General features: G+C 70.7%; 87 protein-coding genes, 1 tRNA gene and 3 pseudogenes. 58 read left to right on the top strand and 33 right to left on the bottom strand.

What is annotated here, in order from left to right:
* Positions 1-35: 35 nt before the first annotated feature.
* The 5 genes from ACIA5D_RS13265 to ACIA5D_RS13245 all read right to left on the bottom strand — a co-directional run bounded on the left by ACIA5D_RS13265 (position 36) and on the right by ACIA5D_RS13245 (position 5,100).
* Positions 36-1,385, bottom strand: coding sequence for a hypothetical protein (locus ACIA5D_RS13265; RefSeq protein WP_396030118.1), 1,350 nt, complete (start codon positions 1,383-1,385; stop codon positions 36-38).
* A gap of 69 nt (positions 1,386-1,454) precedes the next feature.
* Positions 1,455-2,135, bottom strand: coding sequence for an anti-sigma factor family protein (locus ACIA5D_RS13260; protein ID WP_396030117.1), 681 nt, complete (start codon positions 2,133-2,135; stop codon positions 1,455-1,457).
* Positions 2,132-2,548 carry a sigma factor-like helix-turn-helix DNA-binding protein gene (locus ACIA5D_RS13255; RefSeq protein ID WP_396030116.1) on the bottom strand — a complete coding sequence of 139 codons (417 nt, stop codon included), beginning with the start codon at positions 2,546-2,548 and terminating at the stop codon, positions 2,132-2,134. Before ACIA5D_RS13255 ends, ACIA5D_RS13260 begins: the two co-directional genes overlap by 4 nt.
* Positions 2,545-4,281: a YncE family protein gene (locus tag ACIA5D_RS13250; protein ID WP_396030115.1), complete on the bottom strand. Its 1,737-nt coding sequence runs from the start codon at positions 4,279-4,281 to the stop codon at positions 2,545-2,547. The genes ACIA5D_RS13255 and ACIA5D_RS13250 overlap by 4 nt, the downstream gene beginning before the upstream one ends.
* 66 nt (positions 4,282-4,347) lie before the next feature.
* Positions 4,348-5,100, bottom strand: coding sequence for a TetR/AcrR family transcriptional regulator C-terminal domain-containing protein (locus ACIA5D_RS13245; RefSeq protein ID WP_396030114.1), 753 nt, complete (start codon positions 5,098-5,100; stop codon positions 4,348-4,350).
* A 63-nt stretch (positions 5,101-5,163) separates the two neighbouring features.
* Here ACIA5D_RS13245 and ACIA5D_RS13240 point away from each other — a divergent pair, with 63 nt between their 5' ends.
* The 7 genes from ACIA5D_RS13240 to ACIA5D_RS13210 all read left to right on the top strand — a co-directional run bounded on the left by ACIA5D_RS13240 (position 5,164) and on the right by ACIA5D_RS13210 (position 11,791).
* The gene (locus tag ACIA5D_RS13240; RefSeq protein ID WP_396030113.1) at positions 5,164-6,090 is read left to right on the top strand and encodes an ATP-binding cassette domain-containing protein; all 927 of its coding nucleotides are present in this window, start codon (positions 5,164-5,166) and stop codon (positions 6,088-6,090) included.
* Positions 6,087-6,851: an ABC transporter permease gene (locus ACIA5D_RS13235; protein WP_396030112.1), complete on the top strand. Its 765-nt coding sequence runs from the start codon at positions 6,087-6,089 to the stop codon at positions 6,849-6,851. Before ACIA5D_RS13240 ends, ACIA5D_RS13235 begins: the two co-directional genes overlap by 4 nt.
* Before the next feature lie 80 nt (positions 6,852-6,931).
* Entirely contained in the window at positions 6,932-7,798 is an 867-nt protein-coding gene (locus tag ACIA5D_RS13230; RefSeq protein WP_396030111.1) for a S1C family serine protease, read from the top strand.
* 15 nt (positions 7,799-7,813) lie between these two features.
* Positions 7,814-8,812: an AAA family ATPase gene (locus ACIA5D_RS13225; RefSeq protein ID WP_396030110.1), complete on the top strand. Its 999-nt coding sequence runs from the start codon at positions 7,814-7,816 to the stop codon at positions 8,810-8,812.
* Positions 8,813-8,814: 2 nt separating this feature from the next.
* Positions 8,815-9,699, top strand: coding sequence for a DUF58 domain-containing protein (locus ACIA5D_RS13220; protein WP_396030109.1), 885 nt, complete (start codon positions 8,815-8,817; stop codon positions 9,697-9,699).
* On the top strand, positions 9,696-10,670 hold the full coding sequence (locus tag ACIA5D_RS13215) for a VWA domain-containing protein (RefSeq protein WP_396030108.1): 975 nt from the start codon (positions 9,696-9,698) through the stop codon (positions 10,668-10,670). The genes ACIA5D_RS13220 and ACIA5D_RS13215 overlap by 4 nt, the downstream gene beginning before the upstream one ends.
* Positions 10,670-11,791, top strand: a complete 1,122-nt coding sequence (locus ACIA5D_RS13210; protein WP_396030107.1) for a VWA domain-containing protein — start codon at positions 10,670-10,672, stop codon at positions 11,789-11,791. The genes ACIA5D_RS13215 and ACIA5D_RS13210 overlap by 1 nt, the downstream gene beginning before the upstream one ends.
* 7 nt (positions 11,792-11,798) lie before the next feature.
* On the opposite strand, the gene ACIA5D_RS13205 is transcribed toward ACIA5D_RS13210, so the two are convergent.
* Positions 11,799-13,238, bottom strand: coding sequence for a UbiD family decarboxylase (locus ACIA5D_RS13205; RefSeq protein ID WP_396030106.1), 1,440 nt, complete (start codon positions 13,236-13,238; stop codon positions 11,799-11,801).
* A gap of 106 nt (positions 13,239-13,344) precedes the next feature.
* Between ACIA5D_RS13205 and ACIA5D_RS13200 the strand changes: the two genes are divergently transcribed.
* Positions 13,345-14,316, top strand: coding sequence for an ABC transporter substrate-binding protein (locus tag ACIA5D_RS13200; protein ID WP_396030105.1), 972 nt, complete (start codon positions 13,345-13,347; stop codon positions 14,314-14,316).
* A gap of 52 nt (positions 14,317-14,368) precedes the next feature.
* Here the strand turns inward: ACIA5D_RS13200 and ACIA5D_RS13195 are convergent.
* Positions 14,369-14,530 (bottom strand): annotated as a pseudogene (locus ACIA5D_RS13195) (aminoglycoside phosphotransferase); the annotation flags it as partial.
* 401 nt (positions 14,531-14,931) lie between these two features.
* Here ACIA5D_RS13195 and ACIA5D_RS13190 point away from each other — a divergent pair.
* A complete protein-coding gene (locus ACIA5D_RS13190; protein WP_396030104.1) occupies positions 14,932-15,879 on the top strand; it encodes a glycosyl hydrolase in 948 nt (315 codons plus the stop codon).
* Here ACIA5D_RS13190 and ACIA5D_RS13185 read toward each other — a convergent pair.
* A complete protein-coding gene (locus tag ACIA5D_RS13185; protein ID WP_396030103.1) occupies positions 15,860-16,120 on the bottom strand; it encodes a hypothetical protein in 261 nt (86 codons plus the stop codon). The genes ACIA5D_RS13190 and ACIA5D_RS13185 overlap by 20 nt on opposite strands.
* A 253-nt stretch (positions 16,121-16,373) precedes the next feature.
* Between ACIA5D_RS13185 and ACIA5D_RS13180 the strand changes: the two genes are divergently transcribed.
* Complete coding sequence (locus tag ACIA5D_RS13180; RefSeq protein ID WP_396030102.1) at positions 16,374-17,612, top strand: putative acyl-CoA thioester hydrolase; 1,239 nt, start codon at positions 16,374-16,376, stop codon at positions 17,610-17,612.
* Between the two features lie 192 nt (positions 17,613-17,804).
* Here ACIA5D_RS13180 and ACIA5D_RS13175 read toward each other — a convergent pair whose 3' ends face one another.
* Positions 17,805-19,181, bottom strand: a complete 1,377-nt coding sequence (locus ACIA5D_RS13175; RefSeq protein WP_396030101.1) for an aminotransferase class V-fold PLP-dependent enzyme — start codon at positions 19,179-19,181, stop codon at positions 17,805-17,807.
* A complete protein-coding gene (locus tag ACIA5D_RS13170) occupies positions 19,178-19,999 on the bottom strand; it encodes a class I SAM-dependent methyltransferase (protein WP_396030100.1) in 822 nt (273 codons plus the stop codon). Before ACIA5D_RS13170 ends, ACIA5D_RS13175 begins: the two co-directional genes overlap by 4 nt.
* 91 nt (positions 20,000-20,090) lie before the next feature.
* Between ACIA5D_RS13170 and ACIA5D_RS13165 the strand changes: the two genes are divergently transcribed.
* The gene (locus tag ACIA5D_RS13165) at positions 20,091-22,829 is read left to right on the top strand and encodes an ATP-binding protein (protein ID WP_396030099.1); all 2,739 of its coding nucleotides are present in this window, start codon (positions 20,091-20,093) and stop codon (positions 22,827-22,829) included.
* A 9-nt stretch (positions 22,830-22,838) separates the two neighbouring features.
* On the opposite strand, the gene ACIA5D_RS13160 is transcribed toward ACIA5D_RS13165, so the two are convergent.
* A complete protein-coding gene (locus tag ACIA5D_RS13160; protein ID WP_396030098.1) occupies positions 22,839-23,228 on the bottom strand; it encodes a RidA family protein in 390 nt (129 codons plus the stop codon).
* A gap of 66 nt (positions 23,229-23,294) precedes the next feature.
* Here ACIA5D_RS13160 and ACIA5D_RS13155 point away from each other — a divergent pair, with 66 nt between their 5' ends.
* The gene (locus ACIA5D_RS13155) at positions 23,295-23,894 is read left to right on the top strand and encodes a CGNR zinc finger domain-containing protein (RefSeq protein WP_396030097.1); all 600 of its coding nucleotides are present in this window, start codon (positions 23,295-23,297) and stop codon (positions 23,892-23,894) included.
* A 7-nt stretch (positions 23,895-23,901) separates the two neighbouring features.
* Here the strand turns inward: ACIA5D_RS13155 and ACIA5D_RS13150 are convergent, their stop codons facing one another.
* On the bottom strand, positions 23,902-26,556 hold the full coding sequence (locus tag ACIA5D_RS13150; protein WP_396030096.1) for a hypothetical protein: 2,655 nt from the start codon (positions 26,554-26,556) through the stop codon (positions 23,902-23,904).
* Between the two features lie 162 nt (positions 26,557-26,718).
* On the opposite strand from ACIA5D_RS13150, the gene ACIA5D_RS13145 reads away from it, so the two are divergent.
* Both ACIA5D_RS13145 and ACIA5D_RS13140 read left to right on the top strand, forming a co-directional pair.
* Positions 26,719-27,669 (top strand): ricin-type beta-trefoil lectin domain protein, encoded by a 951-nt coding sequence (locus ACIA5D_RS13145; protein WP_396030095.1) that lies wholly within the window; start codon positions 26,719-26,721, stop codon positions 27,667-27,669.
* 510 nt (positions 27,670-28,179) lie between these two features.
* Positions 28,180-28,632 (top strand): DUF6232 family protein, encoded by a 453-nt coding sequence (locus ACIA5D_RS13140; RefSeq protein WP_396030094.1) that lies wholly within the window; start codon positions 28,180-28,182, stop codon positions 28,630-28,632.
* Here the strand turns inward: ACIA5D_RS13140 and ACIA5D_RS13135 are convergent.
* Complete coding sequence (locus tag ACIA5D_RS13135) at positions 28,623-28,817, bottom strand: DUF397 domain-containing protein (RefSeq protein ID WP_396030093.1); 195 nt, start codon at positions 28,815-28,817, stop codon at positions 28,623-28,625. The two genes, ACIA5D_RS13140 and ACIA5D_RS13135, sit on opposite strands and share 10 nt — an antisense overlap.
* An 8-nt stretch (positions 28,818-28,825) precedes the next feature.
* Positions 28,826-29,665: a helix-turn-helix domain-containing protein gene (locus tag ACIA5D_RS13130; RefSeq protein ID WP_396030092.1), complete on the bottom strand. Its 840-nt coding sequence runs from the start codon at positions 29,663-29,665 to the stop codon at positions 28,826-28,828.
* A gap of 202 nt (positions 29,666-29,867) precedes the next feature.
* Here ACIA5D_RS13130 and ACIA5D_RS13125 point away from each other — a divergent pair, with 202 nt between their 5' ends.
* Both ACIA5D_RS13125 and ACIA5D_RS13120 read left to right on the top strand, forming a co-directional pair.
* Positions 29,868-30,080, top strand: coding sequence for a hypothetical protein (locus ACIA5D_RS13125; protein ID WP_396030091.1), 213 nt, complete (start codon positions 29,868-29,870; stop codon positions 30,078-30,080).
* Positions 30,081-30,201: 121 nt separating this feature from the next.
* Complete coding sequence (locus tag ACIA5D_RS13120) at positions 30,202-30,504, top strand: hypothetical protein (protein ID WP_396030090.1); 303 nt, start codon at positions 30,202-30,204, stop codon at positions 30,502-30,504.
* A 46-nt stretch (positions 30,505-30,550) separates the two neighbouring features.
* Here ACIA5D_RS13120 and ACIA5D_RS13115 read toward each other — a convergent pair whose 3' ends face one another.
* The gene (locus ACIA5D_RS13115; protein WP_396030089.1) at positions 30,551-31,495 is read right to left on the bottom strand and encodes a helix-turn-helix domain-containing protein; all 945 of its coding nucleotides are present in this window, start codon (positions 31,493-31,495) and stop codon (positions 30,551-30,553) included.
* 122 nt (positions 31,496-31,617) lie between these two features.
* Positions 31,618-31,971, bottom strand: coding sequence for a hypothetical protein (locus ACIA5D_RS13110; RefSeq protein ID WP_396030088.1), 354 nt, complete (start codon positions 31,969-31,971; stop codon positions 31,618-31,620).
* Positions 31,972-32,068: 97 nt separating this feature from the next.
* On the opposite strand from ACIA5D_RS13110, the gene ACIA5D_RS13105 reads away from it, so the two are divergent.
* The 6 genes from ACIA5D_RS13105 (at position 32,069) to ACIA5D_RS13080 (ending at position 40,090) form a co-directional block, all read left to right on the top strand.
* Entirely contained in the window at positions 32,069-34,816 is a 2,748-nt protein-coding gene (locus ACIA5D_RS13105) for a BTAD domain-containing putative transcriptional regulator (RefSeq protein ID WP_396030087.1), read from the top strand.
* A gap of 44 nt (positions 34,817-34,860) precedes the next feature.
* Entirely contained in the window at positions 34,861-35,166 is a 306-nt protein-coding gene (locus ACIA5D_RS13100; RefSeq protein WP_396030086.1) for a hypothetical protein, read from the top strand.
* Complete coding sequence (locus ACIA5D_RS13095) at positions 35,163-36,863, top strand: RiPP maturation radical SAM C-methyltransferase (protein ID WP_396030085.1); 1,701 nt, start codon at positions 35,163-35,165, stop codon at positions 36,861-36,863. The genes ACIA5D_RS13100 and ACIA5D_RS13095 overlap by 4 nt, the downstream gene beginning before the upstream one ends.
* Before the next feature lie 17 nt (positions 36,864-36,880).
* Positions 36,881-37,957 carry a DNA glycosylase AlkZ-like family protein gene (locus tag ACIA5D_RS13090; RefSeq protein WP_396030084.1) on the top strand — a complete coding sequence of 359 codons (1,077 nt, stop codon included), beginning with the start codon at positions 36,881-36,883 and terminating at the stop codon, positions 37,955-37,957.
* 53 nt (positions 37,958-38,010) lie between these two features.
* Entirely contained in the window at positions 38,011-39,054 is a 1,044-nt protein-coding gene (locus ACIA5D_RS13085; RefSeq protein ID WP_396030083.1) for a glycoside hydrolase family 43 protein, read from the top strand.
* Between the two features lie 61 nt (positions 39,055-39,115).
* Positions 39,116-40,090 (top strand): pectinesterase family protein, encoded by a 975-nt coding sequence (locus tag ACIA5D_RS13080; protein WP_396030082.1) that lies wholly within the window; start codon positions 39,116-39,118, stop codon positions 40,088-40,090.
* Here the strand turns inward: ACIA5D_RS13080 and ACIA5D_RS13075 are convergent.
* Complete coding sequence (locus ACIA5D_RS13075; RefSeq protein WP_396030081.1) at positions 40,087-40,458, bottom strand: hypothetical protein; 372 nt, start codon at positions 40,456-40,458, stop codon at positions 40,087-40,089. The genes ACIA5D_RS13080 and ACIA5D_RS13075 overlap by 4 nt on opposite strands.
* 222 nt (positions 40,459-40,680) lie before the next feature.
* Here ACIA5D_RS13075 and ACIA5D_RS13070 point away from each other — a divergent pair, with 222 nt between their 5' ends.
* Together ACIA5D_RS13070 and ACIA5D_RS13065 are read left to right on the top strand one after the other, a co-directional pair.
* Positions 40,681-41,016 carry an ArsR/SmtB family transcription factor gene (locus ACIA5D_RS13070; protein WP_396030080.1) on the top strand — a complete coding sequence of 112 codons (336 nt, stop codon included), beginning with the start codon at positions 40,681-40,683 and terminating at the stop codon, positions 41,014-41,016.
* A gap of 23 nt (positions 41,017-41,039) precedes the next feature.
* Entirely contained in the window at positions 41,040-41,435 is a 396-nt protein-coding gene (locus ACIA5D_RS13065) for a DUF4362 domain-containing protein (RefSeq protein WP_396030079.1), read from the top strand.
* Positions 41,436-41,718: 283 nt separating this feature from the next.
* Here ACIA5D_RS13065 and ACIA5D_RS13060 read toward each other — a convergent pair whose 3' ends face one another.
* Together ACIA5D_RS13060 and ACIA5D_RS13055 are read right to left on the bottom strand one after the other, a co-directional pair.
* Positions 41,719-41,928 carry a DUF397 domain-containing protein gene (locus ACIA5D_RS13060; RefSeq protein ID WP_396030078.1) on the bottom strand — a complete coding sequence of 70 codons (210 nt, stop codon included), beginning with the start codon at positions 41,926-41,928 and terminating at the stop codon, positions 41,719-41,721.
* Positions 41,929-41,936: 8 nt separating this feature from the next.
* Complete coding sequence (locus ACIA5D_RS13055; RefSeq protein ID WP_396030077.1) at positions 41,937-42,140, bottom strand: DUF397 domain-containing protein; 204 nt, start codon at positions 42,138-42,140, stop codon at positions 41,937-41,939.
* Between the two features lie 221 nt (positions 42,141-42,361).
* Between ACIA5D_RS13055 and ACIA5D_RS13050 the strand changes: the two genes are divergently transcribed.
* The 3 genes from ACIA5D_RS13050 (at position 42,362) to ACIA5D_RS13040 (ending at position 45,257) form a co-directional block, all read left to right on the top strand.
* Complete coding sequence (locus ACIA5D_RS13050; RefSeq protein ID WP_396030076.1) at positions 42,362-43,249, top strand: helix-turn-helix domain-containing protein; 888 nt, start codon at positions 42,362-42,364, stop codon at positions 43,247-43,249.
* A 192-nt stretch (positions 43,250-43,441) separates the two neighbouring features.
* On the top strand, positions 43,442-44,302 hold the full coding sequence (locus ACIA5D_RS13045) for a helix-turn-helix domain-containing protein (protein WP_396030075.1): 861 nt from the start codon (positions 43,442-43,444) through the stop codon (positions 44,300-44,302).
* A gap of 103 nt (positions 44,303-44,405) precedes the next feature.
* Entirely contained in the window at positions 44,406-45,257 is an 852-nt protein-coding gene (locus ACIA5D_RS13040; RefSeq protein ID WP_396030074.1) for a helix-turn-helix domain-containing protein, read from the top strand.
* Positions 45,258-45,259: 2 nt separating this feature from the next.
* On the opposite strand, the gene ACIA5D_RS13035 is transcribed toward ACIA5D_RS13040, so the two are convergent.
* Both ACIA5D_RS13035 and ACIA5D_RS13030 read right to left on the bottom strand, forming a co-directional pair.
* The gene (locus ACIA5D_RS13035; protein ID WP_396030073.1) at positions 45,260-46,357 is read right to left on the bottom strand and encodes a type III PLP-dependent enzyme; all 1,098 of its coding nucleotides are present in this window, start codon (positions 46,355-46,357) and stop codon (positions 45,260-45,262) included.
* Positions 46,357-46,890 (bottom strand): helix-turn-helix domain-containing protein, encoded by a 534-nt coding sequence (locus tag ACIA5D_RS13030; RefSeq protein ID WP_396030072.1) that lies wholly within the window; start codon positions 46,888-46,890, stop codon positions 46,357-46,359. Before ACIA5D_RS13030 ends, ACIA5D_RS13035 begins: the two co-directional genes overlap by 1 nt.
* 147 nt (positions 46,891-47,037) lie before the next feature.
* Here ACIA5D_RS13030 and ACIA5D_RS13025 point away from each other — a divergent pair, with 147 nt between their 5' ends.
* Positions 47,038-48,024 carry a hydrogenase expression protein HypE gene (locus ACIA5D_RS13025; RefSeq protein ID WP_396030071.1) on the top strand — a complete coding sequence of 329 codons (987 nt, stop codon included), beginning with the start codon at positions 47,038-47,040 and terminating at the stop codon, positions 48,022-48,024.
* A 330-nt stretch (positions 48,025-48,354) separates the two neighbouring features.
* Complete coding sequence (locus tag ACIA5D_RS13020) at positions 48,355-48,825, top strand: hypothetical protein (RefSeq protein ID WP_396030070.1); 471 nt, start codon at positions 48,355-48,357, stop codon at positions 48,823-48,825.
* Here ACIA5D_RS13020 and hypB read toward each other — a convergent pair.
* Both hypB and hypA read right to left on the bottom strand, forming a co-directional pair.
* Positions 48,818-49,501: a hydrogenase nickel incorporation protein HypB gene (gene hypB / locus ACIA5D_RS13015; RefSeq protein WP_396030352.1), complete on the bottom strand. Its 684-nt coding sequence runs from the start codon at positions 49,499-49,501 to the stop codon at positions 48,818-48,820. The two genes, ACIA5D_RS13020 and hypB, sit on opposite strands and share 8 nt — an antisense overlap.
* 5 nt (positions 49,502-49,506) lie before the next feature.
* Positions 49,507-49,836, bottom strand: coding sequence for a hydrogenase maturation nickel metallochaperone HypA (gene hypA, locus ACIA5D_RS13010; RefSeq protein ID WP_396030069.1), 330 nt, complete (start codon positions 49,834-49,836; stop codon positions 49,507-49,509).
* Positions 49,837-49,976: 140 nt separating this feature from the next.
* Between hypA and ACIA5D_RS13005 the strand changes: the two genes are divergently transcribed.
* From ACIA5D_RS13005 to ACIA5D_RS12940, 14 genes are read left to right on the top strand one after another with little or no spacing between them, the layout of a single operon-like run.
* Positions 49,977-50,993 (top strand): hydrogenase expression protein HypE, encoded by a 1,017-nt coding sequence (locus tag ACIA5D_RS13005; RefSeq protein ID WP_396030068.1) that lies wholly within the window; start codon positions 49,977-49,979, stop codon positions 50,991-50,993.
* Positions 50,990-52,744 carry a nickel-dependent hydrogenase large subunit gene (locus ACIA5D_RS13000; protein ID WP_396030067.1) on the top strand — a complete coding sequence of 585 codons (1,755 nt, stop codon included), beginning with the start codon at positions 50,990-50,992 and terminating at the stop codon, positions 52,742-52,744. The genes ACIA5D_RS13005 and ACIA5D_RS13000 overlap by 4 nt, the downstream gene beginning before the upstream one ends.
* Positions 52,745-53,209 (top strand): hypothetical protein, encoded by a 465-nt coding sequence (locus tag ACIA5D_RS12995; RefSeq protein ID WP_396030066.1) that lies wholly within the window; start codon positions 52,745-52,747, stop codon positions 53,207-53,209.
* Positions 53,206-53,772 (top strand): DUF5947 family protein, encoded by a 567-nt coding sequence (locus tag ACIA5D_RS12990; RefSeq protein ID WP_396030065.1) that lies wholly within the window; start codon positions 53,206-53,208, stop codon positions 53,770-53,772. Before ACIA5D_RS12995 ends, ACIA5D_RS12990 begins: the two co-directional genes overlap by 4 nt.
* Positions 53,769-54,410, top strand: a complete 642-nt coding sequence (locus ACIA5D_RS12985) for a DUF6084 family protein (protein WP_396030064.1) — start codon at positions 53,769-53,771, stop codon at positions 54,408-54,410. Before ACIA5D_RS12990 ends, ACIA5D_RS12985 begins: the two co-directional genes overlap by 4 nt.
* The gene (locus tag ACIA5D_RS12980; RefSeq protein ID WP_396030063.1) at positions 54,407-55,675 is read left to right on the top strand and encodes a hypothetical protein; all 1,269 of its coding nucleotides are present in this window, start codon (positions 54,407-54,409) and stop codon (positions 55,673-55,675) included. The genes ACIA5D_RS12985 and ACIA5D_RS12980 overlap by 4 nt, the downstream gene beginning before the upstream one ends.
* A complete protein-coding gene (locus tag ACIA5D_RS12975; RefSeq protein ID WP_396030062.1) occupies positions 55,675-55,797 on the top strand; it encodes a DUF6893 family small protein in 123 nt (40 codons plus the stop codon). Before ACIA5D_RS12980 ends, ACIA5D_RS12975 begins: the two co-directional genes overlap by 1 nt.
* A complete protein-coding gene (locus ACIA5D_RS12970) occupies positions 55,794-56,384 on the top strand; it encodes a hydrogenase maturation protease (protein ID WP_396030061.1) in 591 nt (196 codons plus the stop codon). The genes ACIA5D_RS12975 and ACIA5D_RS12970 overlap by 4 nt, the downstream gene beginning before the upstream one ends.
* Before the next feature lies 1 nt (position 56,385).
* Complete coding sequence (gene hypF / locus ACIA5D_RS12965; RefSeq protein ID WP_396030060.1) at positions 56,386-58,884, top strand: carbamoyltransferase HypF; 2,499 nt, start codon at positions 56,386-56,388, stop codon at positions 58,882-58,884.
* A 24-nt stretch (positions 58,885-58,908) separates the two neighbouring features.
* On the top strand, positions 58,909-59,163 hold the full coding sequence (locus ACIA5D_RS12960) for a HypC/HybG/HupF family hydrogenase formation chaperone (RefSeq protein WP_396030059.1): 255 nt from the start codon (positions 58,909-58,911) through the stop codon (positions 59,161-59,163).
* A complete protein-coding gene (hypD, locus tag ACIA5D_RS12955; RefSeq protein WP_396030058.1) occupies positions 59,147-60,250 on the top strand; it encodes a hydrogenase formation protein HypD in 1,104 nt (367 codons plus the stop codon). The genes ACIA5D_RS12960 and hypD overlap by 17 nt, the downstream gene beginning before the upstream one ends.
* Positions 60,247-61,290, top strand: coding sequence for a hydrogenase expression/formation protein HypE (gene hypE / locus ACIA5D_RS12950; RefSeq protein WP_396030057.1), 1,044 nt, complete (start codon positions 60,247-60,249; stop codon positions 61,288-61,290). The genes hypD and hypE overlap by 4 nt, the downstream gene beginning before the upstream one ends.
* Positions 61,291-61,293: 3 nt before the next feature.
* On the top strand, positions 61,294-62,043 hold the full coding sequence (locus tag ACIA5D_RS12945) for a DUF6390 family protein (RefSeq protein ID WP_396030056.1): 750 nt from the start codon (positions 61,294-61,296) through the stop codon (positions 62,041-62,043).
* Positions 62,040-62,594, top strand: coding sequence for an isochorismatase family protein (locus ACIA5D_RS12940; protein WP_396030055.1), 555 nt, complete (start codon positions 62,040-62,042; stop codon positions 62,592-62,594). Before ACIA5D_RS12945 ends, ACIA5D_RS12940 begins: the two co-directional genes overlap by 4 nt.
* A 189-nt stretch (positions 62,595-62,783) precedes the next feature.
* Here ACIA5D_RS12940 and ACIA5D_RS12935 read toward each other — a convergent pair whose 3' ends face one another.
* Complete coding sequence (locus ACIA5D_RS12935; RefSeq protein WP_396030054.1) at positions 62,784-63,215, bottom strand: cupin domain-containing protein; 432 nt, start codon at positions 63,213-63,215, stop codon at positions 62,784-62,786.
* Between the two features lie 128 nt (positions 63,216-63,343).
* Here ACIA5D_RS12935 and ACIA5D_RS12930 point away from each other — a divergent pair, with 128 nt between their 5' ends.
* From ACIA5D_RS12930 to ACIA5D_RS12900, 7 genes are all read left to right on the top strand, one after another.
* Entirely contained in the window at positions 63,344-64,504 is a 1,161-nt protein-coding gene (locus ACIA5D_RS12930; RefSeq protein ID WP_396030053.1) for a WXG100 family type VII secretion target, read from the top strand.
* Entirely contained in the window at positions 64,501-64,788 is a 288-nt protein-coding gene (locus ACIA5D_RS12925; RefSeq protein ID WP_396030052.1) for a hypothetical protein, read from the top strand. Before ACIA5D_RS12930 ends, ACIA5D_RS12925 begins: the two co-directional genes overlap by 4 nt.
* Before the next feature lie 96 nt (positions 64,789-64,884).
* Positions 64,885-65,949, top strand: coding sequence for an ABC transporter substrate-binding protein (locus ACIA5D_RS12920; RefSeq protein WP_396030051.1), 1,065 nt, complete (start codon positions 64,885-64,887; stop codon positions 65,947-65,949).
* A 2-nt stretch (positions 65,950-65,951) separates the two neighbouring features.
* Positions 65,952-66,728, top strand: a complete 777-nt coding sequence (locus ACIA5D_RS12915; RefSeq protein ID WP_396030050.1) for an ABC transporter ATP-binding protein — start codon at positions 65,952-65,954, stop codon at positions 66,726-66,728.
* Positions 66,725-67,471: an ABC transporter permease gene (locus ACIA5D_RS12910; RefSeq protein ID WP_396030049.1), complete on the top strand. Its 747-nt coding sequence runs from the start codon at positions 66,725-66,727 to the stop codon at positions 67,469-67,471. Before ACIA5D_RS12915 ends, ACIA5D_RS12910 begins: the two co-directional genes overlap by 4 nt.
* Positions 67,468-68,262, top strand: coding sequence for an ABC transporter permease (locus tag ACIA5D_RS12905; RefSeq protein WP_396030048.1), 795 nt, complete (start codon positions 67,468-67,470; stop codon positions 68,260-68,262). Before ACIA5D_RS12910 ends, ACIA5D_RS12905 begins: the two co-directional genes overlap by 4 nt.
* Before the next feature lie 111 nt (positions 68,263-68,373).
* The gene (locus ACIA5D_RS12900) at positions 68,374-70,233 is read left to right on the top strand and encodes an L-lactate permease (protein ID WP_396030047.1); all 1,860 of its coding nucleotides are present in this window, start codon (positions 68,374-68,376) and stop codon (positions 70,231-70,233) included.
* Here ACIA5D_RS12900 and ACIA5D_RS12895 read toward each other — a convergent pair.
* The 5 genes from ACIA5D_RS12895 to ACIA5D_RS12875 are packed head-to-tail and all read right to left on the bottom strand — an operon-like array spanning position 70,230 to position 77,933.
* Entirely contained in the window at positions 70,230-73,124 is a 2,895-nt protein-coding gene (locus ACIA5D_RS12895; RefSeq protein WP_396030046.1) for a beta-galactosidase, read from the bottom strand. The genes ACIA5D_RS12900 and ACIA5D_RS12895 overlap by 4 nt on opposite strands.
* Positions 73,125-73,163: 39 nt before the next feature.
* Complete coding sequence (locus ACIA5D_RS12890) at positions 73,164-75,047, bottom strand: response regulator (protein ID WP_396030045.1); 1,884 nt, start codon at positions 75,045-75,047, stop codon at positions 73,164-73,166.
* Between the two features lie 5 nt (positions 75,048-75,052).
* Entirely contained in the window at positions 75,053-75,487 is a 435-nt protein-coding gene (locus tag ACIA5D_RS12885; RefSeq protein ID WP_396030044.1) for a response regulator, read from the bottom strand.
* Entirely contained in the window at positions 75,484-76,641 is a 1,158-nt protein-coding gene (locus ACIA5D_RS12880; protein ID WP_396030043.1) for an ATP-binding protein, read from the bottom strand. The genes ACIA5D_RS12885 and ACIA5D_RS12880 overlap by 4 nt, the downstream gene beginning before the upstream one ends.
* Before the next feature lie 20 nt (positions 76,642-76,661).
* Positions 76,662-77,933 carry a hypothetical protein gene (locus ACIA5D_RS12875; RefSeq protein WP_396030042.1) on the bottom strand — a complete coding sequence of 424 codons (1,272 nt, stop codon included), beginning with the start codon at positions 77,931-77,933 and terminating at the stop codon, positions 76,662-76,664.
* A 206-nt stretch (positions 77,934-78,139) separates the two neighbouring features.
* Between ACIA5D_RS12875 and ACIA5D_RS12870 the strand changes: the two genes are divergently transcribed.
* From ACIA5D_RS12870 to ACIA5D_RS12860, 3 genes are all read left to right on the top strand, one after another.
* Positions 78,140-78,985 carry a serine protease gene (locus ACIA5D_RS12870; RefSeq protein WP_396030041.1) on the top strand — a complete coding sequence of 282 codons (846 nt, stop codon included), beginning with the start codon at positions 78,140-78,142 and terminating at the stop codon, positions 78,983-78,985.
* A gap of 266 nt (positions 78,986-79,251) precedes the next feature.
* Positions 79,252-79,710, top strand: a complete 459-nt coding sequence (locus ACIA5D_RS12865) for a hypothetical protein (RefSeq protein ID WP_396030040.1) — start codon at positions 79,252-79,254, stop codon at positions 79,708-79,710.
* Between the two features lie 190 nt (positions 79,711-79,900).
* Positions 79,901-81,931 (top strand): cellulose binding domain-containing protein, encoded by a 2,031-nt coding sequence (locus ACIA5D_RS12860; protein ID WP_396030039.1) that lies wholly within the window; start codon positions 79,901-79,903, stop codon positions 81,929-81,931.
* A gap of 275 nt (positions 81,932-82,206) precedes the next feature.
* On the opposite strand, the gene ACIA5D_RS12855 is transcribed toward ACIA5D_RS12860, so the two are convergent.
* Positions 82,207-83,628: an RICIN domain-containing protein gene (locus ACIA5D_RS12855; protein ID WP_396030038.1), complete on the bottom strand. Its 1,422-nt coding sequence runs from the start codon at positions 83,626-83,628 to the stop codon at positions 82,207-82,209.
* Positions 83,625-85,040 carry a pectinesterase family protein gene (locus ACIA5D_RS12850; RefSeq protein WP_396030037.1) on the bottom strand — a complete coding sequence of 472 codons (1,416 nt, stop codon included), beginning with the start codon at positions 85,038-85,040 and terminating at the stop codon, positions 83,625-83,627. The genes ACIA5D_RS12855 and ACIA5D_RS12850 overlap by 4 nt, the downstream gene beginning before the upstream one ends.
* Positions 85,041-85,247: 207 nt before the next feature.
* Here ACIA5D_RS12850 and ACIA5D_RS12845 point away from each other — a divergent pair, with 207 nt between their 5' ends.
* The 5 genes and pseudogenes from ACIA5D_RS12845 to ACIA5D_RS12825 all read left to right on the top strand — a co-directional run bounded on the left by ACIA5D_RS12845 (position 85,248) and on the right by ACIA5D_RS12825 (position 89,675).
* Positions 85,248-87,248, top strand: coding sequence for a sigma-70 family RNA polymerase sigma factor (locus ACIA5D_RS12845; RefSeq protein ID WP_396030036.1), 2,001 nt, complete (start codon positions 85,248-85,250; stop codon positions 87,246-87,248).
* A gap of 100 nt (positions 87,249-87,348) precedes the next feature.
* Positions 87,349-87,495 (top strand): annotated as a pseudogene (locus tag ACIA5D_RS12840) (hypothetical protein); the annotation flags it as partial.
* 62 nt (positions 87,496-87,557) lie between these two features.
* A pseudogene (locus tag ACIA5D_RS12835) lies at positions 87,558-87,944 on the top strand (VTC domain-containing protein); the annotation flags it as partial.
* A gap of 77 nt (positions 87,945-88,021) precedes the next feature.
* Complete coding sequence (locus ACIA5D_RS12830; RefSeq protein ID WP_396030035.1) at positions 88,022-89,062, top strand: hypothetical protein; 1,041 nt, start codon at positions 88,022-88,024, stop codon at positions 89,060-89,062.
* Positions 89,063-89,093: 31 nt separating this feature from the next.
* On the top strand, positions 89,094-89,675 hold the full coding sequence (locus tag ACIA5D_RS12825) for a fructosamine kinase family protein (protein ID WP_396030034.1): 582 nt from the start codon (positions 89,094-89,096) through the stop codon (positions 89,673-89,675).
* A gap of 41 nt (positions 89,676-89,716) precedes the next feature.
* Here ACIA5D_RS12825 and ACIA5D_RS12820 read toward each other — a convergent pair.
* Positions 89,717-89,789, bottom strand: a tRNA-His gene (locus ACIA5D_RS12820).
* A 103-nt stretch (positions 89,790-89,892) separates the two neighbouring features.
* Entirely contained in the window at positions 89,893-90,483 is a 591-nt protein-coding gene (gene orn / locus ACIA5D_RS12815; RefSeq protein ID WP_396030033.1) for an oligoribonuclease, read from the bottom strand.
* Positions 90,484-90,799 lie beyond the last annotated feature (316 nt).

Raw genomic sequence — 90,799 nt, 5'->3', positions numbered from 1 at the left:
GGTCGTGGCCCCACGGGGATGCCGGCGCGGGTCGGTCAGAGGTCGTGCCAGGGGCGGGGACGGACGGGTTCGGGGACGAGCGGCGCCTCGAACGCCTCGAAGGGGTCACGCGAGTCGAAGGGGTCGCGCGCTTCCATCGGCTCGCCGGCGATGACGGGGATCGCGTCGGAGTCGGCCGGGCGGGGCTCGGCCCACAGCGGCTGGCGGGACGGCGGCGCCCAGGTGAGCGACGGCTGGGCACCGCCGGCGAGGGCGTGGCGCGCCCGCTGCGGCGGCACCCAGATCGGCGGCGGGCCCCACCAGATGATTCGCTCGGCGTGGCTGGCAGTCACCAGAGGCGGCATAGGGGCGCGGGGGACGGCGCGGGGCGCGGCAGTACGGGCGGTGGCAGGGCGGGCAGTGGCAGGGCGGGCGGACGGTCGGGCGGCGGCAGAGCGGGCGGCGGCAGAGCCGGCCACGGCAGGGCGGGCCGTGGCGGGCGCCGGAGCGGCGGGGAGCTCCGGGCGTGACGTGGGGGCGGGCAGCGCGGGCTGGCCGAGCTCGGCGGCCTCGACGGCCTCCTTGTTGGCCGGGGCGGTGGCCAGGATGACGGCCATGAAGATGGTGGTGACGCTCGCAGCGAGGGCGATCATGCTCCACCCCGGACGGACGGCGTCACCGAGGAACAGGATGGCCACGGCCGAGGGCGCGGTCACCTCGGCGATCCAGTGCACCGCGGTGACCGGGCCGACCTGGCCGCGCCGAAGGGCATTCGCATACAGCATCATGCCGCTCACACCGAAGATCACCAGGGCCGCGATCAGTGGATCGGTGAGGACGGTGAGGACGGCCGAGCGGACGCTGGACAACATGTCGTCGGGGAAGGCCAGGGCGCGGCCCACCAGGGCGGCGCCGCCGAGGCTGAGGCCCGCGAAGCAGGCGACCACGCCGGGCGGGCCGTATTTGGTGGCGCCCCAGCCGAGCAGGGCGACCGAGACCGCGGCGCCGCAGAGCCACAGGCGCAGCCCGGCGGACGGAGGGACATCTTCCTGCGGACCGGCCGACATGGCCAGCGCGGTGAGCGCGGCGATCGAGACGGTGACGGCCGCGGCGTCGACGGGGCGCAGGCGGGACTTGAGCACGACCCGGGCGGCCACGACGGTGATGGCGAGCGAGCCGGCCAGCACCGACTCGACCAGGTAGACCGCGAGCTGGCTGAGCGCGATCATCGCGCAGGACCAGGCGACCAGGTCGAGCAGCACGCCGATCACGTAGAGGGGCTGACCGAACGATTTGACCGTGCTGGCGGCGCGGCGGGCGCCGACGGCCTGGAGGATCGACGCCGTCCCGTAGCAGAACGCGCCGAAGATCGTGATCGCCAACATGACCCAGCCCGTGGTGGTCATGGCAGCCACCGGCCCTCGTAACTCTGGGTATATTGACTAATCACGCTCTGATGATATGCATGGAACGACCTAGATCGGAACCGCTACGAGGATCTGACCTGCATAGGTTTCCGCCTGCACGGCCGTGACGTCGACGGGCGCCATCAGCGCGGCGCCGTCCAGGGTGGTCGAACCGGACTCCGAGGCCAGCCAGCTGCCGGCCGGCTCCCGCGTGCCGTCGGCGGCCACGACGAAGAGCCGGCACTGCTCCCCCGCCGGCACGCCGGTCACCGTCGCGCTGACCCGCACCCAGCCGGCGGCCGGGCGGACCGTCGCGTTCATCGACACCCCGGTCGCGGCGTTGGCGGCCGCGCCGGTGCGCACGCCGGGCGCGATCGAGGCGGAGGCCACGGTGGACGCCTCCGGCGAGGACGTGACCCGGCCGATCACCGCGCCCACCCCGAGCGCCGCGACCGCGACCGCGACGGCCGCGGCGGCGACCAGGGCACGGGTGCGCCAGACCTCGCGGCGGCCGAGACGGCGTACCTCGTGAAGCGTGCGTTGCAGCAGCAGGTCGCCGTCGGGCGGCGGGCCCTCGAGGAACGCCTCCGGCGGGATCTCGCCCAGCGCCGCCTCCATCCCGCGCAGGTCGTCGACCTCGCGCCGGCACGGCGTGCAGCCGTCGAGATGGGCCTGCACGACGGCCTGCTCGCCGCGGTCGAGGACGCCCAGGACGTACGCGCCCAGCAGGTCGGTCTCGTGCTCGCTCACCCGGCCACCGCCTCCCGAAGCCGGCGCAGCGCGTGGTAGCTGCGCGCCTTCACCTGCCCGGCCGGCACGCCGAGCGACTCGGACGCCTCGGCGACGTCGCAACCCTGGAAGTAGAGCACCCGCAGCACGTCGCGGTGCTCGGGCTCGAGCGACGCCATCGCCCCGAGCAGCGCCATGGCGTCGGGTTCGCCGAGAGCGCCGGCGAGGTCGCGCACGAGGGCGAACAGCCGGGCGCGGGCCGGACCATCGAGGATAGTGGGGTCGCGCCAGGCAGCCAGCAGAGCTTGCCGGGCCACCGCCTCGCCACGGACGCGATCGCCGGTCAGCCGGGACGCGTACGCGAGCAGCGCCGCGCCGTGCTCCTCGAAGACCCGCCGGACAAGCACCTCGTCGGCGCCGTTGCGGCGGCTCACTCCCCCACCCGCAGCACGGAGATGGTGTCGTCGGCGCCGTTGGAGACGTAGGCGAGCCGGCCGTCGGGCGAGACCGCGACCGTACGCGGGCTGTGTCCGACCTTGACCGTCGCGGTGACCTTGCCGGTGCGACTGTTCAGCACGGACACCGTGTCGTCGCCCTCGTTCACCACGTACCCGTGCTCGCCGTCGGCCGCGAACGCCACGCTCTGCGGCTGCTTGCCGACCTTGAACGGCCCGGTCTCCTTCAGCGTCACCGCGTCGATGAGGTTGGCCGCGTTCGCCTCGTAGCCGGCGACCAGCACCCGCCGCCCGTCCGGCGAGACGGCGAGGCTGTGCGGCGCCTTGCTGACCGGAATCGCCTTGAGAAACTTGTCGGTCTTCATGTCGATGACCGCGACCGCGTTGGACTCGTGGTTGGCCGTGAAGGCCCGCTGCTGGTCGGCGGAGAATCCGACCGCGTGCGGGTTGGGCGGCACGACGATCCGCGCGGCCTCCTTGTTCTGCCCCGCGGTGTAGATCTCGACCCGCCCGCTGCTGTGGATCGGCACCCAGATCTTGCCGTCCGGCCCGACCGACAGCGCGAACGGCTGCAGCCCCGTCTTGAGGTAGTGGTCGGCCTTTCCGGCGGCGGCGTCGACCACGGCCACGCCGCTGCCGGTCTTCTTGTCGTTCTCGTACATCGACACGTACACCTGCCGGCCGTCGCGGGAGACCGCGACGAAGCGCGGGGTGTTGCGCAGCGTCACGCTGGTCACCTTGCGGGAGCCGGCGTCCACCACGGACAGCACCTTGGCGGCCTGGTTCGCGACGTACACGGTCTTGCCGTCGGGCGAGACCGCGATGCCCTCGGGCTCGTTGCCGACCCTGATCGTGGCGATCACGGCGGGCTTCGCGACGCTGGCGATGCGGTGCGCGAGCGCCTCGCGGGTGATCGTGGTGGCCGGCGCGGGCGCGTCGCCGGTGGCGGCGGTCCCGAGCGGGAAGGCGGGCGCCGAGGTCGGCGGCGGCTCGGCGATCGCGTTCTGGGCGCCGCCACCGCCGCTCCCCCGGTCGCCGACCAGCGCCCAGGCGACACCGACGCCGCCCAGCAGCACGAGCGCGGTGAGCCCGGCAATCAGCATCGCGGCCCCGGCCCGGCGGCGGCGCTCGCGCGGCGGCGGCAGCACGGTCACCCGGGGCGGGCCGTAGGTCGAAAGGCCGTTGACCGCCCGCATCTGCGCCTCGACGCCCATCCGGGTCATCGGCGCCGCGGCCATCACCACCTGCCCGGTCACCCGCACGTCGGCCCAGCCGGCCGGCCCGCGCACGGTGACCGACCCGTCGAGCCACTCGGACCGCGGCTGCCACAGGATGCGCAGCTGGCGGCCGGCGAGCATGGCGCGCAGCCCCGGCCCCGAGACGGTGACGGTGGCGGTCGCGGTGGCCAGCGGCGGACCGTCGACCAGCACATCGGCGACCACGCGCGGGGTGCCGGGCGCGATCTGCCCGAAGTCGACCCGGTCGGGGCGCAGGCGGATGGCGGTGCGCTCGAGCGCGGTGGTCGCCGCGGCCGAAACGCTGCGGCTGTCGTCCCGGGTGAGGCCCTCGAGGGCGCGGCGCGCGGCAGCGGCAATAGCGAGATCGGCGCCGCCCGCGAGCCGGGCCAGCTCGTCCACCGCGGTGAGACGAGTCTCCCGGATCGGGCTGTCGATCTCGGTCAACACATGCGTCGGCAGGCCTAGATCACTCATAGTGTCCCCGCGATCATCATGCAGTGACGATGGGGATCAGCGTAACCCGCGGAGGAAGATTGGCATCTATTCGATCAGAGCGGCGACGCCGTCCAGGAGCCGCGCGAGCCCGAACTCGAAGGCGCGGGCGGGATCGCTCGCCGCGTTGTACTCGGCGCCGGCGGCCGAGCCGACCCGCGAGGCGGTGGGGGTCGCCGCCGGGTCGAGCACCTCGGCCAGCACCGGGGCGGCCTGCTCCCACCACTGCTCGTCGGTGAGCCCGGTGCGCTGCTCGACGAGGGTCGCGGCGACGGCCGTCCGCGCCGCGCCGTGCACGAAGTCGCCCACCATCTGCACGACGAGATCCATCTCGATGTCGCCGAGCCCGACGCCGTCGATCGCGCGCAGGTCGTGGTCGTACTTCGCGACGACGTTGGGACCGAGCGGCGGGCGGCTGGTCGCGACCTGAAGCAGCCAGGGATGGCGCAGGTAGAGAGCGAAATTGTCGCGGGCGATCCGCTCGAGCCGGACCCGCCAGCCGCCTTCGACATCCTCGCGGCTCACCTCGGCGAGCACCGTGTCGAACATCAGGTCGATCAGCTCGCCTTTGCCGGGGACATAGGTGTAGAGCGACATCGCGCTGACGCCGAGCTTCTCGGCAACCTTGCGCATGGAGAGCGCGCCGAGCCCGTCGGCGTCGGCGATCGCGATGGCAGCCAGGGCCACCTCGGCCACGGTGAAGCGTGGCTTGGGTCCGGGTCGCGGACCCTCCGAGCGAAGGCCCCAGAGCAGCTCGATGCTGCGTCGCGGGTCCCCGCCGCCGGTGAAGTCGGTCGTCACCCTTTACAGCGTACGGAGTCGGGCTATACTCGACGAACTCCGTACGCCGTAAGGAGATAGGTAATGATCTTCGCCGAGGAACTCACCAGGCGATTCGGCTCCACCACCGCCCTCGACGGGTTCGATCTCGAGGTGCCGGCCGGCACGATCCACGGGCTGCTCGGGCCCAACGGCGCCGGCAAGACCACCGCCGTCCGCATCCTCACCACGCTGCTCCGGCCCGACTCCGGCCGGGCCGAGGTCGCCGGCCACGACTGCGTCCGCGAGTCCGCCCGGGTGCGCGCCCGGATCGGGCTGGTCGGCCAGCTGACCGCGGTCGACGAGCAGCTGTCCGGCCGGCAGAACCTCGAGATGTTCGGCCGCCTGCACCACCTGGGCGGCGCCACCGCCCGCGACCGCGCCACCGAGCTGCTGGAACGCTTCGACCTCACCGAGGCCGCCGACCGGACCGCCGGGAAGTACTCGGGCGGCATGCGCCGGCGGCTCGACCTCGCGGCCGGGCTGATCACCGACCCGGCCGTCATCTTCCTCGACGAGCCCACCACCGGCCTCGACCCGCGCGCCCGCAACGAGGTGTGGCGCACGATCCGCTCGCTGGCCGCCGACGGCACCACCGTGCTGCTCACGACGCAGTACCTCGAGGAGGCCGACCAGCTCGCCGACGGGCTGGCCGTGATCGACCACGGCCGGGTGGTCGCGGCCGGCACCTCCGACGAGCTCAAGGGCCGGCTCGGCGACGACCACCTCGACGTGGTGGTGCGCGACCCGGAACGGCTCGGCGAGACCGCCGAGCTCTTGCAGCGGTTCGGCGAGCCGAGGAAAGACCCCGACCGGCGGCTGGTCAGCGTTCCGGTTCGCGACCGGGTCGCGGCCCTGACCGCCGCCGCCCATGAGATCAGGGAGCGAGGGATCGACGCCGAGGACATCGGGGTACGCCGGCCCACGCTCGACGAGGTGTTCCTTGCACTGACCGAGAAGAGTGCGACGTGACGGCGTACTGGTTGATATCGGATAGCTGGACCCTCACCCACCGCACGCTGCTGCATTGGCGCAACCAACCGGCGCAGTTGATCCTGGGTCTGCTCTTCCCGGTGATGGTGCTGCTGATGTTCGCCTATCTGTTCGGCGGCGCCATGGTGGTGCCGGGCGGCGGCGACTACCGCGAGTTCCTGCTGCCCGGGATGTTCACGCTGACCATGGCGTTCGGGCTGGAAGGGACCTACACGGCGGTGGCCGCCGACGCGCAGCGCGGGGTCACCGACCGGTTCCGCACGATGCCGATCTCGGCGGCCTCGGTGGTGACCGGGCGCAGCGTGGCCGACATGCTCGGCGCCGCGGTCGGCCTAGCCGTGCTGATCGCCTGCGGGCTCGCGATCGGCTGGCGCTGGCACAACGGCCCGGCCGACGCCCTGCTCGCGGTCGGGCTGCTGCTGCTGTTGCGGTACGCGCTGCTGTGGCTGGGCATCTGGCTGGCGCTGGCGGTCGGCAAGCCCGAGACGCTGATGGCGTTGCAGATCCTGGTGTGGCCGCTCGGCTTCCTCTCCAGCGTCTTCACCTCGCCCGACACGATGCCCGGCTGGCTCGGCACGATCGCCGAGTGGAACCCGCTGTCGGCCACCGCCGACGCGACCCGCCAGCTGTTCGGCAATCCGGGATCGGACGGGCCGATCTGGCCCGCGGTCGTGTGGCCGCTCGTCCTGCTCGCGGTGTTCGCGCCAATGGCGATACGTCGGTACCGGCGTCTGACCTGACCGGATTGCCAAGTCTCGCGAACCGGGAACCTTGGGGCGGCTCCCAACCTATTTTGAGAATTCGCTCCTACAGTCGAAAGATGCAGAGCGTCGGCGATCGTCCGGTGATGGCGGTGCTCCCGGCGGAGGGCGCCGACAAACCGGATGAAAAGCCCAAGAATCCTGATCTGCGCAGGAAGCTGCTGATCGCCGCGGTCGCCGTCTGGGCCGTGGCGATCACGGCCGTGGTGATTTTCCGCGGCGGCGGCAATGCCGCGGAGCCGGCGGCGGTCCGCCCGTCCGCCGCGCCGTCCGCATCGGACGCGCCGCTCACGACGGGCCAGGTCTACCAGACCCTGCTGCCCTCGCTGGTGTCGATCCGCTCGACCGGCAAGGCGAGCTCGTCGTCGCCGGCCAAGAGCATGGCCGAGTCCGCCACCGGCACCGGCGTGATCGCGAACGCCGACGGCACCATCCTCACCGCGAACCACGTGATCGAGGGCGCCGTGGCGATCCAGGTGACCTACACCGACGGCACCACCTCGGCGGCCGAGGTCAAGAGCGCCGACCCCAAGCAGGACATCGCCACGCTCACCCCGGCCAAGCTGCCCGAGACGCTGGTCCCGGCCACGCTCGGCGGCGGGCTCGACGTGGGCGACGACGTGGTGGCGATGGGCAACCCGCTCGGGCTGACCGCGAGCACGACCAGCGGCGTCGTCTCCGGTCTCGACCGCGTGATGGCCCGCGAGGAGGGCGGCGACATCACCGGGCTCATCCAGTTCGACGCGGCGGTCAACCCGGGCTCCTCGGGCGGCCCGCTGATCAACGACCGCGGGCAGGTGGCCGGGATCGTGGTGGCGCTGGCCAACCCGACCGACGCGGGCACCTTCATCGGCATCGGCTTCGCCGTGCCCATCGGCGCGGCCCTCGGCGGCGGCCAGGGCGACGGCCGCACGCCACCCTTGTAGAAAAGGACGGACTGCATGAACTGGAGTGACCAGGCGGGCCCCACCGTCTCGGCCGGCCCGATCGAGAAGGTGCTCTACGAGGTCAAGAAGACCATCGTGGGGCAAGACCTGTTGCTCGAGCGGCTGATCGTGGCGCTGCTGGCCCGCGGCCACATCCTGGTCGAGGGCGTGCCCGGCCTGGCCAAGACGCTCGCCGTGAAGTCGCTCGCGCAGGCCGTCGGCGGCGACTTCCACCGGGTGCAGTTCACGCCCGATCTGGTGCCGGCCGACATCGTCGGCACCCGCGTATACCACCAGCCGACCGGCGAGTTCCAGGTGCAGCTCGGCCCGGTCTTCACCAACCTGCTGCTGGCCGACGAGATCAACCGGGCGCCGGCCAAGGTGCAGAGCGCGCTGCTCGAGGTCATGCAGGAACGGCAGGTCACGATCGGCCGCGAGACCCACCAGGTGCCCAACCCGTTCCTGGTCATGGCCACCCAGAACCCGATCGAGAACGAGGGCGTGTATCCGCTGCCCGAGGCGCAGGTCGACCGGTTCATGATGAAGGTGCTGGTCGGCTACCCGAGCGTGACCGAGGAGTTCGTCGTCGTCGAGCGGGCGCTGACGCCCGCCGCGATCATTCAGCGCATCATCGACCCCGAGACCTTGGTGGGGCTTCAGCTTCAGGCCGATCAGGTGTACGTCGACCCGTCGCTGATCGAGTTCGCCGTGCAGCTCGCCCACGCCAGCCGGGAGCCGTCCCGGATCGGCCTGAACGATCTCGCCCGGTACGTCACCTTCGGCGCCAGCCCGCGTTCGTCGATCAGCCTGGTGCTGGCCGCCCGGGCGCTCGCCTTCATTCGCGGACGCGAGTACGTCGTCCCCGAGGACCTCGGCGACCTGGCCCTCGACGTGCTGCGGCACCGGCTGGTGCTCTCCTACGAGGCGCTCTCCGACGAGATGACCCCCGATCTGATCCTCTCCAAGATCTTGGCGAATCTGCCGATCCCGGAGCCGGCGGGCCGGGGCCGCTAGTCATGGTCACCGCGCCGGAACGGCTGCTGCGCCGCCTGGAATGGAAGCTCGGGCGGCGGCTCGACGGGCGGCTCCAGGGCGCGTACCGCACGGTGTGGCACGGCGCCGGCATCGACTTCACCGACCTGCGGGTGTATCTGCCCGAGGACGACGTGCGGCACATCGACTGGAACGTCACCGCCCGGGTCGACGAGCCGCACGTGCGGCTGTACACCGAGGACCGCGAGCTGACCTGCTGGCTCGTCATGGACCGGTCCGCCTCCATGCGCTTCGGCGGTCACGACGGCAAGGAGTCGGTGGCGGCCGAGCTGGCGATCAGCCTCGGCCGGCTCGTGTCGCAGGGCGGCAACCGGGTCGGCGCGATCCTCTTCGACAACGACGCGCAGCAGATCATCCCGCCGCGCACCGGCCGCGACCAGATCCTCCGGATCACCCGCGAGCTCACCCGGCCGTTCACCGGCAAAAAGGGTAAGACCACCGATTTGTCGAGGATGCTCCGGCTGGCGGCGTCCACCACGCTCCGCCGGCGCAGCCTCGTCTTCGTCATGTCCGACTTCATCGGCGACCCGGGCTGGGACAGGGAGCTGGCCCGGCTCACCCACCGGCACGAGGTCGTGGTGATCCGGGTGGTCGACCCGGCCGAGCTCGACCTCCCCGACCTCGGCGTGATCCTGGTCGAGGACGCCGAGACCGGCGAGCAGCTGCTCGTCGACACCAGCGATCCCCTGCTGCGCGGCCGGCTCGCCACCCAGGTCGGCCTGCGCGAGGACGCGGTCGCCGAGGGCATGCGCAAGGCCGGCGTCGACGCGCACCGGATCACCACCGACCAAGACCTGCTGGCCGCCCTCGTCGGCATGGTCCAGCGGTCCGGGCAGGGGCGCCGGTGAGCTTCCTCCACCCCGCCCTGCTCGCGGTCGCCGTTCTGGTGACGGTGGGCGCGGTGGCCACGTACGTCACGGTGCAGAAGCGGCGCACCGCCGCCATGACGGCGGCGGGCTTCGCCCCGGCAACGTCGCGCCGGGCGTCGATCAGGCGCCATCTGCCGTACGCGTTGCTGCTCGCGGCCCTGCCGATCCTCATCGCCGGCCTGGCCCGTCCCGAGGCGAAGCTCTCGGTGCCGCGGGTCTCCGGCACCGTGCTGCTCGCCTTCGACGTCTCCAACAGCATGAAGGCCACCGACGTGGCGCCGTCCAGGCTGGCCGCCGCGCAGCAGGCCGCGACCGGTTTCGTCGACGACCAGCCCGACTCGGTCGACGTGGGCGTCATCGTCTTCGGCGAGCAGGCGCTGCTCACCCAGGCGCCGACCGACGACCACGGCCTCGCGCTCGCCGCGATCAACCGGGCCACGGCCAGCGGCGGCACCTCGCTCGGGCAGGCCATCCTGGTCGGGCTCGGCACGATCACCGGCAAGCCGGTCACGCTGCCGGCCGACGGCGCCGCGCCGGACACGTCGGCGCTCGGCTACTGGCCGTCGGCCACGATCGTGGTCTTCTCCGACGGGCAGGACACCGGCGGGCCGGACGCCGAGGCCGCCGCCGAACTGGCCGCCGCCGCCGGCGTGCGCATCCAGACCGTCGGGGTCGGCACCGAGAAGGGCGGCACCGTCGAGGTCGACGGCTACCAACTCGGCACCCAGCTCGACGAGACCCTGCTCACCGGCGTCGCGCAGGTCACCGGCGGCGCGTACCACCGGGCCGGCGACGCCGGGGTGCTCGCCGACACGACCAAGTCGATCGACCTGCGGCTGACCACCAAGAAGGAGCCGGTCGAGCTGACCGCGCCGTTCGCCGGCGCCGCGCTCCTGCTGCTCGCGATCGGCGCGTTCCTGGGCACCCGCTGGCACGGAAGGATCGTCTGATGTCGCTCAGCTGGCCGTGGGCACTGCTCGCGCTGCTCGTCGTGCCGCTGCTGCTGGTGGCCCGCTGGTGGATGAACCGGCGGCGCAAGCGGTCGGCGGTGACGGTCTCGAGCGTGGCGCTGATCCGGGCCGCGTTGCCCGGCCGCAGCTCGTGGAAGCGCCGGGTGCCGGTCTGGCTGTTCCTGGCCGGCCTGCTCGCGCTCGGCGCCGGCGTGACCCGGCCGGAGGCGACCGTCCAGGTGCCCTCCAACAACACCTCGATCCTGCTGGCCATCGACGTCTCCGGCTCGATGTGCAGCACCGACGTCGACCCCAACCGGCTCACGGTGGCGACCGAGGCGGCCCGCAACTTCATCAAGCAGCAGACCGACGGCACCCGGATCGGCCTGGTCGCGTTCTCCGGCATCGCCGGGCTGCTGGTGCCGCCGACCACCGACAAAGACCAGCTGATCGACGCGATCGACACGCTGAAGACCGCCCGTGGCACCGCGATCGGCCAGGCGATCCTCACCTCGATCGACGCGATCGCCGAGCACAACCCGAACGTCGCGAAGACCGGCGTCGACCTCGGCGACGCCGCGCCCGGCACGATCGGCGAGTACCAGCCGGACACGATCGTCGTGCTCACCGACGGCTCGAACACCACCGGCGTCGACCCGGTCACCGCTGCCGAGCAGGCCGCGGCGCGCCGGGTGCGGGTCTTCACGATCGGCTTCGGCACCACCGAGCCGGCCCCGATGGTCTGCACGGCCGACCAGGTGGGCGCCGACCAGTTCGGGACGGGCCGGGGCGGCTTCCCGGGCGGCGGGGGCTTCGGCGGGCGCGGGGCCGGCGGACGCTACCAGGAGATCGATGAGGAAGCGCTGCAGAAGGTCGCGGACACCACGGGTGGGCGCTACTTCCGGGCGGAGGCCTCCGACCAGCTCGTCGACGTGCTCAACGACCTGCCCCGCGAGATCGGCCTGCACAAGCAGAAGGTCGAGGTCACCGTTTGGTTCGTGCTGGCCGGCGTGCTCCTCGCCTTCACCGGCGTGTTCCTGTCGCTGTGGTGGAACCGTGGCCCCTCCCCGCGACCCCCGGCCAAGTCGCCCGCGCCCTTGTCGCGAACGGCGGCGAGATAAGGCGTCTTCACCCTTCGCCGAGGACGGCCGCCCACTTCTCGCGAACCGCGGCGAGATAGGCCGGATCGCTCGAGGCGACCCGCGGGAACGAGCGCAGCCGCTCCCAGGGCCGGCAGGCGTCGATCACCGCGCGGCTGTTGAAGGGCGCCGCGCCTTCGGCGAGCATCGGGTCGAGCCGGCTGCCCCGGGTGCGGCGCTGGATCTCGATGTCCTCGGCCGGATCGGTGCGGGTGGAGACCGCCCAGATCAGCTGGTCGAGGTCGGCCGGGTCGATGTCGTGGTCGACCACCACCACGTACCGGTTCATGTACGACGCCGCCGGCAGCTGCGCGGCCAGATGGCCGACCTGGCGGGCGTGACCGGCGTAGCGCTGCTCGATCGCCACGCCCACGAAGAGACGGCCGCCGCCGGCCTCGTGCGCCCACGCCTTCACGACGCCCGGCACCCCGGTGGCGACCAGCTCGTCGTGGATCATCGCGGATTTCATCACCGTGCGCATGTACGAGTAGTCGTGCGGCGGACGGCCGGGCGGGGCGCCGAGCAGGATCGGGTCGTCCCGGTGGTAGAGCCGGGTGATCTCCATGGCCAGGTCGGCGCGGCGGCTGCCCGAGTAGTACCCGGTCCACTCGCCGAACGGGCCCTCGTCGCGGGTGTGGCCGGGCCGTAGCCAACCCTCGATCGCGAGCTCGCTGCCGGCCGGGATGGGCAGCCCGGTGTCCGGACCGAGGACGACCGGAATGCGGTCGCCGACGACCGCTCCCGCGTACGCGAGCTCGGAAATACCCGCCGGAACCTCGGTACCACCCAGCGCGAGCAACAACGGGTCGTGTCCGAAGGAGACGGTGACCGGCGCCCGGCCGTGGCGCTCGAACCAGGCGGCGATGTGCTGGGCGCCGTGCTTGCCGGGAACGGCCGCGATCGTGACCGACCGGCCCTCGTCCTGCACCTCCATCCGGTAGCAGCCGCCGTTGTGCACGCCGGTCTCGGGGTCGCTGGTCACCACGAGGCAGCCGGTGCCGATGAAGCGGCCGCCGTCGTGCTCGTGCCAGCGCGGCACCGGGAAGTCCAGCAGGTCGACCTCGCCCGTGACCTCGTTGGCCAGCAACGGCGCGTCGGTGACCGGCAGCACCGGGAAGTCGCGCGCGGCAGCGGCCCAGGCGGACGGCTTGCCGCGCAGCGCCTCGACCAACGACTCGTCGGTGTGGCCGGCGCCGAGGCGCAGGGTGAGGCCGAGGCGGCGGGCCGAGCCGGTGCTGCCGGTCAGCACCCGGCCCGTGGAATAGCTCGCTATTCCCGAGAAGAGCAAGGCTTTCGGGTACGGCGAGCGGTAGCTGAGCTCGGCGATCGCGCCGATCTCCAGGTCCCAGTGCGCGCCGTGCACCTCGCCCAGCTCGCCGATCTTCTCCACTTCGGACAGGAACGTACGCAGGCTCAGGAGCGGCTCCATGGGCCCACCATATTCGCACCAGCCGATGCGATCGGGCGACCGGGGTCGCGGACTCGGCCGCCGCGGCGGAGTATGCGCCAGAGACTCACGTCGATGGGGGGACGAGATGAGGCACCGGGTTGCCGCGGCGCTCGCCGTGGTGCTGATCGTGGGCGGGTGCGGCGCCGACAAGCAGGCGGTAGCCGAGCCGCCCGACAACGTCACCTACGCGACCGGATTCGGCGCGGTCGGGCGGGACGCGTTCATCTGGGTGGCGCAGGAGAAGGGCTACTTCCGCAACGCCAACATCGAGATCGACATCCAGAAGGGCGCGGGCAACGTCCCCAACCTCACCATGCTCAAGTCCGGCCAGGCGCAGTTCGCCGCCATGGACTTCTCGGGGGCCGAGGTGCTCGCCGGCACCGGCAAGTTCACCGACTGGCGCGCGGTCGCGGCCGTACACCAGCAGACCCTCGTCTCGATCATGACGACCGCCGACACCGGCATCACCAAGCCGGCCGATCTCACCGGCAAAACGATCGCGACGGCCAAGGGCTCGGTCAGCGAGCTGCTCTTCCCCGCGTACGCGAAATTGGCCGGCTTCGACGCCTCCTCGGTGAAGATCCAGGGGACCCAGCCGACGGCGCTGAACGGGCTCATGGCCAAGCGCCAGGTCGACGCGATCAGCACGTTCCTGCTCAGCGAGAAGGCCCTCGCGTCGGCCTCGAAGAAGCCGGTCACGGTCATGCCGTACAGCGACTACCTGAAGAACCTCTACGGCAACGTCATCGTCACCCGGGCCTCGCTGCTCACCACCGACCGCGACCTCGTGCGGCGGTTCACCGACGCGGCGCTCAAAGGCCTGCAGTACAGCCTCGAGCATCCCGACGAGGCCGCCGCGATCCTCAACAAGGCCGAGCCCACTGCCGCGATACCGGCGGCGGTCGGCGAGATCCAGGCCATGAAGCCGTACTCCGAGCCGCTGGGCAAGCTCAACCAGCAGCGCGTCGTCGACGGGATCGCCGAGCTCACGAGCGCGGGGCTGATGCCGGCCGGGCTGACCCCGGACAAGGTGGCGGACTTCAGCTTCGTGCCCTGACGGCCCCGGCTGGCACGCCCCGACCCCGGCCGGCGGCCGCGGTGATCGCCGGTCAGCGGATGGTCGCGATGAGGCGTTGCAGGGCGGCATGCGCCGGAGGGCCCCACGTGGGCTTGCCGCCGGGGCGGCCGTGGACGCCGGCGTCGCCGCTGAGGATGCCGCTGAGGGCGCGTGCCATTGCCCAGCCGCGGGCGCGGCGCATGGTGGCGGCGTCCACGGGCGGGCCTTGCCCCACCCGAGTGGGCATCTGCCCACTTAAAGTGGGCAAGCGCCCACTTAGAGGCTGGTACGCGGCGAAGAAGTGGTCGGAACCCAGGTGGTGACGAGCCAGGGCCGGGGAACCGCCGTTCACCAGCAGGATGGCGGCGAACAGGACCAGCACGACGGCGAGCAGGATCCATCGGGGTCGCGGCACCGGCAGGCGCCGCCGGGACGACTTCTTGACCGTGTCGGCGGACACCGATATCCCCTTGCGGCAGGTGCTGGCTCATCGCCCTGTTCGGCCACCGTTCGCAACGACTTAGTAGCTGTAATTTTTTGCATATATCGGGCGGCCGCCGAGCGGGGCGCCGAGGGAGCGGAGAGGCTGCGGGGATGCGATGGCGGCTCGTGTGCGTGACGGCTGCACTCCTGGTGTCCGTCGCAGCGTGCGGCGACGACTCCTCGCCGTCGGCCAGCGCCTCGACCGGCACGGGCTCGCCGGCGGTCGCCCCTTATCTCGACATCGTGAGCGGCTCGGCCGACATCTCCGACATCTACCAGAAGACCGGGCAGGCCTCGTTTGCGGCGGCCTTCGTGGTGGCGGACAGCGCCGGGACCTGCACGCCGACGTGGGGCGGCTCGACCGCCATCGACGACAGCACGATCAAGGCATCGATCGACAAGATCACCGCCAACGGCGGCAAGGTGATCGTCGCGACCGGCGGGGAGACCGGAACCTATCTGGAGACCGCCTGCTCGGCGCCGGCGCTGGCCTCCGCGTACGAGAAGGCCCTGGATGCCGCCGGGAGCAACTACCTCGACGTGGACATCGAGCAGACCGTGACCGCCGCGACCGTGACCTCCGCGCTCGCCGCCCTGCAGAAGGCCCGGGGCACCGCGATCACGCTCACCCTTCCGGTAGGCGGCGAGGAGGTCGGCCTCACCGACGAGGCGATCGCGTTGCTGACCAGCGCCAAGGACGCCGGCGTCGACGTGACCGTGAACGCGATGACGATGAACTTCACCGCGACCGGCGACTGGGGGACCGGGTTGACCGCGGCCACCGAGGCGGTCAAGGACGACGTGGCGAGCGTCTGGCCGGATCTGGCCGACGCCGAGGTGTACGACATGCTCGGCGTCACCCCGATGATCGGTGTCAACAACACCGGCGGGACGACCACGCTCGCGAACGCCAAGACGCTGCTGAGCTGGGCCGAGGAGAAGGGCTTGGGCTTCGTACGCTTCTGGTCGGTGAACCGCGACAACGGCGGCTGCACGGACGGCTCGCTGAGCGCCACGTGCAGCGGCATCAGCCAGGACGACTACGCCTTCACGTCGCTGTTCAAGGGCTACACGACGTAGCTACCTCGGCGCCGAGGCCGACGATGCGGAAGCCGAGGCCGAGGTCGAGACCGTCGCCTTCGTGGTGAGGCCGGAGTCGGAGGCCTGCACCACGCTCGCCGACGATCCCGATGTACAGCGCCGCGAAGATCGCCACGAGGAAGCCGAAGATCGCGAGGAGCCGCTTGCGGCGGCCGGTCGAGTCGACGAAGACCTGCGGGGTCGCGGCGGTTTCCGATGGCATCACAGCGGTGCGAATCATGGTGATTTCTTCCTTTCGAGACCGTCCTCGGCCACGTTAGGAATGCAATCTAAGAGATCTCTTTGGGATGCCTGCGCACTCTCTGTGATGACAAGTGCCGCCACTCTCCGTGATCGCCCGCGCAGCACGCCGCGAGATCGGGCCGCACCGCTCACTCTCCGCATTTGCCGCATTTGGGATAGTGCTATTGACGCGAATCGATCGTATGATACGCGAAAATACCTGAGGTAAGCGCATTCCTGAGGAGACGGCGATGAGCAACGCGCGACTGGTGACGGCTTTGGCGGCGACCGCGCTGGTGCTGTCGATGGCCACCCCGGCGAGGGCCGGCGAACGACAGACCGCTCCCGGCACCGCGACCCGCCCGATCCTCTCCGCGACGGAGGCTGCCCCCTACGTCCCCCGCACCTACTTCGGCTACTCCGGTGAATACGCCGCCCCGGTCGCCGACCCCTGGCGCCCTGCCCCGATCGCGCCGGTGAAAAGGCCGGACCTGCTGGTGGGCGGGCACGGCTACGCCACGGTGCAGGAGGCCGTCAACGCCGCCTACCGGGCCGGCGGGTCGAAGCGCCGCTACATCGGCGTCCTCCCCGGCGTCTACCAGGGCACGGTCTTCATCCCCGCCGGCGGCCCGCCGCTCACCCTCTACGGCCTCGGCCGCCCCGCCGATGTGCGCCTCGAGTTCACCGTCGACGCCACCATCACGCCCGCCGCCTGGGCCGCCCTGGTCAACCCGGACGGCCGCTACGCCGAGGGCGACCCCGCCTGGCCGATGTTCCAGTCGTGCGCCACCAGGACCAGCGCCACCGCCGGCCTGTGCGCCACCGTGGTCTGGGCGCAGAGCACCGACCTGCAGCTCAAGGGCCTGACCATCACCAACACCCTGCTCGACAGCGTCGACCGCGGCACCCATCAGGCCCTGGCCCTGCGCACCGACGCCGACCGCACCCAGCTCGAGGGCATGCGGCTCATCAGCCGCCAGGACACGTTCCTCGCCAACGCCGACGACGTGGCCCGCATCGCCCGCGTCTCCGTGCGCGACTCCTACATCGAGGGCGACACCGACTTCGTCTTCGGCCGCGCCGCCGCCGTCTTCACCGGCACCCGCTTCCACCTGGTCTCATCCCGCAAGGCCTCGGGTGGTGTCATCCTCGCGCCGAACACGGCCCCGGGCTATCCGTACGGCTTCCTCGTCACCCACTGCCTGATCACCGCCGACGAGGGCTACGCCGCCGCGCCGACCGGCTATCTCGGCCGCGCCTGGGACCAGGGTGCGAGCGCCACCGGATACCTCCCCGGCATCACCCCGAACGGCCAGCTGGTGATTCGCGACAGCCTCATCGGCGCGGGCTTCAACGCCGTCACTCCGTGGGCGCCGGCCGCCACCACGGCCCGCCCCTTCGCCGCCCGCATCGACGAAGGACGCGACCTCAACGACATCAACTTCAACAGACTTTTCGAGTACGCGAACCGCGCGGCCCGATCGAGTTGACCGCACTGCCGTGACGCACGCCAGGCTCCGGCCCGGACGGCGCGGCGCTGCCCGGACGGCGCGGCGCTGCCTGGTGCGGCGCGGCGCTGCCTGGTGCGGCGCGGCCCGGCGCTGCCCGGTGCGGCGCGGCGCGGATGAAGACTTGCGGCGCGTGGCGCTCCGGAAATCATCAAGATCCGGGTGGACGAGGACCTACGTCGGGCGGCCGGCTGCGGTCGATACCTGGGCCCGTCCGGGCCTGGGCCTGCCGGCTCTTCGGCGGCCGGCGACGGTCTCGCGGACGGCGTCGGTCGCGAGGTCGACGTCGTCGGGGGTGTTGTAGAGGGCGAAGCTCAGTCGGCAGGTCGCGGGCGGGTCGAGGCCGAGAGCGCGGTGGGCGAGGGTGGCGCAGTGGCAGCCGGCGCGGGCCTCGATGCCGCGGCGGTCGAGCGCCTCCGCGATGGCGAACGGGCTGATGCCGTCGATCGTGAAGGACACGAGCGGCGTGCGGTGCTCAGGCCCGTACACCCTGAGGTTCTTGATCTCGGAGAGCCCGGCCATGCACCGGGCCGTGAGGTTCGCGGTGTGCCGGCCCACCCGGGCCATGACCTCCTCGATCGCGACGCGCGGCAACGGGCCGGAGCCGCCGAAGAAGGCGGTCGGCATGACCATGTCGAGGAGCAGGCGGAGGGCCTGGGCCGAGGCGATCACGCCAAGGATGTTGGGGGTGCCGGCGGTGTACTTCCAGGGGAGGTCGTTCCAGGCGACGGTCTCGGTGGTCACGCCGCCATCGGCGATCATGTCGCCGCCGTAGAGGAACGGGAGAGCGTGGTCGAGCAGGTGCCGCTTGGCGTAGAGGACGCCGACGCCGAAGGGCGCGAGCATCTTGTGGAAGGAGAACGCCAGGTAGTCGACGTCGAGGGCCTGGACGTCGAGGGCGCTGGTGGGTGCGAGTTGGGCGGCGTCCACCAGGAGCAGTGCGCGGCGCTCGCCGGTCGGCTGGGGATAGCCACCGGCGTCGGCGATCGCTCGGATCTTCGACAGATCGGGCTTGGTGCCGAAGAAGTTGGAGGCGCCGGTGCAGCAGACGAGCTTCGTGCGTTTGTCCACAAGGGACGCCAAGTGGTCGAGGTCGAGGCGGCCGGTGGCGTCGAAGCGGGCCAGGCGCAACTCGACGCGGCGGCCGAGGCGCGGGAGGATCTCGCGGCACAGGGCGTGCCACGGCACGTAGTTGGAGTTGTGCTCGAGCATGGTGGTGACCACGTTGTCGCCGTCGCGGAAGTCGGTGAGCAGCGAGTACATCACCGCGTTGATCGCCTCGGTGGTGTTGCGGTAGGTGGCGATGCAGCCGCGGCCGGGCGCGTTGAGCCAGGCCGCGATCGTGTCGAAGGATGCCTCGTACATGGCGGTCGTGCGGCGCGAGGCGGTGGACTGGCCCCGGTGGACGTTCTCGTACCACGGCGCGCATCGCTGGAGGAGCCCGATCAGCTCCCGGGGTGGTTGCGTGCTGGCGGCGTTGTTGGTGACCACCCGTCCGGCCGCGGGAAAGTCGAAGTACGACCGGATCCGGGTGGTGTCGAGGCTGTTCATCGTTTCTTCCAGGCGCCGATCATGAGGGGCCACAGCATCGGGCGGTCGGGGTTGCGGGTCGCGTCGGCCTCCAGCTCGGCCAGCGCCGACTCCACCTCGCGGGCGGTCGCCACGCCGTGTCCCAGGGCGGCCGGCATCAGGCTGCGCAGCACGCTGTCCACCATCCGGTGGCCCGATCCGTACGAATCGACCCGGCCGGCCACGTCGGTCCCGTCCGGAGCGCCCACCCCGGCCTGGGCGAACAGCGTCGGCAGCGACGTTCCGGCCCGCACGTCGCAGCCGACCGCGCCGAACGTGCCGAAGATCAGCCGGCCCGCCTCGTCCATGGCCGGCGACGACGGCAAGGTGGCGACCGTGCTCAGGTCGTAGTCCTGCACCAGCAGGTGGCCGCCGGGGGCGACCGCGTTCCACAGGCGGCGCAGCACGGCGACCCGCTCGGGCAGGTGGAACAGCAGCAGGCGGGCGAAGACCAGGTCGTACGGGCCGCCGGGCACCGACTCGTACGCGGTCAGGTCGTGCGCGATGGTCCGGCACTGCCGGTGCCCGGCCTCGTGCAGCGTCTCCTGCGCGCTTGCGGCCAGCGAGGCGTCCACGTCGATCCCGGTGACCCGGCCCGCGGGGCCCACCCGCAGCGCCATCAGCCGCATCGTCTCGCCCGGGCCGCACCCGGCATCGAGGCAGCGGGCACCGGCGGCGAGCCCGATCCGGTCGAGCAGGCGGCCGGTCGCGGCCTCCCACACGCGGGCCTGCGCCCGCAGTCGCTCGTACTCCTCCGGCGTCCGGCGGAGGGCATATTCGGCAGAGGTAGAGGAAATCATGGCATTGATGCTCGGCCGGAATCGCCGATGCTGAATCGTGGATCCGACCACGAGGTTTCGTGGCGGGCCGCACGGGCCTACCGTCAGGGTCATGCCTCGCGTGCTGCTCCAGCGCGACGCCGAGATGGCTGCCCTCGACTCCCGGCTCGGTTCCGTACGCGCCGGCACCGGGCGGCTGATCCTCGTCGAGGGCCCGGCCGGCATCGGCAAGTCGAGCCTGCTCGCGGCGGCGGCGCAGGCGGCGGCCGCGGCCGGGGTGCGTGTGCTGCGGGCGTGGGGCGGGCCGCTCGAGCACGACGCCGGCTGGGGAATAGCGCGGCAGCTGTTCGCGCCGCTGCGCGGGAGCGCCGAGTGGGACGGGCTGGCCGTGGGCGCCGCCGCGCTGGCCCGGCGGGCGCTGGACGCCGAGGGGGCCGAGCCGGCGCTCGACGGCGACGCCATGCACGCGGCCGCCCACGGCCTGGTGTGGCTCGCCTGCGGGCTGGCCGAGCGCGGGCCGGCGCTGCTGGTCGTCGACGACGTGCACTGGGCCGACGCCCCCTCGCTGCGCTGGCTCCTGCAGCTCGTGCGGCAGATCGCCGACCTGCGGCTCGGCATCCTCTGCGCGGTGCGCACGGGCGAGCCGCCCGGGTCGCCAGGCCTGCTGGCCGACCTTCTCGCGGCGGCCGCCGAGCCGCCGGTGCGACCCGCGCCGCTCGGACCGTCCGCGGTGGAGTCGGTGATCGACTCGCGGCTGCCGGACGCCGCGCCGGGCTTCGCGCAGGCCTGCCACGCGGCCACGGCCGGCAATCCGTTCCTGCTCGGCGCGCTGATCGACCACCTGTACGCCGAGCGGATCCCGCCCTCGCTCGAGACCGCGACCCGGCTCAGCTCGTTCGGCCCCGAGCAGGTCGACCGGGCCATCGAGCGACAGCTGTCCCGCCTGCCGTCCGGGGCCGGCACGCTGGCCCGCGCCTTCGCCGTGCTCGGCCGGGGCGCGCCGCTGCGGCACGCCGCCGAGCTCGCCGGGCTCGACACCGCCGAGGCCGCGCGGCTCGCCGACCGGCTGCGCTCGGCCGGGCTGCTCAACTACCGCGAGCTGACCCACCCGCTCGTGGCCGCCGCGCTCTACCAGGGGATGCCGCCGAGCGAGCGCGCCCTGTGGCACGGGCGGGCCGCGGCGATCCTGACCCGCGAGCGGGCCGACCCCGAGGCGGTCGCGCTGCACCTGCTGCACAGCGAGCCGGCCCGCGACGCCGAGACCGTACGAACCCTGCGCGTCGCGGCCGAGGGCGCGGGGCGGCGGGGTGCGCCGGAGAGCGCGGCGGCCTTCCTGCAGCGGGCGCTCGCCGAGCCACCGCCCGACCCCGCCGACGAGGCCGAGGTGCGCTGCCGGCTCGGGCTGGTGCTGGCCGCGCAGGTCGGGCCGGGCGCGGTCGGGCTGCTCGACTCGGCGGTCGAGATGGCGGTCGACCCCGCGCAGCGGTCGCGCATCGCGCTCTCGTGCACGCGGGCGCTCGCCCTGGCCGGGTACTTCGAGGACGCCATCCGGGTGTGCCGGCGGGGCCTCGACTGCGCGTCGTCCTCCGACCCCGAGGTCCTGAGCCGGCTCGAGGCCGAGCTGGTGGGCCTCGCCTGCATGCGGGCGGACGGGGTGGCCGAGGCCCACGTGCGGTCGCGACACCGCTCCGATCTCGCGCTCTGGCGGGTCTGCGGCGCGTGGGAGGCGCTCTGCGACGTGCGCCCCGCCGACCAGGTCCTGCCGTTGCTGGTCACCGAGATCCCGCCGGAGGACAGCGACTCGATCCTGACCACGTTCGCCAAGTTCATCCTCATGGTCTACGGCGAGATCGACATGGCCCACGAGAGGTGCACGGCGCTGATCGACCTCGCCCGGCCGCGCGGGTGGCGGATTGCGCTCGCGCACGGCAGCTTCCTGCGTGCCATGACCCACCTGGCCGCCGGGCGGATCCGCGACGCCGAGGCCGACGCGCGGCTCGCGTACGACTTCAAGCGGCTCAACAGCCCGCCGGACGCCCTGCTCTGGTCGATCTTCCCGCTGGCCGAAGCGCTGACCGAGCTCGACGAGCTGGACGAGGCGTCGACGGTGCTGGCGGCGGCCGGCGACCTGCCGGAAGGAACGATCATGGCCGGGCTGACGCTCGAGCGCCGGGCCCGGCTACGGCTGGCCCAGCACCGGGCGGCCGACGCGCACACCGACCTGATGGCGGCGGCCGAGACGTGGAAGCGGGTGGAGGTCCAGCACCCGGGGCTGGCCGCCTGGCGGGTCGACGACTGCCGGGCGCTGGTCGCGCTCGGCGACACGCAGGCGGCCCGGTCGCTGGCGTCGGAGCATCTCGCGCTGGCGTCCCAGTTGGGGTTGCCGGGTCCACGCGCGGCCGGGTTGCGCGCGCTCGCGGGAACGCTCGACCACGAGGCGGCGATCGGGCCGTTGGAGGAGGCCGTCGCGCTCCTCGTGGACTCCCCCTTCCGCCTCGAATACGTTCGTACGCTGGTCGAGCTCGGCGCGACGCTGCGCCGGGGCAACCACCGCGCGGCGGCCCGCGTCCCGCTCGGCCGAGCGCTGGTGCTGGCCGAAGGGGGCGGGATGCGGCTGCTGGCGCGGCGGTGCCACGAGGAGCTGCGGGCCTCGGGGGCGCGGCCGCGGGGTACGGCGGTGTCGCTCACGTCGGCCGAGCACCGGGTGGCGACGATGGCCGCGCGCGGGCTGAGCAATCGCGAGATCGCCGAGCAGCTCTACGTCACGCGGCGCACCGTCGAGACCCACCTGACGCATGCCTTCCAGAAGCTGGGCTGCGACGCCCGGGCCCAGCTGGCCGCCCATCTCTGAGCCGGAACCTCACACGGCGGCGACGGCGTCGATCTCGACAAGGAAGCCGGGGGCCAAGCCCGCGACGACGTGGACGGTGATGGCCGGCGGCGGGTCGGCGGGGTTCCACACCTCCTGGAAGGCGGCGACACCCTCGTCGAAGCTCTGACCGGCCGGGGTGGCGATGCGCCAGTGCACGACGTTCGCCAGGCTCGCGCCCTCACTCTCCAGGATGGTCGCGATGTTGCGGAACGCCCGCCTGGCCTGCTCGCCGAGCGTGGGACCGACGAGCTTGCCGTCGGCGTCGACGCCGTTCTGCCCGCCGATGTAGATCGTCTTGGCCGGCTGCTCGACCACGACGGCCTGGCTGAACGCCGGGCTGCGGTGGAGTCCCTCGGGGTTGATGTGCCGTACGGACATGGTGTTGCCTCCGTTCACGATGACACCGGTTATAGAGGTTTACACCACACCAGTTATAGTGGTGTCATGCGAGCGAGCGCAACCGGACGGCTGCTGATCGACCCCAAGGGAGGGTCGTTCTGGTTCGACGCCGGCGCCGTCTGCCTCGATTTCGCGCACACCGGCGGCGAGGGGCAGTATGCGAAGTTCGAGACCCTTCATCAGCCCGGCGCCCTGGCCGAGTGGCTGGCCCAGCCGCCACTGGCGGCCGTCCTGACCGTCCCGGCGACGGCCCGCGATCTGACCGCGGCCAAGGCCCTCCGTCAGGCGATCTGGGAGACGGCACACGCCCGGGCGGCCGGCCGGCCCCTGCCGGCCGCCGCAGTCGCGATCATCAACCGGGCCGCGGCCGCGGCGCCGCTGATCCCCGAGCTGGCCACCGGCGGCGCCACCGCTCGGTGGGCGCCGCCGGTGCGGGCGACGCAGGCGATGTCGACGCTCGCCCGCGAGATGGTCGAGTTGCTGTCCGGGCCACTTTCCGGGCGCATCCGCGAGTGCGACGGCGACAACTGCCCCATGGTTTTCGTCGACTCGTCCCGTCCGGGCGCCCGGCGCTGGTGCGCCATGGAACGCTGCGGCAACCGGCACAAGCTCCGGGCTCTCCGCGCCCGGCGGGCCGACTCATGAGCAGGCGTCAGGGCGCCTCCCCGGGGGCGATCGCCAGCAGCGAGATGATGGCGAGGCCGCGCTGGGCGAAGTCGTTGGTGGCGAAGTCGGCCGTCGTGGGAATCTCCTGGACCAGCTCGGCGACCGACTCGCCCGTGATCGTGACCGGCGCGGGCCAGGGCCGGCCGGCCGGGTCGTTGGTGAACAGGTCCCAGCCCCGCTTGCGGATGGCGGCGTCGCCCAGTTGCTCGCCGGCCCAGGCGGTGACCCGGGAGTAGATGGTCGGGAAGGCTCCCGGGTTGAAGTCGAAGCCGTAGCGGGCGATCTTCTCGGCCGACGGTGCCTGCACATAGCGGGCGAAGTCCAGAAATGTCGCTTTAAACGCGGGCGCGGCGATCAGGTCCAGCGCCTCCCAGAGAATCTGCTCGCCGGCGAAGGCCATGGCCAGGTTGTAGCCACCCGTGTAGTCGCCCTTGTCGAAGTTGGTGAGGTGGCCGGTGGCCGGGTCGAAGCCCACGGCGCCGCCCGCTTCCCCGGTGAACAACCCCGCCGCAAATCCCGAAATATCGTTCATGCCGGTCAGGATGCGGTCGCGCCATCTCGTGTCGCCGGTGCGCTCCCACTCGGTCAGCCAGTTGCTCACCAGGGCGTACCAGTCGGGCCCGATCCGCAGCCGGGTCGGCGCGAGCGTCTGCGGCGGCAGCACCTTGCGCAGCGGCTCGACGGTCAGCAGCGTGCGGTCGGCCTTCAGCGACGAGCGGATCAGGTCGCCCAGCAACTCGTCGGCCGTGAGGTAGTAGGCGAACCGCTTGGTGAACGACTCCCCGATCCGCACCTCCTTGGCCCCGTCGCCCCAGTGCGAGACGTTGTGGCGTGAGCCCAGCCCTGCGAACCGGCCCGCGTGGTGCGTGTCGACCTCGCTGACGTGCCGGGTCATCGCCCGGGCCAGCCGGAAGTGGGCCGGCCTCCCGGAGCGCAGGAAGGCGTACCAGAGCAGCGCGTCCGTGCCGAGCTCGGCGTTGTCCCAGGCGTAGCCACCCACGTCGTACCGCCACTCGTGCCGGTCGAGGTCGTAGGTGTGCATGACGTCGCCGTAGTTCCAGAAGCCGTACCACTCCCGCTGGTCGGCCTGGCCCGCGTAGAACGCGATCTCGTTGTCGAGGGCGGCCTCGAGCGTGGCCCGGGCCGGGGTGCTGCGGTCCGGCAGGCTCCAGCGCCCGAAGACGCCCGCCGCGTGATACCACTCGGGAGCGGCGACCAGCTGCGGGCTTGCGCTGAGAGCGGCCCCTGACGCCGCGATCCGGCTTCTTTCGGGCGTACGGGTGAAGGCCCACAACAGGATCTCGGTCGACCCGACGATGCCCTCCGGGGTGCTGAAGCCTTCCTGTACGTCCTCGTAGGCGAGGTCCAGGCCGTGCGCGGTCGTGTCGTAGTGCCGCAGGTCCATCGCCGGCGCGTACGGCGACCACGACCAGACCGTCACCTGCGCGGTCGTGCCGGCCGCGCCGCGGATGTCGAGCGCCCGCGGGAACCGCTGCCAGAAGTCGGTGAGGCCGAACCCGAGCCCGCCCGACGCCCCGCCGCAGTAGCCGAACCCGTCGGCTCGCTTCCCCCGGCCGGCGTGCGCCACCCAGCTGCCTCTCGCCGAGGTGCGCTTCGCGATCGTGAAGTGGTCGGCGGACTCCTGGGTGAGCCGGAAGTCGTTCCACTCGGGCAGCACCTGGTAGCCGGCGCTGACCTGCGGGTTCCACTCGGCGACCGGCGGCGTGGCCGTCCCGGCGACCTGGGCGGCGTTGACCGCGGCGCCCGGGTCGCGCCGCAGCCCGGTGAGCACCCGCACCGGCTCGCCCCACACCCCGCCGCCGGCCACGCCGAAGCGGACGTGCCGGTCGTGGGTGGCATCGGTCATCGGCACGTCGAAGCGCACGCCGAGGCCGCGGACGAAATCGCGGGCCGGGTCGGCGTCCCAGGTGAAGCTGTGCACGAGCCGGATGGCTTCGCCCTCGGACAGGTACACACGCAGGGTCCAGGGGAGGATCCGCCGGTTGCCGCGACGGTAGGCCCCGGTGAGCTTGACGACCGCCCGCACCGGGCCGGAGCGCTCGACCTCGGCGCGCTCGACGGAGGCGCGGTAGGCGGCCCGGTTGGGGGTTCCGTTGTCGTCGTCGGGGCGATCCTGCAGGTCGAGGACCAGACGACCGGTGGTGGCGGTGACCCGGCCGGCCCGGCGGATCTCCCGGATCGGGACGTCGCCGCGGGTGGCCAGGCGGACCTCCACCGTCCCGTTCGCGAGAACGAGGTCGCTGCCGTCACGGCGTACGGTGACCGGGGTCTGGGGTGTCGCGGGCGTTCCCGGCGCCAGCCGGTAGCCCGCCGCCGCGCTGTCGCCGCCGATGGCGTGGCCGGTCCACTTGAGCGTGCCGTCCGGCCAGTAGGCGAGCGGCCAGGACTGGACCGGCACGCTCGCGCCGTCGGTGGTGGTGAGCGCGAGCTTCGTGCCCCGCGCGAGGCGGCCGCGCGGCCACGGCACACCCCACGCGCAGCCGGTCGTCTCCTTCGGCGGGCCGTCGAGCCAATGCAGCTCGGCGTGCAACTCGTCGCCCTCGAGGTCGATGGCCGGTAGCGGCGCCGCGGCGGCCAGAGCGCCGGTGAGCAGCGTGCGGCGGGTCAGCGGTGGTGTCATGAGGCCTACCCGTACGCGGTCGCGGTGATCCATGTCAATCGATGCCCCGGCGATCGCGCAGCATCTGAGGAAAGCGCTTACCAATGCCCTGTTTGATCCATTCGGACCGATCCTGCGTATGGTCACCTACCTGTCCCGTCCCCCTCCCGTCCAGGCGCACACATGACCGACTCGCACGACGACGCCGCCACGCCCGACGACGCCCAGCCCGACGACGCCCAGCCCGACGACGCCCAGCCCGACGACGCCCGGCCCGAGGACGCCCGGCCCGAGGACGCCCGGCCCGACCCCGTCCTGGTCCGGCCCTACATCGGCCCCGTCCCCGACCAGCCCGGCCGCGACCCGGCCGACGCGCCGACCATGGTGGTGCCGGTGATCGTCGACGAGCCGTCGCCCGACCCCGTGCCGCCGCCTCGCCGCCCCCGCCGCGGCCGGGGCCTGGCCCTGCGCCTGCTGGCTCTGGCCGGCGGCGTGGCGGTGGCCCTCGCGGTGGCCGGCTGGCTGATCTTCGCGCCGCCGAAGGACGACACCCAGCCCGGCGCGGCCCTCCCCCGCTTCAAGGCGACGCTGCCGGCCGACCCCACCGATCTCGCGTCGGCGCGGGCGTCGGCCTCGCACAGCCCGAGCCCGTCGCCGAGCTCCTCCAGTCCATCGCCCTCGGCCTCCGCGTCGGCCCCGGTCTCGGCTCCGGTCAGCGCGTCGGCCGCGGCGCCGTCGGCGGGGGCCGCGACGCTTGCCCCGCCACCCGCCTCGGACCGCACCGGCGCGGTGAAGGCCGCGAGCGGCCGGTGCCTGGCGCTGGGCGGCCTGCTCGGCCTGGACGGAAGCCCGGTGCAGGTGACGGGCTGCGCGAACCTGGCGGTACAGAGGTTCACGCTGGCCTCCGACGGCACGCTGCGGGTGTCGGGCCGCTGCGCCCAGGCAACGGGCGACGGCACCGTCCACATCCAGCAGTGCGGCGACGCGGCAGCGGCCCAGTGGCGGGCCGGCTCCGCGAACTCCCTGGTCAACCCATCGACGGGCCAGTGCCTCACTGACCCGGGACAGGCGGGCGCAACCACCCGCGTGACGTCGTGCACCGGCGCCTCGGACCAGAGCTGGACGCTCCCGTAACCGCGCCACCCAGGCCTTGATAAGTCGCCGCTCGGAGCACGCCGGAACTCATCATTGATGACCTGCCGCTCAGAGCGCGCGCCAACTCACCGTTGATGACCTGCCGCTCAGAGCGCGCGCCAACTCACCGTTGATGACCTGCCGCTCAGAGCGCGCGCCAACTCACCGTTGATGACCTGCCGCTCGGCGCGCTCGGCGCGCGCGGGAACTCATCATCCGTGGACTGCCGCCGCGTGGGATCGGGGCCGGAGCGGCAGCTCAGCCCGGTGGTCCCGGCACGGGCCTGCGTTGCAGCGAGCTCGGGTTGGCAGGCGGGGACTGACCTCACTGCGGTTCGAGGAGCCGTCGCCACGTACGGAAGATGTGTTTCAAGGCGTTGGCGGGAGGCACACGGCTATCTGCACTTTGCAGATGGGATTTCGCACATCGTGATTCGCGGACGGCTTCTAGCTACCTGCAAGTAGCGTCCACCCCTTCTAATGGAGGCACGGGGTCACGAAGGGGTCACAGATGTCCACGAGCAGCGCGAGCCGGAGCAAGCCGTTGTGGCGCGTCCTCTACGAGGGCGCGGAGATCACCGTTACGACCTGGCATGTCGAGGTGGATGGGCTCCGGGTCGCGATACCGGAGCTGCGCGGGATGACCCGCTGCCTCACCTACCGCTACCCGATGGTCAAGGTCGCGGCCGTCACCGCGGGACTGGAGCTGGCGATCGCGGCGCCGTTCGCGGTCGCGTACGGCTCGGCGCTGATGGTCTGCGCCGGGCTGGTCTCCGCGTGCGGCGTGGCGATCGGCGTCATCGGGGACGCGCAACGCAACCCGCGCTACCAGGAGATCCACGCCGTCATCCGGGGGCAGCGGGTGGTGCTCTTCGGCACCCGCGACCACCAGCAGTTCGGCTTCGTCTGGCGCGCGCTCATCCGCGCCGTCGAGGCCAACCGCGACCTGTATCCCTACGGCTGACAGTCGAACTCGTCGTCCTTCACGCCGGTCGTGAAAGCCGCCCATTCGGCCAGCGTGAAGGAAAGGACCGGGCCCTTGTTGTTCTTGCTGTCCCGCATCTGGACCGTGTTGCCGAAGCGGCGGGCCTCGACACACTGACCGTTGCTGCCGCTGCGCGTGCTCTTATGCCAACTCTGGTCGAGCATCCTTACTCCTATGACTGCTCCGCATCGCGGATCTGCCTGATGATCACGGCCGACTCGGACGGCGACAACGCTGACGATCGCAGGTCGTTGAAGACGGTCGTGCATCGCTCGACGTCCGAACCCTCAGCGTAAAGGTCCCCCGTAAGACCTTCGATGTAAACCACTCCTGCGTGGTCAGGAAAGCTCAGGATCGCGAACGAGGAGAGCATCGACGCGTACGCCCCCTCGCGGAACGGAATCACCTGAAGCGTGACATTCCACTGGTCGGCCGCGTCGAGCAGCGCGGTGAGCTGATCGCGCATCACCTCCACGCCGCCGATCTGCCGGTGCAGCACCGCCTCGTCCATGACGGCGATCAGCCGGAGCCGCCCCTGCCGGATCAGCTTCTGCCGCTCCATCCGCACCGTCACCCGTTGCTCGATCCACTCGGGGGTGGGCTTGAAGGCGTCGGAGCAGGTCATTGCCCTTGCATACGCCTCGGTCTGAAGCAGCCCGGGCACCACGATCGTCTCGAAGTTCTGCATCTGGTCGGCCGCCGACTCGAGGCCGATGTACTGCCGGTACGCCTGCGGCAGGTCGCCGAACTTCGCCCACCAGCCGCGCTGCTTGCCGGCGCGGGCCATGGACAGCAGCGTCTCGCGCAGCTCGGCGTCGGTCACGCCGTACTCGTGGAGCAGTGCGGTCAGCGCCGGGCCCTTGATGCCCACCCGGCCCGACTCGATGCGCCGCAGCGTGCTGGCCGACACCTCGATGACGTCGGCGGCCCGCTCGGTGGGCACCTTGGCCTCGTCGCGCAGGCGGCGCAACTGGGCGCCGAGCTGAAACCTCACGAACGTGGGACTGTCCACGGCCGCATTGTGCACGATCGATGGCCGCCTTCGAGGAAAAGGTTCACTCGTTGTGGTGACGACATACATGTGCGTAATTGACCACGAAAAAATGCGCGCGCAAACTGGCGCCACGGGAGCGGCGGCGGACCCGGCAGCCGCCGCCGCTCCGGCCGAGGAAGATCGACGCCTGCCTTTCCTCCCCGCCAGGGAGAACGCGGTCATGCCCGATCATGAGCCTGAGCGCCCGTCGTGGCGCTGCCACTGCTGCGCCGCCCCGTGGCCGTGCGATCCGGCCCGGCATCAGCTGGCCGCGCGGATGGACCGGATCGCCCTCGCCGTGCACATGTGGGAGCGGCTCGATCACGCGGTCGGCGACCTTCCGGCGGGTCCGCCGACCGAGCTGTTCGAGCGGTTCATCCGCTGGACGCACTGATACACGACTTGCGGTGTCCACATCGTGCCATGGCGCTTGTACGGCACGGGTTTGCCCTTTTGGGAAAGCGGCACTGCTACTGAAAATTTGTACCGCTGCCCCACCGCGAAGGAGACCCATCATGCCCGGCGTATCTGTGCCGGTCGTGGCGGGGCCGCCGAGGACCCCGGCCGCACCCGCCCGCGCCACCACCCCAGCAGCGCCGGCGACAACGCTTCGCACCAACGACGTCATCCCGCACGCCCCCGCGGTCGACGCCGGGTGTGTGGCGCCGGTGCGGCCGGGCTCGGAGAACGCGTGCTGCCGGGCTACCTTCCGGCGGATCAGCCTCCGGCGCACCTATCGCCGGGCGGCATCGCGGCGGACGATCCGGTGGGCATTTCACCGCACGATGCTCCGCCGGGTCACCTTCCGCCGGCCATGATGCCGATCGGCGGCGGCTTCGACCTGCCCTTCGATGGGGCGACGCCCTACAACCAGCCGCGTTTCGCGGCCTGGAAGGCCAGGCCGGGCCGGCTGTCGACGCCGGCCACCGCCATCAGCCGGTCGAGGCGGCGCTGCACGGTCCGTTTGCTCACGCCGAGGTGGGTGGCGATCGACTTGTCCGGCATGCCCGCCACGACCAGCGAGAGCAGCAGCCGGTCGGGCTCCTCGGCCGCCTCGCCGAGCACCGGCGTCGCCCTCTCCCAATAGCTCTCGAACAACGCCAGCATCGCGCCGAGCAGCTCGCCGGAGCGAATCACGGCGGCGGTCGGCTCGGCCACGCCCCACTCGGCGTCGGGCACGAGCGGGCAGATCGCCAGCGCCTGGTCGGCTATCGCGAGGCGTACGGGCAGGGCCGGCAACGCCCGCGCCTGCTCGCCCATGCCGACCGCCTCGATGATGCTGGACAGCTCGCCCGGTTTCTCGAGCAGCGCCCGTTCGTAGATCGCCCGGTAGCGCACGCCCCGCTTGAGCGCGCCGGTCTCCTCGGCGTTGTCCGGCCCCTGCATCGCGAGGGGATTGGCCCGGCAGAACCAGAGGATCTCGTCGCGCGCGGAGTCTTGCATCTCGCGCAGCCGATCGCGCAGCGTCTCGGCGCCCACCACGATCTCGACGAGGTGGTCGGCGCTGCGCCGCCGGGTGTTGCTGCGGTACTCCTCGCTGAGCGCGGCGACCAGCTGCCGGGCCGACTCGAGGGACTCCTGCTCGCGCAGCAGCACCTCGCCGAGGGCCACGTCGGGCGGCAGGGCGTGGTACGTCGGCCCGGCCGTGACCAGGCCCTTGCGCTGCAACGTCTCCAGCAGCGCGGTCGCCTCGCCCGGCACCATCCCGGCCTGCTCGGCGAACTCGCCCGCGCCGGCCCCCGCCATCCGCACGAGCAGCCGGTAGGCGTGCTCCTCGGAGGCGGGCAGCAGATCCAGCCGCTCAACCACGCGCCCACTGTACGAACCGGCCCAAGCCGCGGCTATGAGACCAATGCCACGAGATCACAATGCAACCCGCGGAAAGAAAGCGGGCCGCGCCGGACACACGTGCCGGCGCGGCCCCGCGGGGATCAGATCTCGTGCTGGTAGAGCATCACGACGTCGGAGACGGTCAGCGAGCCGGACCCGTCGTTGCGGGTGATGGTCAGGACGTTGTCGCTGTCCTTGAGCACGCCGTCGTCGATGACCTCGTGCCACGAGCGCTGCGGGTCGGTGCTGAACGTCGTCGTCAGCACCTCGGCGTTGTTGAGCGTCACCTTGAGCTCGGCCTCGCCCGCCGGGTTGACCCGGAACATCAGGATCGTGCGGCCGGCGCCGAGGCCGGCCGCGCCGAACTTCGGGTAGTCGTGGTCGATGTCCCCATTGGACTTCGGCAGGGTTACCGAGGTGTCCTGGATGACGGTGTAATCGGTCAGGTTGGGCATTTCTCCCCCTCGTGGTGTGCCTTCTGAACCGAGCCTCACGGGCCCCGCTGGAACGACCCCTGGAACGCGCGCTGGACCGGCAATAGCCTGATCCCCGATGGATGCGGACCTGCGGTTCGAGTTGCTCGGTCCGCTGCGGGCCCGGCGCGGCGACGAATTCGTCGACCTGGGCTCGGCGCAGCGGCGCGCCGTGCTGGCCACGCTGCTGCTGCGTGCCAACCGGCCGATCGGCCGCGACCGGTTGATCGGCGCGATCTGGGGTGAGGAGCCTCCCGCGTACGCGGTCAACCAGCTCCAGAAACACATCTCGGCCCTGCGCGCCGCGCTCGCCCCCGACCGCCCGCTCTCCTGGACCGACCACGGCTACGTGCTGGCCGTGCCGCCCGGTCACCGCGACCTCGACGGGTTCGAGCGGCAGGTCGCGACCGGTCGCGCGGCCCGGAGGAACGGTGACCTGCCCGGCGCCGTGGCCGCGTGGCGGAACGCCCTCGACGTCTGGCGCGGCCCGTTCTGCGACGGCCTGCCGGGCCCTTATCTGGCGGCCGAGCGCCGTCGCCTCGGCGAGCTGCGGCTCACGGTCACCGCCGATCGGATCGAGGCGGAGCTCTCGCCCGACCTCGTCGACGAGCTGCGCCTGCTGGTCGCCGAGCATCCGGCCGATGAGCGGCTGCGCGGCCTGCTGATGCTCGCGCTCTACCGGGGCGGGCGGCGGGAGGCGGCGCTCGAGGAGTTCCGCTCGCTGACCCGGCTGCTGCGCGACGAGCTCGGCGTCGAGCCGGCCGCCGCCCTGCAACGGCTGCACCGCCGGATGCTGGACGCCGATCCCGGCCTGGAAACCCCGCTGGAGACCGCGCCGGAGACCACGGTTGCTCCCGCCCAGCTGCCGCCGCGGCTGCCCGAGTTCGTCAACCGTGAGGCCGAGCTCGACCGGCTGGACGCGCTGGTCGACGGCCGCGACAGCGCCCGGGTCACGGTGCTGGCCGGCACCGCGGGCGTCGGCAAGACCAGCCTGGCCGTGCGCTGGGCGCACGGGGTGCGCGCCCGCTTCCCGGACGGCCAGCTCTACGCCGACCTGCGCGGCTTCGACCCGGACGGCGAGCAGGCCGACCCCGGCGAGGTGGTGCGTGACTTCCTGGCCGCGCTGGCCGTGCCCGCGCACGCCGTCCCGCCGGCCCTGGCCGGGCAGACCGCGCTCTACCGCAGCCTGCTCGCCGGCCGCCGGATGCTGGTGCTGCTGGACAACGCGCGCAGCAGCGAGCAGGTACGCCCGCTGCTGCCCGCCACACCCGGCTGCCTCACGGTCGTGACCAGCCGCAACGACCTCACCGGGCTGGTCGTGGCCGAGGGCGCCCGGCCGGTCGCGCTCGACGTGCCCGGGTACGCGGCGGCCCGGTTGCTGCTGCGCGCCCGGCTCGGAGCCGAGCGGGTGGCCGCCGAGCCGGGCGCGGTGACCGCCCTGATCGGCGCGTGCGCCCGCCTGCCGCTGGCGCTCGCGGTGGTGGCGGCGCGGGCGGTGACCCGGCCGGGGCTGTCGCTGGGCACGGTGGCCGACGAGGTGCGGGAGGGCTTCGACGCGCCGGCCGAGGACCGCTCGACCGACGTGCGGGGGGCCTTCGACTGGTCGTATCAGCAGCTGAGCCCGGCGGCGGCACGTCTGTTCCGGCTGATCGGGCTGCATCCGGGGCCGCGGTTCGGGGTGGCGGCGGCGGCGAGCCTGGCCGGCGAGGACCCGGCGGTGGCGAGGCGGCTGCTGGCCGAGCTGGCCGGGGCGCATCTGATCGGCGAGCGGGAGGGTGCGCGGTTCGAGCTGCACGATCTGCTCCGGGCGTACGCGATCGGGAGAAATCGCGACGAGGACCCGGCGGCGGACCGGCACGCCGCCACCACCCGCCTGCTCGATCATTACCTGCTTTCCGCGCATCGCGCGGATGTGTTGCTCAAGCCGCACCGCGACGACCGGGTCGAGCTGGACGAGCCGGTGCCGGGCGCGACGGTCGCCGATTTCACCGACCGGCGGGAGGCCATGGCCTGGCTGGCCGGCGAGCGCCCGGTGATGCTGGCCCTCACGCGGCGGCCGGACTCCGCGAAGACCGTCTGGCTGGCCTGGACGCTGGTGTCCTTCCTGGACTACGCGGGCCATTGGCAGGACAAGGTCGACGCGCTGACGGCGGCGCTCGCGGCCGCGACCGGGCTCGGCGATCCGGTGTTGCGGGCCGAGACGCGGCGGATGCTGGGGTCGGCGCAGGTGCGGCTCGGGCGCTTCGACGAGGCGGCGGCTGAGCTCGACGAGGCGCTCGTCCTGTACGGCAAGCTCGGCGACCCGGGTGGCCGGGCCCGGGTGCACCGGACGGCGGCGTGGGTGCTCGAACGGCAAGGCCGCGACCGGGAAGCGCTCGACCGGGCCCGGCTGGCGCTGGCCGAGCACCGCACGGCGGCCAACGACGCCGGTGTCGGACGTGCGCTGAACGCGGTGGGCTGGTTCCACGCCCGGCTCGGGGATCACCGGCGGGCGCTGGCGCGATGCTCGGCGGCGCTGCGGCGGCAGCGGCGGATCGGCGACCGGTTCGGCGAGGCGGAGACCCTCGACAGCCTCGGGTTCATCCACCGCCACCTGGGCTCACATGCCGAGGCCGAGGCGGATTACCGGCGGGCGGCGGAGCTGTACCGGGAGTTCGGGGATCGGTACAACGAGGCGGACACGCTGGTCGCGCTGGGCGACGCGTGCCGCGACGCGGGGCGGCTGCCGGCGGCGCGGGAGGCGTGGCACGAGGCGTTGGAGATCTTCGAGGGCCTCGAGCACCCCGATACGGCGGCGGTGCGTGACCGATTGCTGACGGCGCCTTGACCCCGGCGCGCGGGCGGGCCGAGCATGGGTCGCGGAGGTCAGCCATGACGACCACGAAAATCACCCGACCGGACCTCGACTCGCTCTCCTCGAAGATCGCCACGCTCGACCTGACCGAGCGCGAGCAGTCCGTGCTGCTGGCGATCTTCGCGATCGCCGCCGACTCGCTCGGCCGCGAGGTCACGGACACCAAGGTCAAACGCGCCACGCCCGGGGTGACCATCACCCAGGTCGGCGAGCTGCCCGACCTCACCACCATCTTCGACAAGGCGTTCACGGCGGCGCTCACCGGCGGCGACGACGGCTCCGAGGAGGTTGTCGCGGTCTCGCTGGGGAAGATCGGGCGGTGACCGGCGGCCCGTCGGTGGTGCTCGTCTCGATGCCGTTCGCCGACGGCGACCGGCCCTCGATTCAGCTCGGGCTGCTCAAGCCGGCGGTGGAGGCCGCGGGTTTTCGGGTACGGGTCATGCACGCGTACCTGGACTTCGCGGCTCTGATCGGCGTGTCCGCGTATCGGGTGCTGGCCCAGCATCGGGGGCGGATGTTCGGGGACTGGCTGTTCTCGGTGGCCGCGTTCGGGGACGACGCTCCCGACCCGTACGCGAAGATCTTGAATGATTTCGCGGACGACCTGCCGGAACTTGATCTCCTTGATCTGCGTGATCGGGTTGTTCCGGCCTTTCTCGATGCGCTGGCCGCCGACTCGATCTGGCGCGATGCCCGTTTTGTTGGCTTCACCTCGACATTTCAGCAAAATACCGCGTCGTTCGCCCTCGCTCGGCGGCTGCGGGATCGCGGCATCGTCACCATCTTCGGCGGCGCCAATTTCGAGGGCGAGATGGGCGACGAATACCTTCGCGCGATCGACGTCATCGACCACGCTGTCGCCGGGCCGGGCGAAGCCGCGCTACCCGCACTGCTCGCCAAGCTTTCGAACATTTCCGATTCGTCGCCCGAGGTGGTCGAGGTGGTCGAGCCGCTCCCGGACTATGACGAATACTTCGAACGCGCGGAGCGGCTGGGCATTCTCGACCGGGAAAGCGTCATTCTCCCCTTCGAGTCGAGCCGCGGGTGCTGGTGGGGCGCGAAACACCACTGCACGTTCTGCGGCCTCAACGGCGAGACGATGGCCTATCGCAGCAAACCGGCCTCCCGGGTGCTCGAGGAGCTCGACGCCTTGGCGCGGCGCTATCGCACGTTCCGTTTCGAGGCCGTCGACAACATTCTCGACCCGCGCTATCTGACCACCCTGATGCCCGCGCTCACCGACGCCGGATACGACCTGTTCTACGAGGTCAAGGCCAACCTCGGCCGCGACGATCTGCGCCTGCTGGCGCGGGCCGGCGTGCGGCGGCTGCAGCCCGGCATCGAATCCCTCAGGTCCCGCGTGCTGGGCCTCATGAAGAAGGGGGTGAGCGCCGCGCAGAACGTCTGCCTGCTGAAATGGGCCCGCTACTACGGCATCGACGTCGCCTGGAACGTGCTGTGGGGCTTTCCCGGCGAGACGGCGGCGGATTACGAGGCGCAGGCCGCCGCCATGGCGCACCTCGTGCATCTGCAGCCGCCCGGCTCGGCCGACCGGATCTGGCTGGAGCGTTTCAGCCCGCTGTTCCAGTCCGTCGACGGCTGCCCCGAACCCAGCTATCGCTACGTCTATCCCGCCGGGGTGGATCTGTCCCGCGCCGCGTATTTCTTCGACTGGCCCGCCACCCTGGATGACACGGTTTACGAGGGCGTCCGCGCCGAGGTCGCGCGATGGCAATCCGTATGGCCCTCCGCTTCGCTCACCTACCGCGCCATCCCCGGCCTGCTCCAGATCCGCGACCGCCGCAGCCATCCCGGCACCTACACGTTCCCCGACCCCGTGGCCGCCATCTACCTGGCCTGCGACGACCGGCCACGCTCGGCCGCCGGGATATCTCGCGACCTCGATCTGCCGCGGGTGACGGTCGATCGCGTCCTCGACGAGCTCGCCGCCCGCGGCCTCGTCTTTCTCGACGGTGACCGCGCTCTCGGCCTCGCTCTGCCCGCGATACCCGGCCGCTGAGGCCGTAGGGTCGGCTGATGCACAAGCTCTCCCGGGCGGAGGCGCGGCGCATCGCGATACGGGCCCAGCTGCTCGACGCGGCACGCCCGGACAACCTGTTCGACCTGGTCCACGGCCTGACCCTGCTGCAACACGACCAGACCGCCGCCGTCGCGCCCAGCGCCCACCTCGTCGCCTGGGCTCGGATCGGCTCCGGCTATTCGCCGGCCGATCTGGGCAAGGCGCTCGAGGACCGCACGCTGATCGAGCTGCGCGGCATGATCCGGCCGGCCGAGGACATCGCGCTCCACCGCGCCGAGATGGCCGCGTGGCCCGGCCCTGGCAAGCTCAACGCCTGGCAGGAAAATCTCCGGGATTGGGTACGCGACAACGACGCGTGCCGCCGCGACGTGCTGGCGCGGCTGGACGCCGAGGGCCCGCTGACCATCCGCGAGCTGCCCGACACCTGCGTACGCCCGTGGCGGTCGAGCGGCTGGAACAACAACCGCAACCTGGATCGCCTGCTCGACCTGATGGTGCAGCGCGGCGAGGTCGCGCTCTCCGGCCGGCGCCGCGGCGACCGTCTCTGGGATCTGGCCGAGCGGGTCTACCCGGACGACCCGGTGGCGCCGCTCGAGGAGGCGCTGCGCCGCCGCGACGAGCGGGAGCTGAGCGCGATGGGCCTGGTGCGCGGGCGTTCGCAGCAGGTCGAGCCGTTCGTCGGGGAGGAGGCCGTGATCGAGGGCGTCCGCGGCCGGTGGCGGGTCGACCCGGCTCAGCTGGACCAGCCGTTCGAGGGGCGGGTGGCGCTGCTGTCCCCGCTGGACCGGCTCGTCTACGACCGCAAGCGGATGACCGATCTGTTCGGGTTCGACTACCAGCTGGAGATGTACAAGCCGGCGGCGCAGCGGAAGTGGGGCTACTGGGCGCTGCCGATCGTGGTGGACGACCAGCTGGTGGGCAAGGTCGACGCGACCGCCGACCGCAAGGAGGGCGTCCTGCGGGTCGACGCGATCCACGAGGACATCGCGTTCGACGAGGGTGCCGTCGCCGCCGAGATCGCCGAGCTCGCGGACTGGCTCGGGCTGGCGCCGGTCGGTTCGATCGCCGCCTGACTCTGCCCCTTGATACATTGACGGTTATCTTTGTTTAGGGAAACCCTCGACGGATGAGACGGTTTCTCCTCGCACTTCTGCTGGCGCTGGCCGGCACGGTCGCCGTTGCCGGCCACGCCGACGCGGCCCAGACCGGCCTGCGTGCCGCCGATCCCAGCGTCATCCGGATCGGGAGCACCTACATCTCCGCGCAATCGACGGGCGGCGGCATCGCCGTACGCATGGCGGCTTCCACCGATGCCTTGGCGAGCGCCGCCGCCCGGCGGGTCTGGACCGACAGCCGCGGCCGCGGCGAGGTCTGGGCGCCCGAGATCGTGTACGACTCGGGCCGCTACTACATCTACTTCTCGGCCGGGACCGGCAGCGCCCACCGGATGTTCGTGATCAGCTCGGCCACGGCCGACAGCGGCTACACCGCCGAGACGCAGCTGGCGCTGCCGGACAACAAGTGGGCCATCGACGGGACCATGTTCACCTTCAACGGCCAGCGCTGGTTCGTCTGGTCGGGCTGGGCCGGCGACACCAACGTCGAGCAGAACCTCTATCTCGCCCGGATGAGCTCGCCGACCACGCCGACCGGCGCGCGCTTCCTCATCTCGCAGCCGCGGGAGAGCTGGGAGCGCGTGGTCGGCAACCCGTTCATCAACGAGGCGCCCGCGCCGATCCGCGACCCCAACGGCCAGTTGCACATCGTGTACTCGGCCAACGGTTCGTGGAGCGACCAGTACTGCCTGGGCGAGCTGCGGCTGCGGGCCGGCGGAGACCCCACGTACGTCTGGGACTGGTACAAGTCGAACGGCTGCCTGTTCGGCTCGAACCGGGCCACGATGATGGCCGGCTGGGATCCGACGCTCTACGTGAACGGGCCGGGCAGCCACAGCTTCGTGCTGCTCAACGGCGACATCGCAACGTCGCCGCCGGCCGGGCCGCGCTTCCCGCTGATGTTCCACGCGGTGCCGAAGGGCACGCCGTACTCGTGGTCGAACCGCTACTGGTACACGGGGACCTTCTGCTGGTGGGGCAGCGTGACCTACAGCCGCGCCAACGTCCCCGGCGCGACAACGAACACGGGTTTCGGGCTGAAGTTCTTCGAGTAATATATCTACACTCATCTATTCTCAAGGTGGCGTGGGAGCACCCCTTCGAGGAAGGTCCCCCATGCACGGAAGCCTGCTCGCGGCCGCACTCCTGCTCGTGCCGGCCGCGCCCGCCGCGGCGGCCACCACCTACACGGTGGCCGCCGACGGGTCGGGCAACTACACCACCATCCAGGCCGCCCTGGCCGTCGCCGCCTCCGGGGACACGATCTCGGTGAAGGCCGGCACCTACCGCGGACAGGTCTCCATCCCGGCCTCGAAGGCGGGCATCACGATCAAGGGGGCCACCGGCACCGCCACCGATGTCGTGATCACCGGCAACACGCCGCAGGGGTCGGGCGGCGCGTCCGGCAGCGCCACCGTGCTCAACCTGGCGGCCGGCACCAGCATCACCGGGCTGACCATCGCCAACACGTACGGATCGGGGGTGCAGGCCCTGGCCCTCTATGCCGGCGGCGATCGTCAGGTCTACCGCAACGTGCGGCTGCTCGGCTACCAGGACACCTTCCTCTCCTGGGGCGGCACCGGCAGCAAGCAGGTCCGCCAGTATGTCTACAAGAGCTACATCGAGGGCGCCGTCGACTTCATCTACGGCAACGGCGCCCTGGTGATCGACAGCTCGACGATCCGGTCGCTCGACCGCGGAAGCAGCAACAACGGCTACATCACGGCCGCGGCGACCAACGCGTCCAACGCGTACGGGATCCTGATCACCCGCTCGATCCTGTCGTCGAGCGCCGCGTCGCAGACGGTCGCGCTCGGCCGCTGCTGGCACGCCGGTGGCGCCGCCGACGCGATCGGCCAGGTGCTGATCCGCGAATCGTCGCTCGGCGGGCACATCCGGCAGGCCGGCGCCTGGCAGGACATGAGCGGGTTCTCGTGGAAGACCTGCCGGTTCACCGAGTACAACAACTCGGGCGCCGGCGCCACGTCGGGAACGTCGGACCGGCCGCAGATGAGCTCCTCCACGGCCGCCAACTACACGTCGCAGAGGTACCTGGCCGGCGCCGACGGCTGGAACCCGGTGCAGCCCTAAACCTCCAACGCCGCTTCGATGTTGCGCAGCTGGTGCCGGGCCATCGCCAGGTTGGCCCGGTCCCGGTTGAGCGCCAGGTAGAGAAAAAGCCCCCGGCCCGACCGCCCCTTGAGCGGCCGGATCAGGTGGTACTGCGAGCCCAGCGTCACCAGCACGTCCTCGATGGTCTCGCGCAGGCCGAGCATCTCCATGGTGCGCAGTTTGGCCCGGATCACGTCGGTGTTCGCCGCCGCGGCGGTGGTGAGGTCGAAGTCCTTGCCGCCGCCGACGGTGCCCAGCGCCATGCCGCTGGTGTGGTCGACCAGCGCCGCGCCGATCGCGCCGCTGATCTGCATCGCGTCCTTGAGTGCCACGTCCATCTCGGCCATGTCTCGCCCTCCCGTCGGAAATGTGCCTCGACCCTGCCCGGTCGCGGCCCCCGGCAGCCGCACACGATGTCCGACCTAGCCGCCGCATCGCTTGCCATGCTGAGAAAGCAAGAACGCCGAATTGAAGATTTCTTCAGTTACGCATGACTTCAGGTGGCGTAACGGTTCGCCGTGCGCGTCGTTGACGATTCATTGACACGGATCACGCTGGGGGCCACACGCATGTCGGTGCCGCTGTACCAGGCGAAGGCCGAGATGTTCCGGACCCTCGGTCACCCCGTGCGCATCCGCGTACTCGAGCTGCTGCAAGCCGGACCGCGTCCCGTGCGTGACCTGCTCGCCGAGATCGACGTGGAGTCCTCGAACCTGTCGCAGCAGCTCGCGGTGCTGCGGCGGGCCGGCGTCGTGGTCACGTTCCGCGAGGGCGGCCTCGTCATGTACGCCCTGAGCACCCCCGCCGTCGCCGATCTCCTCGCGGCCGGGCGCCGCATCCTCGGCGAGGTGCTCACCGACCGCGACGGCCTGCTCGCCGAGCTGCGCGCCCGCGGGAACCGCTGACCACGCCGCCGCGTCCGACCGGCGTGCGCATCCTCTGCCTGATCCTGGCCTCGTTCGCCCTCTTCGCCTGCGGAAACCCGGCGCCCGCCGCGCCCGCGCCCACTCCCGGCGGCACGACCGATTGCGGCGCCTTCGACCTCGGCATGGGCATGGGCCTGCCCGACGACGCGGCGCGGTGCCTGGTCGAGGCGGCGCGGGCCGGGCGCCCCGCACGGCTCGTGGTGACCCGATCGACCACCGAGGGAGATCCGATCCCGGTCACCTATACGACCCGGGCCGACGGCAAGGTCGACGTGGTCACCGACTCCCGCGAGGACGCCTTCGGGCAGCAGGAGATCACCAGCGAGACGTGTACGGGCCCGGCCGTGGGCCAGTACGGCATCGACTTCACCACGTGCACACCGGCCAAGAACGAGTGACGCTCCGACGCCGGCTTCACGCTCGGCTCGCCCTAGCTGCCGCGCCCGCGGGCGGACCTTGATAAGTTGCGGTTCGCCGCGAACGGAAAATCATCACCGTGAGCCATGCGCCCAGCAGCCGGGACACCCAGCCGACATGCGGGATTGCGTCCCGCAGACTGACCGCGACCGCCACATCGCGGGATCCCGGGCTCAGCGCGACGGGCCGCACCCACCGCACCTATCCACGGCCCCGAGCCATGGCAAGCCCCGCCCACCCACCGACCACCGCCCCGGATGGGCTCTAAAGGTCGAACTCGCCGTCCTTGGCGCCGCCCACGAAGGCCTCCCACTCGCGCAGGTTGAAGACCAGGGCGGGCCCGTCGGGGTCGCGGGAGTCGCGGACAGCGATGATGCCGGGCAGGTTGTCGGCGACCTCGACGAAGTCGTTGTCGCCGTCCGCCCGGCGACTGCGTCGCCAGACCGCGCCGGAAAGATCCGTTGCGGAGGTCATCGCGCGCTTCAGGAGCGCGGGTCGAACTCGCCGTGCGTCACGCCGTCGATGAAGGCGGCGAACACGGACCGGTCGAAGGTGAGGATCGCACCATTCGGGTCCTTCGAGTCGCGGACCAGGATGGTGTCGCGTCGAGGCGCTACCTCGACGCAGGCGCCACTGCTGCTGCGCGTGCTCTTCCGCCAGGCCGGAGCATTCTCACGACCGTCCACGGTCCGTCACCACCTATCTAGACCGGCCGGAGGCCACGTTGCACGGCCGGGAGAAGTATATGCCGCTTTTCGCCCGATTTCGGCGGAACTCAGCCCAGGAACCTCCCGGAGCCTAGCGGAACCGAACGCCCGCGGCAATTTCCTAACTGCACTTTGCAGGTCACCTAAGCTAACGTTAGGCACGATCGTCGAGCGGCGAGCGCCGAAAGGAGGAACCCGTCATGCCAGGTCCCATCGGCCCGGAACCCATCGGCCCTGCCATCGCGCGCGTCCGCCTCTCCACCCACCTGCGAGTGCTTCGGAACGACCGGCCGGCCGCCGAGGTCGCCCGGGCGATGCACTGGTCGCTCTCCAAGCTGAACCGCATCGAGAACAACAAGGTGACGATCCAGCCGGTCGAGGTGGAGGCGCTGGTCCACCACTACGGCGTGACCGATCCGGCCGAGATCCGCCGCCTGGTCGATCTGTCGCTGGTCTCCCGCCGGCGCATGTGGTGGCGCGACGAGCACGAGTACCTCGACGAGGACTTCATCGGCTTCATCGCCTTCGAGAACGACGCCTCCCACATCTACGGCTACCACGCGTCGCTGCTGCCGTGGCCCCTGCAGACGCCCGACTACGCGCTCGCCATGACGTCGTCGATCCTGCGCAGGCCGATCGACGACCCCGACGTCCGCAAGGTCGTCGATGTGCGCCGGAAGCGCCAAGAGACCCTGCGCGACCGCCTGGACGGCGCCTTTCCCCCGCGGATCAGCCTGGTCCTCGACGAAGCGGTCCTGCTGCGCCCGGTCGGCGGCGAGGAGGTGATGGCCGCGCAGATCGATCACCTGATCGAGATGGCGGCACGCCCCGAGGTCGAGGTCGTCGTGCTGCCGTTCCGGCTCGGCGTCCATCCCGGCCTCGGCGGCACCTTCGAGCTCCTCACCTTCTCGGAGGACGAGGATCTGGACGTGGTCTTCATCGAGACGCCGGCCACCGGCTTCCTGTTGACCGACGCCGCCGACACCATGACCTTCCGCGAGATCATGAGCGATCTCCTCGCCACCGACCCCGAGGGCGAGAGCCTCGACAAAGCCCTGGCCGGCGCGATAAAGGCCTTACGGTCGTAAGGGCCGAATTCACGGATCCCGAAACCCGTCATGGTCCATTTCCGACCAGGACAGACGCTCGTCTCTCCACGATCGAAACGTTATCGGTATCGTTGACGTCACTCTCCCGCCGCGCTCTCCATCGAGAGGAGACCCTCCCACCCACCTCAGGACGACGCCGACGTCGGACCTCCCACACAAGAGAGGCTCGTCATGCCAGAAACCATCGGACCGGCGATCGCCCGCGATCGGCTCAGCACACGTCTGCGCGAGCTGCGCGCGTCCCGGGGCCTCTCCCCCGCCGAGGTCGAGGAGCGGCTCCACTGGCCGGAATCGGCCATCGACGAGATGGAGACGGGGCGAAGCCTGCCCTCGCCGCGCAAGCTCGAGGAGCTTCTGGGGCTGTATGGCGTGGAGGGCATGGCGGCCGAGAATCTGCTCCTGCTCGATCACATCGCGCGATCGCGCTTCTGGTGGGCGCGGCACGGCATGTCCGAGGCGTATCAGGACTTCGTCGCGTACGAGTCGGAGGCCGGGCGGATCTGCGTCTATCAGCCGCTGGTGCTGCCGGGCCTGCTGCAGACCCGCCGTTACGCGCTGGCCGCGGCCGCGACGATCCTGCGCCTGTCCGAGGACGACCCGGACGTCGCCGCCCGGGCCGACGTGCGCCTCGAGCGGCAGAGAGCGGTGGCCGACCGCGTCGCGGCCGGCACGCGTACCGAGATCGTCGCCATCGTGGACGAGATCGTGCTGCGCCGCCGCATCGGCGGCGACGACGTCATGCGCGAACAGCTGGACCATCTCGCCGAGCACGCGACGCTGGCCCACGTGACGTTCGTGGTCATGCCGACCGGTCTCGGCGGCCACCCGGGCCTCGGCGGGGTGTTCGAGCTGCTCGATCACGAGGACGACCCCGGCCTCTCGACCGTGTTCCTCGAGGCCGCGACCGACGACCAGATCCTGCGCGGCGCACCGGTGGCCACCTATCGGCAGATCGTCGACACCCTGCTGTCCATGGGCCTCGGCGGCGAGGACGCCATCGCGCTCGTGCGAGAGATCCGCAGCGAGATCTGAAGTTAACAACGCGGCCCGGGCCCGTTGTGTCGATCGCGGGGTAACGTGGATCGAACCGGGAGCGTCGCCTGCTTGTGTCGGCGCTGTCATGTCGGAGGTGGCCATGCCGGAGCAGGTCGGCCAGGCCGTCGCCCGCGAGCGCCTCCGGGCGCGGCTCGTCGAGCTGCGCCGGTTGAGCGGGCTCAGCCCCGACGCGGTCACCTCGCGCACCCACTGGTCACTGTCCAAGTTGAACAGAATCGAGACCGGCGCGGTCACCGTGCAGCCGCTGGACGCACAGGCGCTGCTGCAGATCTACGGCATCGACGACCCGGGTGAGGTCGCCAACCTCACCGATCTCGCGATCACGGCACGGCGCCGGCAGTGGTGGAGCGGGTTCCAGCTCGAGCCCGAGGTCCGCGACTTCGTCGCGTACGAGAGCACGGCCTCGCGCATCACGACCTATCAGGCGCTGCACATTCCCGACCTGATGCAGACCGAGGCGTACGCGAGAACGGCGCTCACCGCCGCGGCCGGCAAGAAGCCCGACGACCCCGCCGTGCAGGGCGCCCTCGAGCTGCTGCAGCGACGCCAGACCGAGGTCGCCGCGCGCCGCCCCGAGATTCAGGCCGTGCTCGACGGCGCGGTGCTCGAGCGGCGGGTCGGCGGCAGCCGGGTGATGCGCGCCCAGCTCGACCGGCTGGTCGAGGTGATCGGCGAGGGCTTGATGCGCATAGTCGTGGTGCCGTTGCGGCACGGCCTGATCCCCGGCCCGGGCGGCGGCTTCGAGCTACTCGGCTTTCCCGGCGTGGAAGACCCCGATGTGGTCTTCGTCGAGTCCCCGGTGCGCAACCTGCTGGTCCGCGACAAAGACGTGATCGCCGGGTACCACGACGCCGCCGACACGCTGATCGATTCCGGCCTCACCCGCGACGCCGCGATCCGCGAGATCCGCCGGGTGCGCAACGACCTGTAGGTCTACCCGCCGCGGACGATCGTGCGCAGCGGGGGAAACCCGTTGAAACCCACCGACGCGTAGGTCGCCGTGTACGCGCCGGTGCCGTGGATCCGCACGATGTCGCCGGGGCGCAGCGCCATCGGCAGGTCGTACGTGGTGTTCTGATAGAGGATGTCGACGCTGTCGCAGGTCGGGCCGGCCAGGATCACCGGGCCGGTGCGGGTGCCGTCGTACGTGGTGGTCATCCGGTACTGGATCGCTTCGTCCTCGGTCTCGGCGAGCCCGCCGAAGCGGCCCACGTCGAGGTACACCCAGCGGGGCTCGTCCGCGTAGGACTTGCGGGAGACCAGCACGACCTCGGTGTGCAGCACACCGCAGGGCGCCGCGACGTAGCGCCCGGGCTCGATCATCAGCGACGGCCGGAGATCTCCGAAGTACCGGGCGACGGCGCCCTCGATCGCGGAAGCGTAGGCGGAGATGGGCAGGGCGGGCGCCAGGTAGTCGACCGGAAACCCGCCGCCGCAGTTGAGCAGCCGCAGCTCGATCCCCTCCGACCGCAGCTTGGCGTAGAGCGCCGCCGCGTCGGCGATGCTCGGCTCCCAGCGACCCGGGTCGAGTTGCTGCGACCCGACGTGAAAGCAGATGCCCGCGGGGTCGAGCCCGTGCCGCGCCGCCCACCGGATCAGGTCGATCGCCATCTCGGGCGCGCAGCCGAACTTGCGGCTCAGCGGCCATCGGGCGCCCTTGCTGGAGGCCAGCACCCGGCAGATCACCCGGGAGCCGGGGGCGTGCTCGGCCAGCTTCTCCACCTCGCCGATGCTGTCGAAGGCGAAGGTCCGGACACCTCTGCCGTACGCGTACGCGATGTCGTCGGATTTCTTGATGGTGTTGCCGAACGACAGGGTGGACGGGATCGCGCCCGAGGACAGGCAGAGGTCGACCTCGTTGCGGCTGGCCACGTCGAAATGGCAGCCGGCCGCCACCAGCTCGCGCACCAGAAGCGGCTCGGGATTGGCCTTCACCGCGTAGTAGACCGGCGTGCCGGGGAAGGCCGCCGCGATACGGCGGTACTGCGCAACGGCCACCGCAATGTCGATCAGCAGATACGGAGTATCCATCAGTGGAACGGCTCGCCGAAGGTCTCCCGGATCCGGTAGAGATCGCGTAACCGGGGTTCGGTGCTCCCGGCCACCCAGCGGCTGATCGTCTTGGTCGACACGTCGAGCCTCCGGGCGGCGGCCTCCATGGTGAGGCCTTCCTCGCGAAGCCGGCCGGCCAGCCAGAGAGCGAAGCTCGTGCGCTCCGACGGGCCCGGCGAGAGAGGCGCGACCGGGGCGCGGGGCGCCGGAACGTGCGCGGCCGGCGCGACGACCGCGGGGACCCGGACCGGCGCGATATCGGGAGCGAACAGCACGTCGACCTCGGCGCTCTCGGGGAAGATGCGCAGCGAGACCTGGATGGCGCCGGCCTCGCCGGCGGCGTCGAGAAGCACCTCGGCGACGCGCTCACAGAGGACACGGATGTCGTCGTCGGAAACGGGGCTGCCGGTCAGCTGCCGGCGCACGAAATCGCGGACGTCGGGCAACGCGGCCGGTCGCGCGGGAAACGCCTGCGCGACCACCTCGATGGGCAGGATCTCGATGTTCTCCACCGTCGGCCCTTCGGGAGAGAGATTGCCGTCAACGCGAGAGCTTACGGTGACCGGACGTACCCGATCGAGTGATGTCGAGGTTTCGCGTTCGCCGGGACGGGCGTAGCGTCGCCCCCGTCTCGGCCCTGGATCGGATGGTGACGGCGGGTGACTACCTCGCCAGCGGACGAGGATGAGCGTGTGCTGCACATCCTCTGGATGAATGGCGGCCTGAGCTGCGACGGCGAGTCGGTGGCGCTGACCGCCGCGACCCAGCCGAGCATCGAGGAGATCGTGGCCGGCGCCCTGCCCGGGCTGCCGCCGATCGCCATGCATTGGCCCTATTTCGACTTCGAGAGCGGACCCGACGGCAGCGAGGGCAGCTTCATCGAGTGGTGGCACCGGGCCGACCGGGGCGAGCTCGAGCCGTTCATCCTCATCGTCGAGGGCTCGGTTCCCGATGAGAGCAACAAGGCCGAGGGCTACTGGAGCGGCTTCGGCAACGACCCGGAGACCGGGCAGCCGATCCCGGCCGGGGAGTGGCTGACCCGGCTGGCGCCCAAGGCCACGGCTGTGATGGCGGTGGGCACCTGCGCGGCGTACGGCGGGGTGCACGCCATGGCCGGCAACCCGACCGGCGCCCGGGGCGTGCCCGACTTCCTGGGCTGGGACTGGGCGTCGAAGGCGGGGCTGCCGATCGTCTGCGTGCCGGGCTGCCCCACGCACCCCGACAACCTGACCGAGACGATCCTGCATCTGCTCTACCAGGTGGCCGGGCAGGCGCCGGAGATCTCGCTGGACGAGTCGCTGCGGCCGCGCTGGCTGTTCGAGTCGACCGTGCACTCCGGCTGCGACCGGGCGTCCTACTACGACCAGAACGATTTCGCGAGCGGGTACGGATCGACGAACTGCCTGGTGAAGGTGGGTTGCTGGGGTCAGGTCGTGCGTTGCAACGTGGCCAAGCGCGGCTGGATCAACGGCGTGGGAGGTTGCCCGAACGTGGGCGGCATCTGCATCGCGTGCACGATGCCGGGCTTCCCCGACAAGTTCATGCCGTTCATGGAGTCGGCCACGTCCGAGCCGGACAGCCCGGCCGGGTACGCGCCTCTGATCCGTACGCTGCGGGGCTTCACCTTGCGCGTCGCGACCCATTGAGCCCTAGTCGCCTGCTATCCCCCGGGAGCACGACGCGGTTCCGAACCCGGTGGACACAACTGTCCGGTTCGGGCGCTGACCTGGGGGTTTTGCATGATCGGACAGTAGAGGATCCGAACCACAACTGGGTGGACAGCACTGGGGCTGGCGCCCTCCTCCCGCCGTCGTGCAGCCTGGTGACCGGGCCGGACACCACCGGCTACCCAGCGTGACGACGACTCAAGAGGTGGGACTGCCTTGCTCTGGCAACGATTGACAGCGCGGCGCGCACTGACGGCGATACCGGTGGAATGCACTCGCGGCGCCTCCTCCGTCCGGTCCCACGTTCCCATGGTCTTCCGCGAGCCCGAGGCCGGCTGGTGGGATGCGCAGACCCGGGCCACGGTGACCGTCGCCGCGGTCCGCGAGGGCGACGCCGCCTGGCACCCCGAGATGGTGATGAACAGCCTGGCCGAGATCGCCGCCGGCGAGGAACTGCTCGTGGTCTTCGGGTCGAACGCCCGCTCGGTGCAGCACGCGATGGTCGCCGACCTGCGGAGCCGGATTCCCCGGCATGAGGTCGTCGCCATGCGGGTGCGGCACCGGCACGGCGACCTGCTCCGCGACGCGGCCGCCGTGGAGCGGCTGCTCGACGCCGGCAACGTCCCGGTGGTGGTCACGTCGGTCTCCACGATGCACGAGGTGACCGCCGAGATCGCCAGTTACCTGCGGGCCGACCGGGTCCTGAGGGTGCTGCGCACGCTCGCGGGCGCCGAGCTCTACCAGGTGTGGCGCCGCAGCCCCGCGCCGAGCCTCAACTGAGAACCCACCGGTACCAGGCGTCGAGGTTCTCCCCCTTGGTCGCGGACAGCGCCAGGACCTCGGCCTTCGGATTGACCGAGGCGACATGCGAACGGCAGGCGTCGAGGTCGAAGTCGACGTACGGCAAGAGGTCCACTTTGTTCACCACAATCAGATCGGCAGCAGCGAACATGTATGGATACTTCAAGGGCTTGTCGGTCCCCTCGGTCACCGAGATGATCACAACCCGCCCCCGCTCCCCCAAGTCGAACAACGCCGGACAGACCAGGTTCCCCACGTTCTCGACGAAGAGCAGCGCGCCCCGCTCCGGCGCCAAGCGGTCGATGGCGTCGCGCAACATGGCCGCGTCAAGGTGGCAGCCGGCGCCGGTGTTGACCTGCACCACCGGGCAGCCGGCGCGGCGGATGCGCTCGGCGTCGAGCCGCGTCTCCTGATCGCCCTCGACGACCGCGACCGGTCTGACTTTGATCTCGCTGATGGTTCGCTCGAGCAGGGTGGTCTTTCCTGACCCGGGCGAGCTCATCAGGTTGATCGCGGCTATCTCGCGCGATTCCAGAAATATCCGGTTTGCGGCTGCCAGCTCGTCGTTCCGGGCCAGGACCTTCTGCTCGAGAGTGATCTCCACGGGCGAGTGCTCGTGCGAGTGAGAGTGGCCGCATCCACACGTTGCGCACATCGGGGTCAGCCCACCTCCATCGAAACGATCTGAAGCTCGCGCCCGGCCGTGACGGCCAGGTCGGCGCTGCCGCAGGGGCACAGCAGGATCGGATCTGCCAGCACGACCTCCGCCCCACAGGTGCGGCACCGCGCCTCCCCCGCGCGCTCCTCGATCTCGAGTCGAGCGCCCTCCGCGACTGTTCCCTCGGTCGCCAGGTCGAAGCAGAAAAGCATGGCCCGCGGCACCACAGCGGTCAGCTTTCCAATGCGGACGGTCACGCGTCGCACAGGACGTCCGTCGGCACGCTCGCATACAGCGTCCACGATGTTCTCCGCGATCGCGAGCTCGTGCATGGGTATGACCTCGATGTACGGAACGGATTGACATTGTCACACGCCGCAGGACTACTGTGTTACCTGCCTCACACGTACGGGCCGAGCGTCGACCCCACTGCCGCAGGGGTCAGGGACGACCCCGGAAAGATGGGTCTTCCATGCCAGACGATCCCCTCATCCATGTCTTGTGGATCAATGCGGGCCTGAGCTGCGACGGAGACTCGGTCGCGCTGACCGCCGCCACCCAGCCCAGCGTCGAGGAGATCGCCCTCGGTGCGCTGCCCGGCCTCCCGCGCATCGCGATGCACTGGCCGCTGATCGACTTCGAGTGCGGACCGACCGGCGGCGCCGACGACTTCCTGGAATGGTTCTTCAAGGCCGACCGCGGCGAGCTCGAGCCGTTCGTGCTGGTCGTCGAGGGATCGATTCCGGACGAGTCGCTGCACGCGGAGGGGTACTGGTGCGGGTTCGGCAACAACCCGGCGACCGACCAGCCGATGACGACGAGTGAGTGGCTCGATCGGCTGACGCCCAAGGCGACGGCGGTGGTGGCGGTCGGCACCTGCGCGACATACGGCGGCATCCACGCCATGGCCGGCAACCCGACCGGCGCCATGGGCGTCCCCGATTACCTGGGCTGGCAGTGGAAGTCGAAGGCCGGCATCCCGATCGTCTGCGTGCCGGGCTGCCCGATCCAGCCCGACAACCTGGCCGAGACGCTGACCTACCTGCTGTACCAGGCCACCGGCCAGGCGCCGATGATCCCGCTGGATGACGCGCTGCGCCCGACCTGGCTGTTCGGCGCCACCGTGCACGAGGGCTGCGACCGGGCCGGCTACTACGAGCAGGCCGACTTCGCCACCGAATACGGCTCCCCCAAGTGCATCGTCAAGATGGGCTGCTGGGGCCCGGTCGTGAAGTGCAACGTGCCCAAGCGCGGCTGGCTCAACGGCGTCGGCGGCTGCCCCAACGTGGGCGGCATCTGCATCGGCTGCACCATGCCCGGCTTCCCCGACAAGTTCATGCCGTTCATGGACGAGCCGCCCGGCGGCCGGTTCTCCACCACGGCCGTCGGCTGGTACGGCACCACGATCAAGCGGCTCCGCGCGATCACCACGCACACCCTGGACCAGGAGCCCAAGTGGCGCCGCAAAAAGGTGGGGGCACGAGCATGACCTCCGAGTTGGTGGAGATGTCCTGGGATCCGATCACCCGGATCGTCGGAAGCCTGGGCATCTACACCAAGATCGACTTCGCCAACAAGGTCGTGGCCGAGTGCAAGAGCACCAGCTCGATCTTCCGCGGCTACTCGATCTTCATGAAGGGCAAGGACCCGCGGGACGCCCACTTCATCACCAGCCGCATCTGCGGCATCTGCGGCGACAACCACGCCACCTGCTCCTGCTACGCGCAGAACATGGCGTACGGCGTGAAGCCCCCGCACCTGGCTGAGTGGATCGTGAACCTCGGCGAGGCGGCCGAGTACATGTTCGACCACAACATCTTCCAGGAGAACCTGGTCGGGGTCGACTACTGCGAGAAGATGGTCGCCGAGACCAACCCGGGCGTGCTCGAGCGGGCCAACCGCACCGAGTCGCCGCACGCCGGCATGCACGGCTATCGCACCATCGGCGACATCATGCGCTCGCTGAACCCGTTCACCGGCGAGTTCTACCGCGAGGCGCTGCAGGTCAGCCGCATGACGCGGGAGATGTTCTGCCTCATGGAGGGCCGGCACGTCCACCCCTCGACGCTCTACCCAGGCGGGGTCGGCACGGTCGCCACGGTCCAGCTGATGACCGACTACCTGACCCGGCTCATGCGGTACGTCGAGTTCATGAAGAAGGTCGTCCCGATGCACGACGACCTGTTCGACTTCTTCTACGAGGCGCTGCCCGGCTACGAGATGGTCGGCAACCGCCGCATCATGCTCGGCTGCTGGGGCTCCTTCCAGGACCCGGAGAACTGCAACTTCAAGTACGCGGACATGACCGACTGGGGTCGCAAGATGTACGTGACCCCGGGCATCGTCGTGGACGGCAACCTGATCACCACCGACCTCGTCGAGATCAACCTGGGCATCCGCATCCTGCTCGGCTCCTCCTACTACGAGGACTGGACCGACCAGGAGATGTTCGTGACGCGCGACCCGCTGGGCAACCCGGTCGACCGTCGCCACCCGTGGAACCAGCACACCAACCCGCGGCCGCAGAAGCGCGACCTCGACGGCAAGTACAGCTGGGTGATGTCGCCGCGCTGGTACGACGGCACCGACTACCTGGCCCTCGACACCGGCGGCGGCCCGCTCGCGCGGCTGTGGACGACCGCCCTGGCCGGCCTGGTCGACATCGGCTACGTGCGGTCCACCGGCAGCAGCGTCAAGATCAATCTGCCGAAGACGGCGCTCAAACCCTCGGTCGAGTTCGAGTGGAAGATCCCGCGCTGGAGCAACACGATCGAGCGGAACCGCGCGAGGACCTACTTCCAGGCGTACGCGGCGGGTTGCGCTCTTCATTTCGCCGAGAAGGCGCTGGCCGAGATCCGGGCCGGACGCACCAAGACGTGGGAGCCGTTCGAGGTGCCCGACGAGGGCATCGGCTGCGGGTTCACCGAGGCGGTGCGGGGCGTGCTGTCGCACCACATGGTCATCCGGGACGGGAAGATCGCGAACTATCACCCGTACCCGCCGACGCCGTGGAACGCCAACCCGCGCGACAGCTACGGCACACCGGGGCCCTACGAGGACGCCGTCCAGGGGCAGCCGATCTTCGAGGAGAACGACCGGGAGCACTTCAAGGGCATCGACATCATGCGTACGGTGCGCAGCTTCGACCCCTGCCTGCCGTGCGGCGTGCACATGTACCTGGGCGGCGGCAAGAAGCTGGAGCTGGTGCACACCCCGACCCAGTCCGCCGGGGCCGAGTGAGTGGCCGGCAAGGACTGGCGTGAGTACGCCGCGCGCATCGACGTCCTCCTGCCCGCCGCGGGCGAGAACGGCGTGGAACTCGTACGCACCGTGGCCGACCTCTACGGCGCCGGGCTCGAGCGGATGCTCGACCTGCTGCACGAGCACGGCGCGCTGACCGACGAGGCGCTCGACGCGCTGGCCGGCGACGACCTGGTCGCCGGTCTGCTGCTCGTGCACGGCCTGCACCCGCACGACGCCCCGACCCGGATAGGCCTGGCACTGCGCGGCACTGGGGTCTCGCTGATCGAGGTCACCCCCGACGGCGTGTGCCGCTTGCGTGCCCAGCACCGTCCGCACGACATCGAGCGGCTGATCGAGTCGGTGGCGCCCGAGGTCACCTCGGTTGTCGTGGAGACCTTGAAACCGCTCATCCCGGTCTCTTCGCTGTTCATCCGGCCCGCCCAGGAAGCCGGCCCGGCATGAGGGATTCCCTGGCCACGCTCCGGCGGGTCGTCCGCAACCGCCCGGCTCTCGACCGGCCGGAACGCTGCGAGATGTGCGCCGTCACCATCCACCCGGCGCATGGGCACGTGGTCGATCTGCAGTCGCGGCAGCTGCTCTGCGCCTGCCGGCCGTGCTATCTGCTCTTCACCGACGACGCCGCGCACCTGCGCTATCGGGCGGTCCCCGACCGTTACCGGGCCGTCGGCAGGTTCCTCGACGAGCGGGCCTGGGACGAGTTGCAGATCCCGGTGGGCCTCGCGTTCCTGTTCCACAACTCGGCGCTGGGACGCATGGTCGCCCTCTACCCCGGTCCGGCCGGCGCCACCGAGTCCGAGCTGGACATGCCGATCGCCGCCGACCTGCGCCCAGACGTCGAGGCGCTGCTGCTGCGGCGCGGCCGGGACGGCTACCTGGTGCCGATCGACGTCTGCTACGAGCTGGTCGGGCGGCTGCGCACGCTGTGGCGGGGCTTCGACGGCGGGCAGGAGGCGCACGCCGCGGTCGAGGAGCTCTTCGAGCGCGTGAAGGTGAGGGCGTCGTGAGCGCGTACACCTTCTCGGTGCTGGATGTCGCCGCCGAGCCGTATGCGGCGTCCCCGCAGCTGACCTGCCGCCTGCGGATCGAGGAGTCCACCGGCCGCCGGGTGCACGCGATCGCGCTGCGCTGCCAGGTGCGCATCGAGCCGCAGCGCCGCCGCTACGACGACGCCGAGCACGACGCGCTGCGGGGGCTGTTCGGCGAGCGGGAACGCTGGGGCGACACACTGAAGCCCTTCCAGTGGATGCAGGCGAACGCGACCGTGCAGGGCTTCACCGGCGAGACCGAGACCGACCTGGCGCTGCCGTGCACCTACGACCTCGAAGTGGCCGGCACGCGCTACCTGCACGCGCTCGACGCCGGCGACGTGCCGCTCAACCTGCTGTTCTCCGGCACGATCTTCACGAAGGGCGCGACCGGCTTCGAGGTCGAGCAGGTGCCGTGGGCGTGCGAGGCGCGCTGGGCGCTGCCGGTGGCCGTCTGGCGCGACATGATCGACGCCTTCTTCCCGAACTCCGGATACGTGCTGGTCAGCGCCGACATGCTCAAGGAGTTGGCCACGTACCGGGCCCGCAACGACCTGATCAGCTGGGACGAGACGATGCGGCGCCTGCTCGACGCCGCCGCCGGGGACGCGCCATGACGGTCGAGGCGGCCCGGGCGGTCGCCGACGCCGTGCTCTACGAGGGATACCTGCTCTATCCCTACCGGGCGAGCGCGGCCAAGAATCGATCACGCTGGCAGTTCGGCGTGCTCGGTCCGCCGGCGGCGGCCTCGCCGGCCTTCGCGGAGGCGCCGGCCATGGCGATGCGGTGCCTGCTTTCCCCACGCGTACGGGGTGCCGCGCTGACCATCCGTCTCCGGTTCCTTCAGCTGCAGGCCCGCGAGGTCGTCGACGCGTCCGGCCAGCTTGTCCCCTCGTTGCGGCTCGGCGACGAGACCGTGCTCAGCTGGGACGAGGCCGTCGAGCACGAGCTCACCTTCGACTACGCCGTCCCCTCCCCCGCTGCGCCCTCCTCGCCCGACAAATCCGACTTCCCGGTCCTGGTGGCCGGCGGGGTCAGCGAGGAACCTATCGGCGCGGCCGGCCGGATCGTGCGCCGGAGGTGGCCCCTGACCGCACGGCTGCGTGTGCTCGCCGAGCGGGACGGCGCTTTCCTCCGGCTCACCGTCGAGGTCGCCAACGAGCACCCCGCACCGGTAGGCGACAAGGACGACGCGATCCGGCATTCGCTGCTCGGCGCCCACCTGCTGATCGAGGCGCACGACGCCACCTTCGTCTCGATGCAGGATCCGCCGCCCTCGGCCGCCGACGCCGCGGCGCGCTGCCTCCAGGAGCGGTGCTGGCCGGTGCTGGCCGGCTCGGACACGGTGCTGCTGGGCGCGCCGATCATCCTGTACGACAACCCGGCCGTCGCACCGCAGAGCCCCGGCGCTCTCTTCGACGCCACCGAGATCGACGAGATCCTCACCCTGCGGGTCATGACGATGACCGACGACGAGAAGGCCGAGGCCCGCGCCACCGACCCACGCGCCGCCACGATCGTCGACCGCTGCGACGCGCTCAGCCCGGCCGGCCTGCAGAGCCTGCACGGCACCCGGCTCGACGACACGCCGTGGTGGGACCCGGCCACCGACGACCCCGGCCCCGACTCGGTGCTGATCGCCGGGGTACGCGTCGGCAAGGGCAGCCGCGTCCGCGTGCACCCGTCGCGGCGAGCCGACGCGCAGGACCTCTTCTTCGCCGGCAAGGAGGCCCGGGTGACCGCCGTGGTCTCCGATGTGGACGGCGGCACGCACGTGGCCCTGGTGCTGGTCGACGACCCGGCGGCCGACCTGCACGACTGGTACGGCCGGTACCTCTACTTCGCTCCCGACGAGCTCGAACCCATTCCCGAGGGGAACTGATGCTGAAACTCATAGGCGCCCTGACCACCATCGCGGCCGCCGCGGCGGCCGCCTACGTGGCGACCCTCGTGGTCGATTCGCTGCCCGACATCCAGCGCTACCTCAAGATCAGGTCGATGTGAACATTCTGGTCGCCGGCATCGGCAACATCTTCTTCGGTGATGACGGCTTCGGCCCCGAGGTGGTCCGGCGGCTGCTCGCCGAGGGTCCGCCGCCGCCCCAGGTGCGGATCGTCGACTACGGCATCCGCGGCATGTTCCTCGCCTTCGACCTGCTCGGCGTCGACCGGCTCATCCTGGTCGACGCGCTGCCGGGCGACCAGACGCCGGGCGAGCTGGTCGTGCTCGAGATCGGGCCGGGCGACATCGAGCCCACCGACTTCGACGCCCACGCGATGAGCCCCGGTCGTGTGCTCGGCGCGGTCCGGAAGCTCGGCGAGAAGCTGCCGCCGACGTACCTGGTGGGCTGCCGGATCGACACGGCCTTCGAGGACATCGGCCTCACCCCGCGGGTGGCGGCGGCGGTCCCGGCGGCGATGGAGGCCGTGCACACGCTCATCGACCGCATCCTGGCCGCGCCCGACGACAGCGATCCCGCGACGTCCGGCGTTTATTCGCCGGTCGCCCAGATATTCCGCGAGACCCGGCCCGAGCCCAAGGGCGCGCTGCTCCCCCAGAAGGTCGAGTCACCCGAGGTTTGGGGGACCTGACATGTGCCTCGGCATTCCGGGTCAGGTCGTCGAGATCGTCGAGGGCTACGCGGGGCAGCTCGCGCTCGTCGACGTCGAGGGGGCCAAGCGGCGAGTCAACATCGGCATGCTCGACTCGCCGCCGGACCCGGGCGCCTGGGTACTGATCCACCTCGGCTTCGCCGTCGAGCTCATCGACGCGCGCGAGGCCGCACGGGCGATGAGCGGGCTCGAGCTGGTAGGTCAGGCCCGCCGGCTACGCCGCCGCTACACCGTGTCGGGGCTGGTGCAGGGGGTGGGGTTCCGGCCTTTCGCGTACGCGACCGCGTCGGCCCTCGCCCTGTCCGGCTCGGTGGCCAACACCGCCGACGGCGTGGTGACCGAGGTCGAGGGTGAGGCCGACGCCGTCCACTCGTACGGACAGCGGCTGCGCAACGACGCGCCGCCGCTCGCCATGGTGATCGGCGTGTTCTCGGAGGACCTGCCGCTGCAGGGCGGCACCGGCTTCACGATCGCGTCGTCGCACGGCGGCGAGGCACACACGCTGGCCTCGCCGGACGTGGCGATCTGCGCCGACTGCCTGCGCGAGCTGCGCGATCCGGCCGACCGCCGCTACCGGCACCCCTTCATCACCTGCACCAACTGCGGGCCACGTTTTACGATCATCAATTCCCTTCCGTACGACCGGCGCGCGACCACCATGGCCGGCTTCCCGATGTGCGCGGATTGCGAGGCCGAGTACGCGGATCCGGAGGACCGGCGCTTCCACGCCCAGCCGATCGCCTGCCCATCGTGCGGGCCGACCCTCGAGCTGGTGCCCCCTTCTTCCGAGAATCCGCTCGATGCGTGCCGGCGGCTGCTGGCGGAGGGACGGATCGTTGCGGTCAAGGGGCTCGGCGGGTACCACCTGGCCTGCGATGCGCGGAACGCCGCCGCGGTGGCCGAGTTGCGCCGGCGCAAGCAACGCGGGGGCAAGCCGTTCGCGGTGATGGTGGCCGATGTCGAGACCGCGCGACGGCTCGCGGCGCTGTCCGAGGGCGATGAGGAATTGCTCGACGACATCCGGCGGCCGATCGTGCTGGCGCCCCGGCGGGCGGACGCCGGAGTCGCGGACGAGGTCGCGCCGGACAACCCGGACCTCGGCATCATGCTGCCCTACACGCCGCTGCACGTGCTGCTGTTCGGGCTGCCCGGCGATCCGCCGGGGCCGGACGCGCTGGTGATGACCTCCGGGAACCTCTCGGGGGAACCGATCGTCACCGACGACGCCGCGGCGCTGGACAGGCTCGGGGCGCTGGCCGACGCGTGGCTGCGGCACGATCGGGGTATCCGGGTGCCCTGCGACGACTCGGTGAGCCGGCACGTCGCGGGGGCCGAGCTGCCGATCCGGCGGTCCCGGGGGTACGCGCCGCTGCCGCTCGCGCTCCCGTTCGAGGTGGCGCCGGTCCTGGCCGTCGGTGCGGATCTCAAGAACACGTGCGCGGTGGCGAGCGGGCGGTACGCGTGGCTCAGCCAGCACATCGGGGACATGGACGACCTGTCCACGATCGAGGCGCTCACCCGGACCGAGCGGCACCTCGAGGAACTGACCGGGGTGCGGCCGGAGACCGTGGTGGCGGACCTGCATCCGGGGTACCGGTCGAGCGACTGGGCCAGGACGCACGCGGACGGGCGGCCGGTGCGGTGGGTGCAGCATCATCACGCGCATGTCGCCTCGGTGATGGCGGAGCACGGGCTCGGACCGGACGAGCAGGTCATCGGCATCGCGTTCGACGGGACCGGGTACGGGCCGGACGGGGCGGTGTGGGGCGGCGAGATGCTCATCGCCGACTACAAGGACTACCGGCGCGCGGCCCGGCTCGGGTACGTGCCGCTCGCCGGCGGGGATGCGAGCGTGCTGCGCCCGTACCGGATGGCTCTCGCCCACCTGCATGCCGCCGGCGTGCCCTGGCACCCGGATCTCCCCGCGGTGCGAGCCTGCCGGCCCGCCGAGCGTGACCTGCTCGCGCGGCAGTTCGGCAGCGGCGCGGACTGCGTGCCGACCTCGAGCATGGGGCGGCTGTTCGACGCGGTGTCGTCGCTGGCCGGCATCCGGCACACCGTCGAGTACGAGGCGGAGGCGGCGATCCTCCTCGAGGGACAGGCGCGTTCCGGCGGGGCGCTGGATCACCCGTACTCCTTCGAATTGTGCGTGAGTCACGACGGCCCGGATGTCGCCGACGCCGGACCGGTTATTCGTCAGGTCGCGCGCGATGTGTTGCATGGCGTGGCGGCGCCGGTAGTGGCGGCCCGGTTCCACGCGGCGGTGGCCGCGCTGATCGGGCAGATGGCCGAACGCGGGCGGGAAAGGTTCGGCATCGATGTGGTCGTGCTCGGCGGCGGGGTGTTCCAGAACGCGCTGCTGATCGAGGCGGCGCTGCGCGAACTGGGGGAACGTGGCTTCACGGCGCTGCGGCCGCGGCTGCTGCCACCGAACGACGGCGGCATCGCCCTGGGCCAGCTCGTGATCGGTTCCGTGTGAATCGGCTCTCTGTTAGGAGGTCCCATGTGTCTGGCGGTTCCCGGGCGCATTCTGCGCATCGCCGAGGCCGACGGCGTGCCGATGGCCGAGGTCGATTTCGGCGGCGTGCGCAAGAGCGTCTGCCTTCAATACGTTCCGGACGCGACGGTCGGCGAGTACGTGGTCGTGCATGTCGGCTTCGCCATTCAGCTGCTCGACGAGGAGTCCGCGCGGCAGACGCTCGTGAATTTCGGGAAGATGGGCATTCTCGAGGAGGAGTTCGGTGAAATACCTCGATGAGTTCGGCAACCCCGCGCTGGCCAAGCGGCTGGTCGAGGAGATCCACGCCGTGACGACCCGCCCCTGGGCGATGATGGAGGTCTGTGGCGGGCAGACCCACTCGATCATCCGGCACGGGATCGACCAACTGCTGCCCGCCGGGGTCGAAATGATCCACGGGCCGGGATGCCCGGTGTGCGTGACGCCGCTCGAGATGATCGACAAGGCGCTCGCGATCGCCGCTCAGCCGGGCGTCATCTTCTGCTCGTTCGGCGACATGCTGCGGGTGCCGGGCAGCAGCCAGGATCTGTTCGGGGTGAAGAGCGCGGGCGGGGACGTCCGGGTGGTGTACTCGCCGCTCGACGCCTTGAAGATCGCCCGCGAGAACCCGGAGCGGCAGGTGGTGTTCTTCGGGATCGGGTTCGAGACCACGGCGCCGGCCAATGCGATGACGGTCTATCAGGCGCGGCGGCTCGGGGTCCCGAACTTCTCGCTGCTCGTCTCGCACGTGCTGGTGCCGCCGGCGATCGCGGCCATCATGGAATCGCCGGTCTGCCGGGTGCAGGCGTTTCTCGCGGCCGGTCACGTGTGCAGCGTGATGGGTACCCGGGAGTACCCGCCGCTCGCCTCTCGCTACCAGGTGCCGATCGTGGTGACCGGATTCGAGCCGCTCGACATTCTCGAAGGAATCCGGCGGACGGTCGTGCAGCTCGAAGCCGGGCGGCACGAGGTGGAGAACGCCTATCCGCGGGCGGTGCGGGACGACGGAAATCCGGCGGCCATGGAGATGCTGCGGGACGTCTTCGAGGTGACCGATCGGACGTGGCGCGGCATCGGGATGATTCCGGACAGTGGCTGGCGGCTCTCGTCGCGGTATCGGGAATTCGATGCCGAGCAGCGGTTCGCGGTCACCGGCATCAAGACGTCGGAGTCGCCGCTGTGCCGGTCCGGCGAGGTGCTTCAGGGACTCATCAAGCCGCATCAATGCTCGGCGTTCGGGAAACAGTGCACGCCGCGGAACCCGCTCGGGGCGACGATGGTGTCGTCCGAGGGGGCGTGCGCGGCCTACTACGCCTATCGGCGGCTCGACCTGGTGCAGATCTCATGATTGATTTCGAGGGCTGGAGCTGCCCGGTGCCGCTGCGGGACACGCCGCAGGTGGTGATGGGGCACGGCGGCGGCGGGGCGATGTCGGGCGAGTTGGTCGAGCATCTGTTCCTGCCGGCGTACGGGTCGGCGGTGTCGCTCGCCGACAGCGCGGTGGTGCCGTTGCTGGGCGGGCGGATAGCGCTGTCCACCGACTCGTACGTCGTGAAGCCGATGTTCTTCCCGGGCGGCTCGATCGGGGACCTGGCCGTGAACGGGACGATCAACGATCTGGCCATGTCGGGGGCTTCGCCGCTGTATCTGTCGATCGCCTTCATCCTGCAGGAGGGAACGCCGCTCGCCACGGTGGGCAAGATCGCCACGGCGGTCGGCGAGGCGGCCACGGCGGCGGGGGTGCAGATCGTCACCGGGGACACGAAGGTGGTGGACAACGGGAGCGGGGACGGGGTCTACCTGAACACCACCGGGGTGGGCGTCGTGGACCCGGGGGTGACGATCTCGCCCGCCCGGGCCGCGCCCGGCGACGTGGTGATCATCAGCGGCGACATCGGCGTGCACGGTGTAGCGGTGATGAGCGTGCGCGCGGGCCTCGAGTTCGAGACGACCGTGGCGAGCGACACGGCGCCGCTGCACGGGCTGGTGGCGGCGATGCTGGCGTCGGGGGCCGACGTGCACGTCCTGCGGGATCCGACCCGGGGCGGGGTTGCGGCGTCGCTGAACGAACTGGCCCGGGCCGCGAAGGTGGGTGTCCTGCTGGAGGAGACGTCGTTGCCGATTCCGGCGTCGGTGGCGGACGCGTGCAGTCTGCTCGGGCTCGATCCGTTGCAGGTGGCCAACGAGGGGAAGCTGCTGGCGTTCGTGCCCTCCGATGACGCTTCCGCCGCGCTGGAAGCCATGCGGAATCACCCGCTCGGAGCGGGGGCCCGGGTGATCGGGCGGTGCGTCGAGGAGCACCCGGGGATGGTGGTGGCGCGGACCGCCCTCGGGGGGACTCGGGTGGTCAACATGCCTATCGGCGAACAGCTGCCGCGGATCTGCTGAGTCATGTCGGATTCGGGGGCGTTGCTGTTCGCCCGGTATGCGTATCCACCCAATGAGCTGGGGTATTGCGGGCCGGACGGGGCCGCGGCGATGTTGCGCTCGGATCTGCCGGGGGAGATCGCTCGGCGGGCTCAGGGGTTCGAGGGGGCCTGGGCTTATCTCGAGTACCTCAGCCGGATTGCTTCTCCGGAGTTCGGGGACGCGCTCGACCCGGCGGTCGTCGAGGCCTATTGGATTGGCAACTCCCTGCTCGACCCCTCCGATTTTCCGGATTTATTGCCATATCTTCGGGAGCGGTTTGCGGGGCAGCGCGGTGGCACCTGGGAGTCCGCCTCCGATCGCGCCATTCCGCATCACAGCTTCCACGTCTTCGGGGTCTATCCCTGGGCGGCGCTGCTGCGGCGGACCGGCAACCCGACGGCCGTGTCGGTGCTGGACCGGTGCCGGATCCGTACGGGGAAGGTGCTCGCCGTGCGTGGCGAGACGGCCACCGTGACCTCTCGCCCGCTGGTCTGGGACGGGTCGGCGCTTGCACCCGGGCGGCCGCGCGAGGAGGAGGTGGCCTGGTCGGCGGGTGGACGATCGCTGCTCGCGGGCCTCTCCCCCGGCGATCGGGTGGCGCTGCACTGGGACTGGGTCTGCGACGTGATCACCCCGGAGCAGGCCGCCCGGACCGAGTCGCTGGAGGAGCGGCAGCGGCAGGCGCTGTTCCCCGAAACTTGTCATACCCCCGGTCTAGCGTCAGCCCCATGACAACCCTCGAAGGCCGCTCCCGGTCCGCCCTCCTCGTCATCGACGTGCAGAAATCCGTGGTCGCCCAGGCGCACGACCGCGACGCCATCGTCGCCAACATCGTCACGGCGATCGACAAGGCGCGCGCCGCCGACGTCCCCGTCGTCTGGGTGCAACACAGCGACGGCAACATGCCGAAAGACAGCGAGGGCTGGCAACTGGCGCCCGAGATGTCCCGAGCCGGCGACGAGGCCCTGGTGCACAAGCGCTACGGCGACTCGTTCGAAGACACCGACCTCGAATCCGTGCTCGCCGCCGCCCAGATCGGCCACCTCTTCGTCTCCGGGGCCCAGAGCGACGCCTGCGTCCGCTCGACCCTGCACGGCGCTTTCACCCGCGGCTACGACACCACCCTGGTCTCCGACGCCCACACCACCGAAGACCTCAGCTCCTACGGCGCGCCCACCCCCGACAAGGTGATCGCCCACACCAACCTGTACTGGCAGTACCACGCGGCCCCCGGCCGCGTCGCCGGCACGGTGACGACGGCCGACATCGATTTCAAACCCTGACGGGCGCCACCGCGGGGCCTGGCAGCGTCGCGGCGGTTTCAAACCCTGACCGGCCGCCACCGCGTGGCCTCGCAGCGCCGCGGCGGTTTCAAACCCTGACCGACCGCCACCGCGTGGCCTCGCAGCGTCGCGGCGATTTCAAACCCTGACGGCCGCCACCGCGGGGGCCGGCAGCGGCGCGGCGCGGGTTCATCCGAAGTCGCAGCCCGGGTTGGCGGCGTCCTCCGAGAGCGGCTTGCCGGAGGGCAGCACGTAGAGCACTTTGAGCACGACCTCCACTTTGCCGAGGTTGCGCCCGGTGTGAACGTGGTCGCGTCCGCTGGGTTCGAAGAGGAGCCGCCCCGCGCGGTAGACGCCGTCCGGCGCGCAGGTCGCGTCGTAGTGGGTGAGCGTCCCCGCCTTGACCCACGCGTAGAGCGGCCCGTCGTGGAAGTGCCAGCCGTTGTCCGCGCCCGGCGGAATGTGGATCTCGCGCAAGATCAGATCTCGGCCGGCCCCCGTGCGCTGCCACAGCACTTTCCCGGTGACGCCCGGGTCCGGCGGCGTGGCCACGGCCGACGACCCCACCAGCAGAGACGCGGCCGCCGCGACACCGGCCCAGCGTGCGTAATTCAATGCCATATGCCCTGTTTACGGGCATCGAAACCACGCCGATCGGGATTTCGCGCACATGCCCCGCTGAACCCGCACACCCTCCGCCGTCGTGTGAGGAACAACCCTCATTCTCGTCAGGCGAAGGGCAGGGCGACATGACCAGCCCCAACGCGCTGCTGGCCCCGACCGTGGAAGGCCCGGTCAGCTCCTGGGCCGGCCTGGCCTTGGCCGAGGACGTCGACCAGGTCCTCTCCGGCGTCCGCGGCGGCAGCTGGGTCGACGCCTCCATCGGCGGCGTCTCCGCCGGCCTCGACGCGCTCGCCTTCGTGGCCGACCCGGTGGGCGCCCTCCTCCAGTACGGCATCGCCTGGCTGATCGAGCACGTCAAGCCCCTCTCCGAGGCCCTCGACTGGCTGGCCGGCGACCCTGCGGTCATCGCCGCCCAATCCCGCACCTGGCACAACGTCGCCGAGGCCCTGCGCCTCGAGACCGACGAGCTGATCCGCTCCGTCCAGTGGGACACCTCCGAGTGGTTCGGCGAGGCCGGCGACGCCTACCGCGACTGGTCCACCAACCAGCGAAACGCCGTAACCGCCCTCTCGACATCGGCCGAAGCGATGGCCACGGCCGTCGGGGTCGCCGGCGAACTGATCGCCGGCGTCCGCATCATGGTCCGCGACGCGATCGCCACGGTCGTTGCCCGGCTCATCTCCTACGCCATCGAGGAGCTCGCCACCCTCGGCCTGGCCACGCCCCTGTTGGTCACTCAGGTGACCACCCTCTGCGCCCAGTGGTCCAGCCGCATCGCCCGCTGGCTGCACGGCCTCGTCTCCAGCATCCACCGCCTCCGCACCCTGACCGACCAACTGGCCGAGGCGCTGGAAGCTCTCCAGAGGCTCCTCCGCCGCCTGGGCGGCGCCGAAAGCAAGGCGCCAGAGCCGGTTCTCCACCGGGTGCGGAAGCGCGGCGCCGGCGCGACCCAGTATTTCCGGCTCGAAGTGGCATACGCCGTCGCCGAGAAGTACGGCATCGACCTCTCCGGACTCGACATCTCGCTCGGCGACAAGGCTCACCGAGGCGAATGCGGCAGCACCTATCGGGACGGAAGCATCGAGCTTTATTCGCCGGGCTTCCGCAGCGAGGAGGACCTCGCCCGCACTCTCGTCCACGAGAAGTTCCACCGTGACGAACTCGCCCTCGGCATCCCGTTTCCGCAGGACGAGGCGGAAAGGAATCAGTGGGAGGATCGGGCCTACGACTACGAGGACGAGTGGTGGGACAACCAACCGATCCGACCGGAACCGAGGACGAGATGACGGCGACCTACGAGGACTGGCTGGACGTATACGACGTGGTCTACGACGCAGTGCCCGGCAACGCCGACGTCGCCTGTCCCAACTGCGGCCATCACACCCTGCGGCTTGTCTTCACCGCCGATCCCGACCGGGATGTCGGCTACGGCTCCTTCTGGTGTGACACCTGCCTGCTCGGTGTCGGCCTTTCACGGGTGGTGATCCCGGACGGCGCGATCGTGCGGGACAGACGCCTCCCTCCCGAGGAGAGGGTGCCCAAAGTCCCCAACTTCAGGCTCGTGAACTGATCGCGAGGCAACCGCTACAAGCTGGCCATATAGCGAAACTCCAGTGAAACACCCCCTGGTTAGCGTCGGGCCCTCTCCAGGGAAAGCGAGTTTCGCATGGCCTCCTACATAGATCGACGTTCCCTGCTTCGTGGTGGCGCCGGGCTTGGGCTCCTCGGCGTCACCGGCGCGGTCCTCGCGGCCTGCGGGGACGACTCGGATGCCGCCTCCGGCACTGAGAGCAAGAGCTTCGGGGCGCTGAACTATCAGCACTCCTGGGTCAAGAACGTCGAGTTCGCCGGCGCCTACATCGCGGACGCCAAGGGGTACTACACCTCCGCCGGCTTCGAGAGTGTCAACCTCATGGCGGGCGGACCGAACGTCAGCCAGGACGCGGTCGTCGCCTCCGGCAAGTCGCTGCTCGCCATCTCGTCGCCGGACATCACCGCGGCGGCGATTCTCAAGGGAGCGCCGATCGTCATCGTCGGGGCGCAGTATCAGAAGAACCCGTTCTGCATCATGAGCCTCGCGAGCGCGCCGATCACCAAGCCGGAAGAGATGATCGGCAAGAAGATCGGGGTGCAGGCTACCAACGAGCCGGTCTGGAACGCATTTCTCAAGGCCAACGGCATCGACCCGGGCAAGGTCACCAAGGTGCCGGCCCAGTTCGACCCGTCGCCCCTGGTGTCCAAGGAGGTCGACGGCTGGTTCTCGTTCTTCACCAACGAGCCGAACCTGCTCAAGACCAAGGGCGTCGACACCGCCGTGATGCTGCTCAACGACCACGGCTACCCGATGGTGTCCGAGACGTACGCGGTCCGGAAGGAAACCCTCGCCAAGGATCGCGACAAGCTGAAGGCCGCCCTGATCGGCGACGTCAAGGGGTGGACCGACTCGCTCGCCGACCCCAAACTCGGCGCCGGCCTCGCCGCCACCAAGTACGGCAAGGATCTCGGTCTCGACGAGGCGGAGCAAGTGCTCGAGTCGACCGCGCAGAACACCGTGGTCTCCACCGCCGACACCAAGGCGAACGGCCTCTTCACGATCACCGACGAGCTGGTCGAGGAGACGCTCAAGACGCTGGCCCTGGGCGGCACCACCATCGCCAAGGACCAGCTCTTCGACCTGTCCGTCATCACCGAGGTGTACGCCGAGAACCCCACTCTCAAGGGGGCGGCCTGACCATGGAGGGCCGGGGGATCGTGTTGCGGCAGCTCACCAAGCAGTTCACGATCCGCCGGTCCACCGTCACCGCGCTCGACCGCGTCGACCTGGACACCCCGGCCGGCGCGTTCGTCGCGCTGCTCGGCCCGTCCGGGTGTGGGAAGTCGACGATCCTGCGCATCCTCGCCGATCTTGAACAGCCGACGTCCGGTCACGCGTACATCCACGGCGAGGAACCCGCCGCCACCCGCCGCAACCACCATCTCGGCATCGCGTTCCAGGACGCGGCCCTGCTGCCCTGGCGCTCGGTGACCGCCAACATCCGCCTGCCGTTGGAGGTCAGCGGCGTGAAGGTGGACGACGCCACGATCGCCGATCTGATCCGCCTGGTCGGTCTCGAGGGCTTCGAGCGGGCCCGGCCCGCCCAGCTCTCCGGCGGCATGCGCCAGCGGGTGGCGATCGCCCGCGCGCTGGTCGTCGAGCCGCGGATCCTGCTGCTGGACGAGCCGTTCGGTGCGCTCGACGAGATGACCCGGCAGCGGCTCAACCTGGAGCTCCAGCGCATCTGGACGGAGCGGGCCACCACGACGCTGCTGGTCACCCACTCGATCGCCGAGGCGGTGTTCCTCGCCGACACGGTCGCGGTGATGAGTCCGCGCCCCGGACGGATCGTCGCCCAGGTGGACATCGACCTGCCAAGGCCGCGCACGCCGGAGATGATGCGCACCGCCCGCTTCCACGAGCTCGAGGACCAGCTGAGCGCGATGCTGTTCGGGGAACGGGAAAGGGTCGGATGAGACGACTGCATGGCGTCGCCGGCGTGGTGGTGCTCCTGATCGTCTGGGAGATCCTCGGCCGCACCGTGTTCGCCGACAGCCGGGCCGTTCCGCCCCCGTCCGCGATAGTCCGGCAGATGGGCCACGACGGGGGGAGCTTCTACTGGCCCAACATCGCGACCACGGTGCGAGAGGCCGGCCAGGGCTGGCTGTGGGGCAACGCCATCGCGATCACCCTGGCCTTCCTGCTCATCCAGTTCCCGTTGATCGAACGGGCCGGCATGCGGCTGGCCCTGGTCTCCTACTGCCTCCCGGTGATCGCGATCGGCCCGGTTCTGGCCGTGCTCTCCAGCGGCGACACCGCCAAGGTCATCCTGGCCGCGATCTCGGTCATCTTCACCACCCTGGTCGGCACGCTGGTGGGGCTACGCAGCGCCGACCGCACCAGCCTCGACCTCGTGCGCGCCTACGGCGGCGGACGGTGGACGCAGCTGCGGCGGGTACGCATGCGGGCGAGCCTCCCCAGCCTCTTCGCCGGCCTGCGGATCGCCGCCCCCGCCGCCATGCTCGGCGCGATCATCGGTGAATACCTGGGCGCCGAGTCCGGCCTGGGCGTGGCGATGATCAACTCGCAGCAGAGCCTCGCCGTGGAGCGGACCTGGGGCATCGCCCTGGTGGCCACCGCCATCTCCGGCGGCGCGTACGGCCTCACCGCCCTGGCCGGCCGCGCACTCACCCCGTGGGCTCCGAGGACCGCCCGATGAAGGCGGCGTTGCGCCTGCTTCGGGGCATCGGCGGCGCCGCGCTTTCGGTGGTGGTCATCTGCGGCCTCTGGCAGCTCCTGGTCAAGGGGCTGCACCTGGATCCCTTCCTGACCCGGGGTCCGCTCGACGTCTGGCGCTACCTGACCGACCCTGCCCACGACGCCGAGCGAGCCCTCCTCTGGCAGGCCACCCGGACCACCGCCGTGGACGCCATGATCGGCCTGATCGGCGGCACGCTGGCGGCCCTGATCACCGCCCTGGCCTTCGCCGTCTGGCGGGGCGTCGAGCAGACCCTTCTCCCGATCGCCATGGCGCTGCGCGCGGTCCCGCTCGTGGCCATGACGCCGCTGATCGCCCTGGTCTTCGGCCGCGGCCTGGCCGCCGTCACGGTCATCGCCGGCATCGTGACGTTCTTCCCGGTCCTGGTGAACGTCTCGCTGGCCCTTCGCGCGGTCCCACGCTCCTCGACGGACCTGATGCGCGCCTACGGCGCCGGTCCCTTCTCGACCCTGCTGCGCGTCCAGCTTCCCGGCGCGCTGCCGGCGCTGTTCGCCGCCATGCGCGTGGCCGCCCCGCTGGCGCTGGTGGGCGCCCTGCTCGCCGAATGGCTGGCCACCGGCAAGGGACTCGGCTACCTGATGCTGGCCTCGGTGACGACCTTCGAGCTGGACCGCATGTGGGCCGGGGTGACGATCGTGACGGCCGCCTCGATCCTGCTCTACACGCTGATCAGCTTCATCGAGCAGCTCACCCTCACCCGTTACGCCCCCGACCAGGCACAAACGCTCTGACGCGACCGGCCGGTCGGCCCCGGCTAGTGATCAACTCCAGCCGAGGCCTTACTTATGACGCGGGTCACAGGTTAGATTCATGGAAATTGATCGATTCTCTGGGTGGCTGACATGGCGGATCAGTTCCAGATCGTGACCGACCCGGTGGCCAACTCGGTGGCGGTGTCCGCCATCTTTGCGGTGTTGCCGCTGCTCACGCTCTTCATCCTGCTCGGGGCGCTGCGGATGCGGGCCTGGCTCGCCGGGGTCATCTCGCTCGTGGTCGCGCTCGTCGTGGCGATCGTGGTGTACAGCATGCCGGTGGGGACGGCGCTGCTGTCCGCCACCGAGGGGGCGGCCTTCGGGTTCTTCCCGATCTTGTGGATCGTGCTCAACGCGATCTGGGTCTACAACCTGACGGTGGTCAGCGGGCACTTCGACGTGCTGCGACGGTCCATGGCCCGGGTCAGCCCGGACATGCGTATTCAAGCGATCATCGTGGCGTTCTGCTTCGGAGCGCTGCTCGAGGCGCTGGCGGGGTTCGGCACGCCGGTGGCGGTCACCGTGGTCATGTTGATGGCGCTGGGGTTCCCGCCCGTCCGGGCGGCGGCAGTGGCGCTGATCGCGAACACGGCGCCGGTGGCGTTCGGGGCGCTTGCCACGCCGATTGTGACGCTGGGGACGGTCACGTCGGGGGCAGTGGATGATCCGCGGCTCAACACCGACACGCTCGGGGCGATGGTGGGGCGGCAGACGCCGCTGCTCGCGCTGATCGTTCCGCTGATCCTCGTTGCGGTGATCGATGGGCGGCGGGGCGTCCGGCAGACCTGGCCGGCGGCGATCGTGGCGGGGGCCGTGTTCGCGGTGGGGCAGTTCGTCGCGGCCAACTACGTGTCGGTTCCGCTGACGGACATCATCGCGTCGCTGGCGGCCGCGGCGGCCGTGGTGCTGCTGCTGCGCATCTGGCAGCCGGCCGAGATACCGCCACTGCACGAGGACGCCGACTCGGTGATCGTCGGCGCCGGAACATCCGGCCGGGCGACGGGCGCCGCCGGCGACGGACCGGCGGCGGCGGCCGACAGCGGGCTGGGTGGCGGGAGCGCCGAGCGGCCGAACGGAACCGCGGCCGGCAGGAATGCCGGCGGCAACACGGGCGAGAACAACGCGGCGACCGGGGACGACGGAGCCAAGAACGGCGGGCGGGAGACGTACGCGCCCAGGAGCGCAAGCATCGACCAGCGCGACTCGGCCGCGGAGATCGCCCGCGCCTACGCCCCGTATCTGATCATTATTGCGATCTTCTCGATCGCCAACATCGGACCGATCAAGGACGCTCTCGCCAAGGAGCCCTGGACGGTCGTCTTCGGATGGCCGGGCCTGCACGTGCTGAGCGCCAGCGGAAAACCGGTCTCGTCGACCAACTTCACGCTGGGCTGGCTGCCGGCCGCCGGCACGCTGATGATCCTCGCGGGCATCCTCACCGCGATCGTGCTGCGGGTGAGCGCGAAGAAGGCGATCCGCGCCTACGGCGAGACGTACGTGACGCTGCGGCACGCGATCGTGACGGTGATGGCGGTGCTGGCGCTCGCCTACGTCATGAACCAGTCGGGGCAGACCAACACGCTCGGCGAGTTCCTGGCGCAGGCGGGCAGCTTCTTCGTCGTCCTCTCGTCGATCCTCGGCTGGATCGGGGTGGCCGTGACCGGCTCGGACACTTCATCGAACGCCCTGTTCGGCGCGCTTCAGGTGCAGACCGCGACCAAGGCCGGCCTCGATCCCCTCCTGCTCGCCGCGGCCAACTCGTCCGGCGGCGTCCTCGGCAAGATGATCAGCCCGCAGAACCTGGCGATCGCCGCGGCGGCCGTGGGCATGGCCGGCCGGGAGGGCGACATCTTCCGCAAGGTGGTCGGTTGGAGCGTGGTTCTGCTGGCCGTCATGTGTGTGCTGGTGACCTTGCAGGGCACCCCCGTTCTCGACTGGATGATTCCCTAGCGACGCGCGACGCCCAGCGTGGTGAGGCGGACGCTTTCGAGAGCCGCCTCGCCGTCGCTGGTTACGGCGAGGGCGATGGTGTTGCGGCCGCGTGGGTTCAGTACGCCGGTGGGCAGGGCGAACGTGTGCTGCGGGCCGACGTCGGCGATGTACTGGCCCATGTTCCAGCCGTTCACGAAGATCAGCACCCGGTAGTGCCGGTCCGAGCGCGGCGTCGCCGGGTCGCCGATGGTCAGGCCCAGCGAGGCGTCGATGTCTGCGGGGATCTTCAGGTCGAAGCTGGTCCGGTACCACGACGTGCCCGCGACGGCGGACGTGTCGGGGACGGCACGGGCCGACCACGAGCGGTCCGGGAAACCGGGCAGCGACCAGCCGTTGCGCTCGCCGTAGAGGCCGCCGTTGTTGAGCGGCCCGCGCACCGGATCCACGCCGGCCGTGCCCTGGACGCGCCAGGTCACCCCGCTGGGCACGACGCCGTCGAAGGTTGCGCCGATCACGCCGCGCCCCTCCTTGTGGGCGTCGTTGACCCCGCCGTCCTCGTTGTGCGAGTTGTTCCGCACCATGATCGAGAGCACGTGCGGCCCGTCGGTGAGCAGCGCGGGCGGGACCGTGAACGTGTCGTTGTTACGGGTCGGCGGCGCCGCCACCCCGCTCGGGATCGTCCGCTGCCCGAGGTAGGCGCCGTCCAGCCAGGCCTGAGCCAGCCCCGCGCCGCCGCCACCCCAGTCGAGCGTCACGGCGGCCGGCGCCGGGCCGTCGAAGTGCCCGCGATACCAGATGTCGCCGTGATGGAAGCCGTAGTCGTCGGCGGTGAGCACGACCTGCCCGGCCGGTGGCTTCGTGGTGCTGTTGGTGGAGGTCAGGCCGGCGGTCCGCCATGCGGCGTCGTCGAAGCCGGGCTTCGCCTCCGGCGACTCCGCGGCATAGCGCCAGGCGGTCAGGTCCGGCAGGACGATCTCCCGAGGTCCGGGCAGATGGCGTACGGCGAGCAGCGCGCCACCGGAAGATCGGGCCGCGACCGGTTTGCCGTTCCAGGTGAGGGTGCGCGCCGGACCCCACACTTCGAGCGGCGCGGAGGCCGTGGTGTCCCCGGTGAGAGCGAGCCGGCCGTCGTGCACCCGCGCGGCGCGCACGAGTTGCGGCCCCCGGACGAGCACGTCATCCACGCGCCAGAAGGTCGCCGCCGCGTCCTCGTCGGCCACCAGAAGCGTCAGGCTCGGGCGGTCGGGTGCGGTCACCCGTACGCGAATGATGCCGTGATGAGAGTAGGTGAGCCGCAGATCGCCCGTTTTCGCGTCGTAGGCGGCGGAAGCCGCCCCTTCGAGAACCTGGACCTTGGGCTCGGTCGGATAGCGCAGGACCGTCTCCCCCGCCTCGCCGTCGCGGCCGTGCAGCAGCGCCACCCCGCGCAGGTGCGTCATGATCTCGGAGGTCGAGTAGACGAGGTGGTTGCCCTCGAGGTCGTAGTTCGCGACCAGCGTCTTCGCGTCCTGCCCGTTGAGTCGCAGCGGCACGGTGTAGGAGCCGTCCGCGGTGATCAGCGGGAAGGTGAAGCTGTCGTCGGTCGTCGCGTTCGACGGGTTGTGCACGGCGAAGTAGAAGTTCGTGCCGGTCTCGGCGTTGACGGTGTGCTCGATCCGCGCGGCGGTCGAGGACGCAGGCACGTCGTCGCCCTTGTCCACCTTGGTCAGCGGCGCGACGCTTTGCACGAAGTAGCCGAGTGTCTTGAGCGTCTGCGCCTTGGGCCGCAGCTGCCGGCCCTCGTCGATCGCCGCGCCGTAGTCGTAGGAGGTGTAGACCACCGGCGCCGGCAGCCACCCCCACGACGTGCCACCGGAGACCATGTAGAAGTTCTGCACGGTGAGCCGGTTGGCGATGTTGGCGCCGTAGAAGACCCGCTCGTAGCCCGGCCCCTGGCGAAGCGCGGTGCACGGGTACGTGCCGACGCTGCCCCAGTAGTCGAACCAGCCACCGCCGAACTCGGCAGTGAAGCCGGGCGTCTTGTCGGAGGCGGTGGCGCCGCCCTTCGCCCCGCCGGCGCCCTGGATGCCCCAGTCGGGCGCCACGTTCGGCGAGCCGACGGTGCCGTCGGTGCGGCACGTGCCGCCCGGATAGCCGTCGAACGCGTACAGGTCGACCGGGCCGGGAAGGGTGCCGGGGACGGTCGAGGAGGGCGGCACCCAGTAGCCGTTGCGGCCCTTGTCGTTGTGGAAGATCGGCACCTGGATGCCGTCGGCGCGGGCCTTGTCGTACAGGTGCTGCAGGTAGTTGCGTTGCGAGGCGCCGGTCGCGGCGAGCTCGTTCTCGATCTGGTACAGGATCACTGAGCCGCGGCCGTCGGTCACCTGGTGGCGGGCGATGATCGCGTCGATGGCGCTCTGCCACTCGTCGGTGGCGGCGAGGTAGTCGGGGGCGTCGCTGCGGGCGCGGCCGGCCTGGGTGGCGAGCCACGCGGGGAAGCCACCGCCGTCGGTCTCGGCGTTGATGTACGGGCCGGGGCGGGCGATCACGTACAGGCCGACCTGGTCGGCGATGGTGAGCAGGCGGTCCATGTCGCGTACGCCGGTGAAGTCGTAGATGCCGGGCGCCGGGGAGTGGTAGCCCCAGTCGAAGTAGAAGGAGACGGTGTTGAAGCCGATCGCCTTCATCTTCTCGAGGACGTCGCGCCAGAGGGCGGGGCTGGGAAGACGGAAGGGGTGCATCTCGCCCGACCAGAGGAAGGTCCGCTGCCCGTCGATGATCATCGAGTACTGATCGAAGGCGACGGTGTGCTGCTCCGCCCTTTGTGCCGGCATCGCAGCTCCTTGCGCGGGCGTCGCGACGTACCCGATGCCCAGGAGCACGACCGCTGCCGCCGTCGCCAGGAAAGCCCTTACCTTCTCGAAGCGCATCGATACATGCTGATGCGTTCGACGGTGTGCCGTCAAGCGTCAGCTGGTGGGGTCAGTTCGGTCGAGCAGCTGGCTCATCGCCTGCAGCAGCTGGTCGTTCTGGAAGGGCTTGTGCAGCAGCGGCGCGTCCGGCGGCAGCTCCTGCCCGCCCGGCGCCGGCCCGCTCGTGTAGCCCGACATGAACAGCACCGGCAGCTCCGGGCGGGTCTGGCGCAGCTCCGCCGCGAGTTGGGTGCCCGACATGCCGGGCATGATGACGTCGCTGAGCAGGGCGTCCACCTGCAGGTTGCCGTCCAGACAAAGCTTCAGCGCCTCCTGCGGATCGCCGGCCGCGTGCACCTCGTAGCCGGCCTTCGTGAGGATGCGGCAGACGATGTCGCGTACGCCGTCCTCGTCCTCGACCACCAGGATGCGCCGCCCCGCGCCGCCGGCCGGTGACGAGCGCGCGGGCGCGGCCGGGCCGGACGGCGCCTCGGCGCTCACCGGCAGCCGCACCCGGACCGTGGTCCCCTGGCCGGGCTGCGAGTCCAGCGTGATCGTTCCGCCCACGTCCGCGACCACCCCGTACGCCGTCGCCAGGCCCAGCCCGGTGCCTTTGCCCCGGCCCTTCGTGGTGAAGAACGGCTCGAACGCGCGTGCCGCCACCTCGGGGGCCATCCCGACGCCGGTGTCGGTGATGCTCAGGCAGACGAAGCGGCTGTCGTCCTCGACGCTGGTCGCAATGGTGAGCCGGCCGCCCGTCGGCATCGCGGCGCGGGAGTTCATCACCGCGTTCATCAGCACCTGCTCGAGCTTGCTGCGGTCCATGGTGATCGCCGGCAGGTCGGCCGAGAGCATCGTGCTCAGCTCGATGTCCTCGCCGAGCGTGCGGGCGAGCAGGCGCTGCATGTCGGCGGCGACCGTGTTGAGGTCGAGGGTCTCGGGGCGGGACGGCTCGAGCCGGCTGAAGATCAGCAGCTGGCGGGTGAGGCCGCTGCCGCGCGCGGCGGCCTGCTCGATGGCCTGCACGTCGGGGCGTACCGGGTGGTCGGCGAGCTCGTCGGCGAGGATGTCGGCGTAGCCGGAGATCACCGCGAGAATGTTGTTGAAGTCGTGGGCGATGCCGCCGGCGAGCTGGCCGAGCGAGTCGAGCCGTTCGGCCTGGCGCAGCTGCTGTTCGAGGCGGGTCCGCTCGGTGATGTCGCGCAGGATCCCCTCGACCGCGACGACCCGCCCGGTCTTGTCGGTGACCGAGCTGGCCCGCTGCTCGACCCAGGCGGCGCGGCCGGCGTGATGCCGGAAGTGGATGGTGAGCGTGCCCGGCTCGATCGAGCGCCAGGACGCCTCGAGCGTGGCCCGGTCCTCGGTGTCGACCGTCCGGAAGATCAGCTCGGGGTCGGCGTAGAACTGCTCGGGCTGGTATCCGGTGATCTCCTCGACCGCGGGGCTGAGGTACTCCATGGCGGCCGTCGGGTGCAGCCGGTAGCGGAAGATGACGTCCTGGGCGTGCTCGGCGATCAGCCGGAACCGCTCTTCGCTCTCCCGCAGCGCGGCCTCGGCGCGTCGCCGCTGCCGCCGCTCGGCCGCTTCGTGCAGTTCGCGCTGCACGGCGGGGGCGAGCCGGGCCAGCCGGTCCTTGAGCACGAAGTCGCGGACGCCGGCGCGCATCATGGCGGCCGCCGACTCCTCGCCGACCTGGCCGCTGACCAGCAGGAACGGGATGTCGGCGTCGTACTCGCGCACCTGCTCGAGCGCTTCCTCAGCGCGGAACACGGGCATGTTGTAGTCACAGATCACCACGTCGGGCGACCGCTGCTCGATCGCGCGGGCCACGCCGCCGGGGGTGTCCGCACGGTTGTGGCTGACGTCGAGGCCGGCCCGGGCCAGCTGGCGGACGATCAGCACGGCGTCGTCGTCGCTGTCGTCGATGATCAGCAGATGCATGGCGCTCACCCACCCCGCCCCGACGGCGCGGGTTCGTTGACCAGAAGCCAGTAGATGCCGAGGGCGTTCACGGCCGCGACGAACTCCTCGAAGACCACGGGCTTGCGGACGAAACTGTTGGCGCCGAGCCGGTAGCTCGCCATGATGTCGCGCTCCTCGTTGGAGGTGGTCAGCACCACGACCGGCAGGTTCTCGGTGCGCTCGTCCGCGCGGATGCACCGCAGCACCTCGAGCCCGTCGATCTTGGGCAGCTTGATGTCGAGCAGGACGATCGCGGGCCGCAGCCCCTCGCCCTGTTCGGGCAGCAGGCGCAGCAGGGCCTGCTCGCCGTCGGTGGCGACCACCACCTCGTTGCGGATCCGGTTCTTGGTGAAGGCCCGGACGGTCAGCAGCGCGTCGTCGGGGTTGTCCTCGACCAGCAGGATCGGCCGCTCGGTCATCGGAGCTCCCAGTCGGCCGGCGCGGGGGTGAGGTTGAACCGGAACGCGGCGCCCTCGCCGACCGCGCCCTCGGCGAGAATCCGGCCGCCGTGCCTCGTGATGATCCGGTGCACGATCGCGAGCCCGATCCCGGTGCCTTCGAACTCGCCGGCCGAGTGCAGCCGCTGGAAGGGATCGAACATTTTATCGGCATATTTCATGTCGAAGCCCGCGCCGTTGTCCCGGACCTCGAAGACGTCGACCCCCGACTGCGGATGCATGCCGATCGAGATGACCGGGCCGGCGGATTGTGCGGTGAACTTCCACGCGTTGCCCAGCAGGTTCTGCAACACCAGGCGGATCAGGTGCGGATCACCCTGCGCGTGCAGATTGTCCGGAATCTCCCAGCGAACGACCCGTGCCGGGTCGGCGGAGGACACCTCGGCGGCCACCTCCCGGGCGAGCGCGCTCAGATCGAACGCGTCCCGCCGCAGCTGTGACCGGGTGGCCCGGGACAGGTGCAGCAGGTCGTCGATCATCTGGGCCATCCGCCCGACGTTCGCCTGGATCCGCTTGAGGTAGCCCTGCGCCTCCTCGTCCAGGTCTCCGGCGTAGTCCTCGAGCAGCACCTGGCTGAAGCCTTCGAGCGAGCGCAGCGGCGCGCGGAGGTCGTGCGAGACCGAGTACGCGAACGCGTCCAGCTCCCGCGTCGACGCCTCCAGCTCGGCCGTGCGCTGCCGGACCCGCAGCTCGAGCTCGTCATTGAGGCGGCGCACCTCCTCCTCGGCCCGCTTACGCGCGGTGATGTCGGTGGAGATGCCGCAGATCGCGTACGCGTGGCCGTGCTCGTCGTGCAGCGGGAACTTCACCGTCACGTACGTGTGCAGCCCGTTCTCACCCGGCGCCTGCTCCTCCACCTGCAGCGGCACGCCGCGGGCGATGGCCGCCAGGTCGTTCGCCCGGAACTCGTCGGCGATCGGCCCCTCGAACAGGTCGTGGTCGGTGAGTCCGACGATGTCCTCGCGGTGCAGGTTGAACAGCCGCTCGTACTCCCGGTTGACCAGCAGATAGTGCCCGTCGACGTCGCGCATGTAGATCACGGCCGAGGTGTGGTCGATCAGCGCCATCAACTGCTCGTGCCCGACCCGCACCGGAGGCCGGGTGCCGGTGCTCACGACAGACTCCTGTTCACCTGTCACCCCACCAGCGCGACCGAGACCGATGCGGCCGACGGTACCTCCGGTTCGGCCCCCTTTTCGGCGGTTTCCGCGGAGAGGGCCGATCGCAGCGGGGCGAGCGTGTGCTCGTGCCGGGCGCGGGTGAGCCGCTCCAAGAACGTCTCGTTCATGCCCGTCGTACCCGTCCGGTTGGACACCAGCGGCTTGTCACCCTGCCCGGCCAGATCCCGCCGCCGCTGCGGCTTGAACAGGAACTTCTTGCTCAGCATGAGGTGCGCGCCGGCGGCCCGGGCATGCGCGGTGAGCAGCCGGTACCAGTCGATCAGCGCCGGGTGGCTGCCGAGCACCGCGCCGGCCGCCTCGCGCAGCTCGTCCGGTTTGATGCACTGCTCGGCCAGCAGCCGCTCGGGCAGCGTCGGCTGGGTCATCAGCTCCTCGAGCGCCTGCCGCTCCTCGTCGAGCAGCGCCGGGAACAGCCGGCGTACGTGCTGGTCGTAGCCGGTCAGACCGATGCCGAGCAGGAAGTCGCGCTTGAGCGACTCGGGGTCGAGCGCGCCGCTGGGCGGGATGTCGTCGCGGGTCCAGTGCACCGCGAACTGCCGGAACACGTCGAGGAAGTGCTCGTCCGGCATGCTCTGACCGGGCGGCAGCGACGCGAACTCGAGGAACAGGCGACGCATCGCCTCGATGAGGTCGGTGGCCACCCGTACGCGTTCGAGCGCCTCGTCGGAGATCAGGCTGATCTCACCGCCGCTCAGCGGCGAGAGCAGTTCGTTGACGGCCAGCTCGATCGCCTCGCTCTTCTTGATCAGCAGGAAGAACCGCTCCTCGCCGGGCGTGCCGGTGTAGCTGCGGATCCGGCCGTCGTCGAAGACGCCGGGCAGCACCGACATGAGCTCGTTCCCGCGGCGCACCTCGAGCGTGCCCACGTTCCACCGCACCAGCGACGCATAGCTGTCCCGGCCATAATGCCCGCGGCCGGTGCGAGCGGCCAGCGCCGCGAAATACTCGCGGAACGGCCGCTTGTCGACAGCCAGGCCGTCGAACGCCCGTTCCGGGCTCTGTTTGCCGCCCGGATTCCATTCCTGATAATGGCGGGCCACCGAAGCACCGACGAAGCCGAGCCGCACCACCAGCCGTTGCGCCGCCTCCGGCGTCAGGCCGTCGACCGCCGGGAGCTGCGGAAACAGCACGTCGCGCGCCTGATCGGCGAGCATGCCGGGCGAGATGTCACGCGCCAGGATCGCCCGGTTCAGCCGGGGTAGCTCGTCGTCGACCCATTGCCCCATTTGCCGCACTACCAATCGAGACACCCCTTCGCGGGAGGCCTTTACATCCCTATCGACCGGGCGGTCGGTTTTCTTAGCGGCATTGACACTGATAGATGCCAATGCGAGGGTACGGAGCACCGGCACCAGCGTGTCGCCGACCCGGCACGCCCAGCCACCATCGGCGGCGGGCGATCCCTGCCGCCACGAAGCAGAAGGGATCCCCCATGCGTCTTCGACGCGTCCTCGCCCTCGGCGCCACCGCGCTCGCGACCGCCACCGGCATCGTCGCCGGCCCCGCCGCGGCACAGGCGGCCCCGGCCGCCGCCGTCGCGGCCACCACGCTCGCCTCGACGATCGCGCTCAGCAACTGCTCGGCGTCGCTCGTGCGCTACCCCAGCTCGGCCAGCAGCGACCGGGCCATGATGCTCACCAACGGGCACTGCTACGAGGGCGGTTTCCTCGGCGCCGGCCAGGTGCTGCAGAACCGGACCAGCAGCCGGTCGGGCACGCTGCTGAACGCGAGCGGGCGCTCGCTCGCCACGGTCCGCGCCGACCGCGTCCTGTACGCGACGATGACCGGCACCGACGTCACGCTGTACCGGCTCACCTCGACCTACGCCACCCTGTCGAGCCGCTATGGCGCGACCGCGCTGACCATCTCGGCGAGCCACCCCGCGGCCGGGGCGAGTATCGCTATCCCGTCCAGCTACTGGAAGCAGATCTGGACCTGCAAGATCGACGGCTTCGTGGGCACGCTGCGCGAGGACGAGTGGACCTGGCGCGACTCGATCCGGTACGACGTCAACTGCGACACGATCCACGGCACGTCGGGCTCGCCGATCGTGGACGCCTCGTCCGGGCAGATCGTCGGGATCAACAACACCGGCAACGACGACGGCGAGATGTGCACGCTCAACAACCCGTGCGAGGTCGATGCGAACGGGACCACGCACGCGTATCAGGGGCAGAGCTACGGCGAACAGACGTACTGGTTCACCACATGTCTGACATCGAGTCGTACGATCGATTTGTCCGTCTCGGGTTGTCTTCTGACCAAACCGACAACCTGACTCGTCCGTTCGGACGAATCACTGCAGGTCCGGCGGCTATTCGCCGCCGGATCACATTTCCCGGAATCGAATTGTCGCGCCGCCCTTTTCACCTAATCGTGTTTGCGTTTCCGACCGGACAAATGCCGTGATTTTCCTATGATCATCACATCGGCAATGAGGGTTATTCAGGGCCTACCTTGACCGACGCATTACCGCAGGTAGACACGGCGGTCTCCACCGCCCTGAATAATCCTCATTTATCCCGGACACGAAGAGGTGAATCGATGAATAAAGCAACCCGCATGCTCGTGATGACCGGAATGGCGATCGTCGCGGGAGCGACGTTCAGCGCAGGCCCGGCGGCGGCCGCCTCGGCCTCGCCTGCGGCGTCGGACAGCAAGGCCGCCACCCAGTCCGCGGGCCACGGTGACCGATCCAAGATCGTCGGCGTGTACCGCGACCCGTTCACCTGCAACAAGATCGGCCGGTTCGGCGAGATCCGGAACAAGTGGGACGACTACCGCTGCATCCGCGTGCCGGGCGGCTTCCATCGCAGCAAGTGGGCGCTGCGGGTGAGCTGGGACCGGCACGGCGGCTGGGGCGGCAACCACGGCGGCTGGGGTGACCACGACGGCTGGGGCGACGGCCACGACGGCTGGGGCGACGGCCACGACGGCTGGGGCAACGACCACGACGGCTGGGGCAACGACCACGACGGCCCCGGCGGCTGGAACAAGCACTGATCCGACCCTCATAGCGGGGCCGCTACCCTACCGGGGTAGCGGCCCTTCGTCGTATTTCGCGGCGATTTCGGCGACATCACCGCTGATTCTCAGCAAATCGCCCGGCCGCGCACGTGCATTGACACACTTCGTTGCCGGCCGCAAACTTGGGAGCGCTCCCATTTCCCTTTGAATCGCTCCTTGGAGAGCCATGCAGACCGCGATCCCCCGTCGTGTCGCGCTGGGCGCAGCCCTGCTCGCCGCAACCGCCCTGGCCGCGCCACCCGCCCAGGTCTACGCCGCCGACACCCCCGTCAAGGTCACCGTCAACGCCCGCAGCGGCCAGGCCACCGTCCCGGCCACCGCGCTCGGGGTCAACGACGCCATCTGGGACACCACGCTCGGCACCGATGCCGTCGCCGACCTGCTCGGCGCGGCCGGCGTCAAGATGATCCGCTACCCCGGCGGCTCGTACGCCGACATCTACCACTGGGAGACGCACACCGCGCCCGGCGGCTATGTCGCCCCGAACACCGACTTCGACACCTTCATGGCCTCGGCCCGCCGGACGGGCGCCGAGCCCATGATCATCGCCAACTACGGCACCGGCAGCGCCGAGGAGGCGGCCGGCTGGGTCCGGTACGCCAACGTCACCAAGAAGTACGGCGCCAAGTACTGGACGATCGGCAACGAGAACTACGGCAACGGCCACTACGGCTCCGAGTGGGAGGCCGACGACCACGCCGACAAGAGCCCGGCCCAGTACGCGGCCGAGGTGGTCGCCTACGCCGACGCGATGAAGGCGGTCGACCCGACGATCAAGGTGGGCGCGGTGCTCACCACGCCCGCGAACTGGCCGGACGCGCTGACCGGCGCGGGCGACGCCGGCAGCTGGAACCAGGTGGTGCTGCAGGCGGCCGGGCCGCACATCGACTTCGTCGACGTGCACTGGTACCCCGGCGGCGGCAGCGCGGCCGAGGCGATCGGCAAGACGCAGTACCTGGACGACTCGATCTACCTGCTCCGGAACCAGATCAACAAGTACGGCGGCGCGAACGCCGGCAAGATCGGGATCAGCCTGACCGAGCTGAACGTGGGCGTCGGGCAGAACACCCAGCCGGGCGCGATCTTCCTGGCCGACGCGTACAGCAGCCTGATCGCCAACGGGGTCTTCACCGTGCAGTGGTGGAACGTCCACAACGGCATCGGCACCCCGTCGACCGTGGCCGGGCAGACCGACTACAACGACTTCGGCCTGCTCTCCAGCGGCACCTGCACCGCCGACGGCACGGTCTGCGAGCCGCCGCTGAACACGCCGTTCGCGCCATACCACGCGCTGAAGCTGATGTCGTCGTTCGTGCGACCCGGCGACCAGATGGTGCGGGCCGCGACCGACAACGCGCTGGTCACCGCGCACGCGGCGCGCCGGCCCAACGGCGACCTCGCGGTCCTGCTGATCAACAAGGACCCGGACGCCGCGCACGACGTGGCGCTCGACTACCGCGGGTACACCCCGTCGGCGGCAGCCCCGGCCGTGCTCACCTACGGCAACGGGGACTCCGGCGCACACCCGGGCAGTGCGAGCACGCTTCCGCCGTACTCGATCACGCTCTTGACCCTGCACCCCAGCGCAAGCAATGCCGCGGCGCCGAACGCCCCCGGAGCCCCGGCCGCCTCGGCGGTCACCGACCGCACCGCGACGATCTCCTGGCCGGGCGTCGCGCGCGCCGCGAAGTACGAGATCCACCGGGCGAACGGCGCGATCAGCGAGCAGCTCGGCGAGACCACCGGCACGTCGTTCACGGTGAGCAACCTACAGCCGGGCAAGCGCTACACGGTCAACGTGCTGGCCCGCGACAGCAAGGGCAACCTGTCCTGGTCGTCGCCGCCGCTGACCTTCACCACCGGCGCGGCCGCCACCAGCACGTGCACGGTGAAGTTCGCCGACACCAACGACTGGGGCAACGGCTACATCGGGCAGATCGACATCACCAACACGGGCGCGGCGCCGCTCAACGGCTGGACGCTGAACTTCACCTGGCCGGCCACGTGGCAGAGCGTGAGCAGCGGGTGGAACGCGACCTGGACGCAGAGCGGCACCGACGTGCGGGTGACCAGCGACGCGACGCTCGCGGCGAGCGGCGGGGCGACCTCGGTCGGCTTCGTCGGCGCCTACAACGGGCCGAACGTCTTGCCGGTGGCGTTCACTCTCAACGGAACGCTCTGCTCGACGTCATCCTGACATCACCATCGCCCGTAACGCGGGGCGTGCTCCTTCTGTGGGCCGCCGTCACGGTTCTCACCGTGGCGGCGGTCGCGGTCTCTACGGCATCACCGCGTAGACCAGCACGATCAGGACGGCGTCGAGGCGGAACTGGCCCAGGCAGCGGCCGGTGATCGCGTCGAAGAGCAGCGCGGTGACCGCATCGGGCGTGTCGAGCACGCGGCGTAGCCGGTGCCAGAGCCGTCGTTGGTGGAGCCGGCCGGGGCCCCTCGCCCCGGCCGGCCGTTCCCCCTTCAGACCCCGATGTTGGCTTGCGGTCCCGCGTAGGTCTTGACCAGCGACGGCACGTCCGCCGCCGGGTCGAGCGTGTACGAGTAGAAGCTGCTCGGCGTGAATGCTGAGCCCGACGTCTCCTGCCGTCCCGTGCAGCTCACGAGGACGCTGCCGGTCTGCTTGAGCTGTGCCCCGGTGGCGGTGTCCGGGTAGTACGGGTTGTTCACGTGGTCGAAGTAGCTGCTCTCGATCACCATCTTGGTGGCGCCGCGCGAGTAGTTGCCGTACGAGCTGATGTTCTGCAGGTAGTTGTTGTAGAGGTGGGCGTACGCCAGGTTGTCGGCGCTGGGATTGCGCTGGTTGGTGTCGTGCAGCCAGTTGTGGTGGATGGTCATGCGGGCGGTGACGTTCTCGGTCCAGCCGATCCCGAACGTCTTGTTGTGGTTGCCCAGCACGTTCCACGACACTGTCACGTACGAGGTGTCCTTGCGGCTGTCGATGTAGCCGTCGTTGATCGTGGTGAACGTGTTGTGGTCGATCCAGACATGGTCGGCCGTGTCCATCTGGATGCCGTCGTAGTCGAAGTCCTTGTCGTCCGGGTCGTCCGACGCCACCGCCGTGTCGCCGATGGTCAGGTTCCGGATGATCACGTTGTGGATCCCGGCGCCGAGGAAGAACCCGCCACCCTTGATCCGCCCGCTGCTGCCCACGCCGATGATCGTCTTGTTGGACGTCACCGGGATCTCGTAGCCGTAGGTGGGCACGGTGATCGTTCCGCTGACCCGCACGGTGTACGCCGCCGAAGATGTCGCATATTTCAGGAGATCGGCGTACGTCGTGACCGTGACGGTCGTGCCGCCGGCGCCGCCCGTGGTGCCGCCGGCGAATCCGTCGGCGGTGTTGGACCAGGTGCGGCCGGACGCGATCGAGTTGAACGCCCACTGCTTGTTCGAGTTGGCGGTGCAGGTCTCCTGGATAATCGCCGCCCCCGAGGCCGTCGACGCGCCCTGATCCGACAGGCACAGCCCGCTGCCGACGTTGATGATCTGGAAGGTGTTGGTGCCGCTCGCGGTCAGCGTGAACAGCTGGTTGGTCTGCGAGCTCGCACACCCCCATTGCTGCACCTGCACGCCCGACGCCGTCGACCCACCGGGCACGTCGATGCAGCGCCCACTGTTGACGTTGACCAGCTGATACTGCGTCGACGTGATCGCGGTCAGCTTGAACTGCTGCCAGGTCGCGCCGGCCGTGCAACCCCATTGCTGGAGCAGCGCGCCGTTGTCCTTGGACCCGGCGGTCACGTCGATGCACTTGCCGCTCTTGGTGACGGCGAGCTGATAGGTGCCGCCCGCCGCGGGCAGGGCGGCTGCTTCCGAGGGCAGCGCCGACAACCCGATGAGGGCGGCCGGCACCGCGACGATGATGGCAAGCTTCTTCTTCACAGCGGGTTCCATCCATCCGTGCCGGCGAGGTATTTCTGCGGTGTGTAGTTGGCGGCCGTCGCGTCGCTCATCTGCGGCCGATTGCTGTTCGTGCCCGCGCCCGAGCCCGTGTTCTTGTATTCGAAGAACCGCGCGTTCTTCCATGAGTTGCCGGACATGTCGATCCAGGGCTGGGCGGTGGCCATCGTGGCGCTCAGCGACGACTCGCGGTACAGCACCTGCGCGTCCGGACCCCACGGCCGGCCGAGCTGGGTGGTGTTGCTGGTAGCGCCGGTGATCGTGCACTTGTAGAACAGGAAGCCGTACGCGTTGGCCGCGTCGGTCCTGGCCGCCGTGATCGGGCCGCCGGTGCTGCGCCGCTCGTAGATGCTGCTGGCGTTGAAGACCGCGGTGCCGCCGCCGAAGATGAAGTCGACAGTGCCCTCGACGTACGCGCCGGTGTAGTAGGACCGGTAGGCGTTGACCAGCAGCGTGTCCTGGTTGCCGAGGAAGCGCACGTTACTGAAGGCCGACCGGTCCGCGCTCACGTTGGCGGCGACCGCCTGGCTGCCCTCGCCGTAGTCGTTGGACATGGTGAGGTTGGTGGCGGCGAAGTCGTGCCCGTTCACGAAGACGGTGGCGCTGCCCGAGGTGCCGTACCCGCCGGCCGAGCTGTGGTTGTTCACGATCACCGTCTGGGACGCGGACGAGCCGAGGCCCTGCAGCGTGACGTACGGCTTGTTCGACGGGATGGTGACGATCTCGCGGTACGTGCCGGCCTTGATGGTGATCGTCCGACGGGTCGTGTTGTTCGCCGGCACCGCGTCGATCGCGGCCTGGACCGTCGTGTACTGCCCGGTGCCGTCCTTGGCCACGGTGGCGACCTGGCTCGAGCCGACGGCGTTGAACGCCCACTGCTTGTTGGAGTTGGCCGTGCAGGTCTCCTGGATGATCGCCGCCCCGGACGCGGTGGATGCGCCCTGATCCGACAGGCAGAGCCCGCTGTTGACATTGATGATCTGGAAGGTGCCGGTCCCACTCGCGTTCAGCGTGAACAGCTGGTTGATCTGCGAGCTCGCGCAACCCCACTGCTGCACCTGCACGCCCGAGGTCTTCGACCCACCCGGCACGTCGATGCAGCGGCCACTGTTGACGTTGACCAGCTGATACTGCGTGCTCGTGATCGCCGTCAGCTTGAACTGCTGCCACGTCGCGCCGGACGTGCAACCCCACTGCTGCAGCAGCGCGCCGTTGTCCTTCGACCCCGCGGTCACGTCGATGCACATGCCGCTCTTGGTGACGGCGAGCTGATAGGTGCCGCCCGCGGCGGGCAGCGTGGCGGCCTCGGACGGCAGGACGGCGACGGCGATCGCGGCCGTGGGGATGCCGATCGTCAGCGCGGCCACCATGATCTTTCTTCGTGCTCGGGACACTTCTCGTCCTCTCGCTCGGACGGTGACGGAGAGTTCGGGAGCGCTCCCATTTCGTCACCCTGAGTGATACCGCTCGGGGGAAGGCGGCACTCTCGTAGACACACGCGAACCTGGACGACAACAAAAACTCGTGACACGATTCGAATCCGCAGTTCAGGCCACTCCCCAGACACCAGAGCCTGCGAAGATCATCGATGGGGGCAGGCAGTGACGCAGAGTCAGATCGCGCCCGAGACAACTCGCCTCGTGCGGGCCGCTCAGGCGGGGAGTCCCGGTGCCCTCGACGCGCTGGTTGCCGAGCACCTCCCGCTCGTCTACAACATCATCGGGCGGGCGCTGGCTGGTCACCCCGATGTGGACGACGTCGTGCAGGACACCATGCTGCGCGCCATCCGCGGCCTGCCGGGACTGCGCGAGCCCGACCGGTTCCGCTCCTGGCTGATCGCGATCGCGTACCGCCAGATTCAGCTCTACCTGCGGTCCCGGCGCGCCCTCCGGCAGCGCCGGGTGCCCGAGCCGGTGGAGCTCGCCGAGCCCGATTTCGCGGACGACGCCGCCGCCGAGATCGTCGTCGCCGACCAGCGCCGGGAACTGGTCGAGGCGGCCCGCTGGCTCGACGACGGCGACCGGCGGCTGCTCGGGCTCTGGTGGCAGGAGGCGAGCGGCGACCTGACCCGCAACGAGCTCGCGTCGGCGCTGGACGTGGCGCCCAAGCACGCCGCGGTGCGGGTTCAGCGGATGAAGGCCCAGCTCGACGCGGCCCGCGGGGTGGTGCGAGCGCTGCGGGCCCGGCCGCGCTGCCCCGAGCTGGCCGAGCAGGTGCGCCGGTGGAACGGGGTGGCCGATCCACTGTGGCGCAAGCGGCTGGTGCGGCACGTCCGCGAGTGCCCGGCCTGCGAGCCGCGCCGGCGGGGGCTGATCGCGCCGGAGGAGCTGCTGCTCGGCATCGCCGCGCTGCCGGTGCCGGCCGGTCTGCTCGCCGGCCTCCAGGCGGCGCCCGCGAAGCTTTCGCTGCTCGGGCTGTTCCAGCACAAGACGGTGGCGGTGGCCGCGGCCACGACTTTCGCGGTCGGCGGCGGGATCGCGTACGCGGTCTATCACGAAACTCTCCCGCCCGGCGAAACGATCACCGTGACCCCGACGCTCGCCCCTCGCTCCGCGGCGCCCGGCATCGCCGGCGCCATCTCGCCCCCACCCGCCGCAACCTCGCCCGCCGCGGCCTCTCCCGTCGTTCTCCGGGAGATCGTCGTCGCCCCGGACGGCTCCGATGACGGCGACGGAACCCCGGCCCGCCCCCTCGCGACGCTCGGCAAGGCGATCGCCACGGTCCAGCCCGGTCAGACGATCTCGTTGCGCGGTGGCACCTACCGGCTCACGTCGCCAGTCTCGATCACCACGAGCGGAACCTCCGGCGAGCCGATCGTGCTGCGTGGCTACCGCGACGAGCGGCCGGTGCTCGATGCCTCCGGCATCTCCGCCGACAAATGGGCGATCACGCAGCATTCGTCCTGGTGGACCATTCAGGGCCTCGAGATCAAGAACGCCAGGAGCCACGCGTACGTCTGCAGCGCCTGCACCCACATGGTTTTCCGTGGCCTCGCCCTGCACGACAACGCCCGCTCCGGCCTCATGCTGCGCGACCCCGGCACGGCCGAGAACCAGGTGCTAAACAGCGACTTCTACGACAACGGCACCGGGCTGTCGGTCCAGTTCGGCGACGGCGACGGCAACCTCGTGCGCGGCAACCGCTCGTGGGGCAACGCCGCCTCGGGCTACGACCTCGGGGGCTTCACGTCGCCGGTGACGGTCGAGTACAACTGGGCCTACCGCAACGCGACCAACGGCTTCGCCCTGGCCGGCGGCCCGTCCGCGGGCGCGCCCGCGCACAAGCTGCGGCACGACGTGGCCTGGGACAACGGCGGCCACGGCTTCACCGACGACGGCGCCGGCGGCTCGGCCTCGATCGTCAACAGCACGGCGTTCCGCAACGGCGGGGCCGGTTTCGCGTTCCCGGTCGGTTCGCCGCTGCTGCGCTCCGATGTGGCGGTCGGCAACGAGAGGCCCGACGCGCCGTCCGGCGCCGAGGAGTCCGCCTTCCGCTCGACCGACCCGTCCTCGGCGGAGGGCCCGCGCCGCGACGACGGCTCGTTCCCGCGCACCGCCTTCCTGGTGACCGGCAACGGCAAGGGCGCGTCGATGGGCGGCTGACATTCACAGGTGATTCTTAGGTCCCTCCCGGACGCCTCGGCCTAATCTCTATATCGATGTTCATCGATGATAAACCTCGCCGCAGGCTGACGTTCAGGCCGCGCTGATCGCGCAGCTCGATCGGATCTTGGGCGCGCGGGTGCACTCGGCCGCCGTCGAGCGGGTCGACCTGGTCAACGAGACGACGGTGGTGGACGTGCGATACTCGCACGCCCGCGTTCCCGCCATGATCGGCGTCGAGCGATGAGTGACACGATCTCGCTGGAAGAGCTCACCGAGAAAGCCTCCCTGTAGACCCGGGTCGACCGGAAGTACGTTCTGCCGCTGGCAGAAGCGCTTGACCTGCCGCGCCGGCTGGGTCGTCAGGCCCGCATCCTGGAGATCGACGGCGCCCGGGTCTTCCGCTACCGGTCCGTCTACTTCGACACGCCCGACCTGATCAGCTTCCGGCTCACCGCGCATCGCCGCCGCCGTCGCTTCAAGGTGCGCACCCGCACCTACCTCGACTCGGCGGTGTGCTGGCCCGAGGTCAAGACCCCGGGTCAGCGCGGGGACACGATCAAGAGCAGGATTCCGTACGAGGTATCGCACAGCGCCACGGTGACGCCCGGCCGGCCGTTCCTCGACTCGCTGCTCGGCACGCAGACCACCACCGTCACCGCCGGCACTCAGACGGGCGGCGGCGGTCGCCCCTAACGCCACCGGCTCCGGGGGCCGCACGCACCTCGTGCGCGCGGCCCCTGCGACGCTGATTTAGCGTCTACGATGCGTCCGTGTTCGGACGCCGCTCGCACACCCTGCCCGAGATCTGCGCTGACCTGGCCGACGCCGTGCTGCGGCTCGACGGCCCCGAGTCCACCCGGAACCAGCGCGCCGTCGTCGAGCGGGTTCCGCTGGCCGACGAGGCCGAGCTCAGCGCCGGCCTGCGCAAACTCGCGCCGGCCCTCGACGAGGTGGCGCTCGGCAACGGCGGCTTCCTCGCCACGCTGGCGGCCGGCCTGATCGAGACGGGCGCCGACCCGCTGCCGGTGCTGGGCGTGCTGGTCGACCGGGTCGCCGGTGGGCTCGAGTCGGCCGCGCAGTTCGGCCTGCTCGCCGACAAGCTGGGCGAGGTGTCCGCGCCGGCCAGCGCCGACGAGTACCGCGCCCTGCGCGAGCGGATCGTCGAGGCGGCGCCGTCGGCCGGGCTCAGCGTCGAGGAGGCCGGGCAGATCACCCAGGCCTGGTTCTCGGTGAACGACTGGATCCCCAGCCTGCTGCTGCCGTTGCAGCAGAAGCGCAGCCGTCAGGCCCTGCCCGAGCGCGACCGCTTGACCGCCGCGGCGATCGCGATGAGCGAACACGCCGAGGACGCGCCGTGGCTGCTCGGCCTGCTGCGGGTCCTCGACGACGAGCGCCTGGTGGTGGCCCACTGCGAGAGCGACCGGGTCTTCGAGCTGACAATGAGCGGCGTCGGCGACAACATCCAGTTGCACGTCCTGCTGGCCGCCGCGCTGATCGGCGACGATCGCATCCCGGGCGAGCGTCCCGACCCGGCCTGGGTGGCCGCGGCGACCGACGGCATGATGATGCCCGAGGGCGGCGTACGCACCCAGTTCGACCTGACCGACGCGTCCGGCGCCCCGATCTGGGCCGAGGGCCGCCCCGCCGACATCTCCGCCGCCGAGGGCCGCCGCGTGATCGTCCTCAACCGGCCGTCGTACAGCCGCGCCTACAACGTAGGCCGCCTGTACCCGCTGATGGCGCCCGAGCTCACCGTCGACCGCGAGCTCCCCTCGGACGAGGCGGCGCCCTGGCTGGCGCGCCTGTCCTGAGCGCACGTCAGGCGGCCGGTTTTGACCGAGGATGCGCCGTGAGCGTGGACTGGTTACCGAGCGTGGAGGCGGCGGCACCCTGTTGCTGCAGGAGGCCATTCCCGAGACTCCCGCCGAGGCGCGCACCACCGAGCAATGGGCTTCGATCGGCCGCGAGCTGGCAAAACTTCATCACGTGTACGGGGACAGCTTCGGGCTGGCCGCCTTCGACGGATTCTTCGGGCCGCTACCCCAGGACAACCGGACGGCCGCCGACTGGCCGTCCTTCTACGGCAGCCGCCGCCTCGCGCCCCTGCTCCGCCGAGCCGTCGACACCGGACGGCTCGGTCCGGATCTGGCGGCGAAGGTCGAGCGCGTGATCGACCGCCTGGCGCTGCTGGACTATTTCGCCCCGGTCCCCCCGATCGTCTTCGACGCGTACCGCGAGGTGACTCCGATCGACGCCACGTTCGGTGATCGCCGAGAGCTGTGGCGACTCTTCGGATATCTGGCCGTCGTCACCGTGGACGGCGATTCGCCGTTCGGCCGCCCGTTCATCGGCCGCATCGCCGCCGCGGTCGAGCGCTACGGCCGCTCCCGCCGAAACGGGGCACGCAAGCGTCAGGGCGCCTGACCGCTTTCGCAGTTAGGCGCCCTGACCTGCACTTTCGATTGGGTGATCGACGGGGCTTGAACCCGCGACCCCCGGGACCACAACCCGGTGCTCTACCAGCTGAGCTACGACCACCATTGCCGCACGGGGACTCACCCCGTGGTGCCCGACAATCATAGCCGTACCGCTGCGCGGGTCGTCGAGCGGGTTACCTGCGCGGTCGGGTGACTCGCGACTCCTACAGCCCGGCGGCGATCGCCTTGGCCGTCTCGACGTCCGGGCCGGGCAGCGGGACGAAGACCGTACGGCGGTAGTACTCGAGCTCGCGGATGCTCTCGCGGATGTCGGCGAGGGCGCGGTGGGCGAGGCCCTTGGGCGGCTGCCCGAAGTACACCCGGGGGTACCAGCGGCGGCACAGCTCCTTGATCGAGGACACGTCGATCATGCGGTAGTGCAGGAAGGAGTCGAGCGCCGGCATGTCGCGGGCAAGGAAACCGCGGTCGGTGGCGATCGAGTTGCCGCAGAGGGGCGCGGTGCGCGGGTTGGGGACGAATTCCCGCACGTACGCGAGGACCTTCTCCTCCGCCTCGGCCATCGTGATCACCGCGCGCCGGACCTCTTCGGTCAGGCCCGATTTCGCATGCATGTCGCGCACCACGGGCGGCATCGCGTCCAGCGCCGCGTCATCGGCGTGAATCACCAGGTCGACGCCTTCACCCAGCACGTTGAGCTCGGGATCGGTGACCAGCGCCGCGACCTCGATGAGCTTGTCCTTGCCGAGGTCGAGACCGGTCATCTCACAGTCGATCCACACCAGAAGATCAGCCACGCCGACAGCCTACGCCCGCGTACAACGTGTCGGTGTCACGTCCTTAGCGGCCACTCATCCGGGCGGGACCCACTCGGGGACGTGTTTTGTCCGCTTTCGGGGCGGGACTTCCCAGTTGGTCGCTTCGCGGGATAAAGTGGTCTTAACGGACGAAGCCCCCCTTCGGTTACTCCGTTCCCCAGGTAAAGGGCCCTCCGCGTCGGCAGCGCGGAGGGCCCTTTCGATTGGCGGCGCGGCTTCGCTTCGGCGTTGCCGCACCTTCGGCCAGGCTTCGGCTCGACCCCGGCTGGACCGGGCCAGGCCCCGGCTCAGCTCC

Source organism: Actinoplanes sp. NPDC051513 (assembly GCF_044454685.1).
GTDB lineage: Bacteria > Actinomycetota > Actinomycetes > Mycobacteriales > Micromonosporaceae > Actinoplanes.
This window is presented reverse-complemented; position numbering and strand designations above follow the sequence as displayed.

Coding starts and splice junctions, on each gene's coding strand:
- ACIA5D_RS13035 (WP_396030073.1), bottom strand. CDS start 46,357: ATGGATACTCCGTATCTGCTGATCGACATTGCGGTGGCCGTTGCGCAG.
- ACIA5D_RS13230 (WP_396030111.1), top strand. CDS start 6,932: ATGCAGAGCGTCGGCGATCGTCCGGTGATGGCGGTGCTCCCGGCGGAG.
- hypB (WP_396030352.1), bottom strand. CDS start 49,501: ATGTGCGCAACGTGTGGATGCGGCCACTCTCACTCGCACGAGCACTCG.
- ACIA5D_RS13145 (WP_396030095.1), top strand. CDS start 26,719: ATGACCGACTCGCACGACGACGCCGCCACGCCCGACGACGCCCAGCCC.
- ACIA5D_RS13155 (WP_396030097.1), top strand. CDS start 23,295: ATGCGAGCGAGCGCAACCGGACGGCTGCTGATCGACCCCAAGGGAGGG.
- ACIA5D_RS13140 (WP_396030094.1), top strand. CDS start 28,180: ATGTCCACGAGCAGCGCGAGCCGGAGCAAGCCGTTGTGGCGCGTCCTC.
- ACIA5D_RS12900 (WP_396030047.1), top strand. CDS start 68,374: ATGGCGGATCAGTTCCAGATCGTGACCGACCCGGTGGCCAACTCGGTG.
- ACIA5D_RS13045 (WP_396030075.1), top strand. CDS start 43,442: ATGCCAGAAACCATCGGACCGGCGATCGCCCGCGATCGGCTCAGCACA.
- ACIA5D_RS13250 (WP_396030115.1), bottom strand. CDS start 4,281: ATGAGTGATCTAGGCCTGCCGACGCATGTGTTGACCGAGATCGACAGC.
- ACIA5D_RS12980 (WP_396030063.1), top strand. CDS start 54,407: ATGACGGTCGAGGCGGCCCGGGCGGTCGCCGACGCCGTGCTCTACGAG.
- ACIA5D_RS12890 (WP_396030045.1), bottom strand. CDS start 75,047: ATGCATCTGCTGATCATCGACGACAGCGACGACGACGCCGTGCTGATC.
- ACIA5D_RS13110 (WP_396030088.1), bottom strand. CDS start 31,971: ATGCCCAACCTGACCGATTACACCGTCATCCAGGACACCTCGGTAACC.
- ACIA5D_RS12895 (WP_396030046.1), bottom strand. CDS start 73,124: ATGCGCTTCGAGAAGGTAAGGGCTTTCCTGGCGACGGCGGCAGCGGTC.
- ACIA5D_RS13060 (WP_396030078.1), bottom strand. CDS start 41,928: ATGACCTCCGCAACGGATCTTTCCGGCGCGGTCTGGCGACGCAGTCGC.
- ACIA5D_RS13135 (WP_396030093.1), bottom strand. CDS start 28,817: ATGCTCGACCAGAGTTGGCATAAGAGCACGCGCAGCGGCAGCAACGGT.
- ACIA5D_RS12960 (WP_396030059.1), top strand. CDS start 58,909: ATGTGTCTGGCGGTTCCCGGGCGCATTCTGCGCATCGCCGAGGCCGAC.
- ACIA5D_RS13085 (WP_396030083.1), top strand. CDS start 38,011: ATGAGACGGTTTCTCCTCGCACTTCTGCTGGCGCTGGCCGGCACGGTC.
- ACIA5D_RS12935 (WP_396030054.1), bottom strand. CDS start 63,215: ATGGCATTGAATTACGCACGCTGGGCCGGTGTCGCGGCGGCCGCGTCT.
- ACIA5D_RS13165 (WP_396030099.1), top strand. CDS start 20,091: ATGCCTCGCGTGCTGCTCCAGCGCGACGCCGAGATGGCTGCCCTCGAC.
- ACIA5D_RS12825 (WP_396030034.1), top strand. CDS start 89,094: ATGCGCCGTGAGCGTGGACTGGTTACCGAGCGTGGAGGCGGCGGCACC.
- ACIA5D_RS13020 (WP_396030070.1), top strand. CDS start 48,355: ATGGTCTTCCGCGAGCCCGAGGCCGGCTGGTGGGATGCGCAGACCCGG.
- ACIA5D_RS13080 (WP_396030082.1), top strand. CDS start 39,116: ATGCACGGAAGCCTGCTCGCGGCCGCACTCCTGCTCGTGCCGGCCGCG.
- ACIA5D_RS12910 (WP_396030049.1), top strand. CDS start 66,725: ATGAGACGACTGCATGGCGTCGCCGGCGTGGTGGTGCTCCTGATCGTC.
- ACIA5D_RS12865 (WP_396030040.1), top strand. CDS start 79,252: ATGAATAAAGCAACCCGCATGCTCGTGATGACCGGAATGGCGATCGTC.
- ACIA5D_RS13185 (WP_396030103.1), bottom strand. CDS start 16,120: ATGATTCGCACCGCTGTGATGCCATCGGAAACCGCCGCGACCCCGCAG.
- ACIA5D_RS13205 (WP_396030106.1), bottom strand. CDS start 13,238: ATGGAGCCGCTCCTGAGCCTGCGTACGTTCCTGTCCGAAGTGGAGAAG.
- ACIA5D_RS13120 (WP_396030090.1), top strand. CDS start 30,202: ATGCCCGGCGTATCTGTGCCGGTCGTGGCGGGGCCGCCGAGGACCCCG.
- ACIA5D_RS13100 (WP_396030086.1), top strand. CDS start 34,861: ATGACGACCACGAAAATCACCCGACCGGACCTCGACTCGCTCTCCTCG.
- ACIA5D_RS13265 (WP_396030118.1), bottom strand. CDS start 1,385: ATGACCACCACGGGCTGGGTCATGTTGGCGATCACGATCTTCGGCGCG.
- ACIA5D_RS13200 (WP_396030105.1), top strand. CDS start 13,345: ATGAGGCACCGGGTTGCCGCGGCGCTCGCCGTGGTGCTGATCGTGGGC.
- ACIA5D_RS12940 (WP_396030055.1), top strand. CDS start 62,040: ATGACAACCCTCGAAGGCCGCTCCCGGTCCGCCCTCCTCGTCATCGAC.
- ACIA5D_RS13000 (WP_396030067.1), top strand. CDS start 50,990: ATGACCTCCGAGTTGGTGGAGATGTCCTGGGATCCGATCACCCGGATC.
- ACIA5D_RS12860 (WP_396030039.1), top strand. CDS start 79,901: ATGCAGACCGCGATCCCCCGTCGTGTCGCGCTGGGCGCAGCCCTGCTC.
- ACIA5D_RS12915 (WP_396030050.1), top strand. CDS start 65,952: ATGGAGGGCCGGGGGATCGTGTTGCGGCAGCTCACCAAGCAGTTCACG.
- ACIA5D_RS12875 (WP_396030042.1), bottom strand. CDS start 77,933: ATGGGGCAATGGGTCGACGACGAGCTACCCCGGCTGAACCGGGCGATC.
- ACIA5D_RS13050 (WP_396030076.1), top strand. CDS start 42,362: ATGCCAGGTCCCATCGGCCCGGAACCCATCGGCCCTGCCATCGCGCGC.
- ACIA5D_RS12920 (WP_396030051.1), top strand. CDS start 64,885: ATGGCCTCCTACATAGATCGACGTTCCCTGCTTCGTGGTGGCGCCGGG.
- ACIA5D_RS13070 (WP_396030080.1), top strand. CDS start 40,681: ATGTCGGTGCCGCTGTACCAGGCGAAGGCCGAGATGTTCCGGACCCTC.
- ACIA5D_RS13090 (WP_396030084.1), top strand. CDS start 36,881: ATGCACAAGCTCTCCCGGGCGGAGGCGCGGCGCATCGCGATACGGGCC.
- ACIA5D_RS13180 (WP_396030102.1), top strand. CDS start 16,374: ATGAGCAACGCGCGACTGGTGACGGCTTTGGCGGCGACCGCGCTGGTG.
- ACIA5D_RS12930 (WP_396030053.1), top strand. CDS start 63,344: ATGACCAGCCCCAACGCGCTGCTGGCCCCGACCGTGGAAGGCCCGGTC.
- ACIA5D_RS13240 (WP_396030113.1), top strand. CDS start 5,164: ATGATCTTCGCCGAGGAACTCACCAGGCGATTCGGCTCCACCACCGCC.
- ACIA5D_RS12975 (WP_396030062.1), top strand. CDS start 55,675: ATGCTGAAACTCATAGGCGCCCTGACCACCATCGCGGCCGCCGCGGCG.
- ACIA5D_RS13160 (WP_396030098.1), bottom strand. CDS start 23,228: ATGTCCGTACGGCACATCAACCCCGAGGGACTCCACCGCAGCCCGGCG.
- ACIA5D_RS13170 (WP_396030100.1), bottom strand. CDS start 19,999: ATGATTTCCTCTACCTCTGCCGAATATGCCCTCCGCCGGACGCCGGAG.
- ACIA5D_RS13005 (WP_396030068.1), top strand. CDS start 49,977: ATGCCAGACGATCCCCTCATCCATGTCTTGTGGATCAATGCGGGCCTG.
- ACIA5D_RS13075 (WP_396030081.1), bottom strand. CDS start 40,458: ATGGCCGAGATGGACGTGGCACTCAAGGACGCGATGCAGATCAGCGGC.
- ACIA5D_RS12990 (WP_396030065.1), top strand. CDS start 53,206: ATGAGGGATTCCCTGGCCACGCTCCGGCGGGTCGTCCGCAACCGCCCG.
- ACIA5D_RS12925 (WP_396030052.1), top strand. CDS start 64,501: ATGACGGCGACCTACGAGGACTGGCTGGACGTATACGACGTGGTCTAC.
- ACIA5D_RS13210 (WP_396030107.1), top strand. CDS start 10,670: ATGTCGCTCAGCTGGCCGTGGGCACTGCTCGCGCTGCTCGTCGTGCCG.
- hypE (WP_396030057.1), top strand. CDS start 60,247: ATGATTGATTTCGAGGGCTGGAGCTGCCCGGTGCCGCTGCGGGACACG.
- hypF (WP_396030060.1), top strand. CDS start 56,386: ATGTGCCTCGGCATTCCGGGTCAGGTCGTCGAGATCGTCGAGGGCTAC.
- ACIA5D_RS13105 (WP_396030087.1), top strand. CDS start 32,069: ATGGATGCGGACCTGCGGTTCGAGTTGCTCGGTCCGCTGCGGGCCCGG.
- ACIA5D_RS13175 (WP_396030101.1), bottom strand. CDS start 19,181: ATGAACAGCCTCGACACCACCCGGATCCGGTCGTACTTCGACTTTCCC.
- hypA (WP_396030069.1), bottom strand. CDS start 49,836: ATGCACGAGCTCGCGATCGCGGAGAACATCGTGGACGCTGTATGCGAG.
- ACIA5D_RS12945 (WP_396030056.1), top strand. CDS start 61,294: ATGTCGGATTCGGGGGCGTTGCTGTTCGCCCGGTATGCGTATCCACCC.
- ACIA5D_RS13040 (WP_396030074.1), top strand. CDS start 44,406: ATGCCGGAGCAGGTCGGCCAGGCCGTCGCCCGCGAGCGCCTCCGGGCG.
- ACIA5D_RS12905 (WP_396030048.1), top strand. CDS start 67,468: ATGAAGGCGGCGTTGCGCCTGCTTCGGGGCATCGGCGGCGCCGCGCTT.
- ACIA5D_RS13220 (WP_396030109.1), top strand. CDS start 8,815: ATGGTCACCGCGCCGGAACGGCTGCTGCGCCGCCTGGAATGGAAGCTC.
- ACIA5D_RS13225 (WP_396030110.1), top strand. CDS start 7,814: ATGAACTGGAGTGACCAGGCGGGCCCCACCGTCTCGGCCGGCCCGATC.
- ACIA5D_RS12885 (WP_396030044.1), bottom strand. CDS start 75,487: ATGACCGAGCGGCCGATCCTGCTGGTCGAGGACAACCCCGACGACGCG.
- ACIA5D_RS12870 (WP_396030041.1), top strand. CDS start 78,140: ATGCGTCTTCGACGCGTCCTCGCCCTCGGCGCCACCGCGCTCGCGACC.
- ACIA5D_RS13150 (WP_396030096.1), bottom strand. CDS start 26,556: ATGACACCACCGCTGACCCGCCGCACGCTGCTCACCGGCGCTCTGGCC.
- ACIA5D_RS13125 (WP_396030091.1), top strand. CDS start 29,868: ATGCCCGATCATGAGCCTGAGCGCCCGTCGTGGCGCTGCCACTGCTGC.